We start from the raw sequence: 115,343 nt of genomic DNA, 5'->3' as shown, positions 1-115,343 counted from the left end.
CCCGCTGTCGGAAAGATTGGCGCAGGCATTCTGGCCGGGGCCGCTGACGTTGGTGCTGCCGCAACGGCCCGGCAACGGCATTCATCCGCTGGTCACCGCCGGCCTGGAAACGATCGCGCTGCGCATGCCGAAAGGCTTTGGCGGCGAGCTGATCGCCAGGTTCGGCCGTGCGCTGGCGGCGCCCAGCGCCAATTCCTCGGGCAGGATCAGCGCCACGACGGCCGAGGCCGTGGCCGCCGATCTCGGTCCCCGGATCAAGCTTGTGGTCGACGGCGGCGCGACGCCGGTCGGGCTGGAATCGACCATTGTCAAAGTCGAAGCTGGAAAGCTGCGGCTGCTGCGGCCGGGCGGCATTGCCGCCGAAGAGATCGAAGCAGTGGCCGGGACAAAGTTGCTGCGCGGCGCTTCGGGCATCGAGGCGCCCGGCATGCTCGCCTCGCACTATGCGCCGGGTGCGGCGGTGCGGCTCAATGCTGCGGAGGTCGCACCGGGCGAAGCCTTGCTGGCCTTCGGCCGCCGCCGTGCCGAAGGCTGGCGCGATGCAGCCGCCCTGCGCAACTTGTCGGAGACCGGCGACCTGCGCGAGGCGGCAAGCAATCTCTTCGCCCATCTGCAGGATCTCGATGGCAGCGGCGCCAAAACCATCGCCGTCGAGCCGATCCCGTTCGAAGGGCTGGGCGAGGCGATCAACGACCGGCTTTCGCGCGCCGCCGCCCCGCGTGACAAGATCGCCCCGCGTGACAAGATGGATTGAGCACCATAGTTTCGACCCATGAACGACATTTCCCCCGATCTCGACCCCGCCGTCCTCGCGCGCTTTGCGGCAATCGTCGGCGACAAATATGCGCTGCGCGACCAGCAGGACATCGCGCCTTACCTCACCGAGCGGCGCGGACTTTGGCACGGCAGGACGGCTTTGGTGCTGAGGCCGGGAAACGTCGAGGAGGTCAGCAGCATCATGCGGCTGGCGACCGAAACCGGCACGCCCATCGTGCCGCAAAGCGGCAACACCGGGCTGGTCGGCGCCCAGGTGCCGGACGCATCCGGCCGCGAGATCGTGCTGTCGCTGTCGCGGCTGAACCGCATCCGCGAAATCGATACGCTGTCCAACACGGTCACGGTCGAAACCGGCGTCATCCTGCAGACGCTGCAGGAAGCGGCCGATGCCGCCGACCGGCTGTTTCCGCTGTCGCTTGCCGCGCAAGGCTCCTGCCAGATCGGCGGCAATCTCTCGTCCAACGCCGGCGGCACCGGCGTGCTTGCCTACGGCAATGCGCGCGAGCTCTGCCTCGGCGTCGAAGTGGTGCTGCCGACCGGTGAAGTGTTCGACGATCTGCGCAAGCTGAAAAAGGACAATACCGGCTACGATTTGAAGAACCTGTTCGTCGGCGCCGAGGGTACGCTCGGCATCATCACCGCCGCCGTGCTCAAGCTGTTCCCCAAGCCCAAGGGGCGCGAGGTGGCGTTTGCCGGCCTGTCATCGCCGGAGGCGGCACTGTCGCTGTTCAGCCTCGCGATGGACCGTGCAGGGGCAGCGCTCACCGCCTTCGAGCTGATTGGCCAGAGGCCCTACGACTTCACGCTTGCCCACGCGCAAGGCGTGGTGCGGCCGCTGGCCGGCGATTGGCCGTGGTATGTGCTGATGCAGATCTCGTCGGGCCGTTCGGCCGAGGATGCCAGGGCCCTGATCGAGGAGGTGCTGGAGGCAGGCCTCGAGCAAGGGATCGTCGGCGATGCGGTGATCGCGGCAAGCATGGCCCAGGGCGATGCGTTCTGGAATTTCCGCGAGGTGCTGCCCGAGGCGCAGAAGCCGGAAGGTGCCTCGATCAAGCACGACATCTCGGTGCCGGTGGCGTCAATCCCGCCCTTCATTGAAAAGGCTGCCGGCGCCGTGCAATCGGTCAGTCCCGGCGCGCGCGTCGTCTGCTTCGGCCACATGGGCGACGGCAATCTGCACTATAACATCTCCCGGCCGGTCGACGGCGATGACGAGGCGTTTCTCGGCCTTTACCACGTCATGAACAAGGCCGTGCACGACGTCGTGCGCGCGTTTCATGGCTCGATCTCGGCCGAGCACGGCATCGGCCAGTTGAAGCGGGACGAATTGATCGCGACGGCGCCGCCGATGGCGATCGAGCTGATGCGCAGGGTGAAGGCCGCGTTCGACCCGGCCGGCATCATGAATCCGGGTAAGGTTATCTGATCCTTTCGCCGGCCTGCGCCGGTTCGCATTCCGATAACCATCCGCCTCGGATCAGCAAAATTTAACCGACTTTCTTAAGCGCGAGGATAAGAAGCTCGCGCTAATGTTTCTCCACAACGAGGCTGGGAAAACCGGCCCGGAGAACCGGAAACACCGGCTCTCAGGAGAAACAGGAAAGGCACGATATGAACACTGGACTGAAGCCAGTCTGGGCCGGGCGCAATATGCGCCTCGACCCATTCCGCCTGCCGCAGGTGGTGAGCTACGCCACGCGCGACGACTATGGCGACGTCACCTTCACCATCGACCAGCGCGGCGCGGTTATCCGCCGCACGCTGGAGATGAGCGGCGTGCCGGCGATCATCGCTCTGCCCGCCAACGCGTTTCGCGGCGTCGCCGCCCGCGCCATGGAGGATCCGGATGGCAATGTCACAGTGACGCTTGAGCTTCTGCACAATGACCCGATGCTGTCGGTGCCGCTGCTGGTCGCCGACGATCTCGACGACGTCGCCGCCGACTGGCGCGCCTGGGCCGACGCCTACCGCCTGCCGATGCTGCTGATCGAGGCCGACGGCATTGCCCGCACGCTGGAAGAATCGCTCGGCGCTGCCATCAAGGCGCTGCCGGCGCAGGACCGCCGCAAAGGCCGCGTCTCGACCATGCGCCGCCCGCGCTTCCTCGCCCGCCGCCGCGCCGGCGATCTCGGCCTCAGGCTGGTCATCGGCGGCGAGGAGCTCATTTCGCGGGAATAGCATGGGCTTGGCGGGCTTGCGCCGCCCTTCTTTCCTTCTCCCCTTGTGGGAGAAGGTGGCCGAGCGAAGCTCGGTCGGATGAGGGGTGTTCCAGGAACACCAACGTCTCGTTTCTTCCAACACCCCTCAACCGTCTTGGCGCTACGCGCCAATCCACCTTCTCCCACAGGGGGAAAAGGGAAAAGGCTCCTAAACCAGCGGCTTCAGCGCCACCCAAGCCGCGCCGCCGATCAGGCCGAGGAAGATCAGCCAGCCGACCTGGTTGTTCGATCTGAACAGCCTCAGGCACTGGTCCGGATCGTCGATGTCGAGCACGGCGATCTGCCGTGCCATATGCGCGCCGGCGGCGATCAGCCCGGCGAGTGCAGGCACCGGTGCCTGTGCCGAGGCGAAAGCAATGGCGAAGCAGACCAGCGCTCCGCCATAAAGTCCGGCCAGCCAGGCTTTGGTGTTGTCGCCGAACAGGCGCGCCGTCGAGCGCACACCGACGATGGCGTCGTCTTCCTTGTCCTGATGCGCATAGATCGTGTCGTAGCCGATCACCCACAGGATCGAGCCGATATAGAGCATGATTGCCGGCCCATCGAGATCGCCGAACTCGACCGCCCATCCCATCAGCGCTCCCCAGGAAAAGGCAAGGCCGAGAACGAGTTGCGGCCAATTGGTGTACCGCTTCATGAATGGGTAGACGGCGACGATGCCCAGCGAGCCGATGCCGAGCGAGATGGCGAAGCTGTTGAACTGCAAAAGCACGGCAAGGCCGCCCAGTGCCTGCACGACAACAAACATCCAGGCCTGCCGGCGCGTGACCTTGCCGGCCGGCAGCGGCCGCGAGCGCGTGCGTTCCACCTGGTTGTCGATGTCCTCGTCGACCAAATCATTGTAGGTGCAGCCGGCACCGCGCATGGCGAACGCGCCAAGAAAAAACAGCAGCAGGTACCACGGTGACGGCAGCAGCGAGAGCAGCGGATCCGCCGGACGCGGATAGGCGCTCGCGGCAAGGGCAGCCGACCACCAGCATGGCCACAGCAGCAATTGCCAGCCGATCGGCCGGTCCCACCGGGCAAGCTGCGCATAGGGCCACAACCCCCGCGGCAGCACGCGATAGACCCAGTGGCCGCTCGGCGCATCGGCGACGCGGCCCTGGGCCGCTTTCGACTGGACGGTTTCCATTTTGCTGGAGTGGCAGCAGAGGCGAATGCCGTCAAGCGTCAAGCAGCCCCCGCACGCTCGCCACGCGCAATCGGCGCTTCGGCAGCCAAATGTCTTGACCCGTCGCGCGCGGCGCAATAGCGCAGTCCTGGTCTTGGAATGACGAGGAATCTGGGCATGCGTGTTTTGCTGATCGGCTCCGGCGGACGAGAACATGCGCTTGCCTGGAAGATCGCGGCGTCGCCGCTGCTGACCAAACTCTACGCGGCGCCCGGCAATCCGGGCATCGGCCGCGAAGCCGAGCTGGTGAGGCTCGATACTGCCGATCACACGGCGGTGGCCCGGTTTTGCCGCGAGAATGAAATAGGCCTCGTCGTGGTCGGACCGGAAGGGCCGCTGGTCGCCGGCATAGCCGACGACCTGCGCGCCGAGGGCATCCGCGTCTTCGGTCCGTCAAAGGCAGCGGCACGGCTGGAAGGCTCGAAAGGTTTCACCAAAGACCTCTGCGCCAGATACGGCATCCCGACCGCCGCCTATGGCCGCTTCGGCGATCTGGCTTCGGCCAGGGCCCATGTCGAGAAGACGGGTGCGCCGATCGTCATCAAGGCCGACGGCCTCGCTGCCGGCAAGGGCGTCACCGTCGCCATGACGCTTGACCAGGCGCTGGCCGCGCTCGAGGCCTGTTTTGACGGCTCCTTCGGCCAGGCCGGGGCGGAAGTGGTGGTAGAGGAGTTTCTCGTCGGTGAGGAAGCAAGTTTCTTCTGCCTTTGCGACGGCACCACCGCGCTGCCCTTCGGCACCGCGCAGGATCACAAGCGCGTCGGCGAGGGCGACACCGGCCCGAACACCGGCGGCATGGGCGCCTATTCGCCGGCCCCGGTGATGACGCCGGAGATGATCGACCGCACCATGCGCGAGATCGTCGAGCCGACCATGCGCGGCATGGCTGAAACAGGCGCGCCGTTTTCCGGCGTGCTGTTCGCCGGGCTGATGATCACTGACATGGGGCCGAAGCTGATCGAATACAACACCCGTTTCGGCGACCCGGAATGCCAGGTGCTGATGATGCGGCTGAAGGACGATCTGCTCGTCCTGCTCAACGCAGCCGCGGACGGCCAGCTGGCGCATACTTCGGTGCGCTGGCGCGACGAGGCGGCGCTCACCGTGGTGATGGCGGCCAGGGGTTATCCCGGCACGCCGGAAAAGGGCTCGGTCATTCGCGGTGTCGAGGCGGCGGCAGGCGATGGCGTCGAGATCTTTCACGCCGGCACCGCCATCAACGGCGGCGCACTCGTCGCCAATGGCGGCCGCGTGCTCAACGTCACGGCGACCGGCAGCACCGTCGGCGAGGCGCAGAAGAAGGCCTACGCCGCGCTCGACCGGATCGACTGGCCGCAAGGCTTTTGCCGCCGCGACATTGGCTGGCTGGCGGTGGCGCGCGAGCAGGCGAACTGATGCTTCGGGCGGCCTTCGGCCTCAGCGCAAGCCGTGGTCGAATTCGGTCGAGACGCTGCTGACCGCATCGGCGGTGGAGACAAATCCTGGCACCGATGCCGCACGCTTTTCGTTTCGCGTCCAGGCGACATATTCGGCAATCCCGCGCGGAAGGCCCGGCGCCGCTTTCGCCGCAGGCATTTGAAAGCCGCTGCTGAACCTGGCCAGGCGCGCCCTGAATACCGCGACCATCTCCTCGAAGCTTGCTGGCGTCACGCTGGCGTAAGTGATGGTGCCGCCGGCGAGCCCCGCCTCGCGTGAGAGCGGCACCGGTATCGAGGTGAGATAATCCGGCTGCACGTCGATCAGGCCGCCGAACGGCCACTGCGCGCGCAATTCCGTGGCGTTCATCGGCGCGACGCTGACGTCGATATCGTTGGGTGTGCCCGCGACCCTGTAAGGGCAGCGGAACCGGCCGCAGTTTGCTCGCGCCGAAAACTGCCAGAGCGCATAACCCTGCCAGTTGCCCATCGGAAAATGCACGCCGATGTCTGGCTTGTAGCGCGCATACCACAGCGGCAGCCGCGACAGGAGCGGGTATTTATACTTGTTGTCGGCGATATGCCTGGCTGTCGTGCCGTTGGTGTAGAGCACTGGAAAGCGGCCAACCCGACGATGCACATGGCGCACGAATTCCTCGGCATCCTCGAGCGACATCCATTGGGTGGGATCATCGTCCTCGATGTCGAGGGCAAGCAGGTCATCCGGCCGGGGTTTCACGAAATTGATGAAGTTATTGGCCTGTCCCACGGGGTTGCCGGGGCGGGCGAGATGATAGGCGCCCCATTTCAGGCCCAGCGCCTTGGCCACCACCTTGCGCGTCTGGAACAGTTCCTGTGCCATCGCATGGCGCTTCCAAAGCGTCTTGCACAGCCGCGTCTCGGTCTCGTCGCCGAAACAGAAATAGGGTGGCGGCATTCCGTCGGATGCCTTGTTGATGAAGCCGACAAGACGCTTGTCGGCGGCTAGCCGGGTCCAGTCGATGGAATTGTATTCGTAGGCGTCGACGACCAGCGCCCGGTCGGCATCCTTCCAAGGTTCGGAGAAATCCGAGGCCTTTGCCGGCGTCAGCGCCAGGGTCATCGCGGCCGCGACAAGGAGAAGCGCTGAGCGGACAAGGGGGCGCGCCGGCGTTTTCAAACAGCAGATCCTTGCTGGCCAAAGCCAAATCCTGAACCGCCATGGTTAAGGAAATGCTTTCGATCGCGGCCCGCGCATGCCACGGCTCGGTCAGCTTCTCCGTCGATGGTCTTGATGGTTGTCACTGGCGAGAGGGGATATGAAACGGGTCGAGCGCCGGCACTTGCAACAGCGTTCCCTCGGCCTCGCGTTTGCGATGAGGGGTCAGCGAACATGGTGGTGAGCACAATATGCCGCGATCCGACCAATAGGCTGCACCGTTCTCGACCTTACCTTCATGATAGCAAAAACCGGCCGTCCGCCAGAGCAGGCGCATTCGCCACAGCGATAGGTGTCAGGTCGTGCGAGCACGAGGCAATCCTATTTCGGTGTTCTGCTCTCTCTTGCCGAATTTAGCCTGCGTCGTGGCAATTGCAAAATCCGCGTGACAAAGTTTGACGTTTACGTAAAAAGAAGATGGACAGGAACTCCGAAAGCAGATGATTTTGCATCGGTACAGGTCTTAAGTAGACCTGCCAGACTGGGGAGGGCCGGACTGAGGAGGAGCGAGCGCCATGTATCGGGCACCGGTCGAGGAAATCGCCTTCACCCTGAAGCATGTCGCCGGCTTGAAGCCGGCGCTCGATGCAGGCATTTTTGGCGAACTCGGCGAGGACCTTGTCGACACCATTCTGGCCGAGGCCGGCCGCTTCGCCAGCGAGGAGGTGGCGCCGCTCTACACGGTCGGCGACCAGCACGGCGCGGTGCTCGACGGCGCTGCCGTCACCACCCCGCCCGGCTGGAAGGAACTTTATCGCCGCTGGATCGGCGGCGGCTGGAATGCGCTGTCCGCGCCTGAAGCGTATGGCGGCCAGGCGCTGCCGGCCATGCTCGGCGTCGCCGCGCTCGAAATGTGGAACTCCGCCTCGATGGCGTTCGGCATCGCCCCGACGCTGACCATGGGCGCCGTCGAAGCACTCGACAAACATGGCTCGCAGGCACTCAAGGCCAGATATCTGGAAAAACTGGTCTCCGGCGAATGGATGGGCACCATGAACCTGACCGAGCCGCAGGCAGGCTCGGACCTGAATGCCTTGCGAACCCGCGCCGAACCGGCCGGCGACGGCACCTACCGCATCTTCGGGCAAAAGATATTCATCACCTATGGCGAGCACGATTTCACCGACAACATCATCCATCTGGTGCTGGCGCGGCTGCCGGACGCGCCGGCCGGCACGCGCGGCCTGTCTTTGTTCCTGGTGCCGAAATTCCTCGTCGGCGACGATGGCGCGCTGGGCAGGCGCAACGACGTCTTCTGCTCCGGGCTGGAGCACAAACTGGGCATCCACGCTTCGCCGACCTGCACGATGATTTATGGCGATGGCTTCGAAGGCAGCAGGCCCGGCGCGATCGGCTGGCTGGTCGGCGAGGAGAACAAGGGCCTCGCCTGCATGTTCACCATGATGAACAATGCGCGCCTTGCCGTCGGCATGCAGGGCGTCGCGGTCGCCGAGGCGGCGACGCAGAAGGCGCTCGCCTATGCAAACGACCGCCGGCAAGGCAAAGCGGCAAGCTATGGCGGTGCCGGCATGGCGCCGATCGTGCATCACCCCGACATCCAGCGCAGTCTTCTGACCATGAAGACGCTGACCCAGATTGCCCGTGCCATCTGCTATTCCTGCGCCCACGCCATCGATCTCGCGTCACAGAGCGAAGATGCAAAGCACTGGCAGGAGCGCGCCAATCTGTTGACGCCGCTGGCCAAGGCGTTTTCGACCGATGTCGGCGTCGAGGTCGCCTCGCTTGGGCTGCAGGTGCATGGCGGCATGGGGTTCATCGAGGAGACAGGCGCCGCAGCACTTTATCGCGACGCGCGCATCGCGCCCATTTACGAAGGCACCAATGGCATCCAGGCGATCGATCTGGTGACGCGCAAGCTGCCGCTCGGCGGCGGCCGGCATGTGCATGGCTACATCGCCGAACTCAAGGCCGTCGCCGATGCGCTGCGAGCGTCGAACCTTGAAGGCTTCGGCCGCACCGCCGATCGCCTCGACCAGGCGCTCGACGACCTCTCCCAGGCGACCCGTTTCCTGCAAGACCTGCTCGACCAAGGCCGTTCGGACGAGGCGCTGGCCGGCGCGACACCCTATCTCAGGCTGATCTCGCTTGCCGCGGGCGGCGCCTATCTGGCGCGCGGCGCGCTTGCCGACCAAAACCGCATCGCGCTTTGCCGGTTCTTCGCCGAGAACCTGCTTGGCGAAGTGGGCGCGCTGAAGGAGCGCGTCGTCGGCGGCGCCGACAGCCTTGCCGTTGCCGGCAAGCCGCTGATTTCAGCCTGACGTTCGCACGCGCCGATATTCACAAAGGCCCGAAATTCACAAAGGACGAATCCGTGACAGACCACATCCTCGTCGAGCGCCAGGGCGCCATCCAGATCATCCGCATCAATCGTCCGGACAAGAAGAACGCGCTGACCCGCGCCATGTACGCGACGATGTCGGCGGCTCTTGCCGGCGGCGACGCGGATCCGGCGATCCGCGTCCATGTCTTTCTCGGCGTGCCCGGTGCCTTCTCGTCCGGCAACGACCTTGCCGATTTCATGATTGTCGCCTCGGGCGGTGAAGGCGGTACCGAGGTCTGGGATTTCCTGATGGCGCTGGCCAAGGTGGAAAAGCCGATGGTTTCCGGTGTCGACGGCATTGCGGTCGGTATCGGCACCACGCTCAACCTGCATTGCGACCTGACCTTCGCCACGCCGCGCACAATGTTCCGAACGCCCTTCGTCGATCTCGGCCTTGTGCCGGAGGCAGGATCGAGCCTGCTCGCACCGCAGATCCTCGGCCGCCAAGGCGCCTTCGCGCTGCTTGGCCTCGGCGAGGGCTTTTCGGCCGAGAGGGCGAAGGCCGCCGGGCTGATCTACGAAGTGGTCGAGGAGAGGGAACTCGAAGCATCGGTATTGGCGGCGGCGGGCCAGATCGCCGCCAAACCGCCGCAAGCGCTGAAGATCGCGCGCGACCTGATGCGCGGCTCGCGCGACGCCCTTGTCGAGCGCATCGGCCAGGAAAGCCAGCATTTCCGCGAGCGGCTCAAATCCGACGAGGCCCGCGCAGCCTTGACGGCCTTCATGACCAGGAAGAAGGCCTAGACCTTCTGGCCTTGTCTCGCATCGTGGACCCGCCGGCAGCAACCGGCGGGTTTTCTTGCCATGATCTCTTTGTCACATCGCCATTTTTTTACATTCGGCCTGGGCCTTTGCCGAAGACGTGTCGATCATGAATGTCTTGCCTTTGGCGTCGGTCATCAACATCATGCAATGCTTGATCGGTTTCGCCATTTTCATCATTTCGGCGCTCATCTTCGCGTCGGGCATCATGGTGCCCATATGCCCATCGGGCATGATCGCCATGACCTCCCCACCCTTCATCACCGTCATTGTCCCCATCGCGTCCTCCGCAAAGGCTTGCGAAGCGAAAAGGCAGGCAAGACCGGCCATCGTGACCAACCTGAGTGAATGCATTGCTTCCTCCTGAATTTGCGCCGGCGGCGCGTTGAGCCCTTCCCTGGTTCGTTCCGGCAAGCTGGAACGTTTCACGCACACGAGATCGTGATAGTGGGAATTGGAAATCCGGCAGAAGCGGCCCGGCCTTGGCCGCCTTCATGACCGGGAAGAAGGGCTGAAAAAATGGGCGCCGGTGCGGAAGCTGCCGATCTCCCCCCCTTGTGGGGGAGATCGGCGCTCCACCGTCGTGCCCTACGGATAAAGCCTCACCTTGTCCCAACCGCCCTCGGCGTTGCGCGAAAACACCACACGGTCGTGCAGCCGGAACGGACGGTCGTGCCAGAACTCGATGGTCTGCGGCACGATGCGGAAGCCTGACCAGTGTTTTGGCCGCGGGATGTCGCCGATCGCGTGGCGCGCCGTGTATTCGGCGACCGCTTTTTCTAGCGCGAAGCGGCTCTCCAGCGGCCGCGACTGTTTGGAGGCCCAGGCGCCGATGCGGCTGCCGCGCGGACGCGTCACGTAATAGGCGTCGGCTTCGGCGTCGGTGACGATCTCCACCGGGCCGCGCGCTCGCACCTGCCGGCGCAGCGATTTCCAGTGGAAGCACATCGCCGCTTTCATGCTGCCAAGAATCTCACGGCCCTTGGCACTCTCGAAGTTCGTGTAGAAGACAAAGCCGCCCTCATCGAACCCCTTAAGCAGCACCATACGCACATTCGGCATGCCTTCGGCATCAACGGTCGCCAGCGCCACGCTGTTGGGGTCGTTGATCTCGCTCTTCGTCGCGTCGTCGAGCCACGCCGCAAAGAGCCGGAACGGCTCCGCCGCCTCGGTAAAGTCACCGCTTGTTAACCCGGTTTCGCTCATAGTTTTCCCAAATTTGTCGCCGGCTGGGGAGATTGCCGATTGTCGCGTATCGCGCAAGCTTTTGACAGTGGGCAATGGAGCGTTATCGCTTCGGCCAGCGCCAAAGCCATGATCGTGATAATCGTCCTGCCGCTTGCCGCCTGTGGTGGCGGCGGCTTCAGCCTGGAGCAGGCGGAGGTCGACCGCTCGGTGCTGACCGCGAGCACGCCGGCCTCAGTCATGTCGCTCGATCAAGACCGCGCCTCCGATCAGGCCACGATCCGCAACGCCGTGTCCTCCGCTGACGTCGAGCAACTGGCTGGGCAGGCCGTTCGCTGGGCGAATGCCGACACCGGCTCGCGCGGCTCCATCACCGAGCTGGCGGAATTCAGGGCTAACGGCGAGACATGTCGTCGCTTCACCGCATCGCGCGAAAGCTTCGACGGCGTCGCGCTGTTCAAAGGCGAAATATGCCTGGCCGGCGGCAGCATCTGGCGCATACAGGACTTCAAGGCGCTCTGATTTTCCGCCGGCAACATGGTGGTAAGCCACTGGAATTCCTTCCTATGCGAGCGCATATAGGAGGCGATTATGGACTCACTCCTTCTCCAGGGCAGTAAGCATGCGCGACCCCTATGAGGTGCTGGGCGTTGCCAAGAACGCATCGGCCAAGGACATAAAATCCGCATACCGGAAGCTCGCCAAGAAGTATCATCCGGACCAGAATCCGGATGATCCCAAGGCGAAGGACCGTTTTGCCGCCGCCAACCAGGCTTACGAGATCGTCGGCGACGAGAAGAACCGGGCGGCATTCGATCGCGGCGAGATCGACGCCGACGGCAAACAGCGTTTCCAGGGTTTCGAAGGCGCGGCCGGCGGCGCCGATCCTTTCGCCGGTTTCCGCCGGCAGCAAGGGCCGGGCGGCGCGCATTTCGAATTCCGCACGGGCCGTCCCGGCGGCGATCCGTTCGACGGCAACAGCGACATCTTCAGCCAGATCTTCGGCGATGCTTTCAGCCAGCAGCGCGGCGCCGGCACCGGCGGCCGCCGTCAGGCCCCGACCGCCGCCGATCTCAACGTGACGCTGGACGTCACCATCGAGGAGGCCGCCACCGCGGAGAAGGTGACGGCGATGTTCCCCGACGGCCGCAAGATGGCGGTCAAGTTGCCGGCCTATGTCGAGGACGGCCAGACCATCCGGTTGAAAGGCCAGGGTGAGCAAGGACCGGGGCAGCCGGGCGATGCGCTGGTTAAAATCCGTTTCCGCCGGCACCCGCGCTACCGCGTCGAGGGCCGCGACCTGCATGTCGACCTGCCGGTGGAACTGGCCGATGCGGTGCATGGCGCCAAGGTGGCGGTCGAAACCCCGACCGGCAGGATTGCGGTCAACGTCCCCCCTTGGTCGAGCTCGGACAAGGTTCTGCGGCTGAAGGGCAGGGGCCTACCGGAAAAGGCCGGCGGTCACGGCGACCTCTACGCACACGTGCGGCTGATGCTGCCGGAAGGCGGCGACGCCGAGCTCGAGGCGCTGATGCGCCGTAGAAAGGGCTGACGGTCGAAAAGGCTGGCGCTTAATGCCGTGTGTGTAAAGCGGGCACTCCGGGGTGGGCATGCCCGCGACCATCCGGATCACAATGGAAAGGGAACCTCGTTGATGGCCTGGGAAACTGATGGCTTCAAACCTAGGCGCACAGGAACATCATAGAGCCTGCCGCCGCCCAACCGGGGCTTGGTAGGACGAAGTCCAGGTACAAACACTCGTGCAACAGGCGATTCGGCGTTGTGCGTCAGGTTGACCGCGAAGATCTCAAGTTCCTGCTCGTGGCAGATGTCGAGGCAATAGTTCCAATCCAGTCGCAACTCGGCCGACGAGGCCTGAACTGCTGAATTGCCGGAAAGGTGAGGAAGGCGATGAATGTTCTCGTCCATGTGCCACCGATAGAGGTGCAGCGCGCCGGGGGTGAAGGCCGCCGTGCCGGACGTATCGGCGTTCCGTTTGAGCAGGGTAAGGTTCGCCTCACATTCTGCAAGTTCCCCCACCGCGCGCCGGGCCGCCTCCGACATGGATCGTCCGGCCGCGAATCCGAACGCAATCGCGTCACCGCCCACGTGATGAGAAATTGCAGCGACAATGGGGATGGGCAGGTCAAGCGTCAGGAGCAGAAGCCGCAATTCGCGGTTCTGCGTCAGCAGCCAATCGGCGTACTGGGACGCCAGTCCATCCGACAGCGAAGTCAGGTCTATCCGAGGCAGAACCAGCCGATTGTACCACCATATGGCTGTTGCATCGCGCTCCACGACTTCGCAGAAGCCGCGCACGACCGCGTCCTCTATGCTCGATCCCCTCGCAAGACCATTGGAGTCCGCCGGGGGCAGACCTGATGACTCATCGTTGGGATACCCGAGAAAGCACAATCCCGCAGGCACCCAGGCCTCGCTCGTGCTGAAGCGCGGATCGCTCCGGATCCAGTCCAGCGGCTGCGACCTGCGCCAGCGGATCGGGACCGCGCGGCTATCATCGACGTTTTTGTTCCAATGCAGCCGCTCGCAATACTGCGCATCACTGAAAAGTGTGAGTGCAGGCGGCTCGATCACGCGCCCGCGCAATTCGCCGGCGCGGGCGCGTGAGAGTCGCTCATGAGGGATCATCTGGGCGAAATAGGTTTCATCGGCCTCATACCCGCAGGCGGTTGCCGCCTCCTGGGTGGTGTTGCCCCACCCTGACACAAAACGAGAAGGTCTGGCCCCTCGGACGGGGCCGACCGCGACCGTGATCGGGCATCTGAGCGTGGGATCGGTGATCACGATGGGGCCGTAAACCAGGCTTGACCCGCCGGCCCCTGCCTCGGACGCCCGCCGCTCCGGCATTATGGACCCTTCACCCAAGCACGGCCCTCACATGTTCAATCCTCTACAGTATCGGCACCAATTGCTCATTCGCACGCTGACACGCACTGGAGTATGATGCAAACTCCTGCGAGACGCTTTGATATCGTCAAGCCGACGTCGAACATAATATAACCCGCCGAGGGAGAGAATGAACGCGGGCGACAGCAATCTTCAGCGACGTCTGACGGCTATCCTGGCTGCTGACATGGTCGGTTACTCGTCGCTGATGGCCCGCGACGAAGAGCGCACCTTCGCGCTCGTCAAATATCTCATGCAGGACGAAATAGAGCCTAGGATCACGCAGCACCGGGGACGGGTTGTGAGAACGACCGGAGACGGGATGCTCGCCGAGTTTCCAAGCGCTTTCGGAGCCGTGCAGTCAGCAGTGGAAGTCCAGGAACTGCTTGTCGGCCAGTCTTCGGGGAAGGCCAGCCAGGAAATTTTTCTCCGGATTGGGATCAACTTCGGTGATATTATTGTCGATACCGATGGCGATGTGTTTGGAGATACCGTCAACATAGCCGCGCGCCTGGAACAGTTCGCCAGCCCGGGCGGTATCTGCCTTTCCGGAAAGGTACACGACGAAGTTCGCGACAAATTTAATCTTCCGTTTGAATATTGCGGCGAACAGCATCTCAAGAACATTCCACGCCCGATTCCCGTATACTCGTTGTTCCAAAAGCCCAAAGGGCTGCCACCTGCATCGACTGCGCAGGTGGCTGGTCCGAGCAAGCCCTCCATCCTCGTTCGCCCGTTCAAGAGCGCGGGCGACGTCCAACCCTATTTCAGTGGCGGCTTCACCGAAGACATCGTCACGGAACTGACGCGCTTTACTCAGCTTACGGTTGCGTCCCATTATACGTCGACGCGGCTCAAGGATGTGGACCTGGTCGCGGATAACGGCGTGGATTTCGTCATCGAAGGCGGGATCCGCCGCATGGGCCGGCGAATGCGCATTACATGCGAGCTGGTCGACGCAACCTCGGGTGAGTGCTTGTGGGCCGAGCGCTACGACGGGGACGAGCAGGACATCTTCGATGTCCAGGACGAACTGATCGGGAAGATCGTCGGGACCGTTATCGGCCGTCTTACGGCCGCAGGCGCCGAGAAGGCGCGGCGTAAACCACCTGCCAATCTCGCGGCCTATGAGTGCGTGCTCCGGGGCAATGCCCTGCCCCTGGGCGACATCGCGGCCGAAATGGAGGCTCGACAGTGGTATCAGCGAGCGATCGAGCTCGATCCATCCTACGGGCGCGCGTACGCCAAGCTCGCCCACTATAAGCAGCTTGAATGGTTTCGCGACATGGGGCCGTCGGATGCGGTGCTTGCCGAGGCTTATGACATCGCCAAAAAAGCGGTGGCGCTTTCCCCCAATGATCCAGTCTGCCTGAACATACTGGGCTGGGTGCTCCTCCACCGTCGTGATTTCGACGTCGCATCTCAGCTATACACACGCGCGCTCGAACTCAATCCGCACGATCCCGAGCAGGTCTCCTATCAAGGGACTTATCAAACATTTGCCGGCGAGCCCCAAAGTGCCTTGGACTGGTTCGAACGGGCGCGAGTGCTCGATCCCCTATACGAGCCTTCATGGTATTGGCCGTTCCGCGGTCTTGCCCATTTCATTGCCCACCGTCCGGATAAGGCAGTCGTCGATCTGGGCCGCTCGTCCACCATGCCGACCTGGGTTAAGGTCTATCTGGCTGCAGCGAACGCCCTGCTTGGCCGAAACGAAGAGGCGAAGAGCTACACGTATCTGGTTCTGCGTGGCGCACCGGAGTTCTCCGGGCGGCGGTTCGCCACCAAGGAACCTTACAAGCTGGAGGGTGACCGTAACACGCTGCTCAACGGCATGCGGGAAGCGGGATTGCCCGAGTAGGGACTGGCGACTATCTGCAGCCGAAGAGCACGGCCGTGGCGAGCTCGTCATGGTAGTGCCTGCCCTGGGCGTATTTGTGGTAGTCGTGGAGATAATCGATCAGATCGCTGCGGGTCAGGACCCCCCTCGGCACCTGGGGCACCACCACATTGATCAAGTTCGGTTCGTCCACGTGAACTTCGACAGACACTCCCGTTTCCACGATGTCTTCCAGCACCATTTTGAGATCACGCTTCAGGTCCGCATAGGCGGCAGCATCCGGGATCGCGTCGCCCCCGTCGAGAGGGTCATCCTCGTATTTTATGGGCTGCCCATTCAGATCTTCTATCGTTAGTGTCTGCGAATGTGGCGCTGTTCCGGCGGCGGCGGTCCGGACCCTGATGTTGCCGATAGCACGGCCTGCTTCCGGCCGAAGTCTGATAGTATCACCGACGGCGAAAATCTGCCGATCAATGGTAATTGTTAGGGGATCTGTTGAATCCATGGACAAGATACGTGACGAGGCCGGCAAAAGCTTGAGCCAGGCCCCTACGATCGCTGCGCCGATCTCTTGGACTTGCCGACCTGGCTTCAATTCTGCCCTGGGCATCGCCGAGGCTCCCCTCCGAGGTCAATGCAAATAGCCTAAACGCATTTTGCATCTGTCGCAAGCAATGCGCAGGCGGCATGCTCGCATCGACTCGATGTTTTCATGGACAGAAAGCCGTATTGGGAGCATTCTGATCCTCGCGGTATCAGTAACGACAGCCGGAGGGTGTACGAATGATACTTGCTCAACTTCGTGTGCTGTTGCTCGGCTGTCTCCTCGCCGTTGTCGGAACAGCGAGACCGGAAGCGTCAGGCGAGGAGGGCTTCACCGACAGCGGTGACATCGAAAAGACTTTCATCGTCGACATCGCCAGGGCGGCGGAGTTACGCAAGGATATCGGCGCGCTAAACAAGTTCATCGCAGGCAAGGGCAAGCTGGAAGCGGTGGACATGCCGGATATCGGTATCAGCATCGTGACGGGGACCTTTTCCGAGAGCGAGATCGAAGAGCTGCGCTCCAGGGGATATGAGGAGCCGGATCCTTTCGTGGTGAACCTGTTCGATGGTGCCACCTGCGAGGGGCCGGAACTCCTGGGCATCTCGCCGACTGCGGATGTTGTCCCTCCCAGCGTCTGCAGGGTCGTCGGGTCACCACAGCCGGTGGCTTCAGGATCGCCCACCGTATGGATCATCGACAGCGGAGTGGATTGGAGCGTTGTCACCGCCGGGCTCCTCAAGGTTCAGGAAGCCATCGATTGCACGAGCAGCCCATGCCAGACCGTGTCGAGCCTCGACGACACAGTAGGGCACGGGACGATGGTGGCAGCAGTTATCGGCGGAAAGCGTGTCAAGCAGGGCGACCAGTATATAGGTCTGGTTGGTGTCAGCCCCGACGCCCCGCTCAAGATCGTAAAGGCCTTCAGTAAGCTGAAGACCGAAATTTTCGGCCCGCCTCTTCTCGCGCTTCGCCATGTTCGGGACAACGCGGTCGCTGGGGATATTCTGAACTTGAGTTGGGGTGCATTATATCTGGAGAGCACCAGACGCGGAAGCACGTTGCAAGATCTTAAATTTCTCGACGCCCTTCTTTATCAGATCGCCGACCGTCAGGTGCGCGTTGTGGTAGCTGCGGGCAACCCCCGGGAAGACGAAGAGGGCCCTTGGGTACAGTCTTATTTCCCGGCCAATGCGGCGACTTATTTTTCGCCTGTGACGACAGGAAACAAGGTGGGAGCGATATACAGCGCTTCGGCTTCCAACAGCGAATATATTCAGGTGGCAACTCCTGGGAAATGCCAAGGCATCAGCAACGCCTGGTGCGACACGCTATGGCGCGGGGGGGCGTTCGGCGCGTCCTATGCCGAACCGGGCGTCAATGTCCTGTCACTGTGGAAGAGCCGAAAGAACGGCAAGCTCCGGAGGAACATCTGTTCGGGCACATCTTTCGCAGCCCCGGCACTTGCCGGCCTTTTGGTTCGCAACGCGCAGCCGACTAACAAGGCTCTGACAACGGGAAGTCTTAGCCCGAATACGGATCTGCTAGGGTATATGACCGCGGGTACGCCGGTGAACCCAAGTTCGGACGAGCCTAAATGCAACTGACCCGAAGGGCAGCGCTGCAAGGTTTGGCCTTGGCGTCCGCGTTCGGTAGCGTGCGTCTGGCCGGTGCCTCGCTTGTGGACGAAGATCCTCGCCTTCTGCTCGTCCACGTGCGTGGCGGACTCGATGCACTAGCTGCCGTGCCGCCCTACGGCGATCCGCATTTTGCCTCGGCGCGCGGGCCCCTCGTGCCTTTCCCGAACTCTGGCGTCGCCGAGATGCTCAAGCTCGACGGGCTCTTCGCGCTTCATCCGGCGCTCGGGTCTCTGCTGCCCCACTACTCGTGCGGCGAGTTGCTCATCGTGCCCGCGACCGCCATTCCGGATGCGGGCCGGTCCCACGCGACCGCCCAGGCGGCGCTGTTCGACGGCGATATTGACGGCGGCAGCGCCGGATGGCTCGACCGGGCTTCGTCTGTACTGTCGCGCCGGCAGAAGGCGGTGTGGCGGGCCAGACCGGCCGATCGATCGATGGACATGCTGGCCCATCTTGCGCTGGCCAATCCTCGGCTCGACCTCGTCCGCCTCTGCGCCGAGGGCACTTGGCCGTCCGGCGCAAAGGGCAGCGAAAGCCTGCTGGAACAACATGCCGCATGCGACGCGGCTCGCTTCGGCGACGCGGCCAGGAGCGCGGCGCTTGCCCTGTCAGCTACGGGCGGACCGCGGATCGCGATGCTCGAGGTGGCCGGCTTCGACACGCATGTGGCGCAGGGAGCGGACTTCGGAAGGCTGGCGCGGAGTTTGAATGGGCTGGCGCGGGGCCTCATTGCATTTGCCCAAGCGTCCGGGCCTGCCTGGAACAGGACGGCGGTGCTGGTGGTCACGGAGTTCGGCCGTTCCGTGGTGCCCAACACCGACGGCGGCACTGATCACGGCGTCGCGAGTGTCACCTTGTTAATGGGTGGCGCCGTTGCCGGCGGGCGAGTAGGCAATCGCTGGCCCGGTCTTGCTCGAGACCTGCTTCATGGCGGAACAGACTTGGCTGCTACGACGGACGTACGATCGATCATAAAGGGCGTGCTGACGGAACACCTGCGTCTTCCTGACCGAGCAATGGCTGAAATTTTCCCAGGCGCTGCCGGGATACCGGCGGTGCGTGGACTGTTTATCGGGAGCCGTTGTCCAGGCGGAGGTCGACTGGCTTCGATGTGATCTCCAGCGCGGTTTAGCTTCTTATCCGCGTTTTCGTCGGCTACGGGACGCATCGGACTGCAATAGGCGACGCCTAATCTTAAGTGGCCGCTTCTAAGAAGCTTCCGGAATCACGGCTATTGTGAAGGGTTTCGGATGCCGGCCCCCGGCGCGGTCGCCTATAATGTCCGGTTTAAGGCAATGGCCGAGCTAACTTGAATGGCCGAGATGAGGCGCAAAGCGATCGTCCACGGCCCAAAGTATGGAAGTCGGCTCGGGGTCATGAGCGTGACTTCGGCCGCTGGCCAACGAAACTTCCGCCAAAGGGTCATCTTCCGCCGTGCCACACCGATACCAGTGTCGGATTTTTCCACTGGCCCACGACCGCAAGGTCAAGGCGCTACAGCGTCCTTTGCGCGCCCAAACGACGCGCGGCGCTGTTGAGCAACCGCTTTGTCCCCCGAACTGTCCGCTTTGAACGCTTGAAGGGGCACTGTGGCTGTGCGATAGGCACTCCACAAAGTAGAGAACCTTGCGGAGAGCGCTGACATGGCGGGTGGACGGGGCCTTATGGCCGGCAAGCGCGGCCTTATCCTTGGCATCGCCAACAATCGCTCGATCGCTTACGGCATCGCCAAGGCCTGTGTCGACCACGGCGCCGAGATCGCGCTGACCTATCAGGGCGAGGCGTTCAAGAAACGTGTCGAGCCGCTTGCCGCGGAACTGGGCGCGCATGTCGCCGGCCATTGTGACGTGACCGACCCGGCCAGCCTCGATGCGGTGTTCGCCGATATCGCCAGCCATTGGGGCAAGCTCGATTTCCTCGTCCACGCCATCGCCTTTTCCGACAAGGACGAGCTGACCGGCCGCTATGTCGAGACGACGCGCGACAATTTCCTGCGTACCATGGATATTTCGGTCTATTCCTTCACCACCATCGCCAAACGCGCCGAGGCGCTGATGACCGACGGCGGCTCGCTGCTGACGCTGACCTATTACGGTGCGGAAAAGGTGATGCCGCACTACAACGTCATGGGTGTCGCCAAGGCGGCACTCGAAGCCAGCGTGCGCTATCTGGCCGTCGACCTCGGCGCCAAGAAGATCCGCGTCAACGCGATCTCCGCCGGCCCGATCAAGACGCTTGCCGCATCCGGCATCGGCGATTTCCGCTATATCCTGAAATGGAACGAATACAATTCGCCGTTGAAGCAGACGGTCACGCAGGAGGAGGTTGGCGATTCCGGCGTCTATTTCCTGTCCGACCTTTCGCGCGGCGTCACCGGCGAGATCCATCACGTCGATTCCGGCTATCATGTCGTCGGCATGAAGGCGGTCGACGCGCCGGATATTTCGACGGTCAAGGACTGACGCCACCGCCTGACCTCTTCCGGAAGACCTGATGTACCCGCTCGTCTATATCGTGCGCCACGGCCAGACGGCGTGGAACGCCGAGGCCCGGTTGCAGGGGCAGGCCGATACCGACCTCAACGAGCTCGGCCGCGAGCAGGCTAGCCGCAACGGGCGCAGGCTGGCCGAACTCATCGACAAGCCCGAAGATTTCGACTTTGTCGCCAGCCCGATGCGGCGCACGCGCGAGACGATGGAGCGCCTGCGCGCGGCGATGAAGCTCCATCCGCACGCCTATCGTACCGAGCCGCTGCTCGTGGAATTGAGCTTTGGCGACTGGCAGGGTTTCACCTTTGCCGAACTCGAGGCGAACAATCCCGGTTCGACCAGGCGCCGCCGCCTCGATAAATGGAATTTCCAGCCGCCCGGCGAGGGCGCCGAAAGCTACCAGATGCTGCTCGAACGGGTGAAGCCGTGGTTCGACGCGCTCGATCGCCAGACGGTCTGCGTGACCCATGGTGGCGTCATGCGCGCGCTGTTCCGCTTCGTGCTGGGGATGTCCGAACAAGATGCGGTCAGCATGGAAGTGCCGCAGGACCGCGTGCTCAGGCTGGACGGCCGGCGCCTGGAGTGGCTTTGAGACCGATGACGTAGCCTATGTTGAGATCAGGTCGGGCCGGCCTCAGCTGAATATCGACGCGCCCTATTCCGTCGATCCGGTGTCCGGCAGTTCCATGTCGGTGACGACGTTCTCGCCATTCGTCACGTCGTAGGCGAGGACGATGTCCATGCCTGGCTTCAGCGCATCGAGGTCGGTTTCGGCGTTCAGCTTGTAGGACTTGCCGTCGTCCAGCGTCAGCGTCAGCGCATCCTTATCGACCTTCTTGATCAGGCCTTCGGTCTGGCCGGCGAAGGCGGCGGTGGAAATCAACAGCGTGGCGGCAACAGCGCCAATCAGGATACGCATCATCGTCCTCTTTAATCATTGCCGGTACAGCGGCTCGGTCCAACGGAACAGAACTGAGCAGAAACCAATCGAATGTGTCAAAACTAAATCCGCGGGATCACAGTTTGACCACTGTGGAAAACGCCAATAGAAGGCAGGCGACAGCGCCGCGCGTCCTCCTGGGCGCGCAAAGGACGCTGTAGCACTTTTGATTTTGTGCATGATCCTTTCCGAAAATCGCTCCGATTTTCGGGGTCATGCGCTGAGCCGGCTTCGACGCCGGCAGGGCTGGTTCCATGTCGCACAACACGTTCGGCCATCTTTTCCGCGTCACCACCTGGGGCGAAAGCCATGGGCCGGCGCTGGGCTGCGTCGTCGACGGCTGTCCACCAGGCATCCGCTTCAGCCGCGACGAGATCCAGGCCGAACTCGACAAGCGCCGCCCCGGCCAGTCACGTTTTGTGACGCAGCGTCGCGAACCTGACGAGGTCAAGGTCCTGTCCGGCTTCATCCTCGATGAGGACGGCGAGACGATGATCACCACCGGCACGCCGGTGTCGATGCTGATCGAGAACGTCGACCAGCGCTCCAAGGACTATGGCGACATCGCCCGCCAGTTCCGGCCGGGCCATGCCGACTACACTTACGAGGTCAAATACGGCCTGCGCGATTACCGCGGCGGCGGCCGCTCCTCGGCGCGTGAGACGGCGGCGCGGGTGGCGGCCGGAGCGCTTGCCCGCAAGGTCGTGCCCGGCATGGTGGTGCGCGGCGCGCTGGTGTCGATGGGCGATAAATCGATCGATCGCGCCAATTGGAACTGGAATTTCGTCGGCGACGCCGAAAACCCGTTCTTCACGCCTGATCCGGCGTCCGTCGCCGTCTTCACCAAATATCTGGACGGCATCCGCAAGGCGGGCTCCTCGGTCGGTGCGGTCATCGAGATCGTCGCCGACGGCGTTCCGGCGGGGCTTGGCGCGCCGATCTATGCCAAGCTCGACCAGGACATCGCCGCCGGCCTGATGTCGATCAACGCCGTCAAGGGCGTCGAGATCGGCAACGGTTTCGAGGCCGCCCGCATCACCGGCGAGGAGAATGCCGATGAGATGCGCATGGGCAATGACGGCAAGCCGGTCTTCCTATCCAACAACGCCGGCGGCATCCTCGGCGGCATCTCGACCGGCCAGGCGATCGTCGCGCGTTTCGCCGTCAAGCCGACCTCGTCGATCCTGACGCCGCGAAAGTCGATCGACAAGGACGGCAACGACGTCGAGATCATGACCAAGGGCCGCCACGATCCATGCGTCGGCATCCGCGCCGTGCCGATCGGCGAGGCGATGGTTGCCTGCGCCATTGCGGATCATTATCTGCGTCATCGGGGACAGACAGGTAGGGGAGTAGGGGAGTAGGGCAGTAGGGCAGTAGGGCAGTATGTTTATGTTAATGCCCGGCAGGCAGCCATTTTCGCTTTCCCCTACTGCCGTACTGCCCTATTCCCCTACTCCCTGCGAGCGAAGCGAGCACCCATGCCTTACGACCAGAAGAAGATCGTTGAAGCCCTGCGCGCCTTCGAGCGCGGCGAGATCGTCGTCGTCATGGACGATGACGGACGCGAGAACGAGGGCGACCTGATCGTCGCCGCCGTCCATTGCACGCCGGAAAAGATGGCGTTCATCGTTCGCAACACGTCGGGCATCGTCTGCACGCCGATGCCGCGCGAGGAAGCAAAGCGGCTCAACCTGTCGCCGATGGTGGCCGACAATGATTCCGCCCACACCACTGCCTTTACCGTCAGCGTCGACTTCAAGCACGGCACCACGACCGGCATTTCGGCCGACGACCGCACGCTGACGGTGCGCAATCTCGCCAACGGCAATGTCGGCGCCTCCGATTTCGTCCGCCCCGGCCACATCTTTCCGCTGATCGCGCGCGAAGGCGGCGTGCTGATGCGTTCGGGCCATACCGAAGCCGCTGTCGACCTCTGCAAGCTCGCCGGCCTGCCGCCGGTCGGCGTCATTTCCGAGCTGGTCAATGATGACGGCACTGTCATGCGTGGCCCGCAGGTGCAGGCCTTCGCGGAAAAGCACGGGTTGAAGCAGATTTCGGTTGCCGACCTAATCGCCTACCGGCAACGCAAGGAAACGCTGGTCGAGCGCGTCGCCTGTTCGGACATCGAGACGCCCGGCGGCAAGGCGCAGGTCTTCACCTACACGCTGCCCTGGGATTCCATGCATCACGTGGCGGTCGTCTTTGGCGATATCCGCGACGGCGTCGAGGTGCCGGTGCGCCTTCATTCCGAGGACGTGGTCAGCGACGTCTTCGGCACCAGCCACCGGCTGGACGCCATCATGAAGGCGATGGGCGAGCGCCAGCGCGGCGTCATCGTCTATCTGCGCGAAGGCTCGGTCGGCGTCGCCCATCAGGAGCGCAAGCGGCCGGCTGCCGGCGACCGCGAGGATCATGAAGAGGCGCGCCGGCGCGAGAACGAATGGCGCGAGATCGGCCTCGGCGCGCAAATCCTCAAGGATCTCGGCATTTCCTCGATCAATCTGATCGCCTCGCGCGAGCGCCATTATGTCGGCCTCGAAGGTTTTGGCATCCACATCGCCAAGACCGAGATTCTTTAGGCCATTCTCACGATGCTGGTATGCGTCCGGCCCCGCCGGGGGGCCGGACGCACCGGAAACTATTCCGCAGCGACCGCGGCTGCGTCGCATGCAGCCATCTCGCAGTTCGGCGCGGCAAGGCTGCGCTGGCCGGCGAGCACGATGACCAGCGCGATTGTGCCCGATGCCACCGATACCCAGAACCCGTTCTGCGCGCCGAAAGCGTCCACCACCCAGCCGGCGGCGAACGAGCCGAGCGCCATGCCGATGCCGATGCCGGTCATCACCCAGGTCACGCCTTCGGTCAGCACCGCCTCGGGCACGCGCCGTTCGATCAGGCCGAATGCCGTGATGAAGGTCGGCGAAATCGCCACGCCGCTGACGAAGACGGCCAGTGCCAGCAGCGGTACTGTGTCGGCGACGAGCAGCGGCAGCGTGGTAAGCGCAATGATGGCGATTGCGATGGCAAGCTGAATTTGCAGCGGCAGTTTCAGGTTCAGGGCGCCGATGATGATGCCGACGACGAACGATCCGAGCGCGTAGACACCGATGACGAAGCTGGCGGCCCCTGGCTGGCCAAGCTCCTTGGTGATCGCCACCGTGCTCACCTCCGTGGTGGCGAAGGGCGCGCCGATGAAGATCAGGGCCAAGGTGATGATCTGGACCGGCCGCAGGCGGATTGCCGAGCCGCCTGAATCATGTTCCACCGGTCGGGCTCGCGGTTCGGTCGAGCGCTGCAGGATGAAGGCCGTCGAACCGAAGGCGAGGAACAATGTGCTCGCGAGCACTCCCGCTTCCGGGAAAAGCGCGACGCTCAGCCCTACCGACAGCGATGCGCCGGCTATGTACACCAGTTCGTCCGCCGCCGACTCGAAGGCGAACGCCGTGTTCAGCTCGGGGCGGTTGCGAAAAATCTCGGTCCAGCGTGCGCGCACCATTGCCGGGATGCTGGGCATGACGGCGGCGAGCAGCGCCGAGACGAATAGCGTCCATATCGGCCAATGCTGATTGGCCGCCGCAATCAGGATCGCGAAAGCGAGCGTGGAAATCACAGTGGTCGGCACCACAATCCGCGTCTGGCCGAGGCGGTCCACCAGCCGTGATACCTGCGGGGCGACGAAAGCGTTGGCCAGCGCATATGTCGCGGAGACGGCGCCGGCCAGCCAGTATTCGCCATCGGTCTGCATCGCGACGATCCCGATCGGAGCCATGGCGATCGGCAGCCGGGCAGCGAAGCCGGCGGCGGCAAAGCCCTTGGCGCCGGGCGCGCGAAAGATCTGGGAATAGGGATTTTGCATGGTCTGGCTCCTCGACAACGGCCGGTTCGGCGATTACATACGTGGCGTATGAATTTAAATAGATCATACGCGGCGTATGTCAATTGGCATACGAAGCGTATGTTAATAGGGCCAGAGCATGCACAGACCACGCAAGGAGATGATTGCCGAAACCCGCGCCAAGCTGATTGCCGCGGCACGCCACGCCTTCGGTACGCTCGGCTATGCCGAAGCCTCGATGGACGATTTCACGGCATCGGCCGGGCTGACGCGCGGCGCGCTCTATCATCACTTCGGCGACAAGAAGGGCCTTCTCCAGGCGGTCATCGCCGAGATCGATGCCGAAATGTCGGCCCGGCTGAAGGTCGTTTCGGCCAAGCCGGACAATCTCTGGCAGGGCTTTGTCGACGAATGCACCGCTTATATCGAGATGGCGCTGGAGCCGGAGATCCAGCGTATTGTGCTTCGCGACGGGCCGGCGGTGCTCGGCGATCCATCGCAATGGCCAAGCCAGAGCACATGCATCCGCTCGATGACAGAGAGCCTGCAAAGACTGAGCGACGGGGGGACAATTCTCGCCGTCGATCCCGAAGCCGCGGCAAGGCTGGTCAGCGGCGCCTCGTTGCATGCGGCGCAGTGGATCGCAAATTCGAACGATCCTGAAGCGACATCGAAGAAGGCAGTGAGGGCGTTCAAGGTTCTTCTGGAAGGGCTGCTCAATCGCACCGGCAAGCTGCCTCAGCCTGATCGATCGTCAGCGAAGCAGCCCCAGATTGACCGATCACCGGCCTGAGGCCATTCTTTTCGCCGATCCCAGGCGGCTCGCGGTGGGCTCAGCCGACGCCGGTTGCCTAAACCCTGTTGAACATCGCCTCACCAGCGCGCGAAAACATGGCCAAAGCGGCGAGGCGCGCCTATATCGGGGCATGGTCACGAGACTTTACACCCACCCGATTTTCCTCGAGCACATAACACCGCCCGGTCATCCGGAGCGGCCGGACCGTTTGCGCGCCATAGAGCGTGTGCTTGACGACGAGGCCTTCGCGGCGCTCGATCGCGTCCAGGCGCCCGAAGGCGACGAGGCAACCATCCTCTACGCGCATCCGCCCGAATTCGTCGAACGTGTCCGCGCAGCGATTCCGGACACCGGCATCGCCCGTATCGACGCCGACACCACCGCCAGCCCGAAGAGTTGGCAGGCGGCCGTGACCGCGATCGGCGCAGCCAACGCCGCGGTCGACGACGTCTTCACCGGCCGTGCCGAAAACGTCTTCGTCGCCGCACGGCCGCCCGGCCATCATGCCGAAAAGACCACCTCCATGGGCTTTTGCCTGTTCAACACCGCCGCGATCGCGGCACGCTACGCGCAGAAGAACCATGGCGCCGACCGCGTCGCCGTCGTCGACTGGGATGTGCATCACGGCAACGGCACGCAGGACATTTTCTGGGACGATCCATCGGTGCTCTATTGCTCGACACACCAGATGCCGCTTTACCCGGGAACCGGGGCCGTGAGCGAAACCGGCGCCGGCAACATCGTCAACGCGCCGCTGGCGCCGCAGAGCGGCAGCGATAGTTTCCGCGACGCCTTTCTGTCACGCATCCTGCCGGCGCTCGACAATTTTGCGCCCGACCTCATCATCATCTCCGCCGGTTTCGATGCCCACCACCGCGATCCGCTGGCCGAGATCAACCTGACCGAGGATGATTTCGACTGGGCGACCGGCCAGTTGCTCGAACGAGCCGGGCGCCGTAGCCGCAACCGGCTCGTCAGCGTGCTCGAGGGCGGCTACGATCTGCAGGGATTGGCATTTTCAGTCGCCGCCCATGTCGGGCGGCTGATGAAGGGATAGATGATGGCTGGTGAGACTAACGAGGATGTCAAGGCGATGAGCTTCGAGCAGGCGCTCGAGGCGCTGGAGAGGATCGTCGACGATCTGGAGCGCGGCGACGTTCCGCTCGACCAGTCGATCCGCATCTACGAGCGCGGCGAGGCGCTGAAGGCGCATTGCGACCGGCTGCTGAAGGCGGCCGAGGACAAGGTCGAGAAAATCAGGCTGTCGCGTGACGGCAAGCCGGTGGGGACAGAGCCGTTGGACGCGGATTGAGGCGCGGCCTCGAACGACAATTTTGCTTACCGGCTTTGGACATCATCACGATTGAGGGTAAAACTCATCCCGTTTGAAACGGCTCCAGGACGAGAGGAGATTGCGAACGATGTGCAGAAACATCAAAACCCTGTTCAATTTCGATCCGCCGGCAACCAATGACGAGGTCCGCGATGCCGCGCTTCAGTTCGTCCGCAAGCTGAGCGGAACGACGCGGCCGTCGAAACAGAACCAGCATGCGTTCGACCATGCCGTCGAGGCCATTGCCGCCTCGGCGCGCGAATTGCTCGACAGCCTCGAGACGACGCAGCATCCGCGCAATCGCGAAGAGGTGGCGGCCAAGGCGAAGGCCAAATCCGTACTTCGCTTCGCCTGAGGAGACCGCGTGAGCTTCTTTCCCGGAAACGATCCGCAGATGGGCGATGCCTTCGCCAGCGATCAGATCGAGCTGATGGTCATTCCGAACGCCAAGGACATCGGCGGATTTCAGGTTCGCCGCGCCTTGCCGACGGCCAGGCGCCGGCTGGTCGGACCCTTCATCTTCTTCGACCGCATGGGTCCAGCCGTACTGCGAGCGGGCCAGGCGCTCGACGTGCGTCCGCACCCACATATCGGCCTGTCTACGGTGACTTACCTGTTCGATGGCAAGATCAGGCACCGCGATTCGCTCGGCACCGAGATGGTAATCCAGCCCGGGGACGTGAATTTGATGACCGCCGGCCGTGGCATCGTCCATTCGGAGCGCACGCCGGAAGAACTGCGCGGCGCGCCGATGTCGGTTTCCGGCCTGCAGACATGGCTGGCGCTGCCGGACGGCAAGGAAGAAGTCGCGCCGGTCTTCGAAAACACCGCGGCCCTGCGCCTGCCCGAAATCGATGCGGAGGGGGTTAGCGGCCGTGTGATCATCGGTGCGTTTTCCGGACTGCGCTCCCCGGTCGCCACCGCTTCGGACACGCTTTATGCCGATCTCAGGCTGGCGCCGGGTGCCAGCGTGAAAATCCCGGCCGATGCCGAGGAGCGCGCCATCTATACGCTGGAAGGCGAGGTTTCGATATCCGGTGACCGCTTCCCGGCCGAGCGGCTGCTGGTTTTCCGGCCCGGTGATGAAATCGTTGTCTCATCGGAACGCGGCGCCCATTTCATGCTGTTTGGCGGCGCTTCGCTCGGTTCGAAACGTTATATCTGGTGGAATTTCGTATCGTCCTCAAAGGAACGCATCGAGCAGGCGAAAGAAGAATGGAAGACGGGCCGCTTCGATATCGTTCCTGGAGACGAGCAAGAGTTCATCCCGCTGCCCGAAAGCTGATGCGCGTTACCGCCACATTTACATTCGCCGGCCAGCGGCATATTTCACGATGAACAGAAAATCTGACCAGGCTCGCAAACAGTGAACGCAAAGCCCGATACGCCGCTTCTCGACAAGGTCCGCGTCCCAGCCGATTTGCGCACGCTTGCCGAAGGCGACCTGCCGCAGCTGGCGTCAGAGCTTCGCGCCGAACTGATCGACGTCGTTTCCCACACCGGGGGCCATCTCGGCGCCGGCCTCGGCGTCGTTGAACTGACTGTCGCGCTGCATTACGTCTTCAACACGCCGGACGACCGGCTGATCTGGGACGTCGGCCACCAGGCTTATCCGCACAAGATCCTGACCGGCCGCCGCGACCGCATCCGCACGCTGCGGCAGGAGGGCGGCCTGTCCGGCTTCACGCGTCGCGTCGAGAGCGAATACGATCCGTTCGGCGCAGCCCACTCCTCGACCTCGATTTCAGCCGGCCTCGGCATGGCGATGGCGCGCGATCTGTCCGATGGCCGCAACAATGTCATTGCCGTCATCGGCGACGGCGCCATGTCGGCCGGCATGGCCTATGAGGCGATGAACAATGCCGGCGCACTCGATGCCCGGCTGATCGTCATCTTGAACGACAACGATATGTCGATCGCTCCGCCGACCGGCGCAATGAGCGCCTATCTGGCCCGTCTGGCGTCGGGCAAGACCTATCTAGGCTTGCGCGATTTCGGCAAGAAGCTGACGTCGTATCTCGGCGAGCGCGCCGATCGCGCCATCAAGCGAGCGGTCGAGCATGCGCGCGGTTACGTCACCGGCGGCACGTTGTTCGAGGAAATGGGGTTCTACCACATCGGCCCGATCGACGGTCACAACCTCGAGCACCTGATCCCGGTGCTGAAGAACGTCCGCGACAATGCCGACGGCCCGGTGCTGATCCATGTCGTGACCCAGAAGGGCAAGGGCTACGCCCCGGCCGAGGCGGCGGCCGACAAATATCATGGCGTCAACAAATTCGACGTCATCACCGGCGCCCAGGCCAAGGCGCCCGCCAATGCGCCGAGCTACACCAAGGTGTTTGCCGAAAGCCTGATCCAGGAGGCCCGAGAGGACGACCGCATCGTCGCCATCACCGCCGCCATGCCGAACGGCACCGGGCTTGATCTGTTCGGCGAAGCGTTTCCGGCGAGGACCTTCGATGTCGGCATCGCCGAGCAACATGCGGTGACCTTCGCCGCCGGCCTTGCCACGGAAGGCTTCAAGCCTTTCGCGGCGATCTACTCGACCTTCCTGCAGCGCGCCTACGACCAGGTCGTCCACGACGTGGCGATCCAGAAATTGCCGGTGCGCTTTCCGATCGATCGCGCCGGCTTCGTCGGCGCCGATGGTGCCACCCATTGCGGCGCCTTCGACACGACCTTCCTGGCGACGCTGCCCGGTTTCGTCGTCATGGCCGCGGCCGATGAGGCCGAGCTGCGCCACATGGTACGCACCGCCGCAAGCTACGATGACGGCCCGATCGCCTTCCGCTACCCGCGCGGTAACGGCGTTGGTGTCGAGATGCCGCAACGCGGCTCGGTATTGGAGATCGGCAAGGGCCGGATCGTCAGGGAAGGCACCAAGGTTGCGCTGCTTTCCTTCGGCACCAGGCTGCAGGATTGCCTGGCCGCGGCCGAGGAGCTTGGCGCGGCCGGGCTTTCGACCACGGTCGCCGATGCCCGTTTTGCCAAGCCGCTCGACGAGGACCTGATCCGGCGGCTGGCCCGTTCACACGAGATACTGGTGACGGTGGAAGAGGGCGCGGTCGGCGGCTTCGCCAGCCATGTGCTGCAGTTCCTGGCCCATGAAGGGCTGCTGGAGAGCGGCCTGAAGGTGCGCCCGCTGGTGCTGCCCGATACATTTGTCGACCATGCCAAGCCGGAAAAGATGTATGCCGATGCCGGGCTGGACAGCGCCGGCATCGTGCGCACCGTGTTCGTGGCGCTGGGGCATACCGCGCAGGCCCAGCGCGCCTAGCTTTTAGACGCATTCCCGCGACGCCGACGCGATTCAACTTGGCTGCAAGATGCTAGTCTGAATCAATATCTCAAACGCTTGAATCAAATTACCGGCGAACAATCGTAACATGCTGTTTACGCTGCCGTTTGGCGATTTGCTTACCGTGTCCTTTGGCCGTTCTTCAACGCTGCCCTGCTAGAAGGCAACAGGCAGGGGAAAGCAGACCAATGAGATCGCTTTTGGGCGGCATCGCGCTTGCGGCCATCTTCGTCTTGTCGGCTACAGCCGAAACGCGCTACGACCGCAAACTCGAAGAGGCGGTGATGGGCGTCGTCGCCGGCAAGATCGGCGAAATCCGTGGCGGCTTCTCCTACAAGCAGGCGCCGCAATTCGCCGTCGTGCCCGATACCTTGCCGAAGGCGTCCAGTTCCGCTGACCGGCGCGCACACAGGTGTCCGGCGACAGCAGCGACGGTCTGACGCCGGCCGTCGAACGGCGGGTTTCGCGGACCATATTCTAAAGCATGATCCCGAAGAGACTCTAGAAACTAGAACCACATGTCCCGCACACAGCGACCATCTCTCGGCAAATCCTCGAATGTATCGAGACCCTCGAAATGGTCGATCGGGAGATCGGCGACGGCCTCGGGCGGCGCAAGCCTCACATTGACGGCGATGCGGTAGCGCCCAGCCGCCTCGGGATGCAAACCGCGCCAGGCCAGGACGCAAGCGCAGGTTGGGCAGAAGAGAATCTCAAGCGAAGGATGAGCCTTTCCGACGCGCCGATAGGCGCTTACGGGCCCGGCAAGGCGGATGCGTTCGTCGACATAGTCGTAAGCCCAGAGCGTGCCGTAGCGACGGCAAAGTGTGCAATTGCAGGCAGTGATCGAACCGGGATCGCCCTCCAGGGTCCAGTGGGCTGCGCCGCAGTGGCAGGTTCCCGTCAGCATGTTCCTCCTCCACGTTTCGACGGCTAAACGGCATCTCTTTCTTAGCATTGCGTCGGGTCTCGTGCGAGGCTCGACAAACAGCGCAGCGGCTTGATGCGCTCACCGCCTTTCCAACTATGCCTTGTCTGATCGCCAAATTCCTTGCCATCATCGTTGGCTTTCGCCATGAAGGCCGATGACTTCCCTTCCGCCAGCCAGCATACGCCAGCGGCTCGACGAATTGCTCGTCCAGCGCGGCCTGTTTGCCAGCCGCTCGCGTGCCCGCGACGCGGTCGAGCGCGGCACCGTGACGGTCGATGGCATCGTCGCCCTCAAGCCGGGCCAGGCCGTTCTGCCTGAGTGCAACATCGTCGTTGACGATCCGGCGCAAGGTTACGTGTCGCGCGCTGCACTGAAGCTGAAGGCTGGTCTCGACCATTTCGCCCTCGACCCCACCGGCAACGAAGCGCTCGATGTCGGCGCCTCGACCGGCGGCTTTACGCAGGTGCTGCTCGAACGCGGCGCGGCGCATGTCACGGCGATCGATGTCGGGCACGGCCAGATGCACTCCGACATTGCCGGCGATCCGCGCGTGACGGTAATTGAAGGCCTGAATGCGCGCGAACTATCGGCCGCCGATCTCGGCGGCCGTGTGCCGGATTTCATCGTCTCGGATGTCAGCTTCATATCGCTGAAACTGGCGCTGCCGCCGGCGCTTGCCTTGGCCAGGAATGGCGCAAAAGCTGTGTTTCTGGTCAAGCCGCAATTCGAGGCCGGCCGCGAGGCGATCGGCAAGGGCGGCCTGCTGAAGGACCCCTATGATGCGGCGCGCATTGCCGGCCTGATGCAGGACTGGCTCGATGCCATTCCCGGCTGGCGCTCGCTGGGGCTTCATCTGTCACCGATAGAGGGCGGCGACGGCAACCGCGAGTTCCTGCTCGGCGGCATCAAGGACGTCGAGACCCAGAGGCGATGAGCACCCGTTTCACGATCGCAAGGTTGGGCTCGCAGGGCGACGGCATCGCCGAGACGGAAACCGGCGAGGTTTTCATTCCGTTCGCGCTGTCGGGAGAGGTCGTCACCGCCGCGCGGGAGAAAGATCGCGCCACCTTGATGTCGGTCCTTGAGGCTTCGCCGTTGCGGGTCGATCCGCCGTGCCGGCATTTCGGCGCGTGCGGCGGCTGCGCCGTCCAGCATCTCGAGACTGAAGCCTATCACCGGTGGAAGCGCGAAAAGGTCGTGCATGCGCTGAAGAGCAAGGGCATCGCTTGCGATGTCGGGGCGCTGGTGCCGTGCGCGCCGCACACACGCCGCCGTGTCGTCTTCACCGCCCGGCGGAGCGAGGCGGGAATGCAGTTCGGCTTCGTTCGCGCGCTGTCATCCGAGATCATCTCGATCGAGGAATGCCCGATCTCGGCGCCGCAGATCGTCGCTGCGCTCGACCGTTTGAGGATGCTTGCCGGACTGATCTGCACCACGACCAAATCGTTCCACATGGCGGTGACGGTGACCGGTTCCGGCCTCGATGTCGCGGTTCACGATTCCGGCAAGCTCGGCGAGAACCAGCGCCGCGTCGCTTCCAACTTCGTCATCGCCGAGCGGCTAGCCAGGCTGTCGGTCGACGGCGAAGTCATTATCGAACCAAACAAACCGGTCGTCCTGTTTGGTGGCGTCGCCGTCGCAGTGCCTCCGGGCGCTTTCCTGCAGGCGACCGAGGCTGCCGAACAGGCGATGGCCAACATTGTCGTCCAGCATTTCGCGCGCGCCAAAAAGGTCGCCGATCTCTTCGCCGGCTGCGGCAGCTTCGCGCTGCGCCTAGCCGCAAGATCGGAGGTTCATGCGGTGGAAGGCGATGCGGCAGCACTCGCGGCGCTCGACCGGGCATTCCGTTTCGCCAGCGGCCTGAAGCGGGTGACCGGCGAACGTCGCGACCTGTTCCGGAGGCCGCTGACATTCAAGGAGTTGAATGCCTTTGACGGCGTTGTCTTCGACCCGCCTCGCGCCGGCGCCGAGGACCAGTCGAAGCAGATCGCGCGCTCCGACGTGCCGCTCGTCGCCGCGGTGTCTTGCAATCCGGTAACGCTGGCGCGGGACCTACGCATCCTCATGGACGGCGGCTACGCCCTGAAGAGCGTGACGCCGATCGACCAGTTCCTGTGGTCGCCGCATGTCGAGGTCGTGGCGCTGTTGGAGAAGCCGAGACGAAGGCGCTAGCAGCCAGGGCCTGAAACGCGCACCAAAAAAGCACATTTTGAACGCACGTCGTTCAGACTGTGCTAGGGAATTGCCATGAGCACCGCAGCCTTCGAAATTTCGGCATGGCGCTTCGGCGAGGAGCGGGCGCGTTTCTCTCGCCAAGGCGGGTCGCTGAACTGCTAGGGGTTAATATGACAGAACTGGCGGGGCTGACCGGTCTCGCGCGCAACACGCTTGCCGCCAAGTCCGGTGCGCGCAAGGTCGACGCCGCATTGAGTCCCATCGTCCGTATCCTGGCGATGGCCGGCGAGATGGCCGGTGATGAACATCGTGCGGCGATCTGGTTCAAGCATCAGCCGATCCCCGGTTGGGCCGGAAAGACCGCCTACGATCTGGTTCGCGAAGGCAAGACGGACAAGGTGCTTGCCTATCTGGAGGCAGTCCGCTCCGGCATCTATGCCTGAAACCAGGCTGACCCTGTGGCGCGCTTTTGTGCCGCGCTGGGCCGCTGTGAGCTGCTATGCTTCTTGCACGCGTTCGTATCCGGCCGCCTTCGCGGCCCTGACGAACTTGCGGTCAAAAGTCGCGAAGCCAGCGCAGTGAGCGGACTTGCCCAGATGCAGCGCGTCAGCGAAATCCAACCCCTGTTCCGAGAGGTCGAGCGCGGACGACACGACCGCCCCGTCTTCCACCTCTACCGTGGGAAGCCCGCTAAACACCCGTAGCGTACGGGCGATTTCAAGCGGCGCAAAACCGTAGGCGCTGCGCAACACCCATTCGACTTCCAGCATCACCGTGACGGCGACAAAGACCGGCTGGCTATCGATCAGCGCCCGGGCGCGGGAAGACTGCGACGGGTGATCGCCCGTCAGGTAGCGGACGATCAGGTTGGTATCAATTGCGAGCATGGCGCCGCCGCGCTTCGGCGAGCACGCCCGCGTCCATTTCTTCCAACGTCTTCGGCCTGCCGCTATAGCGCAGCGATCCAAACACGTCCTCTGGCCGCGTCTCGGCGAAGACTGGCGCAGGCTTCAGTAGCACGCCCTCCGGGGTATCCTCGACCAGAAGGCGTGTGCCGGCATGCCATTCCCTCCGTTTCCGGATCGCGCTGGGCAGGATGACCTGTCCCTTGGTCGAGACCGTAGTTACGAGCTTCTCTGCGGCAGCCATCTCGGCACGTCCTTAGGTGTAAGACGAATGTAAGATAGTCGAAGCTCTCGGCAAATTCAAGGCGCAAGCTACTCCTACTTAAAGCGATGACAAGGCAGTGGGCGGCGGGGATTGGTTGTTCCGGAGCGGCGATAATTCGGCGTCAACTCCATCAAACCCTGGTGCCGCCGACTGTCATCTGGTTCATCCTGAGATGCGGCTGGCCGACGCCGACCGGCACGCCCTGTCCGGCCTTGCCGCACATGCCGATGCCGGTGTCGAGCTTCATATCGTTGCCGACCATCGAAACCCGATGCATGGCATCCGGCCCGTTGCCGATCAGCATGGCGCCCTTGATCGGTTGCGTCACCTTGCCGTTCTCGATCATGTAGGCTTCGGTGCAGCCGAACACGAACTTGCCCGAAGTGATGTCGACCTGGCCGCCACCGAACGACACGGCATAGATGCCGTTCTTGACTGAGGCGATGATCTCGTCCGGCTCCATGTCGCCTCCTGTCATGTAGGTGTTTGTCATGCGCGGCATAGGCTCGTGCGCGTAACCTTGGCGTCGCCCGTTGCCGGTGGCTTTCATGCCCATCAGCCGGGCGTTCTGGCGGTCCTGCATGTAGCCGACCAGCTTGCCATCGTCGATCAGCACGTTATGGGCCGATGGCGTGCCCTCATCGTCGACGGTAAGCGAACCACGCCGCTCGGGCAGGGTGCCGTCGTCAACGACGGTGACGCCTTTCGCCGCCACCTGCTGGCCAAGCAGGCCGGCGAAGGCCGACGTCTTCTTGCGGTTGAAATCGCCTTCCAGCCCGTGGCCGACGGCCTCGTGCAACATGACGCCCGGCCAGCCGCTCGACAGCACGATGTCGAAAGTGCCGGCAGGTGCTGGAACCGCTTCGAGATTGACCAGCGCTTGCCGCAATGCCTCCTTGGCCGCGTGCCGCCAGCTGTCCTCGATCAGGAATTCACCAAAATCCTTGCGGCCTCCCATGCCGTAGGAGCCGCTCTCCTGGCGGTCGCCGTCGCCGACCACCACCGACACGTTGATCCTGACCAGCGGACGGATGTCGCGCACCATCTGGCCGTCGGCGCGCACGATCTCGACATGCTGCCAGGAGGCGGCGAGCGACGCCGTCACCTGCCTGACGCGCGGATCCTCGGCCCGCAGCCATGCATCGATTTCCTGAAGCAGCTTGGCCTTGGCCTCGAAGGAAGGCGAGGGGATAGGGTTTCCGTCGCTGTAGAGATGGCGGTTGGTGCGGGCAGGCGCTGCGGCAAGCGTGCCGGAATAGCCGCTCTTCACCGTCGAAACGGCATCGGCGGCGCGCAGCAGCGAGGCTTCGGAGAGATCGCTGGAATGGGCGTAGCCGCTGGCTTCGCCGGCGACGGCGCGCAGGCCGAAACCCTGGTCGGTGTTGAAATTCGCGGTCTTCAGCTTGCCATTGTCGAACATCAGCGATTCGCTTTCGCTATATTCGAGAAACAGTTCGCCGTCGTCGGCGCCGTTAATAGTCTCGGCAACGATTTGCTTGATGCGATCGTCGGAAATGTCAAATTGGCCGATCAGGCTGTTCATGGCAGGTCCATTCGCAGGAGGATTGTTTCCCACGATGTAGGCGCGAAGGCCCGCACAGACAATCTGAAATGAGATTTGCCGTGACCCGGCCGGTCAACATCACTGGATCATCACTGGATCGTGCTACAAGACCCGGTCTCAAGGCAGGGCGGCGAAGCCGTCGGCGAAACCCTTGAGGTCGACGGGAATGCCGATCCCCTCTTCCGGCGTCTGGAAGACGATGAAGGTGGCGGACGTACCGGTCTTCAGCGTGTCGAGCAGCGGCTTTTCCAGGATGACCTCGGCATAGCAGCCGTCCTGGAAACAGCGCACGAAATACGCGCGGCCGATATCCTTGCCGTCGACATTGAGGCCGAGGCCGTTGGGCAACAGCACGCCGAGCGGCGCCAGCACACGCAGGATTTCGGCCTTGTTGTCGGCTGTGCGCAGCACGACAACGGAAAGACCCATTTCCGGACGGTCCTCGGCGACGACGTTCTGCATCATCACGCATTGTTCGGATGTAGCACCGGCGGGCGTATCGCAGATGATCGACCACGCCCCATGCGTTGACTTCACCGTGCCGCTTGGCTGCGCGGCATTGGCCAGGCCGGCGCCGGACAAGGCTATTGCGGCGGCAACAAAGATGACCTTCGCCAAGGTTCTCGAAAGCCAAGGGTTCATGACGGCTCCATTGCGAATCACGGCACTTTAAGCCGCACTAAACCCAAGTAAAGGACGAGACCCCGGCGATCCGCCCCGACACAGGCAACAATGCGCTTTTCCGTGCCAATTTCGCCCTAATTGCGACGGTTCCGCGCGCCGCGCAGCTCATTCTACCCGGATGCCGCTCTGGTGATTCGCGGCGAGCCGTCACCGCACGAAGCCAGCGCCGCGCTTGCGCGCAAAAATGCCGCACGGGTTCCGGCGCTCCTTTCTTGCGGAGGCAAATAGAGTATGGTTTGAACCAGCCTTGAATTGTCCGGGATTCCCGTCCCGGCATTGTTCGACATTCTTGCGGTCCGATCGCGAGGAACTGGGAGATGACGAGGGCGATGAGAAAATTCCTGGCAACCGCCAAAATCGTAGCTAGTGCCGCCGCCACGTTGTTTGCCGCTGCATCCGCTCATGCAGCCCAGCCCCAACCTTGGGAAACCAGTTTTCAGCCTCCGGCGACCGACATTATGAGGCAGATCGAGTGGTTCGGGAACTACTCGTTCGCGTTCATCATTGTGATCACCGCCTTGGTGCTTTTCCTGATTGCCTATTGCATTTTGCGGTTCCGGGCGAGCGTCAACCCGACGCCGTCGCGCACCAGCCACAACACGCTGATCGAGGTCATCTGGACTGTCGGTCCCGTGGTCATCCTGCTCTGTCTCGCCATTCCCTCGTTCCAGCTGCTGACCGCGCAATACACGCCGCCGGAAGAAGCCAAGCTGACCGTCAAGGCGACCGGCAATCAGTGGAACTGGGACTACGAATACCAGGTCGACAACACGCTTTCCTTTAATTCCGCGATCCTTCAGGATGCCGACAGGGCTGCTGCCGGCAAGGAAGATCGCGCCGCGTATCCGCGCCTGCTCGCCGTCGACAATGAGATGGTGGTGCCGGTCAGCACCATGACCCGGGTGCTGGTGACGGCGACCGACGTCATTCACGCCTTTGCCATGCCGTCCTTCGGCATCAAGACCGATGCGGTGCCGGGCCGCATCAACGAGGTCTGGTTCAAGGCGGACAAGGAAGGCCTCTATTACGGCCAGTGCTCGGAACTCTGCGGCAAGGACCACGCCTTCATGCCGATCGCCATTCGCGTCGTCTCCGATGCACAATACAAGACCTGGCTGGCGGCAGCCAAGACCGACCTTCCCGGCGCCAACAAGGCGCTGATGGCCGAGGTCGATGGCACGAACAAGGTAGCGGCCGCCGGCAATTGATGCCGCGACCAGAAAAGATTCAGGGAACGGAGCCGACCATGGCGCACGCTGCAGCTCACGACGACCACGACCACAAGCCGTATCATGGCTGGGTCCGGTGGGTGTATTCGACCAACCACAAGGACATTGGCACGCTTTATCTGATCTTCGCGATCATGGCGGGCTGCATCGGTGGCGCCTTGTCGGTCGTCATGCGCATGGAATTGCAGGAGCCGGGCATCCAGATCTTCACTGGCCTGGCGCAGATGGTCTACGGCATGAACGGCGACGCCGCCATCGACGGGGGCAAGAGCATGTACAATGCTTTCACCACCGCGCATGCGCTGATCATGATCTTCTTCATGGTGATGCCGGCGCTGATCGGCGGCTTTGCCAACTGGATGGTGCCGATCATGATCGGCGCGCCGGATATGGCCTTCCCGCGCATGAACAACGTCTCGTTCTGGCTGCTGCCGCCGGCTTTCATCCTGCTGATTTTCTCGGCCTTCGTTCCGAGTGCGCCCGGCGCTTACGGCGTCGGCGGCGGCTGGACGCTTTATCCGCCGCTGTCGACATCCGGCCAGCCCGGACCAGCCATGGATCTGGCGATCCTGTCAATCCACATCGCCGGCGCCTCCTCGATTCTTGGCGCCATCAACTTCATCACCACCATCTTCAACATGCGCGCGCCCGGCATGACAATGCACAAGATGCCGCTGTTCGCCTGGTCGGTGCTGATTACCGCCTTCCTGCTGCTGCTGTCGTTGCCGGTGCTGGCCGGCGGCATCACGATGCTGTTGACCGACCGCAATTTCGGCACCACCTTCTTCGCCCCGGACGGCGGCGGCGATCCGATCCTGTTCCAGCACCTGTTCTGGTTCTTCGGCCATCCGGAGGTCTACATTCTGATCCTGCCGGGTTTCGGTATCATCAGCCATATCATCTCGACCTTTTCGAGGAAGCCGGTGTTTGGCTATCTCGGCATGGCCTATGCGATGGTTGCCATCGGCGCGGTGGGCTTCATCGTCTGGGCCCACCACATGTACACGACGGGCCTGTCGCTCGACACCCAGCGCTATTTCGTCTTTGCCACCATGGTCATCGCGGTGCCGACGGGTGTGAAGATCTTCTCGTGGATCGCCACTATGTGGGGCGGGTCGATTTCGCTCAAGACCCCAATGCTGTGGGCGATCGGCTTCATCTTCCTGTTCACTGTTGGCGGCGTCACCGGCGTGCAGCTGGCCAATGCCGGCCTCGACCGCCCGCTGCACGACACCTATTTCGTGGTCGCGCACTTCCACTACGTGCTGTCGCTGGGCGCGGTCTTCGCGATCTTCGCCGGCTGGTACTACTGGTTCCCGAAAATGACCGGCTACATGTACTCGCCCGTGATCGCGAACACTCACTTCTGGGTCACTTTCGTCGGCGTCAACCTGGTCTTTTTCCCGCAGCACTTCCTCGGGCTTTCCGGTATGCCGCGTCGTTATATCGACTATCCCGATGCCTTCGCCGGCTGGAATATGGTGTCGTCCTACGGCTCGTACATCTCGGCTGTCGGCGTCGTCATCTTCCTGTTCGGCGTCTTCGAGGCGTTCCAGAAGAAGCGGGTCGCCGGCGCCAATCCTTGGGGCGAGGGTGCGACCACGCTGGAATGGCAGCTGCCTTCGCCGCCGCCGTTCCATCAGTGGGAACAGTTGCCGAAGATCAAGTAGGCGGTTGCCTCCTTTAATACGGAACCGCCGGCCGGCCGGCGGTTTTGGCCAACGGAATGATGGACTTTAAGTACGCATGGCCCTTGCCGAAGACAGACTGATTGACGAGCCAGGCTTCCGCATGTCGGAAGCGACGGCGGGCGATTTCTTCGCCCTGCTGAAGCCGCGCGTCATGTCGCTGGTGGTGTTCACTGCGTTTGTCGGCATGGTCGCCGCCCCGGTGACCATCAATCCGCTGCTGGCGGTGATCGCGATCCTGGCTATTGCCATCGGCGCCGGCGCCTCCGGTGCGCTCAACATGTGGTATGACGCAGACATCGATGCGGTGATGACGCGCACCGCCGGCCGTCCCGTGCCGGCCGGCCGCATCCGGCCAGGCGAGGCATTGAGTTTCGGGCTGGTGCTGTCGGTTCTGTCGGTGATGACGCTCGGCGTGCTGGTCAACTGGTTGGCAGCATCGCTTCTGGCCTTCACGATCTTTTTCTATGCCGTCATCTATACGATGTGGCTGAAGCGCTGGACGCCGCAGAACATCGTCATCGGCGGGGCTGCCGGTGCCATTCCGCCGGTCATAGGCTGGGCGGCGGTAACCGGATCGGTGAGCCTCGAAAGCTTGGTGCTGTTCCTGATCATTTTCCTGTGGACGCCACCGCATTTCTGGGCGCTCGCGCTCTTCAAGTCGGAGGACTACGCCAAGGCAGGCATTCCGATGATGCCGAATGTCGCCGGCCAGGCCTCGACCAGACGCCAGATCTTTGCCTATGCGCTGGTCCTCGCGCCGGTTGGCGTGCTGCCCTGGGTTCTCGGGTTCACCACGCCGGTCTATGGCATCCTTGCATTGCTGCTCGGCGCCGGCTTCGTCTGGTATGCGTGGAAGGTGCTGCAAATGGCCGATGACGACCGGGCGATGAAGCCGGCCAAGGCCTTGTTCGGCTATTCGCTGCTCTATCTCTTCGCCATCTTCGCCGCCTACCTTGGCGATTGTGTCGTCTCGCGCGCGCTGACCATTGGTGGAGCATGAGCATGGCCGAAAAGAAGCTTGAACTGGTCACGCTGACCGAACGTCAGCAGAAGGCCCGCCGCAATCGCTCGGCCGCAATCGGTTTCGCGCTGGCGGCGCTGGTCGTCATATTCTACGTCGCGACCATCGTGAAATTTGGTCACAGTTTCCCCGGCTCGATGTGAGCTCACAATGACCAGGCAAACAGTCACCGATCCTACGAAGAAAAACACGAACCGCGTCGTCGCTGGCGTCTGCATCGCGTTTTTCGGCGGCATGATCGGCATGGCCTACGCCGCGGTACCACTCTATGCGATGTTCTGCCAGGCGACAGGCTACGGCGGCACCGTCAAACGGGCGACCCAGCAATATGCCGATCGGGTGCTCGATCGCGACATCACCATCCGCTTCGACGCCAACACCGCCGGCGTTCCCTGGCAATTCCAGCCGGTCGCCCGCTCGATCACCATCAAGATCGGCGAAACCGCCGAGGCGCATTTCAGCGCGACCAACAAATTCAACCGTCCCATCACTGGACGCGCCACCTTCAACGTGCAGCCGGAACTGGCCGGACCTTACTTCAACAAGGTCGAGTGTTTCTGCTTCACCGACACGACGCTGAAGCCGGGCGAGACACTGGACATGCCGGTCGTCTTCTATGTCGATCCCGACATCGTCAACGCGCCGGAATTGAAGGATCTGACGACGATTACCCTGTCCTACACGATGTTCCCGGTCGACAAGACCAAGCCGGTCGCATCATCGGTGCCGGCCGACGGCCGCCGCAACAAGATTTCAGATACCGAAGCAAGCCTCGGGGGTTGATATGGCAGACGCACACGCAAAACCACAACATGACTACCACCTTGTCGACCCGAGCCCGTGGCCTTTCCTGGGCTCCGTCGGGGCGCTGGTGACCGCGTTCGGCGGCGTCTGTTACATGCAATACCTCAAGGGCGGCGATTTCCCGATCTTCGGTTTCAATGTCGCCAATCCATGGCTGTTCTTCATCGGCCTGCTGATCGTCATCTACACGATGTTCGCCTGGTGGTCGGATACGATCAAGGAAGCGCATGAGGGACACCACACCCGTGTCGTGTCGCTGCATCTGCGCTACGGCATGATCATGTTCATCGCCTCCGAGGTGATGTTCTTCGTCGCCTGGTTCTGGGCCTTCTTCGACGCCAGCCTGTTTCCGGGCGAGGTCCATCAATACGCCCGTACCGCCTTCACCGGCGGCGTCTGGCCACCCAAGGGCCTCGAAGTTCTCGACCCTTTCCATCTGCCGCTCTACAACACCGTCATCCTGCTTCTGTCAGGTACCACGGTGACCTGGGCGCACCACTCGCTCATCCACGGCGACCGCAAGGGCCTGATCAATGGCTTGGTGCTGACCGTCGGCCTCGGCATGCTGTTCACCATGGTGCAGGCCTACGAGTACATGCACGCGCCGTTCGGCTTCAGGGATTCGATCTACGGCGCCACCTTCTTCATGGCGACCGGCTTCCATGGTTTCCACGTCATCATCGGCACGATCTTCCTGTTGGTCTGCCTGATCCGCGCCATGAAGGGCGACTTCACGCCCAAGCAGCATTTCGGCTTCGAGGCCGCCGCCTGGTATTGGCACTTCGTCGACGTGGTGTGGCTGTTCCTGTTTGCCTCGATCTACGTCTGGGCATCGAACGGCGCGATGATCGAACCGCACTGAGATCGAGCTGAGGAAATCGACAAGGCGGCTGCGGCGACGTGGCCGCCTTATCTTTTGCGGCAAATGCTCCTAGGATGGACCTCATGAGCGACGACAAGGCGATCTGGCCACCAATCGATCCGATCTCGGCCGGCTTGCATGGCCGCTGCCCCCGCTGTGGCGAGGGCAAGCTGTTCTCCGGGTTCCTCACGGTCGATGATCGCTGCTCCAATTGCGGCCTCGATTATTCCTTCGCCGATGCCGGCGACGGGCCGGCGGTGTTCGTTATCCTGATCATCGGCTTTATCGTCGTCGGCCTGGCGTTGTGGATGGAGGTGACGCTCAATCCGCCGCTCTGGCTGCATCTGCTGCTGTGGATTCCGCTGACGCTGGTGCTTTGCCTGGCGGCGCTCCGGCTGATCAAGGGCGTGCTGCTGACGCTGCAATACCGCAACAAGGCGGCCGAGGGCCGGCTGGACCGCGGCGAATGAGCGAGGCATCCGGTTCGGTGGCCGGCCGGTCGCGGCCGAAGCGCGCATTGGCACTCGGCCTGGGTATCGTCGTGTTTTTGATCCTGCTGGCGCTCGGCACCTGGCAGGTTCAGCGCCTGCACTGGAAAGAGGGCCTTCTCCAGACGATAGACCAGCGCACGCATTCGGCGCCTGTGCCATTGGCCGAGCTCGAAAAGCGGTTTGCTGCCGCCGGCGACGTGGACTACACGCCGGTGACAGTGACCGGCACTTTCCTGCATCAAGACGAGCGGCATTTCCTCGCCACCTGGGAAGGCCAGTCCGGTTTCAACGTCTTCACGCCGCTACAGCTCGACGATGGCCGTTTCGTGCTGATCAACCGCGGCTTCGTGCCTTACGATTTCAAGGATCCAGCCAAGCGGCCGCAGGGGCAGGTAACGGGCAAAGTGACGGTGACGGGGCTCGCCCGCAACCCGCTGCCGGCCAAGCCCTCGATGATGCTTCCCGACAATGATCCGCAGAAGAATATCTTCTACTGGAAAGATCGTGACGCGATGGCCTCGAGCGCCGGCCTGCCGACAGGTGCGGCGCTGGTGCCGATCTTCATCGATGCGAACGCCACGCCCAACCCCGGCGGGCTGCCAGTTGGAGGTGTCACCGTCATCGACCTGCCGAACAGCCATCTGCAATATGCGATAACCTGGTACGGCCTTGCCGCCGCCCTTGCCGGCGTCCTGATCTCCTGGCTCCGCCGCCCGGCGAAAGACCAATGATCGCCGCCACTACCCTTGACAGGGCAGGGCCGCGCACCTCATTTCGCGCCTTGAGCTCAGAAGTCATAGTCCGATCAACCGGCCTACAATCAGCGTAAGATGCAATCATGCTTTATACAAAGCCGCCGCTGACCATCCGGCTCTGCCAGCCCCGCGGTTTCTGTGCGGGCGTTGACCGTGCCATCCAGATCGTCGTGCTGGCGCTGAAGAAATACGGCGCGCCGGTCTATGTCCGCCACGAGATCGTGCACAACCGCTACGTCGTCGAAGGGCTGCAAAGCCTTGGCGCGGTGTTCATCGAGGAGCTCTCCGAGATCCCGCCCGAGCATCGCCAGAGCCCGGTCGTCTTTTCGGCGCATGGCGTGCCGAAATCTGTGCCGGCCGACGCCCAGTCCCGCAACCTGTTCTATCTCGACGCGACTTGCCCGCTGGTCTCGAAAGTCCATAAGCAGGCGATGCGCCATCAGCGGCTTGGCCGCCACGTGCTCTTGATCGGCCATGCCGCGCATCCGGAGGTGATCGGCACAATGGGCCAGTTGCCGGACGGCGCGGTCACTCTGATCGAGACCGAGGCCGACGCCGCAAGCTTCGTGCCCGCAGACTCGCAAGCGCTCGGCTTCGTCACCCAGACGACGCTGTCGGTCGAGGACACCGCCGGTATTATCCGCGCCCTGCGGCAGCGTTTTCCCGAGCTGCACGCGCCGGCGGCGGAATCGATCTGTTATGCCACCACCAATCGCCAGGAAGCGGTCAAGGAAACAGCGGCCGGCGCCGATCTCTTCCTGGTTGTCGGCGCACCTAACTCCTCCAACTCGCGGCGCCTGGTCGAAGTGGCCGAGCGCGCCGGCGCCTCGATGTCGCTTCTTGTGCAGCGCGCCTCCGAAATTCCGTGGAATGAGATTGCCGGCATTTCGACGCTCGGCCTGTCGGCGGGCGCCTCGGCGCCGGAGATCATCGTCGACGAGATCGTCGATGCGTTCAGGCAGCGCTTCGACGTGACCATCGAGCTGGCCGTGACGGCGACGGAGACGGAGGACTTTCCGGTGATGCGGGTGTTGCGCGATGTCGAACTGACGGCTGCCGACATGGCCTTCGTCAACGGGGCCGCGTAGCAACGATGGCGGTTTACACCGACGTCAACGAGGGCGAGCTCGGCGCATTCCTCAGGAACTATCCGGTCGGCGACCTCTTGTCCTACAAGGGCATCGCCGAAGGTACCGAAAACTCGAATTTTCTGCTGCACACCAGCAGCGGCTCCTACATCCTGACGCTTTACGAGAAGCGCGTCGACAAGGCTGACCTGCCGTTCTTTCTCGGCCTCATGGCCCACCTCGCCAGAAAGGGCATTTCGTGCCCGCTCCCGGTCACCGCACATGATGGCGGTGTGATCGGAACACTTGCCGGCCGGCCGGCGGTCATCATCACCTTTCTCGAAGGCCTGTCGCTGCGGCGGCCGACGGCTGCGCATTGCGGCGAGGTCGGCAAGGCGCTGGCGGCACTGCATCTCGCCGGCGCGGATTTTCCGATGACCCGCCCCAACGCCCTTGCCATCGATGGCTGGCGCAAGCTGTGGAATGCCGCCCGCGCCCGCGCCGACGAGGTCGAGCCGGGACTGGCTGCCGAGGTCGATGCCGATTTCGCCGATTTCGAGCGGAACTGGCCGAACGGTCTGCCGCGAGGCATCATCCATGCCGATCTTTTCCCGGACAATGTGTTCTTCCTCGGCGAGAAACTGTCCGGGCTGATCGACTTCTATTTCGCCTGCAACGACCTCTACGCCTATGACGTTGCCACGTGCCTGAACGCCTGGTGCTTCGAGAAGGATTTTTCCTTCAATCTGACCAAGGGCACGGCGCTGCTTGCCGGCTACCAAAGCGTGCGGCCGTTGAGCAGTGACGAGAAAGCTGCGCTGCCGATGCTGGCGCGCGGCTCGGCGCTGCGCTTCATGCTGACCCGGCTCTACGACTGGCTGACGGTCCCGGACGGCGGGCTGGTGATGAAACGCGACCCGACCGAGTATATCCGCCGGATGCGCTTCCACCGGGCGATCAACTCTCCTTCCGAATATGGACTGACATGACCAAGCGCGTTGAAATCTTCACCGATGGTGCCTGTTCGGGCAATCCCGGGCCTGGCGGCTGGGGCGCAATCCTGCGCTTCAACGGCGCAATTAAGGAGCTCCATGGCGGCGAGGCTGCCACCACCAACAACCGTATGGAACTGTTGGCGGCCATCTCGGCGCTTAATGCGCTCAAGGAGCCCTGCGCCGTCGATCTTTATACCGACAGCAACTATGTCAAGGACGGTATTTTCAGCTGGATCGACGGCTGGAAGCGCAACGGCTGGAAGACGGCCGCCAGGCAGCCGGTGAAGAATGCCGAGCTGTGGCAGCAGCTCGACGCGGCGCGTAACCGCCATCAGGTCACCTGGCATTGGGTCAAGGGCCATGCCGGCCATCCCGAGAACGAGCGCGCCGACGAATTGGCGCGGCTCGGCATGGCGCCATTCAAGAAAGGCCTCGTCAAGACTGCGGCGCCAGAACCAGGTTCGCAGTCAAAGCAGCCGGCCGCCACAAAGGCGCGGCGCTCGACGCAAAGCTATTGAATTCCGGCTGCGGGTCCGCTCTCTGGCAGGAAAGCTCTTATCATGCCGATTGCATACTACATCACGCATCCCCAGGTTCAGGTCGATGCCAACGTTCCAGTGCCGGAGTGGGGACTGTCCGACATCGGGCGAGCGAGAACATCTGCAATGCTCGATCAGCCGTGGGTTGGGTCGATCCGGCGGATCGTGTCGTCGGGTGAACGCAAGGCGATAGAAACCGCCGAGATACTCGGAAGGCATCTCCGCCTTGCAGTCGAGGTGAGGGAACGGATGCATGAGAATGACCGATCGGCAACCGGTTTCCTGCCGCCATCGGAGTTCGAAGCGGTCGCCGACCAATTCTTCGCCAATCCAAACAGCAGCATTCGTGGATGGGAGCCAGCTATCGAAGCCCAGCGTCGTATTCTAAGCGAGGTAGACACTGTGCTACGCACCGACGCCGCCGTCGACGTTGCTTTCATAGGTCACGGAGGTGTCGGAACGCTCCTGCTGCTCTCTTTGAGCGGTCGGGAAATCAGCCGCGAGGCGGATCAGCCAGCGGGCGGTGGGAACTACTTCGCATACGATATCAGCGCGCGTCGCGTTATCCATGGATGGCAGCCGATCGACAGGCCGACGCAGCGCCGCGACAGTTAATTACCTATCGGATCAGCAGGGCGGTGCCGAACAGTCCGATTGCGAACACCGTGTGCGACACAAGATTGAGGGCGCGGACCTGCATCGGATTGGGCCGCTTCGAAGCGGCCCAGCCGGCGCCCATGCCGGGCGCCAGCAGAAACCAGCCGGCGCCGACGGTGACCATGCTGATGATAAAGGCCGGCAGGAAGGTCGGCGCGGTGAGCCAGGCCGTTCCGGCCAGCACGACCAGTATGAAGCCGTAGACGATGCCGACAGCATAATGAAAGGCCCAGCCAAGTACTGATTCATGCGGGTAGGGCGAGGCCTTGCCAATGTCGTCATGGAAGACCTTGCCTTCCCTGAGATGCCAGACCCAGCGGCCGACCAGCCCCCAGTTCGGCCGCGGTTGAGCAAACGCCTTGCTCAGGAAAATCGCCCAGACATCCATAAGCGCGGTTGCGCCGATGCCGATCGCGACGCTGCGCCAGACGATGTCAGACATAATCGAGGTCCCCAAAAGCAAGCAGTCCCGAAGAGCCGACGCATGGTCCCGAAAACCGGGTCGGCTTTCGGAAGGATCATGCGCCGATGCAAAAGTCAGCGTCCTTTGGACGTTGAGCGCTCGAAGGCGCCCTTTGCCGTGCCTGGCCTAGGCTGTCGCCAGGACGGAAAGCTGTCCGAGAATGTGAGCCGCACCGGATTCGTCGACGCCGGGCTTTGTCTCGACATTGAGTGCGGTGACCTTGCCGTCATCGACGATCATCGAAAAACGCTTCGAGCGTAGCCCCATGCCGCCGCTGGAGAGGTCGGCGTCGAGGCCGACCGATTTGGCGAAATCGCCATTGCCATCGGCAAGATAAAGGATTTTGCCTTCACCGCCGCTGAAGCGGGCCCAAGCCCCCATGACGTGAACATCGTTGACCGAGACAACGGCGATAGTGTCGACGCCGCGCGCCAGGATGGCGTCGTAATTGTCCAGGTAGCCGGGCAGATGATTGTTGCTGCAGGTCGGCGTGAAGGCGCCTGGAACGCCAAACAGCACGACCTTCTTTCCTGAGAATATCTCGCCCGTCGTGATCGGCCTTGCACCGTCGGCGGTCATTGTCTTGAAGGTCGCATCGGGCAGTTTGTCGCCAACGGAGATCGTCATGATGGTCCTCGCTTGGAAATGGAAGGGAGCTCCTTGCGATAGCGAATTAAGGCGCGCCCGGCAACCGTCCAGACGTTGGCATCACGGGAATGGCAACAGGCCTTCGACCGCGCCTGCGGCACTTGTCAGTGTGTAGTGCAGGCCGCCATCGGTTGGCGTTGTCGACGGCCTGTCGAGGATCGGTACAGTAAAGATCAGCTTGCCATCCTTTTCGCTGCGTGCCGGGGCACCGAACATGTAGTCGCGTTCGCCGGCAACGAAGAAGTCGGCGCCCTCGGGGCTGCCCGGAAAGCTCGCTTCGACAATCAGCGTTTCGTGGTCGCCCGGCAGTACGTTTATGCCGAAATCGGGCGTTGCCGTGGCGGGCAGGGTTGCAAGGCCCGCCTTGACCAGTGCCGCATCCTCGGCGTTGTCGGGATCGGCGCCGGGATCGACGGTCAGCCTTGTCTGCACCGGGATGCAGATGGTTTCGCAAATGCCGAGGAAGATGTCCGCATCGATGACGGCCGGTTGGCCGGGCGCGGCAAGCGTGAACGTCACCGGCAACGAAACCGGGTGGTCGTAGCCGGCCCATTTGCCATAGCCGTCATCGTGGCGCTGCGGCGGCGGAAACGAAAGCGTCGCGTCGGCAATGTTGGTGCTGGCCGAGACGTCGATCTGTGGCGGCACGCCCGCATCGCCCGGATCGCGCCAATAGGTTTTCCAGCCGGGCTTCAGCGCAATGTCGAGGACGCCCTGGAGACGTCCGGCCTCGTCGGCTTTGCCGCTTGTTACCAGCCGCACCCTGCCGCCTTCGCTGTTGTACCAGGCCGACGAGGAGGCTGAGGCGGGGAAGCCGGTCGCCGATCCAATGGCCACACCAAGCAGCAGGATTTTCAAGCTTTGCATGGCGATGATTTGATCGTCCGTTGATGGCCGCGCAATGATTTCATGACGCCGCCGGCATCATATTTGCGTGACCTTCGGCTTTTGAGCCTGATCAAATCGGGCGCCGCCCATCTTTTCGACGCCCCGGAAACGCGTTACGCTGTGGCCATGGATTTGTTGCGCCATAAAAGGACGGCCGCAGGACCCGGCTTTCTCGACGATCAGTTCCTGATTGCCATGCCCGGCATGAAGGACGACCGCTTCACGCGCTCCGTCATCTACATTTGCGCGCACAGCGACGAAGGCGCGATGGGGCTGATCATCAACCAGACGCAGCAGATGCTGTTTCCGGACCTGCTCGTGCAACTTGGCATCATGAACGAGCTGGAGGCAATTCGCCTGCCGCCGCCGGCGCGCGACTTCGTCGTGCGCAATGGCGGACCGGTGGATCGCAGCCGCGGCTTCGTTCTGCATTCGGGCGACTACCGGGTGGAATCCTCGCTCGCCGTGTCCGATGATGTCTGTCTCACCGCGACCGTCGACATATTGCGCGCCATCTCCTCCGGCCGCGGACCCCGGCGGGCTCTGATGGCGCTCGGCTATGCCGGCTGGGGTGCAGGCCAGCTTGAAAACGAGATCGTCGAGAATGGCTGGCTGACTTGCCCGGCAAGTGCCGAGCTTCTGTTCGACGCCGACATCGATCGCAAATATGACCGGATCCTCGCCTCGATCGGCATCGATCTCGCGCATCTCAGCCTGGCTGCCGGTCACGCCTGAGCCTCATCACGTCCCCGAAACTTGTCACGCTTGAGTGAGCGGATACTGTTCCTTCAGCGTCTTCAGCACCTGGTCGCCCGGCATCGGCGCGCCGAACATGAAGCTCTGCACGTATTCGCAGCCCATCTGCCGCAACTCCAGCGCATCGCTCTCGTCCGAAATGCCTTCGGCGACAACCGACAGGCCGAGTTCATGCGCCATGTTGACCATGGATTTGAGCAGCACCGCACGTTTCGGCGTCGCGTCGTCGACGAAGCTCTTGTCGATCTTGATAGTGTCGAACGGAAAGCGCGTCAGATAGGCCAGCGATGAATAGCCGGTGCCGAAATCATCCAGCGACAGGCCGATGCCAAGCTGCTTCAACTTGGTCAGCACATGGGCGGTCTGCTCGGGATTGTCCATCACCAGCGATTCGGTGAGTTCGAGCCGGAAGCAGCGCGGTTTCAGGTTGGCTCGCGCGATCACCGAGCGGACGTCGCTGACCAGGTCGCGGCGGATGAGCTGGCGGCTGGACAGATTGACCGAGACCGACAGCGGCGCATCGCCGATCTGCTTTTGCCATCCCGCCAGGTCTTCGGCAGCCTGCTGCATGGCAAACAGCCCAAGCTGCACGATCAGGCCGCAGTTTTCGGCAACCGGAATGAAATCCGCCGGCGGGATCATGCCGCGCCGCGGATGGTCCCAGCGCAGCAGCGCTTCGAAGCCTGCGACGCTGCCGTCCTCCAGCCGCACGATCGGCTGGTAGGCAAGCGTGAATTCGCGTCGTTCGATGGCGCGGCGCAGATCGGACTCGAACTGCAGCCGGTCGGTGCCGACGGTGCGGAAGGCGGGACGGAACGGCTCGATCCGGTCGCCGCCGAAGCGCTTGGCCTGATGCATGGCAAGCTCGGCATCCTTGACCATGTCCTCGGCCGAGGTCTGCGTGGCGGTCCAGGTGATCAGCCCGATCGAGGCCGTCAGCACGATCTCGCGCTTGGCGAAGGTGATCGGGTTGTTGATGGCGTGCTTGATGGCATCGGCAATGGCCGCGATGCGGGCCGGATCCTGCTCCGACAAAAGCATCAGCGCGAACTGGTCGCCGGCAAAGCGCGACAGCGAATCCTTCGGCTTGAGCAGTCGGTGCAGCCGCCGCGCGATAGTCAAAAGGATGGTATCGCCGGCCGAGATGCCGAGCCCGTCATTGACCTGCTTGAACCGGTCTATGTCGATGACGAAGACGGTCGGGCGCACCTTCTCTTCGGTGCGGGCAATCGAAATGATCGCCTCCAGCCGGTTCATGAACAGCTCGCGGTTGGGCAGGCCGGTCAGATTGTCGTGCACGGCGTCATGCAGCAGCCGTTCCTCGGATTTCTTCTGCTCCGTCACGTCGACCATGGTGCCGACGCAGCGGATGACCTCGCCGTCCGAGCCGATCACCGGCCGGGCGCGCAACGAAAACCAGTGATAGTGCCCGTCGGCGCCGCGCAGGCGAAAGTTTTGCGACACCCGGCCGCGCCGGTGCTCGAGCACCACGTCGAGTGTCGTGCGAAACGTGTCGCGGTCGTCGGCATGCAGCACCGGCAGCCAGTTGCGGGCAGGGCCGCCGAGGCTGTTGGGGGCAAGACCGAGCTGAATGCTGACGTCGGGACGAGTGACGACGCGGTCGCGCAGCACGTCCCAGTCCCACACAGTATCGCCCGATCCGGCAACCGCCAGCGCCTGCCGCTCAAGGTCGGAGAACAGGCCCTGATGCAGCGCGCCGCCGGCAAAAGCGTGCTGCATCACGGTGAAGCCGATCAGCAGGATGATGAGGATCAGCCCACCGCCCAGCGCCGGCTGAGCGATATCGTTGTCCAGCATGCCGGTGATTGCCATCCACGATCCGCATAGCCACAGCAGAACCATCACCCAACTGGGCACCAGCATGATGGCGCGGTCGTAACCGCGGATACCGAGGAAGATGATCAGGCCGAGCCCGGTCAGCGCGGTGGCGGCGAAGGACAGCCTGGCAATGCCGGCGGCAACCGCCGGATCGATGATGGCGACACCGGCGATCAGCACCAGCCCGAGAATCCAGACCAGTGCGCCGTAGCTGAAATGGCCGTGCCACCGGTTGAGGTTGAGATAGGCAAACAGGAACACCACGAAGGTCGCCGCGAGCGCCACCTCCGTTCCGGCGCGCCACATCTGCTCATTGCCCGGTGAGATCTCTATGATCTTGTTGAGAAAGCCGAAATCGACGCAGATATAGGCAAGCACCGCCCAGGCTAGGGCCGCCGTTGCCGGGAACATCGAGGTCCCCTTGACGACGAAAAGAATGGTCAGGAACAGCGCCAGCAGGCCGGCGATGCCGATGACGATGCCACGAAACAGCGTGTAGGAATTGACCGAGTCCTTGTAGGATTCAGGATCCCACAGATAGACCTGCGGCAGCTTGGGCGAGGCGAGCTCGGCGATGAAGGTAATCACCGTTCCGGGGTTCAACGTCACCCGGAACACGTCGGCGTCGGGGCTGGTCTGACGGTCGAGCGCAAAGCCTTCGCTGGGCGTGATCGCAGCGATACGGGTCGAGCCGAGATCCGGCCAGAACAGGCCGGAATTCACCAGCCGGAAATGCGGTGCGACAATCAGCCTGTCGAGCTGCTGGTCGGTGGTATTAGCGAGCGCGAACACCGCCCAGTCACCGGTCGAGCGCGCATCATTTGCCTCGACCTCGATGCGCCGCACGATGCCGTCCGGGCCTGGCGCGGTCGACACCTGAAAATTCTCGCCCTGGTTCCGGTAGATCGAGACGGCCCCCGAAAGATCGAGCGCAACGTCGTCGCGGGCGATCTTGATCGGTTCTACGGCAAACGCCGAGGATGCCGCGCAGAGCGTGACGATTGCCGCCAGCATAAAGGCAAGCAGCGACCCCTTGCGCAGAAAATTCGTCAAAATCAGTCCTTTGTTCCAACGCCCGGCGGATCGTCCGCGATTCGGGCGTATAGGTAATGGTCCTGCCAGATGCCGTTGATCCTGAGATAGGATCGTAGCAGTCCTTCGCGCCGGAATCCGGCTTTTTCAAGCACGCGGATCGACCGGGCGTTGTCGGGAATACAGGCAGCTTCGATCCGGTGCAATCGCAGCGTTTCGAAGGCGAAACGCGTCACCACCTTGACGGCATCGGTCATCAGGCCGCGTCCGCTGAAGCGCTCGCCGATCCAGTAGCCGATATGGCCGCTTTGGGCGACCCCGTGGCGGATATTGCCGAGGGTGATACCGCCGGCCAGCCTGCCGCTGCTTTTCTCGAAGATGAAGAAGGCGATCGCCGTCCCCTGCGCGTAGTCCTCGCGGTAGCGCCCGATACGATGCCGCCACGCCGTGCGGTCGAGTTCGTCAGGGGTCCATCGCGGCTCCCACGGCTCAAGAAAAGCGCGGCTTTCACTGCGCAGCACCGACCACTCGCGATAGTCGTTGGTCAGCGGTACGCGCAGCGTGACAAGCTCGCCCTTCAGTGCCGGCAGGTCGCGGCGAAAGAAAGGGAGCGCGAACACGACGCTCGAATAGGCTTAGACGGCAAGCTTACGGGCAGTGGTCTGCGTGCCCGAAAGCGAATCGAGGATTGCCTCATAGGGCGCGAGCGTACCCACCGGCCCGACGGCTGTAAGCGTCGGCTTGGTCGAAAAAAGCCGGGACGACAGATCCGTCAGCCGCTCGACAGTCAACGCCGCCAGCCGCTCCATCAGCTCTTCCTTGGCGATCGGCCTGCCGAACAGAAGCAACTGCCTGGCGATCTGGGAGGCGCGGCTGGCCGGGCTCTCGGCCGACATGATCAGCCCGGCGCGGTATTGGGCACGCGCCCGGTCAAGCTCCTCCTGCAGGATGTTTTCACCGGCCTTTTGCAGCTCGTCAATGATCACAGGCACCAGCTCGGCAATATCGCTTTGTCCGGTCGCCGCATGGACCCCGAAGACGCCGGTGTCGGAAAAACCCCAATGGAAGGCATAGACCGAATAGCACAGGCCGCGTTTTTCGCGGACTTCCTGGAAAAGTCGCGACGACATGCCGCCGCCCAGGATCATCGACAGGACCTGGGAGGCATAGAAATCGCGGACGTGATAGGCGCGGCCCTCGAAACCCAGCACGATCTGGGCGTCCATCAGGTCGCGGTCCTCGCGAAAATCGCCGCCGACATACTGCGCATATTGCGGGATGGTGCCGTCGGCCTTGCCGCGGAAGCTGCCGAGACGCTTTTCGACTTCCCGCACGAAATCGTCGTGCTTGATATCGCCGGCCGCCACCATCACCATGTTCTCGGCACCGTACTGTCGTTCGATGAAGTCGTGCAGCTGCTTCGAAGTGAAGGATTTGACGGTTTCCGGCGTGCCAAGAATCGAGCGGCCGATAGTCTGGTGGCGGAAGGCGGTCTCGGTAAAGTGATCGAAAACGACGTCGTCGGGCGTATCGTGCGCGGCGCCGATCTCCTGCAGAATCACATGCTGCTCTCGTTCCAACTCCTGCGGATCGAATTCGGATTCCTGCAGGATGTCGGAAAGGATATCGACGGCCAGCGGCACGTCGTCGCTCAGAACCCTTGCATAATAGGAGGTCGTCTCGACGCTGGTGGCGGCATTGATCTCGCCGCCGACGTCCTCGATCTCCGAGGCAATCTCGAAGGCGCTTCGCCGCCTGGTGCCCTTGAAAGCCATGTGCTCGAGCAAGTGCGCCATTCCGTGCTCTTCGTCACGCTCGTTGCGTGCGCCCGACTTGACCCAGGCGCCAAGGGCAACAGATTCGAGGCTTGGAAGGGTTTCGGTGGCGACTGTCAGGCCGTTCGACAGACGGCTTACCTCAACACCCATATGGCAATTACTCCCTAACGCGCCGCCCGCGTGTGGCGGCCGAGATAATCTTCCACCATTTTCAGGTCGGATGGAAGTACCGTGTATTTTTCCTCGGCGCTCATCAACCCGCCTAGCCATGCAGGCAGGGCAGGCGACACGCCGCTGGCGGCTTCGACGGCGGCGGGAAACTTTGCCGGGTGCGCAGTGCCCAGCACCACCATCGGCACCTCACCCGCAGCCTTGCCGGCGGCCACATGCACGGCCGCGGCCGTATGCGGGTCGAGCAGATAGCCGCTCGCCGCAAGTGTGGTGCGGATGGTGGCGGCGACCTCGTCCATGGTGGCGCGGCCGGCGTCGAATTCGGAGCGGATCCTGGCGATTTCCCCGGCCTCGATGGTGAAGGCGCCGGACTGCTTGAGCCCGTCCATGTAGCGCCGCACGGTCGAGGCATCGCGGCCGGACGCCTCGAACAGCAAGCGTTCGAAGTTCGAAGACACCTGGATGTCCATCGAGGGCGACGTGGTCGAAAAGACCCCCTTCATGCGGTATTCGCCGGTCGCCAGCGTGCGCGCCAGAATATCGTTGTCGTTGGTGGCGATGATCAGCCGTTCGATCGGCAGCCCCATCTTCTTGGCGGCATAGCCGGCGAAGATGTCGCCGAAATTGCCGGTCGGCACGGTGAAGGAAACCGGCCTGTCGGGCGCGCCGAGCGACAGGCCGGACGAGAAATAATAGACGATCTGGGCCATGATGCGGGCCCAGTTGATCGAGTTGACGCCGGACAGCGATACCCGGTCGCGAAAACCGTGGTCGTTGAACATGGCCTTTACCAGGCCCTGGCAGTCGTCGAAATTGCCTTCGATCGCCAACGCATGGACGTTTGCGGCGGTCGAGGTCGTCATCTGCCGCTGCTGTACCGGCGAGACGCGGCCGTGCGGGAAAAGCACGAAGATGTCGGTGCGGTTGCGCCCGGCAAAGGCATCGATGGCGGCCCCTCCGGTGTCGCCGGAGGTGGCACCGACAATGGTGGCGCGCTGGTCGCGCTCGGCCAGCACATGGTCCATCAGCCGCGCAAGAAGCTGCATCGCCACGTCCTTGAACGCGAGCGTCGGGCCGTGGAACAGCTCGAGCACGAAGCTGTTCGGCCCGGTCTGCACGAGCGGGCAGACGGCCTCATGGCGGAAGGTCGCATAGGCTTCGCGCACCAGCCGTTCGAACACCGGCGCCGCGATCTCGCCGCCGAGGAACGGCGACAGCACACGGATGGCAAGATCGGGATAGGCAAGGCCGCGCATGGCGCGGATCTCGGCTGCGGAAAAATGCGGCCAGGCGCTCGGCAGGTAGAGCCCGCCGTCGCGCGCCAGTCCGGCCAGCACCGCGTCGGAAAATCCAAGCGCGGGCGCTTCCCCGCGGGTACTCACATATTGCATCGTCACGTTTCCATTGCTGCCGGGAATTTTCGCCCGCCGCGAGGTGGTGGATTTCTGCGCAGGCTCAGTCGCATTTTTGCCGCGCGGTTGATATACGTCACCGGCTTTGCGAGAGGGAAGTGCAGTTCATGGCGTTTCATTCATTCAACGGTCGTTTTGTCGCGGGTCTGGCGCTCGCCGGCTTTATGCTTGCCGCCGCAGGTTGCCAATCGAGCGACAATGGAATTCTCGGCTTCGGCAAAAAGGATACGACACCGCCACCGCCACCCGATCCCAAGGTGCTTTCCAGCCAGCTGCAGGCCTATTGCCCGAAAGTGACGTTGCGTGACGGCACTGCCTTCTTCAATACCTACGCCAAGAGCGGTCCGAAGCCGAAGAAAAAAACCGATGTTGCCGCCGAGGAAGCCGCCCAGCCGGCAGCGGACGCGGCTGGCGCCGATCAGCCGGACGATTCCGCCAAGATCATCTATCAGGCTTCGATCACCGATGTGACCCGCGACTGCAGCCGCGCCAACGGCTCCTTGTCGATGAAGATAGCCGTCGCCGGCAAGGTCGTGCCTGGCCCGATGTTCACCCCCGGCACCATCACCATGCCGATCCGCATCGCGGTGATGCACGGCACCGAAGTTCTCTATTCGCAGCTTCACTCCTATCAGGTCCAGGTTACCGATCCTTCGAGTGCCACGCAGTTCGTCTTCACCGATTCCAACGTCGTCGTTCCGGAGCCGACGGCGAAGGACTACCAGGCATATGCCGGGTATGACGAGGGCGCTCCGAAAGTAGCGACAGACAAGCCGAGGAAGAAGAAAGCCGCCGCGACCAACTGAGCCGCTGCATTCGCGCCACGGCGGTTGGAGGCGGCCTCTCAGGCGTCCGCCGACCATTCCGACAGCGCGGCGATCACGCTTTTCAGTTCCGCCCAGCGGCGGATGACCGTTTCCGCGCCGGCCTCGGTCAGCGCATCGGCGTGGCCGGGATAGCTGTGCGCCGCGCCGGTGAAGCCGATGACGCGCATTCCCGCCGTCTTGGCGCCGGTGACGCCATGCACCGAATCCTCGATGACAAAGGTGTTCGCAGGATCGGCCTTGAGCTTTTCCGCGGCGAACCGAAACACGTCCGGCGCCGGCTTGGATTTCCCGGTCGGGGTTTCCAGCGAGGAAAAGATACGGCCGGCAAAGAACGGCAAAAGCTGCACCTTCTCCAGCATGAATTCGATTCGCTCCGAACGCGAATTCGAACAGACGCAGCGCGGCACTGCTACCGCGGCGACAGCCTCGTGCGCCCCGTCGATGGCACGCACGTCGCTGCGCAGCCGACGATCGACCAGCTGTTCCTCCTTGTCGATCAGCGAGGCCTGGAACGGGATCCGGGACTTTTCCTCGACCCGCATCATGATGTCCTTGAAAGTCAACCCGGCATAGACCTCGGAAATCTCCTCGGCCGATATCTCGTAGCCGGCCGAGGTCAACAGCTCGGCATCGATCCGCGCGGCGATGATTTCGGAATCGACGAGCACGCCGTCGCAATCGAAGATGACAAGGTCTGGCTGGGGCATGGTGATCCGGAAAGCGGGATGAGGGGAATGCCGAGGGCCCTTTGGTCCAAACGGCTCAGGCGGCGCGGCATACACCAACAGGCCGGGCTTCGCAAATTCGGCGGGCTGCTTCACTGAATATTTACGCTGATCGGTAACCATAACGGACAGTAAACAGTAACGCGTGCCTTGGGTGTCACAATGTCTGCCGTGCGTCTTCTCGACGAGCTTTCCGATGCTCCCCAGCAATCCGAGTGGCTGGATACGATCCTGAAGGGCGACTGCGTCGCCGCGCTCGAACGGCTGCCGGAAAAGTCGATCGACGTGATCTTCGCCGATCCGCCCTATAATTTGCAGCTCGATGGCGATCTGCACCGGCCCGACCAATCCAAGGTCGATGCCGTCGACGACCATTGGGACCAGTTCGACAGTTTTGAGGCCTACGACGCCTTCACCCGCGCCTGGCTGCTGGCGGCGCGCCGTGTGTTGAAGCCCAACGGCACGATCTGGGTTATCGGCTCCTACCACAATATTTTCAGGGTCGGGGCAAAGATGCAGGACCTGGGCTTCTGGATCCTCAACGACGTCGTCTGGCGCAAGACCAATCCAATGCCCAATTTCCGTGGCCGCCGTTTCCAGAACGCGCATGAGACGATGATCTGGGCATCGCGCGACCAGAAGGGCAAGGGCTACACTTTCAACTACGAGGCGCTGAAGGCATCGAACGACGACGTCCAGATGCGCTCGGACTGGCTGTTTCCGATCTGCACCGGCGGCGAGCGCCTGAAGAACGACAATGGTGACAAATTGCATCCGACGCAGAAGCCGGAAGCGTTGCTTGCCCGCGTCATGACGGCATCGACCAGGCCGGGCGACATCGTGCTCGACCCGTTCTTCGGTTCAGGAACCACCGGGGCTGTGGCCAAGCGGCTTGGCCGCCACTTCGTCGGCATCGAGCGCGAACAAACCTATATCGATGCCGCCATGGAACGTATCGATGCGGTCCGGCCGCTGGAAGGCGCCAATTTGACGGTACTGACCGGCAAGCGCGCTGAGCCGCGCGTCGCCTTCGTCACGCTTCTCGACAATGGCCTGGTGGCGCCAGGCGCCACGCTTTACGACGCCAAGAAGCGCTGGGCGGCAAAAGTGCGCGCCGACGGCACGCTGGCGATCGGCGACAGTGCCGGGTCGATCCACAAGATCGGCGCCGAGGTGCAGGGGCTGGACGCCTGCAACGGATGGACCTTCTGGCATTATGAGCGCAGCGGCGGCCTGACCCCGATCGACGAGCTTCGCCGCATTGCTCGGCTAGGCATGGAGCGGGCGGGCGCCTGACGGCTTCCGAGTTGCGACAGATCGGTTAATGCGAAGGCTCAACCAACTCCTGGAACCGATTCAAATCACACTTTGATCCCAAGGCGCTCAAGGTCCGCCCTGAGCGTCTTTGCATCGGTGAACAGCACCGACTGCCAGCCCGCCGCCTTGGCGCCGTCGACGTTCTTCTGGCTGTCGTCGATGAACAGCGTCGCTGACGGTTCGAGGCTGAACGCGGCGACGTGGTGGTCATAGATGGCGCGATCCGGCTTGATCTGGCGGATGTCGCCGGAAACGGTGACGCCGCGCGGCCGATTGAGGAAATCGAAGCGCTCGCGGGCCTCGGCGAGCGTATCCGCAGCGAAATTGGTGAGCATCGTCACGTCATGGCCGCTGTCGATCAGGCCGATCATGATGGCGACGCTGTCCTCATAGGCGTGAGGCACCATCTCGTGCCAGTGCCGGCGGAAATTGCGGATATTTTCGGCGTGCTCGGGATATTGCGCGATCGCCAGCGCTTCGGCCTCTTCCCAACTGCGGCCGCGATCCTGCTCGATGTTCCAATCATGCGTGCAGACATTGTCGAAGAACCATTTCCGTTCGTCGGGATCGGGGATCAAGCGACTGAAGGGCAGGTCCGGATCATAGTGGATCAGCACTTTGCCGATGTCGAAAACGATGTGGCGGATTTCAGTCATTCTTCTCTCTTTCAACGCGGCCGCTGCTTTTTCGTCGCGCCCGGCATCGCCGCTTCGATTACCTTTTTCATGACGCTCGGCAGCGCTTCCCCGGAAATTTCATGGGCCAGCGACCAGAAATGCCCGACCGGGGCGGCAACGTCGGTCTCCGCCTTGAACACGTCGAGTTCAAGCGCAAAATGGGTAAAGATATGGCCGATGCGTCCGGCCTGCTGCCAGTTGCCGGGGAGCGGGGCCGCCGCTTCCGTGGTGGCGCCGTCTATGCGCGCCGTCCAGCCGGTCGTCGGCACCTCAGTCATGCCGCCGAGCAGGCCTTTGTCCGCGCGCTTGCGCAGAAGGATGGCGCCGTCGCACCTGACGGCAACGAAGGCGGCACCGCGGCGTAAGGGTCTTTCGGCCTTGGGCAGGCGGACCGGAAAGCGTTCGGGGTCGCCCGAGATCGTGGCGCTGCAGTCCACGCGAACGGGGCACAGAATGCAGCGGGGCCGGCGCGGCGTGCAGATCGTCGCGCCCAGGTCCATCATCGCCTGCGCGAAGTCGCCGGGCCTTGTCAGGGGAACCATGCGTTCGACCTGGCCGCGTATCTCGCCCTTGGCTTCGCCCAGCGGCGTGGCGATCGAAAACAGCCGTGAGACGACCCGTTCGACATTGCCGTCGACGACCGCGGCTGGTCGGTCGAAGGCGATCGCTGCGATCGCCGCCGCCGTATAGGCGCCGATGCCGGGCAGTTCCTTCAAGCCGGACTCGCTGTCCGGAAAGCGGCCGCCTTGCCGCGCGACGAGATCGGCACAGGCTTTGAGGTTACGGGCGCGGGAATAATAGCCGAGCCCGGCCCAGGCCTTCATGACGTCTTGGGTCGGTGCCGCCGCCAGCGCCTGGACCGTTGGCCATTTCTGCATGAACGCCTGAAAATAGGATTTTACCGCCTCGACCGTGGTTTGCTGCAGCATCACCTCGGAAAGCCAGACCAGATAGGGATCGGGCCGCGCCCCGCCCGCCAGCGCGCGCGGCGAAACGCGCCAGGGCAGGTCGCGGTGATGCGCGTCGTACCAGGCAAGCAGCCGGGAGGCGATCTCGACATTGTCTCCGGATACGGCCTTGCGGGTCTGGTCGTGCAGTGCCATTGATCGAGGGTCGGCCCTAATCCATTGGTGCTGAAGCTGGAGAACGCACATGGCAGGGAAAAGGCCCTTCGGCAATCCCGTTCCGGTGAGCGATCTCGCAACCGAGATCCTCGACCCGGTGCTGCGCAAGCGGGCCGGTATGTCGATCGGACTGGTCCAGTCATGGGAAGAAATTGCCGGGCCGCGGCTTGCCGGCCGCTCGCGCCCGGAAAAGATCCAGTGGCCGCGCCGCATGCATGAGGACGATCCTTTCGAACCGGCGGTGCTGGTGATTGCCTGCGAGGGTGTAGCGGCACTGCATCTGCAGCACGAGACCGGCGAGATCATCAACCGGGTCAATGCCTTCCTCGGTTTCAATGCGATCGGCCGGATCAGGATCGTGCAGAAGCCGGTAATGGCGGGCAAGGACAAGCCGAAACCCAGTTTGCGGCCGCTGACTGCGGCCGAGAAAGCGAAGCTGTCGGGCACCGTTGGTTTGATCGAGGACGGCGGGCTGCGCGCCTCGCTGGAGCGGCTTGGCGCCACCATTCTCGGTCAAAAGAAACCGTGATCTCGCGCTATCGTGATGGTATGCCCGGATTTGGCGATTGGAATAGGGGCGGTAATGCCTTAATTCGCGCCAACTCTCGCTTTTTGTAGACTTTGCATTGCAAAATCCAACTATTGCCAGGTGATTCGTATGATCCGTTCCTTGTCCCGCAGAAACCTTTTGACTTCGCTGGCCGCAATACCAGCGGTGGCGCTGCTTGCCGCCTGCAGCGACTCGGGCGAGAAAGCCGAGGCGCAGGATGTGAAGCCTGCGGCTCCGGAACCTGCGAAGCCGGCCGCTCCGGCCGCCGCGGCGGCGCCGGAGGCTCAGGGCACGGTCGATATGGCGGCACTGCTGAAGCCCGGCGCATTGCCCGACATGCAGCTCGGCAAGGACGATGCAAAGGTCACTATCGTCGAATATGCATCGATGACCTGCCCGCATTGCGCGCATTTCGCCGAGACCACTTTTCCGGAGCTGAAGACGAAATATATCGACACCGGCAAGGCCCGTTACATACTGCGCGAGTTTCCGTTCGATCCCAGCGCCGAGGCCGGTTTCATGCTGGCGCGCTGCTCCAAGGACAACTATTTCCCGATGGTCGACGTACTGTTCAGGCAGCAGGCGAACTGGGTTGGTGTGAACAATACCAAGGACGCACTGCTGCAAATCGCCAAGCTTGCCGGTTTTACACAGGAGTCCTTCGAGGCCTGCTTGACGGACCAGAAACTTCTGGACGATGTGAGATCTGTCCAGAAGCGCGGCGCCGACGAATTCAAGGTCGATTCCACACCGACCTTTTTCATCAACGGAAAGACCTACAAAGGGGCGATGTCGATTGCGGAAATGTCGGCCATCATCGACCCTCTGCTCTGACGTTTCGGCAGCGCCGAAGCGGCGTAGCTTCGGCGTGCGCACTTCTTTGTCTTGCCGCGGGTTCTCCTTGCAAAACCGCGGCACAGTTTTGCGAAACTTGGCTATGGGCCGGCGCGAATGAAGTTCTCGCGCCTTCGCCTCCTCGGCTTCAAATCCTTCGTCGAACCCGGCGAGTTCGTCATCGAACGCGGTCTGACCGGCATCGTCGGGCCGAACGGCTGCGGCAAGTCGAACCTGGTCGAGGCGCTGCGCTGGGTCATGGGCGAAAGCTCCTACAAGAACATGCGTGCGTCCGGCATGGACGACGTCATCTTTTCCGGCTCGGGAACGCGTCCGGCCCGCAACACCGCCGAAGTCACGCTGTTCCTCGACAATAGCGACCGCACCGCGCCGTCCGCCTTCAACGACGCCGACGAATTGCAGGTCTCGCGCCGCATCGAGCGCGAGGCCGGCTCGCTCTACCGCATCAACGGCAAGGAGGCTCGCGCCAAGGACGTTCAGCTGCTGTTCGCTGACCAGTCGACCGGCGCCCGCTCGCCCTCGATGGTCGGCCAGGGCCGCATCGGCGAGCTGATCCAGGCAAAGCCGCAGGCGCGCCGCGCGCTGCTGGAGGAGGCGGCCGGCATTTCCGGCTTGCACACACGGCGCCACGAAGCCGAGCTGCGGCTGAAGGCGGCGGAACAGAACCTCGAAAGGCTGGACGACGTCGTCGGCGAGCTGGAGGGTCAGATCGAAAGCCTGAAACGCCAGGCCCGCCAGGCCTCGCGCTTCAAGAACCTGTCGGCCGACATCCGCAAGGCCGAAGCGACGCTGCTGCATCTGCGCTGGACGCTGGCCAAGACGCAGGAAGGCGAAGCGCGTTCGGCGCTGGCGATTGCCACCGCGCTGGTCGGCGACCGTGCCGCCGCCCAGATGGCTGCCGCCAGGGAACAAGGCATCAACGCCCACCGGCTGCCGGACCTGCGCGATGCGGAAGCCGCTGCCGCCGCCGCCTTCCAGCGTCTATCGATCGCCAAGGCGCAGATCGAGGAAGAGGCAGGCCGCATCCGCGCCCGCCAGGCTGAGCTCGACCGCCGACTGCAACAGCTCGATGGCGACCTTGCCCGCGAGGAGCGCATGGTCCGCGACAATGCGGATATCCTCGAACGCCTCGCCGCCGAAGAAGCCGCGCTCAACGCCGAAAACGCCGGCGCCGCCGAGCGCGAGGCCAGCACCCGCGCGGCTTTCGAGCAGGCGGCATCGACGCTTGCCTCGAGCGAGGCCAGGCTCGCCGCGCTGACCGCCGAACGGGCGGAGGCTGCCGCCTCGCGCAACCAGATCGAACGGACGCTGCGCGACACCGCTGAGCGCCGCGACCGCTTTGCCCGCCAGCTTGCCGATGTCGACCGCGAACTGTCGGAGATCGTCTCCAGAGTCGCCGGCCTGCCCGATCCCGCCGAGAAGCGGCTGCTGGTCGATCAGGCGCTGGCGCTGCTCGAAGAGGCTGAGGCAGCCGCCATTGCCGCCGAACAGGCGGTCGCCGAGGCGCGTGCAGGCGAAAGTGCTGGCCGCCCACCGGTTCAGGACGCAAAGGCCGAGCTGGCGCGGATCGAAACCGAGGCCCGCACGCTGGCCAAGATCCTCAACGCCGCCAGCGGCGATCTATTTCCCTCGGTGCTGGAGCAGATCAGCGTCGAGCGCGGCTACGAGACGGCGCTGGGTGCCGCGCTTGGCGAAGATCTCGACGTGCCGCTCGACCGCAGTGCGCCGGTACATTGGGGCCAGAGCGAAATCCAGCCTGCCGACGCCGCATTGCCCGAAGGCATAAGGAGCCTCGCCAGCGTTGTGCGTGCGCCGGCACAGCTGGCCCGCAGGCTGGCCCAGATCGGCATTGTCGAAGCCGCCGACGGAAGACGGCTGCAGACGCTGCTTGCTCCCGGTCAACGGCTAGTCAGCCGCGAAGGCGCGCTCTGGCGTTGGGACGGCTTCACCGCCAGCGCCGATGCCCCGACCGCCGCCGCGCAGCGGCTGGCGCAGAAAAACCGGCTGGCCGAGCTCGATGCCGAAGCAGTCCATGCCACGCGCACCCTGCGCGAAGCTGAACAAGCCCTTGCCCAGGCCGAACAGGCGCTTGCCCAGGCGAGCGAGGCCGAACGCAACGCCCGACAGGCCGGGCGCGACGCCCAGCACGGGCTCGACGCTGCCCGCAATACGCTGGCCGAGGCCGAAAAAGCCGGCGGCGAGCTGTCGAGCCGGCGTGCAGCACTTGACGAGGCGCGCGCACGCATTGTCGACAGCCATGAGGAAACGGCGGCGGCATTCGTCGAGGCGGAAATGCTGCTGCAGGACGCGCCCGATCTCGGCGATCTGCAATTGCAGCTCGAGCAGTCGGCCGCCAACGTCGCCCGCGACCGCGCCGCCCTTGCCGATGCGCGTGCCGTTCACGAGGGCCTGAGGCGGGAAGCCGAGGCACGTGCGCGCCGGCTCGACGCCATCAGCGTTGAACGGCGCAACTGGGTCGAGCGCGCCGAAAACGCCTCGACGCAGATCGCGGCGCTCGGCGAACGCAAGGCAGAGGCCGAGGCCGAGCGCGAGCAACTGGCCGACGCTCCCGACGAGATTGACGCCAAGCGGCGCGCCCTGCTGTCGCAGCTCGCCGAGGCCGAAAGCCTGCGCAAGGCAGCGGGCGACCGCTTGCAGGAAGCGGAGAACCGGCAGTCCGAGCTGGACAAGGCTGCGACTGCTGCCATCCAGTCGCTGGCCGAGGCGCGCGAATCCCGCGTTCGCGCCGAAGAGCGGCTGACCGCCGCCGACGAGCGTCGGCTGGAAGTCGAGGCGCGCATCCAGGAAACGCTGAACACGCCGCCGCATCTGGTGATCCGCCACACCGGCCTCGAATCCGACAGCCCGATGCCCGAAATGGCCGAGATCGAGCGTCAGCTCGACCGGCTGAAGGTCGAACGCGAACGGCTCGGTGCCGTCAATCTGCGCGCCGAGGAGGAGCAGAAGGAACTGTCGGACCGGCTGGAGACCATCGTCTCCGAGCGCGACGACATCATCGAGGCGATCCGCAAGCTGCGGCAGGCGATCCATAGCCTGAACCGCGAAGGCCGCGAGCGGCTGCTCGCCGCCTTCGAGGTGGTCAACGGCCATTTTCAACGGTTGTTTTCGCACCTGTTCGGCGGCGGCACCGCCGAGCTGCAACTGATCGAGTCCGACGATCCGCTCGAAGCGGGGCTCGAGATCCTGGCGCGCCCGCCCGGCAAGAAGCCGCAGACGATGACGCTGCTGTCCGGCGGCGAGCAGGCGTTGACGGCGATGTCGCTGATCTTCGCCGTGTTCCTGACCAACCCGGCGCCGATCTGCGTGCTCGACGAAGTCGACGCGCCGCTCGACGACCACAATGTCGAGCGTTTCTGCAATCTGATGGACGAAATGGCCGCAACGACCGAAACGCGCTTCGTCATCATCACACACAACCCGATCACCATGGCGCGCATGGACCGGCTGTTTGGGGTGACCATGGCCGAACAAGGCGTCAGCCAACTGGTGTCGGTTGACCTGCAGGCGGCCGAAGCCATGCGCGAGGCAAGCTGACGCATCAGCTTAATGGTGGTCTCCACCTCGGCTTTCGACTATAGCACGACAAAATGGGCCGGATCTGCCGCTCCAGATACCGGCCCGGCTATGCGCGTGGAGAAGCTTGTTGCCTATACTTGTCACCGGAGCCGCGGGATTCATTGGCAGCCACGTTTGCCACCATCTGCTCGACCGGGGAGAAGCGGTCGTCGGCGTCGACAACATGAACGACTATTACGACCTGGCGCTCAAAAAGGGGCGGCTTGCCCGCCTTCTGCCCCATAAGGATTTTTCGTTCCACCAGATCGATATTGCCGAACAGGGCGCGCTTGCAGCCGCTTTGGCCGGGCAAGGCATCGTTAGGATCGTGCACCTTGCCGCGCAGGCGGGCGTGCGCCACTCACTCGACAATCCGCGGCTCTATATCCGCTCCAATGTCATGGGCCACCTCGAAGTGCTCGAATTCTGTCGCGCCGAACCGGCATTCGAGCATCTGGTCTATGCCTCGTCGAGCTCGGTGTATGGCGGCAACCGCAGCGTGCCGTTCAGCGAAGCCGATCAGGTCGACAAGCCCGTTTCGCTTTACGCTGCCACCAAGAAAACCGATGAGTTGATGAGCCACACCTACGCCCATCTGTTCGGCATACCGCAGACCGGCCTGCGGTTTTTCACGGTCTACGGTCCCTGGGGCCGTCCCGACATGGCCTATTGGATGTTCACCCAGGCGATGCTCGAGGGCAAACCGATCCGGGTCTTCAACAATGGCGAAATGTGGCGCGATTTCACCTACATAGACGATGTTGTGAAGGCGGTTGTCGCCGTGCTCGACAAGCCGCCGGCGGCTGACGTTCCGCCGAACAGGCTCTACAATGTCGGCAACAACCGGCCGGTGCGTCTGGGCGACTTCATCGACATTCTGGAAAGGCTGCTCAAGGTCAAGGCAATCCGCCACAACGAGCCGATGCAGGCAAGCGACGTCGAGAAGACTTACGCCGACATGACCGCGCTGGAGCGGGATTTCGGCTTCAGGCCTAGCGTTTCGATAGAGGACGGGCTGAAGAAGTTTGTTGACTGGTACCGGCCGTACTCGAAGCAGTGATTTGCATCGCTCGCCGTGACGCCTTCAAGCGTGACACCTGGAGTGGGGCGCAAGTCGGTCCGCAAAAGCATCGTTTTGTCCTAACATCCTGTTAACCACATGCTCGCTGAAAAGTATCCGATTAACCTTTGAGGCGCTTATGACCGCTATGTTTCGTGGCTTGCTGTTCAGTATGAGCTGTGTGGATGTGCGGATTCGGGGGCTATTTCGGTTCAGTCCGGGATGCGGAAGCTTTGCTTGCGCGCATGACGTCTGCGATCGCCCATCGCGGGCCGGATGAACAAGGGAAATTCGTAGCGCCCGAGGCTGGGCTTGGGCATGCGCGGCTGTCGGTGATTGGAATTGGTGATGGCCAGCAGCCGATGTCCGACGAAACCGGCAATTTGACGATTGCGTTCAACGGCGAGATCTTCAACTACGTGGAATTGCGCGAAGGGCTGCTGGCCAAGGGCCGACGCTTCCGCACATCGAGCGATACCGAAGTTCTCCTGCAGCTGTATGACGAGATGGGCGAAGACTGCCTGTCGCTCCTGAACGGTGATTTCGCCTTCGCGATTTGGGATAACCGGCGGCGGCGGATGGTGCTTGCAAGAGACCGCATGGGTGTTCGGCCGCTGTTCTACACCAGCAAGGACGGGGTGCTCTACTTTGCGTCGGAGATAAAGGCCCTGCTGAAGGTACCCGGCGTCTCGGCCGAAATCGATCCGATTGCACTCGACCAGATCTTTACGCTGTGGGCGCCGATCGCTCCACGCACGGCTTTCCGCAACATCCACGAGCTGGAGCCGGCAAGCGTGATGATCGCGACACAGGGGCAAGTCACGGTCAAACCATATTGGCACCTAGACTACCCGTATCCGGATACGCCATCGAAGATCACCAATGAGGACGACGCGGCCGAGGAACTGCAGGCCCTGTTGACCGACGCGGTGAGGCTTCGCATGCGCGCCGACGTGCCGGTCGGTTCTTACCTTTCGGGCGGGCTCGATTCATCCCTCGTTTCGGCACTCGCGGCCGGCATGACTCCTCTTAAGCTGCAGACATTTTCCGTGACGTTCGACAGCGCCGAGCATGACGAAAGCGCCTTCCAGACCGAAATGGCGTCGGCAATTAGCACGCAGCATCGAACCATCGCCTGCCGTGCCGGCGATATCGCCGGTGTGTTTCCCGAAGTCATCCGCTTTACCGAGCGGCCGATCATCCGCACCGCCCCGGCCCCCCTCTATCAATTGTCTGGCCTCGTTCGCCAGGCCGGTTTGAAAGTGGTGCTGACAGGCGAAGGCGCCGACGAGGTGTTTGCCGGTTATGATGTCTTCAAGGAAGCGCGGGTTCGCCGTTTCTGCGCGCGACAGCCGGCATCGCGCATAAGGCCACAACTGTTCCGCAAGCTTTATCCCTATCTGCCGGGCCTGCAACAGCAGTCCGTGGAGTACCTGGCTGCGTTCTTCGGAACCGGCAGCGCTGCCCTGGACGATCCGCTGTTCTCGCATCGGCCGCGTTTCAAGACCACATCAGCGGCGAAGATGTTCTTTTCCGGTGACCTGCGCGCGACATTGAAGGGGTATGACGCAGCCGAGGACCTGGCCAGCCGGTTGCCTGAGGCATTTTCCCGGTGGCATCCGCTGCATCAGGCGCAATATCTCGAAACCCGCTTTCTCCTGCCGGGCTACATCCTCTCCAGCCAGGGCGATCGCATGGCCATGGCGCACGGTATCGAAGGGCGTTTCCCCTTCCTTGACCATCGCTTGGTGGAGTTTGCGGCCAGACTTCCGCCGGAGATGAAGCTGAAGGGACTGGTGGAAAAACACATATTGCGCAAAGCTGCCAAGCACCTGCTTCCGACGGCCATCCGCGAGCGCACCAAACAGCCTTACCGGGCACCGGAAGCCCGCTCCTTCGTTGGAGCGGGAGAACTGGACTACGTACGCGATTCACTGAGCGAGGCGAGCATCGCCGCCGGCGGACTATTCAACGCCAAGGCGGTGGCGAACCTGCACGAGAAATGCCGCTTGCAGCCAGCGTCCGGATTCCGCGACAATGCGGCTTTCGTCGGCATTTTGTCGACGCAACTGTGGCAGAAGATTTTCACCGGCGAAAAGGTCGGTGCAGCACGAGCGGCCTGAGAAATCGAGGGAATGAAAAATCATGATAGCAATCAAGGACAAGGTCAAAACCTTTATCGTCGACAACTTCCTGTACGGGGACACGTCCTACGAGCTTGCAGACTCCGTATCACTGATCGAGAACGGCATCATCGACTCGACGGCCGTGTTGGAGCTCGTGGCATTTATAGAGGATGATTTCGGCATAGCGATGGTCGATGCCGACATCGTACCGGCCAATCTGGATTCGATTGACCGCATCTCAGCCTTCATCAAGGCAAAGGCAGAAGCGCTGGCAGCGTAGGCGCCATCGGCGAGGAGCGTCCGTGCGGATCGAACATTTTCTGACGGCGAAGGCCGCTGCCCATCCAGCCAAAACGGCATTGATCACCGAGCACAAAAGGCTGTGCTATGAAGAGCTGGACGATCATTCGAGCCGTCTGGCCGCCGCCCTTTTCATGAATGGCGTCAGTCGCGACGACCGGGTCCTGATCTTCATGGACAATTGCTGGGAGGCTGCGGTTTCGATTTTCGCAGTTCTTAAGGCAGGCGCGACTTTCAGTCCGATCAATGCATCCACCAAGGCCGAAAAGCTGGCCTACATCATCGCCGATTGCGACGCAGCTGCGATCCTCACGCAAGCAAAACTGATGCCCGTGGTCGCCGAGGCGTGCGGATCGTCCGGCAAGACCGGCATCTTCGTGGCCTCCACCGTTGGTGCCGATAACCAATGCCCGGCAGGGGCCACATCCCTGGCGGATTGCTTGACGCTCCAAGCCAGGGAGATTGACCACCGCGGCGTTGACGTCGATCTTGCGATGTTGATCTACACCTCGGGCTCGACCGGCCGGCCCAAGGGCGTGATGATGACGCACCGCAATTGCGACGCGGCGGCCGACTCCATCACCACCTACCTGCGCAACTCGCCCGACGACATCATCTTGAATGTTCTGCCCCTCGCTTTCGACTACGGCCTCTATCAGTTGCTGATGGCTGTCAGGCTCGGCGCCACGCTCGTGCTCGAGAAGTCCTTCGCTTTTCCCCAGGCGGTCTTTGAACGCATCCGCCAGGAAGGCGTCACCGGGCTTCCGCTCGTGCCCACGATGGCAGCGATGATCCTGCAGATGCGTGATCTGGCGCCGGGCTTCCTGCCCAGCCTTCGCTATATTTCCAACACGGCGGCTGCCTTGCCGCCGGCTCACATAGAACGCTTGCGGTTCCTTTTTCCCGGTGTCAGGCTCTATTCGATGTATGGCCTGACGGAATGCAAGCGCTGCACCTATCTGCCGCCCGAGGAGCTCGACCGCCGGCCGGGGTCGGTCGGAATAGCCATTCCAAACACCGAAGCCTTTATCGTCGACGACCACGGGCAACGAGTGCCGCCGGGCATAGCAGGTGAATTGGTCATTCGCGGGCCGCACGTCATGCAGGGTTATTGGCGAAACGAAGCTGCGACGGAACAAACCCTGCGCCCAGGCCCGAACCCTTGGGAGAAGGTTCTCTACACCGGCGATCTGTTCAGGGCCGATGAGGACGGCTTTCTCTATTTCGTCGGCCGCAAGGACGACATCATAAAGACACGGGGAGAGAAGGTGGCGCCCAAGGAAGTGGAAGCCGCGCTTCACGCTCATCCGGGCATCGCGGAAGCGGTTGTCTTCGGCGTGCCGGATGCTGTGCTTGGGCATGCGATCGGCGCATTTGTCGTACGGTCCGACCCAGCGCTTGGCGAAAAGGATATCATACGTCACTGTGCACGCCACCTTGAGGACTTCATGGTGCCCAAGGTCATCGAGTTCCGCCGCGAGCTGCCTAAGACCGATACCGGCAAGGTCAGCCGTCGGCTTGCGGCAGAGATGATGGAGGCCGCGCAATGAATGTTCGCCCGACCGAGGACGCGCGGACCTTTGTGGCGAAGGCTCTGGCGATCGACCCAGCCGCTGAAACGGACCGTATCGTAACAGCCTTGCGCCAGCAGTTGCGCGGGCTTCGCAAGCGGGGCCTTGTGCTCGGTCTTTCGGGCGGGATCGATTCGAGCGTGTCGGTCGCGTTGGCCGCACGTGCCGTCGGTCCGCGGAATGTGCTTTGCCTGTTCATGCCGGAAAGCGATTCTGATCCCGAAAGCCTGCGGCTCGGCCGGCTCGTCGCCGAAACTTTTGGTGTCGAGGCTGTGACGGAAGATATCGGGCCGGCCTTGCGCGCAATGGGCTGCTACCAGCGCCGCGACGCCTTCATCCGCGAATTGGTCCCGGAATACGGCGAAGGCTGGGCCTCGAAGATCGTGATCGCGAACGCGCTCGAGGGCCAAGGCTATAATATCTCGTCGCTGGTGGTGCAGGATCCCGAAGGCAAGCAGACGAAACTGAGAATGCCGTTGCCTGTCTATCTCGGTGTCGTCGCCGCTACCAATATGAAGCAGCGCACCCGCAAGCAGATCGAATACTATCATGCTGATCGTCTGAACTTCGCCGTTCTTGGAACACCGAACCGGCTGGAATATGATCAGGGATTCTTCGTGAAGAACGGTGACGGCGCCGCGGACGTCAAGCCGATCGCCCACCTCTATAAAACGCAGGTCTATGCGATGGCGCCCCATCTCGGCGTTCCGGAGGAAATCCGGAACCGGCCGCCGACCACCGATACCTACTCGCTGGCGCAGACACAGGAGGAGTTCTACTTCTCGCTTCCATATGACCGTATGGATATTTGCCTTTACGGTCTCAACAACGGCATGGCGGCCGAAGTGGTGGGGCAGGCGGCGGGGTTGGCCGCCTCACAAGTGGAACGCGTCTGGGCCGATATCATCGCCAAGCGCAAGGCGACGCGTTATCTGCACCAGCGTCCGCAACTCGTCGAGGAAGTCGAAGAACTCGGTACCTGACCTGCTTCGAGACCGGCCACGTCCCAAAAAGCGCCTTAGGGTCAAAACTCAATCAGCAGGCTGCCGCCAATGGCCGAGATGGGCGGGAAGTTGCCGTTCGTCTCATCTGCCAGACGAGCACGTTGCGCCAGGAGCGGAAGCTTAGCAGGGGTCACGCCAGCGCCCAGTTAGCGCTACGAAGCAGACCTTCAGCCTGTGCCGGAAGCGGGGCCCGGCTTACCAAGTGGCATATCCAGGAAGCGCGTCCCCCCTCAGCTAGGCACCGTTTTCGGCTCTACGCTATACCTGCGCGACGAGCCCCTTCCTTAATCGCAGCGAGGGCCAGAGGATTGGTGACGGGATAGGTTCGGATGAAGTTCTCGACGGTGAACCTTGGAAACTCGACGGCAATCCGCCTGGCGATCGACTGCGCCTGCGCCGGCTCTTCGAGCAGCGCGTGACACAGGGCACGGAACATCAGAGTGACGGGAATATCCGGCGGACTTTGGCACAGCGACGACAGACTGTCGGCATAGCGACCGGCGACGAACCGCGCCCGGGCGAGCTGCGCGTAGTACCAACTCGGAGCCTGCGGATTGAGGCGAAGCGCCCGTTCGGCAAGAGCACAGCCTTCTTCCGGATTTCCACACACGAGAGCTCGGCTTGAGGCAAGCATCGACAGCACATCGGCGTCATTGGGTGCCAGGGCCAGCGCCCGGTCGTATTCCTCTGCGGCCCCGCTGATATCGCCGTCAATGGCGCGGAGAGCGCCCATGTAAAGGCGCGTCATCGGATCGGTAGGGTCGAGCGCCAGAGCCTTTTCCACGCATTTTCGCCAGCGCTCGACCGAAGCGGCTGAATCTGGCGTGAAGGCATTGAAGGCGTCGACCGCATGTGCCAATCCCAACGTCATCCAGGCCCGCGCGAAGCCGGGGTCGAGTTCCACGGCGCGGGACAGCATGCGTATGGCTTCTGCCCTCGCATCGGTCGTGAATCTGTCGTGCAGTTCCACCCCGAGTAGATAGCAGTCGTAAGCACCCAGGCTCGAGGGAGGCTTCCGCCGAGCCACCTCACGCCCGAGATTGGCGAGCTTGCCGAAAGTGCCTGCCAGGGCATTGATGACGTTCTGTGTGATGCTGTCCTGCATGAGAAAAAAATCATCGGTCGACTCGTCGAACCGCGCCGACCAGAGGTTGGCTCCGGTCCGGGTGTCGACCAGCTGCACCGCGACGCGGACACGCCGCCCGATCGCCTGGAGGGTACCTTCCAGCAGGTAATCGGCGTTCAGTTCCCGTCCAACCGAGCGTGTGTCGCTCGCCCGTCCCCGATAGGACTGCATGGTCTGGCGCGAAATGACCGCAAGGTCGGGATAGCGCGCTAGGTCGCCGATCATGTCGGCCGACAGGCCGTCTGCCAGCCGCGTCCAGCCGTCGTCGGCGCTCAGGTTTTCGAACGGCAAAACCGCAATTACCGGCGGCTTACTGTCGTCGCCGGAAGAAAGGCCTGGTTTGGCACCGACGATCTTGCCCGCAGTAGCGGGGTCGATCAAGACACGGTACACGCGAACCGGTTCGGCGATACTTTTCATTTTCTGCACGCCGAGTGAGGCAAAGCCGATCGGCACCTTTCCCCTCACATGGTCGCAGGCGGTGGCGGAAATCGCGATTCCTCCAGGTTCCGCCAGCCCTTGCAGCCGATCGGCGATGTTCACCGCATCGCCGTGGATGTCGTCACCCTCAACGATAACATCGCCCAGATTGATGCCGATGCGGAAATCAAGCCGCCGTTCTGGCTGCGTGAGAACGTTCACCTCCGCCTTCTGTTGCTGGATTTCGACGGCGCAGCGTAGGGCGTCGACCACACTGTGGAACTCGACCAGCATCCCATCTCCCATGGTTTTCACCAGTCGACCATGGTGCGCAGCGATCCTTGGCTCGAATACTTCGTTCAGGTCGGTTCGGAAAAGCGCACGCGTACCCTCGTCGTCGATCTGGCTCAAGCGGCCATAGCCGACGACATCGGCAATCAGGACGGCTGCGAGATGACGTTCCATCCCCCCAATCCTTCGCGGATTGTTACCCGCTTTCCAAGCTTACAGCAGGTCGCAGGTTGATGCCATTGCCGCCGCCCCTGAAAGACAGCTTTTCGGGTCTGTGTACCATGCTGCATGAGAGCCCGAATGTCGGACAAGGGTCAGATCGCGTCATGCGACGCTCCCAACTGGATGACGGCAAAGGGTCGAACTCGGTCGTTCAGAGTGATTGGGTTTTGACCCAAGCATTTTGCAGCCAAGTGGAAACGCGCCTAAAATAAATAGATAGAGCGGGATGCTCGGTTCAACTTGAAAGCATCCCGCCTCAGCTGAAACGGCTGCCGATCAGCCGGCTCCACTGCTCGCCCGCAAGCCCGTTCAGGAAAACTTGCGAGTTCTTCATGGCGTCCAGAAGCTCTGGATCGCGTGAATGCACCACCGTTGAGGCAACGGTCAGGAAAGCAATGCGTCGTCCAAGCATCGCCTCCAGAAGTGCAGGTTGAATGCGTCCGCGCAGGCCGCTGACGCCGCGCGCGGCGGCGTGATCGATCAGACAGTCAATCACCGGGCCCGCCTGGCCGGGGAGGGCAAAGATCTGCAGCACGCGACCAATTTCATACTTTCGTGCGTAATAGGCGAAAGCGCCGACATTGGTGCCGACTGGCGACGTCACACAAACGTAGACAAGCTCGCCCAGATCCGGCTTTTGTGCCGCATCGGTCAGGATGTGGTCGAGTTGGCCTTCCGTCCAATCTGGGCGCAGGGCGAATTGAGCGGTAAACGGTTCGATGAGCCTGGCAAATGCGTGGCTGTCGATTTCGGATGTGCGAAACGCTCCGTGGCCTGCCCCGTCCACCGCCACACCCGACCAACGTCGTTCGCTGGACGTCATCCTTCTGCAGTAAAATCGGTCGACTGTACGCGCCAGCGGATTGAGCATTCGCGCAAGCGCCATGCGATTGGCGGAAAGGCTGAGCATGAAGGCCGCGGGGCGCATCACGCGGACCCAGTCAAGGCTGTATTGCGGCAGGACCACGCCGCGCAGCCGGGTCCACAATTTCACGGAAATATCGTTGGCCGTCTCGCTGAAGGAGATGTCCTGCGGACCATCCAGGTAAGCTTTCAGCAAGCGGGCGCCGGCCAGCGGGTCGTGCTCATGGTCCTCGACCATGAGCGAGCTACAGATGGCCGCGCGTAGTTGTCGGCCGTTGAACGTCATAGACAGGACGTGGACGCCGACAAATCCGGAGACGCGACCGGCGTCGTTGACATGGACAAGCGACCGGAGGTTGTCTGCGCAACCGGGCGCATCCAGATAAAACCGTTTCATGTATTCCACGAGAGAGGCCGGCGCTTCGGTCCTCTCCTTCAACAGCACGCGCTGAAACATGTTCGCAACTGCCGGGAGGTCGGCGCCTTGCAAGGCGCGAATGACGCTCAAGCCCGGCTCCCGCCACCAAAGTCCCATCCACCGAGCTTCCGGGCCAGGGCGACGCGAGGCACGAGAACATCGGGCGCGCGTTCCAACTCGACGCCCATGAAGCCGTGCAACCTCGGCCAGTTGCGATCGCCCCGGTGACCGAACGGAGTGCTGAATTGCTGCGGCAAGATGGAACCCTTTGCTTGACCGACGAAAAACCGGCGTCATTGCTGCTAGCAGATTCAGGTAAACCGATATTAAAGTCGTTGCTTTGAATGGTAGCGAACCGGGTTTGTCCGGGCCCATACCTGGACATCAGCAATTTTGGTTCCTGGCGGGCTCTACACGACCAGCGGCATGGGTTGCGTGCTCCGCGCCGAACCGTTTCGGCTGGCCAAAGTTTCGCGTGGCGGCTCTTGACTGGGAGCGCGGGCGTAATACGGTGAGGACAAATACCGGCTCTGACCGCCGGGCGGCAAGAATGCCTCGTATGCTCTCGCCTGGCGGCGGTGGCTGCGGGGCATTGTCATTTTGAGGCATTGCTTGAAACGGCATATCGAGATCGGCATTCTCTATTCGCGGTCCGGCAACTACCGGCTGGTGTCCGAATCCTGCCGTGCGGGTGCGATGAACGCCATCGCCGACGTCAACGCCGATCCCGCTATCCCATTCGAATTCATCCCGATCGAGCGCGACCCGCAGGGCAACATCGATCGCTATGCAAGCGGCTGCGCGGACATTCTCGCCAACAGCGGCGCGCGTCACATCATTGGCTGCGTCACCTCGTGGAGCCGCAAGGAGGTCATTCCAATCCTGGAGAGGGCAGGCGGCACGCTGTGGTACGCCTGCCCGTACGAGGGCTTCGAAGCCAACGAGCATGTCGTCTACACACACGCCTGCCCCAATCAGCATCTCGTACCGCTGCTTGCCTATGTCGTGCCTCGTTTCGGCGCCGACGGCTTCCTGCTCGGTTCCAACTACATCTGGGGTTGGGAGACCAACCGCGTGGCGCGCGACCTGATTGCGGACGCTGGCGGCAAGGTGCTGGGCGAACGCTATCTGTCGCTCGGCGAGGTCGATGTTGCGCGGCTGATCGCGGAGATACAGGCGACGAGACCTGATTTCATTCTGAACAATCTCATCGGCCCTTCTTCTTATGCCTTCATCGCTGCCTATGCGGAGCTTGGCCGGCGCGACCCGCATTTCAGGCCGGAGCGTTGCCCGATCCTGTCCTGCAATCTCACGGAATGCGAATTGCCGGCGCTCAATGGGGCAGGCGATGGCCACCTTTCCGTTGGGCCCTATTTTCACGACATCTCGGGGGCGGATCGCGGTGCGGCTCCAGTGCCTTCCGTCATGCCGGCCTCGTCCTTCGAGGCGGCGGCTTATGCCTCGGTGCGCATGCTCGCCGAGATCCTCACCCGCAACCCCGGTGCACAATGGACGGACCTTCCCAAGATCTTTACCGAAACATCATTTCGAACGCCACTGGGCGACATCGCCATCGACCCGCAAACCCAGCATGCTACCTTGCCGGTGCTAATCGGACGTATCGATGGAACATCGTTCAAAACGGTCACGCTGACGAAGGGCGTGGCACCCGATCCCTACCTTTCCCGCTATGACCGGACGGAGACGTTCGGGCGGCCACGCCTGCGGGTGGTATCGTGAGCAAGATGGCGCGTATCCCGAACCTTGGAGGCGCCAGGGCTTTTGTCCTGCATCGTCCACATCCGACCGTGCAGGCGATCACAAGGCAATTGTCGGCCATCGGCCTTGAGGCGATTGGCTTCTGGCCGGAACTGCCGGCCGAAGCCTTGGCGGCGGACTTCGTCTTCTTCGACGTCGATCTCGGCTTTGACGAACAATTTCCGTGGAAGCCGGGCGAGGCACCGATGCCGCTGATAGCACTGATCGGCTCCGAGGCGCCGGGGCGCGTCGAATGGGCATTGTCGCACAAGGCCGATGCGCAGTTGCTGAAACCGGTCGGCAATGCCGGCGTCTATAGCGCGCTTTTGATCGCAAGGCAGAGTTTCGAGGCGCGCAAGCTTCTGGCCGGCGAGATTGCCTCGCTTCGTCAGCGGGTCGCGGAGCGCCAGACCATCGTACGCGCGGTGGAGGTCTTGTCGAAGGGCGCCGAGGACGGCCGTGCCTATGCGCAGCTCCGCTCGCTGGCGATGAGCTGGCAAATCAGTGTCGAGGAAGCCGCGCGCAGGATCGTGGCGATGACACAAGAAGAAGGCGACGATGACCAATCCGATCGCGCCTGAGCTTTCGGCCGCCGGGCGTATGCCAGCCAAGCCTCGCGCCGGCGTCTGGCGACGTCTGCTAAAACGGCCTCTCGCTTTACTCGGCCTCGGGATTATTGCCGTTGTCTTGGCCGGCGCCATTCTTGCACCGTGGCTGACAGGCTACGATCCAAACGAGCAGATGTTCGACGGGCTCACGCTTGAAGGCGCGCCACTGCCGCCGGGGGCCCAATTCTGGCTGGGCACCGACCTGCTTGGCCGCGACCTGCTGACCCGTCTCCTTTTCGGCGCGCGCACGTCGCTGATCATCGGCATCGTCGCCAATGGCGTGGCGCTTCTGATCGGCACGTTGGTCGGCATCACGGCCGGCTATTTCCGCGGCTGGATCGGCAGCGCGCTTATGCGTTTCACCGATTTGATGATGGCTTTCCCGGCGCTGCTGCTCGCCATCTGCCTGGCGGCGGTGCTCCAGCCGAGCCTATGGATCGTCGCCATGGTGATCGCATTGGTGAACTGGGTGCAGACCGCCCGCGTCATCTACACCGAGACAAGTTCGCTCTCCGAGCGCGAGTTCATCGATGCCGAGCGCACCATCGGCGCAAGCGCCCCGCGCATCCTGTTTCGTCATATCCTGCCGCACCTTTTGCCGACGATCATCGTCTGGGGCACGCTCGGCATCTCGACGACGGTGCTTCTTGAAGCGACGCTCAGCTATCTCGGCATCGGCGTGCAACCGCCGACTGCTTCCTGGGGCAACATCATCTTCGAAAACCAAACCTATTTTCAGGCAGCGCCCTGGCTGGTTTTCTTTCCGGGTGCGGCGATCCTGGCGCTGGCGCTAGCCTTTAACCTGGTCGGCGATGCGCTGCGCGACATCCTCGATCCGACGCAAAGGGGGCGGGCATGATCGCCTATCTCGGCCGCCGCGTTGTCCAGTCCGTGCTCATCTTGCTCGGCGTCTCCCTGATCACCTTTGCGTTGCTCTATCTGCTGCCCGCCGATCCCGTCCGCCAGATCGCCGGCCGCAGCGCCACGCCCGAGACGGTCGAAAACATCCGCCGGCAGCTCGGCCTCGATCAGCCCTTCGTCGTCCAGTATTGGCACTATCTGATCAGTCTGCTCAGCGGCGATCTGGGACGCTCCTACATTCAGCGCTCGGAGGTCACGGAGCTTATCGTCTCGCGGCTGCCGGCAAGCCTGCTGCTGATGGTCGGCGCCATTGCCTGCGAAGTCGTGATCGGGCTGACGATGGGCCTCATCGCCGCCGTCAAGCGTGGCACCGCCACCGACCAGTCGCTGATGGTCGCCTCCTTCGTCGGCGTCTCGGCGCCGCAATTCGTTGTCGGCCTGCTGCTGCTTTATGTGTTCGCGGTGCGGCTCGGTTGGTTCCCGATCGGCGGTTACGGCACCTGGCGTCATCTGGTGCTGCCGTCGCTGACCATGGGAATTCTCGGTGCCGGCTGGTACGCCCGCATGATGCGCTCGTCGATGATCGACGTGCTGCGCCAGGATTACGTGCGTACCGCGCGTGCCAAGGGTCTTGCACGCAGCGCCATTATCTTCCGGCACGCGCTGCCCAACGCCATCCTGCCGGTCATCGCCATGATCGGCATCGACATCGGCATCTTCATGGGCGGCATCGTGGTTGTCGAAAGCGTGTTCGGCTGGCCAGGCATCGGCCAGCTAGCCTGGCAGGCCATTCAGCGCATCGATATTCCGATCATCATGGGGGTCACCCTGGTTTCGGCCTTTGCCATCGTGCTCGGCAATCTCCTGGCCGACACTGTCGCACCGTTCATCGATCCACGCATCAAGCTCAGATGAAAACCAAGAAAACCAGAGAAAGGGAACATGACATGAGAAAATATCTGATATCGACCGTGGCGGCATCGGCGCTTGCGCTGGTGCTTGGCATGACAAGCGTACGCGCCGAAGACGCCGTCGATCCGAATGCCAAGCAGGGCGGCGCGATCACCATCACCTACAAGGACGACGTCGCCACGCTCGATCCGGCCATCGGCTATGACTGGCAGAACTGGTCGATGATCAAGAGCCTGTTCGACGGGCTGATGGACTACGAGCCGGGCACCACCAACCTGCGGCCCGACCTTGCCGAGAGCTACGAGATTGCGCCCGACGGCAAGACCTTCACCTTCAAGCTGCGCCACGGAGTGAAGTTCCACAATGGCCGCGAGATGACCGCCGACGACGTGAAATATTCGCTCGATCGGGTCACCAATCCAAAGACACAGAGCCCGGGTGCCGGCTTCTTCGGCTCGATCAAAGGCTATGACGACGTCGCTGCCGGCAAGGCGGAAAGCCTGGCGGGCATAACCGTCGTCGATCCCTACACGATCAAGTTCGAGCTGACCCGGCCCGACGCCACCTTCCTGCATGTCATGGCGATCAACTTCTCGCATGTCGTGCCGAAGGAAGAAGTCGAAAAATACGGTGCGGACTTCGGCAAACATCCGGTCGGAACCGGCGCCTTCAAGCTCGCCGAATGGACGCTCGGCCAGCGCGTGGTCTTCGAGCGCAACCCGGATTACTGGCACAAGGGTCTGCCGCATCTCGACAAGATCACCTTTGAGATCGGCCAGGAGCCGATCGTGGCGCTGCTGCGGCTCCAGAAAGGCGAGATCGACGTTCCCGGCGACGGCATTCCGCCGGCGAAATTCCAGGAGGTGATGGCCGATCCCGAGCAGAAGGCCCGTGTCGTCGAGGGCGGCCAGTTGCACACCGGCTATATCACCATGAATACCACCATGGCGCCCTTCGACAACGTGAAGGTGCGGCAGGCGGTCAACATGGCGATCAACAAGGACCGCATCGTCCAGCTGATCAACAACCGTGCGGTGCCGGCCAATCAGCCGTTGCCGCCGTCGATGCCCGGCTATGACAAGGCATTCAAGGGCTATCCCTATGACCTGGCCAAGGCCAAGGCCTTGCTTGCCGAGGCCGGGCATCCCGACGGATTTGACACGCAGCTGTTTGCCATGAACACCGATCCCAACCCGCGCATCGCGCAGGCCATTCAGCAGGATCTGGCGGCGGTCGGCATCAAGGCCAGCATCCAGTCGCTCGCGCAGGCCAACGTCATCGCCGCCGGCGGCGACAAGGCCGGTGCGCCGATGATCTGGTCCGGCGGCATGGCCTGGATCGCCGACTTCCCCGATCCGTCGAACTTCTACGGCCCGATCCTCGGCTGCGCTGGTGCCGTCCCGGGCGGCTGGAACTGGTCGTGGTATTGCAACAAGGAGCTCGACGCCAAGGCGGCCGAAGCCGACTCAATCGTCGACCCGGCCAAGGCTGGCGAACGCGCCAAGATGTGGAGCGAGATCTACGGCAAGATCATGGAAGACGCGCCTTGGGCACCGGTCTTCAACGAGCAGCGTTTCACCATGAATCAACCCGCATGGGTGGTGCCGACAACCTCTACGTCGACCCGGTCCACATCCCGATCAACTACGACAATGTGTATGTGACCGATGTGCAATAACTGCGACTACACCATCCACGGGCGCCACCATCATTTCGGCTGGGACAATTCCTTTGTCCCGACCGAACGGGTGGCGCCAGGGTCGACGATCGAGTTCCAGTGCCTGGACTCGTCCGGCGGGCAGCTGACGATGGAGAGCACCGTCGACGACGTTGCTTTGCTCGACTTTGCCAAGGTGAACCCGGTCACTGGGCCAATCTATGTCGAAGGGGCAGAGCCGGGCGATGCCCTGAAAATCACCATCGAGGCGTTCAAGCCGTCCGGCTTCGGCTGGACGGCGAATATCCCGGGATTCGGTCTGCTGGCGGATGACTTCACTCAACCGGCACTGAATATCTGGAAGTACGACGCCGCCTCGCTCGAACCGGCGCTGTTCGGCAAGAGCGGCCGGGTGCCGCTCAAGCCCTTCGCCGGCACCATCGGCAGTGCCCCGGCTGAGCCGGGTCTGCATTCGGTGGTCCCGCCGCGGCGCGTGGGCGGCAATCTGGACATCCGCGATCTCGCCGCCGGCACGGTTCTCTACCTGCCCGTAGAGGTCGCGGGCGCGTTGTTCTCGGTCGGCGACACGCACGCCGCGCAGGGTGACGGCGAGGTCTGCGGCACGGCGATCGAGAGCCCCATGAACGCCGTGCTGACGCTCGATCTGGTCAAGGATGCCCGGCTGCGGACGCCGCGTTTCACAACGCCCGGTCCGGTGTCGCGGCATCTCGACGCCAAGGGCTACGAGGTGACAACCGGTATCGGGCCGGATCTGATGGACGGCGCCAGGAGCGCCGTTTCCCAGATGATCGACCTGCTCTCCGGCCGCTACGGCATGGATCCGGTAGATGCCTATATGCTCGTCTCGGTTTGCGGTGACCTGCGCATCAGCGAGATCGTCGACATGCCCAACTGGGTGGTTTCGTTCTACTTCCCCCGCTGCGTCTTTGAATGAAGGTGGAGGACATCAAACGATCCGGGCAGGCCGCCGCGGAGAGTGGCTCTGTCAGGCCGGTACTCAGCGTCTCAGGTCTGAGCGTCGCCGTGCGCGGCGAGGAGGGCGAGCGCGACGTCGTTTCCGACCTGACATTCGGCCTGATGCGCGGCGAAACGCTTTGCATCGCCGGCGAGTCCGGTTCCGGCAAGTCGATGACGGCGCTGGCCATCATGGGCTTGCTGCCGCAGCCGGCGGCACGCATCGGATCAGGCTCCATCCGGCTCGGCAATCAGGATCTCGCGGCTCTCAGCGAGAGCGGTATGCGCCGCATCCGCGGCGACCGTATTGCCATGATCTTTCAGGAACCGATGACATCGCTCAATCCGGTTCTGTCCGTCGGCCGTCAGCTCACGGAGGCGATCGAGGCACACACCTCGATGTCGCGCTCCAACTCGCGGCTGAGGGCGCTCGAGGCGCTGAAGGCAGTCCGAATTCCGGATGCCGAACGGCGGCTCGAGCACTATCCGCACGAACTCTCAGGCGGCATGCGCCAGCGCGTGATGATTGCCATGGCTCTGGCCCTGAACCCGGACGTGCTGATCGCCGATGAGCCGACGACTGCCCTCGATGTCACGGTTCAGGGCGAGGTGCTGGAGCTGCTGCGCGACCTGCAGCGCGAGCACGGCACCAGTGTTATCCTGATCACGCACGACATGGGCGTCGTCGCCGAGATGGCGGACCGCGTCATCATCATGCGCGACGGCCGGATGGTCGAGCAGGGCAGGGCGGCTGACATCTTCAATCGCCCGCAGGCCGACTATACACGCGAGCTTCTGGCCGCCGTGCCGCGTATCGGCGGCGGACGGACGGCCGAAGACCGACAAGATGCCGCCAACATGCCGGCCGAGCTTGTATCTGTCAGCGATCTTCACGTCCGCTTCGACCTGCACGGCGGCTTCTTCGGCCGCGTTGACCGCAGGGTGCACGCGGTCGAAGGCGTGAGTTTCTCGATCGCGCCGCACGAAACCCTGTCGCTGGTCGGCGAATCGGGCTGCGGCAAGTCGACGACGGCCAAGGCGATCGCCGGACTGGTGCCCTTCACCGGCAGCATTTCAATCGGCGGCCACGACCTGTCGGCGCTCAGCCGCAAGGAGCGCAAGGCTGTCCGCCGCAATGTGCAGATGATCTTTCAGGATCCCTTCGCGTCCCTCGACCCGCGCATGCGGGTCGGCGATCTCGTCGCCGAGCCTCTGCTGATCCACGGCCTCGGCGACAGAGAGCAACGGCATGCACAGATCGCCGCTCTGTTCGAACGCGTCGGCCTCTCCGCTGACCAGATGGAGCGCTATCCCCACGAATTCTCCGGCGGGCAGCGCCAGCGAATCTGCATTGCACGGGCGCTGGCGCTGCGACCAAAGCTGATCATTGCCGACGAGAGCGTCTCTGCTCTCGACGTGTCGGTGCAGGCGCGCGTGTTAAGATTGCTGAAGGAGCTGCAGCGCGAATTCGGCGTCGCATATCTCTTCATCTCGCACGACATGGCGGTGGTCGAGAACATCTCCGATCGCGTGGCGGTAATGTATCTGGGGCAGATCGTCGAGATGGGCACCCGCGACCAGATCTTCTCCAACCCGCGCCATCCTTACACAAAGCGGCTGATCGAAGCCGTTCCGGTTCCCGATCCAGGCCGGCGCCGCGCCAGGTTCGCCCGTTTGGACAGCGAAATTCCAAGCGCTGTGCGGCGCATCGGTGACGAGCCCCGGAAACTCAAGCTCGAAGATGTTGGCGACGGCCACCTCGTCGCCACTTGATCGAGCTTAGGCTGCCTCGTCCAGCCAATCCCGCAGAGGCTCGGGGACAGCTGCATATGTGATGTTCGAGTGGCGGAAAATGATCGGCGATGGCGCTGCCGCGGCAGCGCCGTTCGGCGATGCCGAGTTGGCAAGATCACCCGTTTACATCTGACATGTTAGCGTGCTAACGCTACGTCCACATTGATTTCAACGGAGATCGCATTGGCTTCCCGCTTTGGTCTTTCGGTTGCCCTGACCACACCCTTCGACCCGTCGGGGCAGATAGCGCTCGCGCCGATGATCGCGCATGCCCGAGCCTGCCTTGGCGCCGGCTGCAGCAGCGCGACGCTGTTCGGCACCACCGGCGAAGGAGCCTCAGTCGGCACCGACGAGCGACGGATCGTCACCGAGGCCATGCTGGCGGCCGGTATTCCGCCACATCAGCTCGTCGCCGGAGTGCTGGTCGATGCAGCCGAAGATGCCGCCGATCAGGCCCGGCACGCTTTGCAGCGCGGCGTTCGCAACATTCTGCTCGCTCCGCCGAGCTACTTCAAGAATGTCGGCGAGGACGGGCTGTTCGGATGGTTTTCCGCCGTCTTCGCCGCACTCGGTCCGCTGGCGCGCGACGTGCTGCTCTATAACATCCCCTCAGTCACCATGGTGCCGCTCCCGCTTGGGCTGATCGGCCGGCTGCGCGCCGCTTTTCCCGCTGTGGTGGCCGGGGTGAAGGATTCCGGCGGGGACTGGAGCTACAGTGAGGCGCTGCTTGAGGCGCACGGCGATCTGGTGATCCTCATCGGCGACGAACGGCATCTGGCGAGAAGCGTGCGCCGCGGCGGACAGGGCGCGATTTCCGGCATGGCTAATTTTGTTACCGGCGAAATCCGGGCAATGGTCGAAAACGGGGGCGACGACCCACGCGTCGAAGACTTCGTGCTCGAATTGCTCAAATACCCGGTCACGCCGGCGGTGAAGGTCATGGTCGCGCGCAAGACCGGCGACGAGCGCTGGCTGGCGGTCCGCCCGCCCCTAGAGGCGATCGATCCGCAGGGGCAGCGGCAGCTTGCCGCTGCCTACGACAGGCTGTTTGCGACAGAGGCGGCCTGACCGACAAGGCCGGGCTGACCGACAAGGAAGCGAGCTGAAGTGGAAGACGGCAGCGAACCGATCACTCTCCGGGAGAAGGCCTATGCCAGCTTCACGCGGCATTTGCTGGCCCGCGATCTGCGGCCGGGGCAGTTCGTGTCACAGCGCGAACTGGTCGCTTTCACCGGGCTGCCGCTGGGTGCCATTCGCGAGATCGTCCCGCGTCTCGAGGCCGAGGGACTGCTGACCACCATCCCGCAGCGCGGCATGCAGATCGCGCATATTGACATCAATCTGATCCGCGAGGCATTTCAGTTTCGGTTGTTCATGGAACGCGAGGCAGTGGCGCTATTCACGACCAGCGCTTCTGATGCCGAACTTGCCCGCATGCGGCGCGAACATGAAGAGATGCTGGCTCAAGCTCTCGGGCAGGCGCCGACGCCGGAAATGGAAGCCAAGGCTCAGAACATCGACTGGGCGATGCACGACACCTTCATCAATGCGCTCGGCAACGAGATTATCGCCAAGGCCTATCTGGTCAACTCGGTGAAAATCCGGCTGATCCACCAGGAGCGTTTCCGCATCGACGGTCGTGTGGTGCCGGTGATGCGCGAACATTTGGCGGTCATCGAAGCCATGGAGAGCCGCAATCCGCAAAAAGCGGTTGAAGCGATCAGTCTGCATATCGACAATGCGCGCCGGCTGGCGCTCCAGATCTGAGAAAATATAGCCGCGCCGCGGTTCGCGGCGCATCCACAACGACAGCAACCGGGAGGAAGAAATGTCGTCCAATCTGTTCAACCCAACCAGGAGGCAACTCCTTGCCGGAACCGCGGCGCTAACCGCGGCCGGCCTTGTGGGGCTTCGCCCCGGCTTTGCCGCAGGCGTTGACTGGAAACGCTTTGCCGGGACGACGCTTGACGTCAATCTGGTGAAAAGCCCGCGCAGCGACACCATCCTGAAATATCTCGCCGAGTTCGAGGAACTGACCGGCATCAAGGTCAATGCCGAGGCAACGCCCGAGCAGCAGCAGCGCCAGAAGACGGTGATCGAGTTGAGCTCGGGCAAGCCGAGCTTCGACGTCGTGCATCTGAGCTACCACGTGCAGAAGCGCCAGTTCGAGAAGGGTGGCTGGCTGGCCGACATCGCCGGCTATCTCGCCGATCCGTCGCTCACCGACCCGGCGCTGGTCGAAAGCGACTTCGCCGAAGCCGGCATGCTGTTTGCCAAGGACGGCCAGGGCGTGCTGCGCTCGCTACCGTTCTCGGTGGACTACTGGATCCTGTATTGGAACAAGGAGCTGTTCGAGGCCAAGGGCCTCAAATACCCAGAGACCTTCGAACAACTGGTGGCAGCCGCCGAAGCGCTGACCGACCCCTCGACCAATACATACGGCTTCGTCGCCCGCGGGCTCAAGAACGCAAACACGCCGGTGTGGACGTCGCTGATGCTCGGCTACGACATGACGCCGCTAGATGACAAGGGCAAGCTGCGCACCGAGGCTCCCGAGGCGATCGAGGCTGCCGCACTCTATCAAAGATTGATGACCAAGTCCGCCCCTCCGGGCGTTACCGGGTTCAACTGGGCCGAAGCACAGTCGGCCTTCCTGCAGGGCAAGATCGGCATGTGGCTCGACGGCGTGGGTTTTGCCCCGCCGATGGAAAATCCGGAAAAATCGAGGGTGGTCGGCAAGGTCGGTTATGGCGTGATGCCCAAGGGTCCCAAGGCGCATGCCTCGGGCACCTTCGGCGACGGGATTGGCGTTACCGCCGCCAGCGAGAAGAAGGAGGCTGCCTATCTGTTCTGCCAGTGGGCGGTATCGCCAACCATGGGTGCACGGCTGTTGCAGGCCGGCGCCGGCGTTCCGTTCCGCAAATCCGTGCTGGAGGATCCCAAGGTGCGCGAAGGCGTCACCATGCCGGCAAGCTGGCTTGATGCCGTGGTCGGCTCGGGCAATATCAGTCGGCTGGCACTGCCGGTCATCATCCCGGTCACGGAATTCCGCGACATCTATGGCGTGGCGCTGACCAACATGATTGCCGGCGCCGATCCCGCCGCGGAGCTGAAGAAGGCCACCGAACAGTTCCAGCCGGTTCTCGACAGGAGCGAGCAGGGCTGATGTCGGCCACCACCCCAGAACAGACCGGGGTGACGATGCCGGTTATCGACGGGAGCCAGACGATCCGGCTGGCTCCCAACTACTGGCCTTTCGTTGTCCCCGCACTCGTCGTCGTCGGCGCCGTCATCGTTTTCCCCTGGGCTTTCACCCTGTGGATGAGCGTCAATCGCTGGACGCTCGGCCAGTCGCGGAGCTTTGCCGGGATGGAAAACTATCTCCGCCTGGCCAGCGACCCACGTTTCTGGGAATCCCTTGTTCATACGTTGACCTACACCTTCCTCTCGGTTGCAGCGCCGATGCTGCTGGGCACTCTGGCCGCCCTGATCTTCGATGCCAGGTTTCCGCTGCGCGGCTTGCTGCGCGGCGTCTTCGTCATGCCGATGATGGCGACACCCGTTGCCGTCGCACTGGTTTGGACAATGATGTTCCATCCTCAGCTTGGCGTGCTCAACTACCTGCTGTCGCTAGTCGGCATCCCGGCTCAGGAATGGATATTCAACGCCAACACGGTCATCCCGTCGCTGGTTGCGGTCGAGACCTGGCAGTGGACGCCGCTGGTCATGCTGATCGTGCTTGGCGGGCTGGCCTCGGTGCCGCGCGAGCCCTTCGAAAGCGCCGAGATCGACGGCGCTAATGCCTGGCAGCAATTCCGCTATCTCACTCTGCCGATGATCGCGCCGTTCCTGATGATCGCGGTCATCATCCGCACCATCGATGCGCTGAAGAGCTTCGACATCATCTACGCGATGACCCAGGGCGGGCCGGGAACGGCGTCGGAGACCATCAACATCTATCTCTACAACACCGCCTTCTCCTACTACGATATCGGCTACGGCTCGGCCATGGCCGTGGTGTTCTTCATTGTCATCGTGGCCCTGTCGTTTGTCCTGCTGATGCTGCGCCAACGCTCGCAGTGGATCGATACGGAGGGCAAATAGATGAGTTCACGGCTGCTCAACCAGATCGGTCTGTTTTTCGCTGCCCTGGTTTTCGTCTCGCCGGCGATCCTGTTCTTCCTCTGGATGATCTCGCTGTCGCTGAAATTCGAGATCGACAACGGTGCCTATCCGCCGATCCTGATCCCCGAACGCTTCGCCTGGTCGAACTATGTAAAGGTGTTCGAGGAGAACAATTTCCTGCTCTATCTCTGGAATTCGGTTCTGGTGACCGGCACGGCGACCTTGCTGGCCCTGCTGATCGGCGTACCGGCCGGCTATGGCATCGCACGGCTCAAGGCTGAACGATCGGCGGTCGTCATCATGATCGCCCGCATGACGCCTGGGCTATCCTATCTCATCCCGCTGTTTCTGCTGTTCCAATGGATCGGGATACTCGGCACGCTGTGGCCGCAGATCATCATCCATCTGGTGGTGACGGTGCCGATCGTGGTGTGGGTGATGATCGGCTATTTCGAGACCACGCCGATGGAACTGGAAGAGGCGGCCAACATCGACGGCGCCAGCTCCTGGCAGGTTTTCCGGCTGGTTGCCCTGCCCATCGCCAAGCCGGGCATCGTCGTCGCCTTCATCCTGTCCGTGATCTTCTCGTGGAACAATTTCGTCTTCGGCGTGGTGCTCGCCAGCCGTGAGACGCGCACACTCCCGGTCGCCGTCTACAACATGCTGTCCTACGAGCAGGTCAGCTGGGGGCCGCTCGCCGCGGCGGCGCTGGTGGTGACGTTGCCGGTGCTGATCCTGACCATGTTCGCGCAAAGGCAGATCGTCGCGGGGCTGACCGCCGGCGCCGTCAAGGGCGGCTGAGGGGCGCCCAGACATCACTCTTTTTCCAGGAAATTTCCAATGGCATCGGTAACGATCAACAACGTGCAGAAGGCCTTCGGGGCCACCAAGATCATTCACGACGTCAGCGTCGATATCGCCGACGGCGAATTCGTCATCCTGGTCGGCCCGTCGGGATGCGGAAAATCGACGCTGCTGCGCATGATCGCAGGCCTTGAAACGATCTCCGGCGGGAAGATCGCCATCGGCGAGCGTATGGTCAACAATCTGCGGGCACGGGACAGGAACATCGCCATGGTGTTCCAGAATTATGCGCTCTATCCGCATATGACTGTGGCCGACAATATGGGCTTTGCCCTCAAGATCAAGAGAGCCGATCCGGCCGACACCGCTGGCCGGGTCCGGAAGGCAGCCGGCATTCTTGGCCTGGAAAAGTTGCTTGACCGCTATCCGCGCCAGCTTTCTGGCGGCCAGCGCCAGCGCGTCGCCATGGGCCGCGCGATCGTACGCGACCCACAGGTCTTCCTGTTCGACGAGCCGCTCTCCAACCTCGATGCCAAATTGCGCGTCCAGATGCGCGGCGAAATCAAGGCCCTGCACCAGCGGCTGGGTACCACGACGATCTATGTCACGCACGACCAGATCGAGGCCATGACGATGGCCGACAAGATCGTCGTGCTGCATGACGGCCTGGTCGAGCAGATCGGCGCGCCGCTGGACCTCTACGACCATCCGGCCAACCTCTTCGTTGCCGGTTTCATCGGCTCGCCCGCCATGAACTTCATCGCCGGCCGCATCGAGGAGGGCGTGTTCCGCAGCGCCGGCGGGTTGGTCCTGCCGTTGCCGGAAGGCGCCCAGCCGGCGGATGCCGCAGGACGCGAACTCGTCTACGGCATTCGTCCGGAACATATCCGGGCGACGGGGCAAGGCGTGCCGGGCACGATCACGCTTCTCGAGGCGACAGGCTCGGAAATCTTCACCAGGGTCGACTGCTCCGGTGAAGAAATCTCCTGCCTGTTCCGAGAAAGGCTTGTGCTCAAGCAAGGCGAAGGAGTGCGGATCGAAATCGACCGCGCCTGTGCGCATCTGTTCGACGCCGAAACTGGTCGGCGCATCTGACTCGGTGGTCCGCTGAATGCGTGGTCGGCCTTAGGTCGGCAAGGCGAATTCACCGGCGAGTTCGATGGCGCGGCCTTCGCGGGCCGATCTCTGGGCGGCGAGACCCATGACGACGGCCCACCAGCCGTCTTGCAAGGTCACTTCAACCTTGCTCTGTCCGCGCACCGCAGCGGTGAAGCGGGCGTGCTCGAAATAGGTCGAACCGTTATGGTCGCCTGCCTCGAGCAGCCGGGGGTCGACGGGAATCTCCAGCAGTCGTGGTCCAGGCGGATTGCGCGGACTAACGATCAACTGGGGCACTGGCGCAGGGCCAAGGTGGGTCGGCCAGAAACGGCCTGGTCCGGGCACCAGACATTCGATCTTTCCGTCGCCGCCGATAGCGCAGAGTTCCTCCTGGTAGCGGCTGCCCTCGGCAAACATGCACAGTTCCAGCATGGCGCGCGCGCCGCTCGCGAAATCAACCAGCACATAGCCATGGTCAAGGATATCCGGCCTCTCACCGCCATAGCGTTCGTCGAGATGGTTTACGGCCTGTCCAGCGCTCGCCATCACGCGGACGGGGTCCGATCCGAGGATCAGCCGCATCAGGTCGAAGAAGTGGCAGCACTTCTCGACGAACGTGCCGCCGGTGTTGCGGTTGAAGCGGTTCCAGTCGCCGACCTTGGCCAGAAACGGGAAGCGATGCTCGCGGATCGTCAGCATGCGGATGCCGCCGGTGGCGTGGCGCGCCTGCTCGACGAATACGGCGACGGGGGGCATATAGCGATATTCCATGGCCACCCAGACGAGCGGAAGCCGAGCTTTCAACGCCGCGATCCGCCCCTCGTCGGCGCCCTCGGTGAAGAGCGGCTTTTCCACCAGTACCGGCAGTGGTCGAAGTGCGGCGATCTGCTCCATCTGACCGAGGTGCTGGTGGTTGGGGCTGGCAATCAAGACGCAGTCCACCTCATCCATGGCCAGCAGTTCGGCGATCGATGCCGCCGATCGCGCGCCCGACGCCGTCGCCAGCGACGCCGCCAACATGCCGGGGTCCGGCTCGACGATCGCGGCCACATGCGCGTCGGGCAACAGAGTGATGTTGCGGATATGCTCGCGGCCCATCATGCCGCAGCCGATGATGCCGTAGCCGATCGATGATCTGGTCACGCTGCGTCTTCCTCCGGCCTATCTGAAACGCGTGACGTACCGCGCCGCGCCCGGATCGAACCAGCTGCGGGAATATTCCGCGCTGGCGCCGTCGCCAGCCCAGGCGATACGTTCTATGAACCCCACGACCGTCCCCGGCGGTGGCCTGAATTCGAGCGGGGCCCAGTCCGGGGCGGGTGCGACGGCAACATGGTCTTCGGCGCGAACGATCGAAAAGCCGAGCGCGAGCCGGTAGTGGAGATAGAGGGATTCCGACAAATCCTGGCGCTTGAGCCGCTCGGCGCGGCTGACGTCCAGCCAGATCTCCTCGACCGCGGCCGGCTCGCCGTCGAGCCGCCGCAGCCGGCGTATACGGTGGGCTTCGCCGGCGCTGCCGAATTGGGGCAGGTCGGCGGGCTTGGGCAGTCGCTCGACGGACAGCACGTCGGCGCTCGGCAGGCCGCCACCGCCGATGCGCTCCAGGCGAAAAAAGGCATAGACCCCGAGCAAGTCGCCGCGCGCCCGCACATAGTTGCCCGAGCCCTGGATGCGGTCGAGAAGGCCCTTTTCGGTCAAATCTGCCAGCGCCCGCCTGAGCGTGCCGACGGCAATCCCGAGGCTCGCGGCCATCTCGCGCTCGGGCGGCAGCCGCGCCCCGTCGGCCAGCCGTCCGGCCGCGATTTCGCGGATCAGCATTTCGCTGGTCTGCAAGTGCACAGGCAAGGGCCCACGCATCTGGCTGGATCGGTGGCCGGGGTCCGCCCTTGTCAAATGCATCCGGTGTCCAATCACATCCCGGTTTCGGGTTTGGCTCAAATTGATACAGTATTGATCTACACCAAAACGAATGCTACGCAAGCCCTATTCGCAGCTCCGGACCTCTTTGAAGAATGGCCCGGGCTTCTTTTTTGAAGAGTGGCAATGAGCATCGTCCCAATCACCTCGCCGGATCTCGATGCAGCCGAAGTCTCGTGGTTCGCCGCACTCTGCTCGGACGACCATCGCTATCTCGGTGTGCCGAACGGCGCGTTGCGCTCGAGCTGGGCGCATTGCTCCGAGATCGTGAAGACGTCCGAGGAACTAGGTTTCCGCAACATCTTGTGTCCGTCGTCCTATCAGGTCGGCCAGGACACGCTGAGCTTCGTAGCCGGCTGCGCGCCGATCACCTCGAAGATCAATCTGCTCGCCGCTGTGCGCTGCGGCGAGATGCAGCCGATCATGCTGGCGCGCACGATTGCGACGCTGGATCACATGCTGGAAGGCCGGCTGACGGTGAACATCATTTCGTCGGACTTTCCGGGCGAGACAGCCGACAGCGCCTACCGTTATCAGCGTTCGCGCGAGGTTGTGCAGATCCTGCGCCAGGCCTGGACCAGGGACAGCATCGATTTTGAGGGCGAGGTCTATCGCTATAAAGGACTCTCGACGGCGCCAGCGAAGCCCTATCAGCAAAATGGCGGCCCGCTGCTCTATTTCGGCGGTTATTCGCCCGACGCGCTCGAGCTTTGCGCCGAACAGTGCGATGTCTACCTGATGTGGCCGGAAACCAGGGAGGAACTTGCCGGCCGCATGAAGGCCGTCCACGAACGCGCCGAGCGCCATGGGCGGACGCTCGACTACGGCCTGCGCGTCCACATGATCGTGCGCGATACCGAGGCCGAGGCAAAGGAATATGCCCGGGAGCTGGTTTCGAAGCTGGACGACGAGCAGGGCAGGGCGATCCGCGAGCGCGCGCTCGACGCCCGATCGCTCGGCGTATCGCACCAAGCCAGGAACCGCCAGATCGCCGATGCCGAAGGCTATGTCGAGCCGCATCTGTGGACGGGCGTCGGGCGGGCGCGCTCTGGTTGCGGCGCGGCGCTCGTGGGCTCGGCCGATCAGGTTCTGTCGGAAATCGAAGCGTATATGAAGTTGGGGATCCGCGCCTTCATCTTTTCCGGCTACCCGCATCTCGACGAGGCGCGTCATTTCGGCACCAAGGTGCTGCCCCAGCTCAAGACATGCTCGCTCCCGCACGCCTATGGCCGTGTGCCGGAACGGACCCCGGCGACACCATTGGGAACGGGGGAGCGCCGCTGATGGAGCATGTCGTGTGCGATCCACGCCTTTTGCGCAATGCCTTCGGGCGCTTCGCCACCGGCGTCACGGTCGTCACCACCGGCACGGCCGACGGCCCGGTCGCAATCACTGCCAACAGCTTCTCATCCGTGTCGCTCGATCCGCCGCTGGTGCTCTGGTCTATCGGCCGCCACTCGCGCCGGTTCGAAGCCTTCGCCAATTCCGCGCACTACGCCATTCACGTGCTGGCGGAAGATCAAATCGATCTGTGCTGGCGTTTTTCGAAGTCGGGGACGGACTTTGCCGATCTTGACCTGTCGTGGAGCGAGCACGGCGTGCCATTGCTGCCGCGCGCACTGGCGCGGTTCGAATGCAGCGTCGCCGACCGCTTCCCGGCTGGCGACCATATGATCCTGCTTGGACGTGTCCTTGAACTGCAGACGCAAGAGGGTTTGCCGCTGCTTTTCGCTGGCGGCAAGTCGCGCGCTCAAGAGGCCAGTTGATGACCGCCGGCGCCGCTTCGGGCTGGTGCCGTCGACTGGCGCACCACGAGATTGCAGGCAAGTTCGACGCGACGCGGCGGCGACCCCGAATGGGCCATATCGTCGAGCAGCAGGCTAAGCGCCGCCGATCCAATCTCGCGCATGGGAATGTGCATCGCCGTCAGCGGCGGGTTGCAGAAGGCAGCGAGCGGCAAGTCGTCCATACCGACCACGGACACATCGCCAGGCACCGAATATCCGGCCTCCTGGACGCCGGCGATGGCACCAAACGCCAAGCTGTCGCCGGCCGTCAGCACGGCGGTGAAATCGAGGCCACGGGCCGCGATGCGCTCGGTCACGGCCCTGCTCGCAAGTCCCGGCAGCCAGTCCTGCACCTCAACCACGAAGTCGTCGAAGCCGGCAATTCCGGCTGTGATCAGCGCGTCGCGCCAACCTTCGTAGCGCCGCTCGATCGTGCGCCGGCCACGCCGCATCAGGAACAGGATGCGGCGGTGGCCGAGGCCGATCAGATGCTGCGCCGCAAGCATGGCGGCAGAGCGATTGCAGGGCGTCACGCTCGAATGGCGCATCGAGGGATCGTCGCCGTTGACGAGCACGATCGGCTTGGCGAATCCGGCTGTCAGCGTCAGCACATCGTCATCGTCCAGCGTCAGAAACAGGCAGCCGGCGACGCTGTCGTCGCGCTCGGATTCACGCAGCAGCGCTATTTCGTCCTCGGGCGCCGAAACCGGCCGGGTCACGAGTTCGACGCCCAGCAACCGGGCGCGCTCGTTGAGTCCATCAAGGACATGGTAGGTGAACTGATTGCGGGCACTGTCCACCATTGCCACGCTGCTTGCGGCCAGGATGACCTTGCGGCCGGCAACCGAGGCGGGAATGGCATAGTTCATCGACTTCGCCGTTTCGATGATCCTGGTGCGAAGCTCGTCCCTCACGCCGCCGACGCCGCTCAGCGCACGGGAGGCGGTGCTGACCGACACGCCGCAACGCGCCGCTATCTCTTCAAGTCGAATGCGGCGGCTGGGGCGGCCGCGCTTGCCCTGGATATTCATCCGCTCCGTCACCTCCGGCAAAGTCATCCGATTAATGCAAAAAATTTTCAGATTGCGCAAGAAAAATGGCTGTGAAACAGTTCCGATGAAGCGGGAGAAACGGGAGGAGTGATGCCGCTATCGGCCGAACGCCTGAATTCCGTGCTTGCCAGCCTTGTGGCCGGCATGACCGGCTTGCGTCATGACGGGCGGTTCCATGAGCCGAATCTCGACGGCACGCCGGGCGACTATGTCAGCTTCGACAGCTGGGAATGGCCGCAAGGCGTCGGGCTCTACGGGCTGATTCGGCTGTGGGCGCAGACCGGCGACGATCGGCTGCTGCAGACGATCGAGGCCTGGTACGACCGACGCATCGCTGCCGGTCTCCCTGCGATGAACGTCAACACCACCGCGCCCCTTTTGGCGCTAAGCGAATTGTGGCGGCGCCGGCGCCAGCCGCGCTTCGAGCCGGTGCTGCGCGAATGGGCCGAGCGGGTGGCCACCGCCTTGCCACGGACGCCCGAAGGCGGTTTCCAGCATGATGTTTCGGACCGGGTCAACGACGACGAATTGTGGGACGACACGCTGTTCATGGTGGCGCTGTTCCTCGCATCCTACGGCCAGGCTGCCGGCCAGCGTCGCTTCGTCGAGGAAGCAGAAAGGCAATTCCTGGTCCACGCCCGTTATCTCGCTGACCCGGCATCAGGGCTGTGGTTTCACGGCTGGACGTTCGCGGGACGGCACAATTTCGCCCGCGCGCGTTGGGCGAGAGGCAATGCCTGGATTACCGTCGGCATCCTGGAACTGGTGGAGTTCGCCGAAATTGCACCTTCGGTCCGGGCCTATCTGCTCGGCGTGCTGGACACGCAGATCAACGCCCTGCTCGAGGTGCAGGCAGGTTCGGGCGCATGGCACACTCTGCTCGACGACCCGACATCTTACGAGGAGATTTCCGCCACGGCCGGCTTCGGCTACGGGTTGATGAAGGCCGCGCGGCTCGGAATCGGCTCGACAGAGTGCCGTGCCGCCGGCCTCCGCGCCTTGGAAGCCGTGGTAGCCAACATCGATGACAAAGGTGTGGTGGCGAACGTGTCCTATGGCACACGCATGGGCGCCGACCTGCAGTTCTATCGCGATATACCCATCCATCCGACGGGCTACGGGCAGGCGCTGGCCATTCTGTGCCTGACCGAAGGGGCGCGTCATCTGCAGTCGAAGGTGGAGGCGGCATGATGCGGACGCTCTATGGCGCGTCGCCGGGCGATATTGCCGGCATGGACACGGACCGGCTGAGGGCCGAGTTCCTCGTCGACGGCTTGTTCCGGCCTGGCGCGATCGAATTCGTCTACACCCATGTCGACCGCATGATCGTCGGTGGCGCGGTGCCGCTGGCCAACCCGCTGGCATTCGGCGACGGGGCCGAAGTCGGCACCCCGCTCTTCTTTGACGCGCGCGAGATGGGCATCGCCAATCTCGGCGGCAATGGCACGGTCGCGGTGGACGGCCGGCGCTTTCACGTGGCTAACCGCGACATCGTCTATGTCGGACGCGGAGCGCGTGAGGTGACGCTGGAGAGCGACGATCCGGAGAGGCCGGCACGCTTCTACATGAACTCGGTGCCGGCTGGCGCCGATATTGCGCACCGTCTCATCGTCAGCAGCGAAGCCAGGCCGCTTGTGCTCGGCGAGGAGGCCCGTGCGAACAGGCGCACGCTGCGTATGTACATCCATCCCGAAGTGGCCCCGTCCTGCCTCTTGCTGATGGGGATCACCGACCTCGCGCCGGGCAGTGTGTGGAACACCATGCCGCCGCATCTGCATGAGCGGCGCATGGAAGCTTATTGCTATTTCGACCTCGCCGAGGCCGACCGTGTAATCCATCTGATGGGCCGGCCAGACAAGACGCGCCACCTGATGGTCGCTGACGGCGACGTCGTCCTGTCGCCTGCCTGGTCTATCCATATGGGTGCCGGCACCGGCCCTTATGCCTTCGTCTGGGGCATGACCGGCGAGAACCAGGCCTACACCGATGTCGATCCAGTTGCCGTGAAGGATTTGCGATGAGCGAGGCCGCGCAAAGCGTTCGGACGGACTTTACGCTGCGCCGGCCGCTCATGGCGGGGCAGCCAATCGTCTATTGGCGGCTCGGGTCTATCGCCGAGCAACGCTACGACGTGGCCGACCAGCCCATGCAAGGCGAGATGGATCCCTTCTTCTTCCTGACCAAGCACAAGAATTTCATTCCCCATGAATATCCGTGCCGCACGCAGTTCGCAGCGGAACGACGCGGCAAGCGACCACAGGTCAGCGCCGAATTCGGCGCCGAGCGCATCTGGCTGCCCTTCGCCTCGCCGCGCATCGACCTATCGGGCTTCTGGTTCCGGCCGACGGTGCTTGGAACCTGGGCCGAGACCACCATCGAGGCGGCCTCGACTGGCGAGGCGCTGGTGCGGCTGCGCACATGCGGCGGCGCCACACTCTTTGCCAATGGCGAGGAAGCCGGCTGGATGGCGCCCTACGGCCGCAACCTGGAAAGTGCAGAGCATTTCAAGATCGCGCTGAAGGCTGGCCGCAACGACGTCCGGATATGGTTCGACGATCTCGCAGAGCGCGACGCCCGCTACTATTTCCAGCTCGATTATCTATCCGGTCCGGCTGCTTCGGTGGCACTGCCGATCGAAGTCGAGAGCGGCGTTGCCGATGCGATGGAAGCAGCCCTTGACGACATGCATTTCGACCGTCCCGCCTATGACGGCGGCGAGGTGGCGCTCGTCACCGGCGTGGCCCTGCCGCGCGACGCGCAAGTCGAGATCGAGATCGAAGGCGATTTCATGTCGATCGAGACGCCGGTGCGCTTCGCCTTCGATCTGCCGGCGGGCCAGACGCGGCTGCCGATCGCCGATACCGAGCAGCTGCCGGCCGACTTTCGCCATTTCAAGGTGGCGCTGACGGTCGCAGACCATTCCGTATCGCGTGTCTTCGGCGTCGAGATATGCCACGCGCGCCGTCAGGGCGATGCGCCGGAAACGCTTACCGCGCGTATAGATGAAGCCCTGCGCGAGGTCGCCGGTCACGCCGAGGCCGACACCGTGCGCGCGCTGGCGCGCCTGGCGATCGGGCGGCAGGGCGCCGAGACCGACGCCATGATCTCTGGCACGCTGCCGGCGATCGAGGATTGTCACGATTGCGCCGACTTCATCCTGGTGCCGCTGCTGTGGTGCCGCAAGGCCTATGGCGATCGGCTGGAAGCGAGCCTGCGCGCGCGCGTCGACAACGCCATCCTCGGCTATCGCTACTGGATGGACGAGCCCGGCAATGATGTGCAGTGGTACTTCTCCGAGAACCACGCGCTGCTCTTCCACACCGCCGCCTATATTGCCGGGGGCCTGTTGCCTGATGTGCGGTTCGTGCGGTCGGGCCGCCTTGGCCGCGAACAGTCCGCGGTTGGAGCCGCGCGTGTACGCGCCTGGCTCGACCATTTCGAGGCATGGGAGATGGCCGAGTTCAACTCGGCGCCTTATTTCCCGATCGACCTCAAGGGCCTGTGCGCGCTTTACGCGCTGGCCCCGGACAAGGACATCGCCGAACGTGCCGGCAAGGCAATCATACGCCTGCTTGAAATCGTCGCCCGCTCGGCGCATCGCGGCATCCTCACCGGGGCGCAGGGCCGCTCCTATGAGCACACGCTGCGCGCCGCGCGTTCCCTGGAATTATCCGGCATCTGCCGCATGCTTTGGGGCAAGGGCAACTACGGCATGCGCTTTCACGCGCTGCCGCAGCTGGCATTGTGCCTGCGGGATCACGATTTGAGCGTTCCGGACGGGTTGGCAGCAATTGCTTCCCTCACCGACGATACGGCGTGGGAATGGACTTTTGCGCAGGGACAAGACCGCTTCGCGCGGCTCTACCACTACAAGACGCGCGACCATGCGATGGGCAGCGCCGCTGGCTACCGCTGGAACCAATGGGGTTATCAGGAGACCGTCATTCACGCCCGGCTGGGCAAGAATCCGGATGCGCAGATCTGGATCAACCACCCCGGCGAAGTGCTGCAGTCGGGATATGGCAGACCATCATATTGGGGTGGCTCAGGCACTTTGCCCCGGCTTCACCAATACCGCGACCTCGCCGTCGTCAGCTTCTTCTGCTCGGATGAACAACCCGACTTCACGCACGCCTGGTTTCCCGCACGTGCCTTCGATGCCGTGCAAGTGGGTGGCGATCGGGCGTTCGCGCAATCGGGCGACGCCTTCGTCATGCTGAAGACGGATGTTCCGCTCACGCAGGTAGTGGCCGGCCCGACGGCCGGCAACGAGTTGCGGGCGGCGGGACGCAGGACGACATGGATCATTCGCCTCGGTGACCAGAATGCCAATCGGCCGGCCCTCGACGCCTGGACTGCCGTTTTTGGGGACCTGTCGGTGCGGTCGGGTCCCGGCGGCGAGTTGATCGTCGAGGATCCGGAATACGGCACGGTGCATTTCCTCGCCGACGCAAGGATCGTGGCTGAGGGACGTACACTCGATCCGGCCAACTGGACCGTGCGCGGTGAGGCGATGCGCATGAAGCACAGAGAGTAGGGAGGAGATCGGCTGCGACGCTCAAGAGGAGGAGGGCGTAGCAGGCTTGAACCATCGGGGCGCCGCCCCGCTAAAGGAGGAGACGAAGCATGAATAAGACCCGCACTTTGCTGGCCGCGCTATCGGTCAGCCTGCTCGCATCGACCAGCGCGTTTGCCGGCGACGTGCGCATCATGTGGTATTCGGACGGTGTCGAGGGCGATGTCATCCAGGACATTCTGAACCGCTTCATGAAGGACAATCCCGACATCCACGTCACGCTCGACAACGTCGCCTACAAGGTGATCCAGGAGCAGTTGCCCATCCAGCTCGAAGCCGGCCAGGGTCCGGACATCGCCCGCGTCACAAACATCAAGGAGCTTGCCCAGCACTGGCTCGATCTCAGGCCACTGGTGGCCGATCCGAAATATTGGGAGGACAATTTCGCTGACACGCTGGACTGGATGCGCCCCGACGGCTCCAACGCCATCCCGGGTTTCATGACCCAGCTCACGCTCACCGGCGGCTTCGCCAACAAGACGCTGTTCGAACAGGCCGGCGTGCCGCTGCCCGGTGACAAGGCGACCTGGGACGACTGGGTCAAAGCCGCCGCCGAGGTGGCGAAGAGCCAGCAGCTTCCGGCTGCCTTCGCCATCGACCGTTCCGGTCACCGCATTTCGGGTCCGAATGTCTCCTTCGGAGCGAACTATATCGGCCCCGATGGCATGCCGGCGAAAGTGGACGACGGCACCAAGGCTTTCGTCGGCAAGCTCGTCGACTGGACCGCCAAGGGCCTGATGCTGAAGGATACCTGGGTTTCGGCGGCAGGCTCGACCTATCGCGCGGCCGCCGACGACTTCATCAACGCCCAGATCCCGTTTTATTATTCGGGTAGCTGGCAGGTCGCCAATCTATCGACCAAGATCGGCGATAGTTTCGACTGGGTGGCGACCGGCTCGCCTTGCGCTATCGCAGGCTGTTCGGGCGTGAAGGGCGGCGCGGCGCTGGTCGCCATCAAATACACGAAGAATCCCAAGGACGTCGCCAAGGTCATGGATTATCTGGCCCGTGGAGACGTGGTAAAAGAGTTCAGCGAGCGCACGCTGTTTCTGCCCGCGCACAAGGGCGTCGTAGACAAGGGCGGGCTGAAATGGGTCTCGGCCGACAAGAACGTCGGTCCGGCGCTCGACAAGTTCGTCAAGGCGGCGGGTGAAACCCTGCCGGCGGCCGATGCGCTGCCGCCGTGGAAGTGGGCCAACGCTTACTTCGCCGCGCTGGTGACGCGCGTCAGCCAGGTGATGGCCGGCGAGCTCAGCCTCGACGATGCCTGGGGCAGGATCGACCAGGATATCGCCGACAAGGTTGCCGAGGCGAAGTGACCGCCGCCGCGACACTGAAGGCAGGGATTGGCGCCGCCCTCGCGGCGCCGGTCGTGTGGCTGGCGTCGATCGTCAACGTGCCGCTGAAGTTCTGGCAGCGAGCGACGGGCACCGGCGGCATGGCCGCGTTCTTCCTCGCCCCAAACATGGCGATCTTCGGCATTTTCGTCCTGGTGCCGATGATCATCAACTTTTTCTATTCGGCCACGTCGGGAACGGCCTACTTCCTGCAGGACCGAACCTATGTGGGGCTCGAGCAATATCAGCGCCTGCTCGATTGCGGCAACTACCTGGACACTGCCACTTGCCACGAGGATCTCTTCTGGAAGGCCGTGCACAATACCGGCCTGTTCGTCGTCGTGCAGGTGGCGCTGATGACGGTCGTGTCGATGGCGACAGCGTTGATCCTCAACCGCGAGATCGTCGGGCGCAGCTTCTGGCGCGCGGTGTTCTTCTTTCCGGTGCTGTTGTCGCCCGTCGTCACCGGCCTGATCTGGCGTTGGATCCTGCAGCGCCAGGGCCTGCTCAACCTGATCGTCCATGATCTGGGCGGCGAGCCGCACAACTGGCTGACAGACCGTTTCTGGGCTTTCACCGCCGCGGTCAGCGTTTCGGTTTGGGCACATATGGGCTTCTATACGCTGATCTTGCTTGCCGGATTGCAGGCGATCCCGCGCGACCTTTACGAAGCGGCCGAGATGGACGGCACGAAGCCGGCGCGGGTGTTCTGGCGCATCACGCTGCCGCTGCTGATGCCGAATCTGCTTGTCGTTATCGTACTGGCGCTGATCCGCGCTGTGCAGATCTTCGACGAAGTCTATGTGCTGACGGGTGGAGGGCCGGGAACCTCGACCCTCTATATCACGCAGTACATCTATGAGATCGGCTTCGCCTCCCTGCTGCGCAACCCGGGGCTGGCTTCGGCGGCTTCGATCCTGATGGGGTTGGTGCTGGTCGTGCTCACCTTGGTTCAGCTGCAGGTCGGACGCCGGGGTGAGCGGAAAGGAGCCCGCGAATGAGCGGCGTGATGACATTCCTGACCCGCCGGCGCGGCGGTCGCGGCTGGCACTGGACGGATATCGTGAGCTGGCTGTGGCTGCTCGGCGGCGTTGTCATCATGTTCGGCCCGGCCGTCTGGCTGGTGGGTTCGTCATTCAAGACGCCGGCACAGCTCGCCGAGTTCCCGCCGACCATAATGCCTTATGTCAGCCAACACGCGAGGGTCGAAGGCTACGACAAGCCGCTGACCCTCTACAGGGTGAAGTTGCCGGATGGTTCGACCAAGGTGCTGGCCGAGGTGCGGCGCATCGGCATCGTGGCGCAAATGGTGGATCCGCAGGCGCCGAACGATATCGTGAAGGTCAACATCGCCGACCGGCAGCCGGTGCGCGAAATCGGCTTCGCGACGGAGAATTACACCGAGCCCTTCGTCCATTTCGACTTCCTGCGCTATCTGCGCAATTCGGTTTTTGTGACGGCAATGGCAACGCTGATCACGCTGCTCACCAATTCGATGGCCGCCTTCGCCTTGTCGAAATACAAGTTCCGCGGTCGCGATCTGACGATGCTTGTGATCGTCGGTACGCTGATGGTGCCGCTGTCGGTCATCCTGGTGCCGCTCTATTCGGTGGTGGGCGCCGTCGGACTGCTCGATTCGCTGTGGGGCGTGATTTTGCCGACCGTGGCGACGCCAACCGGCGTCTTCCTGCTGCGCCAATATATGCTGACCATCCCCGACGAGCTGCTCGATGCGGCGCGCATGGACAACGCTTCCGAATGGCAGATCTACTGGCGCATCGTATTGCCGCTTGCAGCACCGGCGCTCGCCGTGCTGGCGATCTTCTCGGTCGTCTGGCGCTGGAACGACTTTCTGTGGCCGCTGGTGGTGCTGTCGCGCAAGGAACTCTACACACTCCAGGTCGGCCTCAACACCTATGCCGGCCAGCTAAACGTGCAGTGGCACTACATCCTGGCGATGACCGTGGTGACGATGATCCCCGTCGTCCTCGTCTTCGTCTTCCTGCAGCGTTACATCACTTCCGGCATTGCCGGCACCGGGCTGAAGTGAGGATGTCATGGGACGGATAACGCTGACCAACATCGATCGCGCTTACGGCAAGATGAAGATCTTGCACGGCATCAACCTCGACGTCGGTGACGGCGAGATGCTGGTCCTCGTCGGCCCGTCGGGTTGCGGCAAGTCCACGCTGCTGCGGTTGATTGCCGGGCTCGATCGGCCGACCGACGGCAAGGTCGAGATCGACGGGGTCGACGTCACTAACGTTTCGGCCGCGCAACGCGGTCTGGCGATGGTGTTCCAGTCTTACGCGCTCTACCCGCACATGAGCGTGCGCCAGAACCTCGCCTTCGGGCTTGAAAACATTCGTATGCCGAAGGCCGAGATCGACGCGCGGATCACGGAAGCGACGCGCATGCTGGAAATTGCTCCCTATCTAGACCGCCGGCCCGGTCAATTGTCGGGCGGCCAGAAGCAGCGCGTGGCGATCGGCCGTGCGGTGGTGCGCAATCCGACCGCCTTTCTGCTCGATGAACCGCTGTCCAACCTCGATGCCGAACTGCGCATCACCATGCGCGCTGAACTGGCGGGCCTGCACCGGCGGCTGGCAACCACGATGGTCTACGTCACCCATGACCAGATCGAGGCGATGACGCTGGCGGACCGCATCGTGGTCATGCGCTCGGGGCGGATCGAACAGGTCGGCCGGCCGCTCGATCTCTACAACGCGCCGGCCAACCTGTTCGTCGCCGGCTTCATCGGCGCGCCGCGGATGAACCTGCTGCCGGTGAAGGTGCGTTCGGCAAGCGGCGCCGAGGTGCGTGTCGAAGGTCCAGGCGGGCTGTCGGCCTCGATCGCCGCCGACGGGGTCGCGCTGAAACCGGGAGACGACGCGACGCTTGGCATCCGGCCACACGACATCCAACTTTCGAATGGCGGCAAGGGATCGGTGGAAGCGCGGGTAACGCTGGCCGAGGCGTTGGGACCGGAAACAGTTGTCCACGCCACCATTGCCGGCGACAGCAAACTTATCGCCGTTCTCAAGCAGCAGGGCGTTGAATCGCAAGGGCCGCCGATCAACCTCGCTCTGCCGCCGGAGCGCATGCATCTCTTCGATGCCGCCGGGCTGCGTGTCGCACCGCGTTAGCCGGCGGCAAGATAGTGGGTTGCTTTTCATGAACCCTCGCAACTGCGCACAGCGAATGCGTGTTGCGCTTGTCAAAATAGGTGAACGTTAAGACAACCGAACTCTTCAAGAGGGCGCTCTCTGCGATCATTGCTGCCACAGGATGATCCGGAAACACTTCAAAGTGGATTTTCTCGTGGGCGGTCTTCGGCACTACGGAGATCCGCGCCGGCACGTTCGCGCGCCTGAATCCGGCTGACTGATAATACGACCTGTGCTGAGGTTCAGTACGAACTACCGATCAGGTTCTGTTGTCCGGCTTCGTCATCCAAAGGACCGGGATGCGCCTGATCACGCTTGCGCCATTTGGCATTCTGCTCTTCGCAGGCGCGATGTGGCTGCTGTCTGCTTCGACGAGCGGTAGCGTCTTACCTGTCCGGCTCGTATTCCCAGTGATATGTGTTGATGCATCGATCCGCGTCGCTCCTCGCGCGAGGCCATCGTAAGGGCCCCCGTAGCGGCGATATCTCCGCGCAATGCATGGATTTCCATGAGATGCAGCCGAGGCATGGCGGAACTAGATTTAGGCGGTGAGTTCGCCTGTCCAGATATTGAAAACAAGTGCTATATCAAGCGCTGACCGTCCCCAGGCTTTTTTGTCCGACAGGAGAAGCCAATGACAGCAGCGTCCAACTCACTTGGCGAAATCGACCCCGAAGCAACGCTTGCGCTGCAAATCATCGAGAGCATGCCCGGCCACGCGTGGGCAGCCGATGCCGCCGGAAGATTCACCTATGTCAGCCCAAACACCCTGGCGTTCCTCGGCAACACGCATGAGGGTCTCAACACTTCCGAAGACGACGATGAGTTCGGCTGGCGTCGAGCCGTCCATCCCGACGATTATGATCCTGTAGCCGCCAGATGGCGGCATTGCCTCGAAACCGGCGATCCCTATGATACCGAGCATCGCCTGCGGCGCGCCGATGGCGTCTATCGCTGGTTTCGAAGCTCAGGACGACCTTTTCGCGATAGCCAGGGGCGCATCATTCAATGGTACGGCACGACAATAGACATTGAGGACCAGAAGCGGGCCGAGTCAGCATTGCGCGACCGGGAGCGGGAACTCTCGCAACTCGTGGACATGGTCCCGAGTCACATCTGGCGGCTCGATCCCGACGGCGAGCCGATCTTCTTCAATGGGCGCATGGTCGACTTTCTCGGCCTCGACGTAGCGGATCTGGACCGACCGGGCATGAGCCGGCTGGCGGTGATGATACAGGCCGCCGTTCATCCGGACGACGCGGCAGCATTCGGCGATGCACTCCGTGGTTGCTTCGCTACCGGTGCGAGCTTCGCGATGCGCTATCGCCTGCGCCGTGCCGATGGCGTCTATCGCTGGATGTCGAGCCGGGCGGAGCCGATGCGCGATGACGCCGGCCGCATCGTCCAGTGGTACGGCCTCTGTCACGACATAGACGATCAGATGCACGCCGAAGCGGCGTTGCGGCAGAGCGAGCAGCAACTTCAGCACATGATCGACGCGGTGCCGGTCCGCATCTGGAGTGTGATGCCGACCGGCGGGCCGGTCTACTTCAACAAGCGATACCAGGACCATTTCCGCTCCGTTATCGCGAACTTTGATGTGCTCGGCGAGCCGGGCATCGAAACGTTGCTGCACGAGGTGATTCATCCCGAAGATGCGCCCGAGGTGCAGCGCACGTTGTTGACCTGTTTCGAAACTGGCGGCGGCTCCGCGATGCGGTTTCGCTGGCGCGAAAAAGACGGCACCTATCGCTGGGCAGAGTGCAGGGTCGAGCCGCGGCGCGATGACGACGGAACGGTCGTGCAGTGGTACGGGGTTTCTCTCGACATCGACGATGAGGTGCGCGCGCAGGCCGCGTTGCGCAAAAGTGAGCGGCGCCTTCAGCAGCTGATCGACACCGTGCCCGCTTTGATCTGGAGTACGACACGGGAAGGGACGCCTTCCTACGTCAACAAACGGTTCACCGATGTAACCGGGGCCACGCTCCACGACATCACCGCCCCGGACGGGTCGCCGTCGCTGAGCGTGATCCACCCAGACGATATCGACACCGCACGGCAGGCGATCCGCCATTCATTCGCAACGGGCGTGCCTTACGTTCAGAGATATCGCCAGAGGCGGGCCGACAGCGGCTATCGCTGGACCGAGACTCGCGCCGAGCCGCTGCGCGACGAAGATGGCAGCATTCTCCAATGGTACGGCGTGAGCGTCGACATCCATGACCTGGTGACCACGCAAGCCGCGTTGCACGACCGGGAACGAGAGCTCTCGCAGCTCGTCAACATGGTTCCGAGCTACCTCTGGCGGCTGTCTCCCAACGGTGAGCCGACCTTCTTCAACAAGCGCCTGATAGATTTTCTCGGCCTGGACATAGCGGACGCGGAAAAGCCGGACACGAGCCTGCTGGCGGCCTTCATTGCCACCGTCGTCCATCCCGACGATGCAGCCAGCCTGAAGGAAGCACTCGACAGCTGCTTTGCCACCGGCGAGCGCTTCTTCATGAAGTATCGCCTGCGCCGTGCCGATGGCGTTTATCGTTGGATGGAGGGCCGCGCGGAGCCGCTGCGGGACCAGGGTGGACGCATCGTCCAATGGTACGGCCTTACGCACGACATCGACGATCAGCTGCGCGTCGAAGAGGCGCTGCGCGAGAGAGAACGCGCTCTCTGGCAGCTCGTTGAAACGCTGCCGGCAATGATCGATTGCGCCGCGCCGGATGGCGAACCGATATATCGCAGCCAGCAGCTCCGCGAATTCCTCGGATACAATCTTGAGGAATTGGACGAAGCGGGAAAGTCCCGGCTGGCTGGCACACTCGACGCCGGTGTTCATCCCGACGACCTGACAGGTGTCAAAGAGAGATATGCCCATTGCCTGTCCACAGGCGAGCCGTATGCGCGACGGCACCGTCTGCGGCGCTTCGATGGTGAATATCGCTGGGTCGAGACGCGCGCCGCGCCGATGCGCAACGCTGAAGGCGCCATAGTGCAGTGGAACGTTATCTGCCTCGACATCGAAAATGAGGTGCGGACACAAGAGGAGCTTCGGCTGGCACAAGAGAGACTTGCGCGTGCGAGCCAGGCGGCGAGCCTTGCCGAACTCTCCGCATCCATCGCTCATGAGGTGAACCAGCCGCTGGCCGCCATCGTAGCCAACTCCAACGCATGCCACCGTTGGCTGTCCGCCGAGCCCCCGAACGTCGAGCGCGCGAAGATCACGGCCGAGCGTATCATCCGCGATGCCAACTCGGCGGCGGATGTCGTCAGCCGCATCCGTGCCTTGTTCAGACCTTCGCTTGAAATGAGAACCAGCACACCGATCCCCAGCGTCGTTGCCGAAGCACGTGACCTTATGGCCGAGGAAGCCATGCGGCGTCGCGTTCGCATGGACATCGACGTCGAAAGCAACCTTCCGCTGGTTGCGTTCGATCGCGTCCAGATTCAGCAGGTCCTGGTCAACCTCATTCGCAACGGCATGGAGGCGATGGACAACACGGCGGGCGACAAGGTTCTCGGAATGCGCGTGCGCCGGATAGAGGACACGATCCAGACCGAGGTCCGCGACCGAGGCCCGGGTATCGAACGTCCCGACAAGATATTCGAGCCGTTCTTTACAACGAAAGGGAACGGAATGGGCATGGGGCTCGCGATCTCCCGTTCGATCATCGAGTCTCACGGCGGACGCCTTTGGGCGGAGAATAGCGTGCCGCGTGGGGCGACATTCATCTTCACCCTCCCGGTTGAAGCGAAAGCTGCGCAATAACTGGCGGCGCTCAGTAAGCGCTTGGTTTTTTCGGCTCTCGGTGAAGGGGCGCCGCCGCCCCGTGCAATGCATGGATTTCCATGAGGTGCGGTTGGGGCGTGGCGGGATTAGGGTGGCTACGTGAGTCCGTCAGCCCAGTCCAGCTATCAAGAGCAAGTGCTACACGAAGCGCCGACAATCTCCAGAGTTTGTTTGTCCGTCAGGGGCACCCGATGACGATAGCGCCCAACTCACTTGGCGAGACCGATTCCAGCGCAACGCGCGCGTTAACGCATGACTTGGACCGATCCGGACCGGGAAGTGGCCGATCTTTCGCGACGAATGAACCGGGCCTGATTCGCGGCAACATGATCAGTGATCTTGAAAGAGGCAGGTTGTCGCGCGTCTGGTCGCACCGTCCCCAATTCTTACATCTGGGGCTTTTTATTACGGCCTATGTCCTGGGCTGCGGCTTCGCCCAGTCGCTCGCAATCATACCTGGAACAGGGATTTCCATTTGGCCTCCGAGCGGGCTTTTCATCGCTACGCTTGTCTTCGCCTCCAGGTATAGCTGGCCGTGGTGGGTGCTGGGGGCCTGTGTGGCAGAACTGTTCAGCAACTTCTTGTGGTTCCACACTCCGCTGCCCGCGGCCTTCCTGATCTTTGCCGGCAACGCTCTTGAAGCGGTGGCCGGCGCATGGCTTGTGAACCAGACCTGCAAGCGCCCAGTTCGGCTGGAAACGTTGCGGGACGTTCTCGCATTCGTCGCACTGGCCGCTGGAGTTGCGCCAGTTGCAAGCGCGACGGTGGGAAGTGCGGCGCTTTCGTGGTTTGGCATACAATCGCAAACCTTTGCGACGGCTTGGCCGCTGTGGTGGATCGGAGACGCGACGGGAGTCCTGATCGTAGCGCCACTGGCGCTGGTCGTGTTCCAGAACTGGCGCGGCAAGGCGCAGCTCTCGGCGGCGCGGTGGATGGAAGCTTGCGTCCTGGGGCTGATCTTTCTTGGTACCGCCGCCCTTTCCTTGAGCGGCTATCTGCCCTTCGCCTACATCATCATGCCGCCTCTTCTTTGGGCCGCGGTGCGCTTTGAGTTCCGAGGCGCCGCCGTAGCATTGACCGTTCTCGCTCTGATCACGGCGGTATTCACGATATCCGGCGCCAGCCAATTTGCCGGCGATCCCGAGTCCCAGAAGCACAACCAGATCATGCTGCAGCTTTTTCTGGCCATCTCTGCATTTTCGGCGCTCGTCATGGCCGCCATTTCCAGGCAGCATCAGGCGGCGGTGCTCACTTTGCGCCAAAGTGTGGAGACCTTGCGGGAGCGGGAGCGAGAACTCTCGTTGCTGGTCGAAATGATCCCCGCTCACATCGCCCGTATGGCGCCCAACGGCGAACCAACCTTCTTCAGCAAACGCACGACAGACTATATCGGCCTCAACGACATCGCGGACTGGGACAAGCCGGGCACGAGCCGCCTGGCGACCGTGGTCGCGGCAGCCGTCCATCCCGACGATGGACCCAGGATGAGAGAATGGCTCAGCCGCTCGCTCGCCACCGGCGAACCCTATCCCATAAGGTATCGCCTGCGTCGCGCGGACGGCGTGTACCGCTGGAGGGAGGGCCGCGCCGAGCCGCTGCGGAACCAGAGTGGGGCGATCGTGCAATGGTACACGGCCAGCATTGACATCGACGATGAGGTGCGCGCGCAGGAGGCATTACGCGACCGGGAGCGGGAGCTCTCGCAGCTTGTCGACATGGTTCCGAGCCATGTTTGGCGCCTGACGCCGGACGGCGAGCCGACCTTTTTCAACAAGCGAATGGTCGACTTTCTCGGCCTTGACGTAACGGATTTGGACAAACAGGGCATCAGCCGGCTGGCGGCGATGATAGCGGCCATCGTCCATCCGGACGACGCAGCAGCATTCGGCGATACGCTCAGTCACTGCCTCGCCACCGGTGAGCGCTTCTCCATGAGGTATCGCTTGCGCCGCGCCGATGGCATCTATCACTGGATGTCGAGCCGGGCGGAGCCGATGCACGATCACGCTGGGCTGATCGCGCAGTGGTACGGTCTCTGTCACGACATAGACGATCAGATGCAAGCCGAAGAGGCCCTGCGGCGGAGCGAATTGCAGCTTCAGCAGATGATCGACGCTGTGCCGGTCCGCATTTGGAGCGCGGTGCCGACCGGCGGGCCGGTCTACTTCAACAAGCGATACCAGGACCATTTCCGCGCCGTCATCGCCAATTTCGAAACACTCGGAGAGCCGCGCATCGAGGAATTGCTGCAAGAACTGGTTCATCCCGAAGATGCTCCCGAGGTGCTGCGCACGTTGCTGAGCTGTTTCGAAACAGGCGGCGGTTCCGCGATGCGGTTTCGCTGGCGCGAAACAGATGGCTATCGCTGGGCGGAGTGCAGGGTGGAGCCGCGGCGTGATGAAGACGGGGCGGTTGTGCAATGGTACGGGGTTTCCCTCGACATCGACGAAGAGGTGCGCGCCCAGGAAGCGCTGCGACAAGCCTCCGACAAACTCGCGCAAGCCACTCAGGCTGCAAGTCTCGCCGAGCTTTCCGCTTCGATCGCGCACGAGGTGAATCAGCCGCTGGCCGCGATCGTCGCCAATTCCCATGCATGCCACCGTTGGCTGTCCGCCGCCCCTCCGAACGTCGAACGCGCGAAGATTACGGCCGAGCGCATAATCCGGGACGCTAATTCGGCGGCGGACGTCGTCGGCCGCATCCGCGCGCTGTTCAAGCAATCCACCGAGACGAGGACCAATGCGACGCTCAGCAGTGTCATCGCAGAGGCACGCGACCTCGTGGCCGAGGAAGCGATGCGTCGGGGCGTTCGCACCAGCGTTGATGTCGGAAGCGACATTCCGCTAGTCGCGTTCGATCGCGTCCAAATCCAGCAGGTTCTGGTCAATCTCATCCGCAACGGCATGGAGGCGATGGACTCTGGTGCGGATGACGGAGTTATCAGCATCCGCGTGCGCCATATCGGGGATGTTGTCCAGACGGAAGTCAGAGATCGCGGCCGGGGCGTCGCGTTTCCCGACCGGATATTCGAACCGTTCTTTACCACGAAAGAGCAAGGGATGGGCATGGGACTGGCGATCTGCCGTTCGATCATCGAGTCGCACAGCGGGCGTTTATGGGTCGAGAAGAACGAACCACGTGGAGCGACGTTTATCTTCACGTTGCCGATTGAAGCGAAAGCGGCGTCATGACGACGGACGGCCAAATTGTCTTCATCGTAGATGACGATGAACGCATCCGGGAGGCGCTCAGTGAGCTGCTGGCTACACACGGCATGTGTGCCCTAGCGTTCGGATCGGCGGGCGATTATATCCGCGCTGACAAGCCGGACGTCCCTGCCTGCCTCATCCTCGATATCGAGTTGCCGGATATTAACGGCCTCGATCTGCAGCGGCAGATTGCCGAGGGCGATCATCCGCCGATCGTTTTCCTGACGGGACATGGCGATATCCCGTCCTCGGTGCGTGCGATCAAGCACGGCGCCGTGGATTTCCTGACTAAGCCCTTCAGCGATGCAGACCTCATGGCCGCAATCCATGCGGCGATTGCCCAGGATCGGGTACAGCGATCGGAGCGCGCCGAGCTGGGCGTGTTGAAGCAACGTTATCTCGAGCTGACGCCGCGCGAACGTGAGGTGCTGCCGCTGGTGGTCAGTGGTCTGCTCAACAAGCAGGCGGCCGCTGAACTGGGGATCAGCGAAGTTACGCTGGAAATTCATAGAAGGAACGTCATGCAGAAGATGGTCGCGGCGTCGCTCGCCGACCTCGTTCGCATCGCCGAGCGATTGGGAATACCGATCACGCACTCGCGCCGGGCAGGGGGGAACTGAGGGTGAGCAAGCGGAGGCCTGTCGTGGCGATTGTCGACGATGACCCAAGACTGCTCGAGTCGCTGGAGGACCTTCTGGAGTCCGCCGGCTATGTGGCCCGCAGCTTCTCGTCGGCAGGGTCGTTGCTGGTCAGCGGCCTGTCTGGATTGGACATGCTTATCACCGACATCGGGATGCCAGGCATGGACGGCTTTGAACTTCGCGACTTGGTCAAGAAGGCGCGTCCGGATCTGCCTGTGTTCCTGATCACCGGCCGCCACGAGATAGTGGATCAGCACCGCGCCAAGGGCATTGGCAGGCTTTTCCGCAAGCCGTTCGATGGCCAGGCACTGCTTGCGGCGATCGGCGACGCTTTGCGCAACCCAGAAACGGAGGCTGAACATGAGAGTTGACCAATTGCCCTTACCGAGATCGACGCCGTCATCACAGCAGCGAAGGGCTGAAGCCGAGCAGCCGCTGGTCATTATTGTCGATGATGATGCCTCTGTTCGGGAGGCGCTGTCTGAATTGATCCTGTCGGCGGGTTTCCTGCCGGTGTGCTTTACCTCAACCCGTGAATTGCTTGACGCCGACGTGTTGGAGAGCCCCGGCTGCTTGATCCTCGACGTGCGCATGCCGGGGACGAGCGGTCTCGATCTGCAGCACCATCTTGCGAAAAACGGCAACCCCAAACCCATTATCTTCCTGACCGGGCATGGCGACATCCCGATGACTGTCCAGGCGATGAAGGCCGGCGCCGTGGACTTTCTCACCAAACCGGTGCGGGATCAGACGCTGCTTGACGCTGTGATCGCCGGCATTGCGGTGGATGCCAAGCGGCGGGCGGATGCCGTGATCGTCAAGCGCAACATCGAGCGCGTCGAGACGCTGACGCCGCGCGAGCGCGAGGTCCTGCGTGAAGTGGCGCGCGGACGCCTCAACAAGCAGATCGCCTTCGACCTCGGCATCAGTGAAGTGACGGTCAAGCTTCACCGCGGCAATGTCATGCGCAAGATGGAAGCCGCTTCCATCGGTGAGCTGATCCGGGCGTGGGAAACGCTGCCCGCGCCGATGCGCGAGGTCTAGATTTTGGCACAAGCCGATCCATGCCCCATCCAATAGGATCGCCCGGCGCGCCCGGCCATTTCAGGTGCTTTCTCAGCGCGCCCAGGCCTCCTGCCTGTTGGTACGCTCGTGCTGCTGCGGGTGATCCCGATGTACATCGGTGGTCCTGTTGGTGTTTCGCGGCAAGGCCGCGCCAAACATCGGTTACCACTGAGCGGCGCCCTTTGGCGGCGCCAGTCTGACCGACAAAGTCGCAACATTTCATGCAACAGCAACTGACGCCGGCCATGCCGCGTCGGTCCCCGCGCCGCTACCCAAGCCTAAATTGACGTGTGTCTATAAGAGCTTGCCTCAGCCCGGCCCTATCTTCGGCGTGCCTGCCCTGCACTTTGGCATCGTATGACAGATGCTTCCGTAGAATAGGTTCGCGGCCCGGATCGATGCATCCTGTTCCTCGCAAGCCATCACGACCGTCGCGTTTCTACCGCTCCTCGCTCGCTCCTCCCCGAACGCGACCGCACAGGCCGACTCGACGGTCGTGATGGTGAGCAGGATGCTCAAAGCACATGGATGGATATGATGAACAAAGACGGACTTTTCTCCGTCGGCGGATCTCGCCGCGATGTCTTGTTGGCAGGCCTGATCTCTACGGCAGCCGCCGGACTGCCCCGCGCTGCTTCGGCAACGAGCCGAAAACAAAACCTTCCCTCTTTCCCCTCAATCAAAGGAACCAAGACGATGAGCACCATCACGACCAAGGATGGCACCGAAATCTACTACAAGGATTGGGGCAAGGGTCCTGTCGTCACGTTCTCGCACGGCTGGCCGCTGAATTCCGACGCCTGGGACGGCCAGATGCTCTTTCTTGCCCATAACGGCTTTCGGGTCGTTGCGCATGACCGGCGCGGCCATGGCCGATCGAGCCAGGCCACGTCCGGCAACGACATGAACGGCTATGCGGACGATCTTGCAGCCGTGATCGAGGCGCTGGATCTCCGGGACGCCACGCTGGTCGGCCATTCCACCGGAGGAGGCGAGGTTGCTCGCTATATCGGACGGCACGGGACGAAGCGGGTGGCCAAGGCTGTTCTTATCGCCGCTGTTCCGCCGATCATGGTGAAAACGCCGGCCAATCCGGAAGGTCTGCCGATCGAGGTATTCGACGGCATAAGGGCTGGCCTCGTCAAGGATCGTTCGCAGTACTACCGGGACCTCGCACCGTTGTTTTATGGCGCGAACAGGCCAGGCGCCAAGGTTTCCCAGGGGACTCTGGATCAGTTCTGGCTCTGGAGCATGCAGGCGGGTCTCGTGAACGCGTACGAAAGCGTCAAGGCGTTCTCCGAGACCGATTTTACCGAGGACCTCAAGAAGTTCGACGTACCAACCCTCGTCCTGCATGGCGAGGACGATCAGATCGTCCCCGTCAAGGACTCGGCAGTCAAGTCGGCCCGATTGATCAAAGGCGCAAAGGATATCTATTACCCCGGCGCGCCCCACGGGATCACGGCCACGCACCAAGATCAGGTCAATGCTGACCTGCTCGCCTTCATCAAAGGATAGCACGCCCTCAGTCACGACCGCATGTTCTCCGCAATTCCTTGGAGCCGCCGATGACCACCTTTGGCAATATTTCGCGCGCCCTGAACCGCATTTCGGGTGGCGCGCCAGGTCAAACCTTGTGCGCTCGCATAGCCGAGCGGTGGCCTGAATGCTGGTTCTGTCGGCTCATGTCCCGGATTGTGGAACCGAACCACTGCGCCATCGAGCTGGAGCGCTGGCAGAGGCGCGAAACATATGCTGCGCCACGGCTGCCACTCGGGCAACTGCGCCTGTGCAGCGCGGAGGCGATCGCCGGCGTTCGACACTACGTCGCGCTGTCGGGGGTCGCCGCCGCGCGCTTGTTCTGCCTTGAAGGCCAAAGCGCTCTCCAAGACGTCAAACTGGCTAAGCGCCGGGAGTTTATCAATCGGTAGCCGTTTGCGATTGCCGCTCATTTTGGCGGTCTCAATTCGGCGTGAAATTTTCTTGGCGAGCAGTTGCGACTATCGCAGCAGCACCGGCACTATTTTTCGAAGGCAGGAACGAAATGGGCGCACTCTCGGGCAAGATCGCAGTGGTCACCGGCGGAAACAGCGGGATCGGACTATCGGCTGCAAAAATCTTTGCGGCCGAGGGCGCGCAAGTCGTCATTACCGGCCGCCGGCGGCAGGCGGTCGAGGAAGCGGTCGCACAGATCGGGGCAGGCGCGCTGGGCATTCAGGGAAATGTGGCCGACGTGTCGCACCATGACGAGGTAGCGCAACAGATCCGCCAGAGGTTCGGGGCGCTCGACATCTATATGGCGAACGCCGGCATAAACACCATCACGCACTCGGCCGACGTCTCCGAGGCAGAATATGATGCGCAATTTGCCGTCAATACGCGGGGCGTCTTCTTCGGCGTCCAGAAGCTGATTCCGGTCATGCGGAATGGCGGCGCAATCATCCTCACAGGCTCGCTGGCCAGCGAGAAGGTTCTGGACGGTCATGCTGTTTACGCGGGCTCGAAGGCGGCCATAAATGCCTTTGCGCGCGGTTGGGCGATCGAACTGAAGTCTCGCGGCATCCGGGTCAACGTGCTCAGCCCAGGTCCGGTGGATACGGCTATTCTCGATAAGCTAGGCGTACCGTTTGAGCAGCGCGGGCTGTTTGAAAAGGCGATGGCGGAGGCAATACCCCTGGGCCGGATGGGGCAGCCGGAAGAGCTGGCAAAAGCTGCTCTGTTCCTTGCCTCGGACGCGAGCAGTTTCGTCACGGGCATCAATCTGCGGGTCGACGGCGGGATGGCAGTGCTCTGAGCCACGACTGCGATGTCGCGCCAATAGACTGGCGAATAACGCCGGAGCAAT

General features: G+C 62.9%; 104 protein-coding genes and 2 pseudogenes (1 of these 106 only partly in view). 78 read left to right on the top strand and 28 right to left on the bottom strand.

The genetic code is table 11. From position 1 onward, the window contains the following. The 3 genes from NKI67_RS03795 to NKI67_RS03785 all read left to right on the top strand — a co-directional run. A protein-coding gene (locus NKI67_RS03795; RefSeq protein ID WP_036237975.1) for an L-threonylcarbamoyladenylate synthase crosses the window boundary here: on the top strand, positions 1-754 show its 3' portion. The gene continues 227 nt to the left of window position 1, outside the view; 754 of the gene's 981 nt are visible here — the last part of the coding sequence; the start codon falls outside the window, past its left edge; it ends in the stop codon at positions 752-754. 18 nt (positions 755-772) lie between these two features. Continuing rightward, entirely contained in the window at positions 773-2,203 is a 1,431-nt protein-coding gene (locus NKI67_RS03790) for an FAD-binding oxidoreductase (protein ID WP_023674093.1), read from the top strand. 185 nt (positions 2,204-2,388) lie between these two features. After that, positions 2,389-2,955 carry a DUF6101 family protein gene (locus tag NKI67_RS03785; RefSeq protein ID WP_023674094.1) on the top strand — a complete coding sequence of 189 codons (567 nt, stop codon included), beginning with the start codon at positions 2,389-2,391 and terminating at the stop codon, positions 2,953-2,955. A 189-nt stretch (positions 2,956-3,144) separates the two neighbouring features. On the opposite strand, the gene ubiA is transcribed toward NKI67_RS03785, so the two are convergent. Continuing rightward, positions 3,145-4,128, bottom strand: a complete 984-nt coding sequence (gene ubiA / locus NKI67_RS03780) for a 4-hydroxybenzoate octaprenyltransferase (RefSeq protein WP_023674095.1) — start codon at positions 4,126-4,128, stop codon at positions 3,145-3,147. 156 nt (positions 4,129-4,284) lie between these two features. Between ubiA and purD the strand changes: the two genes are divergently transcribed. Next, on the top strand, positions 4,285-5,562 hold the full coding sequence (gene purD, locus NKI67_RS03775; RefSeq protein ID WP_023674096.1) for a phosphoribosylamine--glycine ligase: 1,278 nt from the start codon (positions 4,285-4,287) through the stop codon (positions 5,560-5,562). 21 nt (positions 5,563-5,583) lie between these two features. Here purD and NKI67_RS03770 read toward each other — a convergent pair whose 3' ends face one another. After that, positions 5,584-6,684 (bottom strand): glycoside hydrolase family 25 protein, encoded by a 1,101-nt coding sequence (locus NKI67_RS03770; protein WP_031211047.1) that lies wholly within the window; start codon positions 6,682-6,684, stop codon positions 5,584-5,586. A gap of 611 nt (positions 6,685-7,295) precedes the next feature. On the opposite strand from NKI67_RS03770, the gene NKI67_RS03760 reads away from it, so the two are divergent. Next, positions 7,296-9,059: an acyl-CoA dehydrogenase family protein gene (locus NKI67_RS03760; protein WP_352644485.1), complete on the top strand. Its 1,764-nt coding sequence runs from the start codon at positions 7,296-7,298 to the stop codon at positions 9,057-9,059. Positions 9,060-9,112: 53 nt separating this feature from the next. Continuing rightward, positions 9,113-9,865, top strand: a complete 753-nt coding sequence (locus NKI67_RS03755) for a crotonase/enoyl-CoA hydratase family protein (protein WP_023674099.1) — start codon at positions 9,113-9,115, stop codon at positions 9,863-9,865. A gap of 72 nt (positions 9,866-9,937) precedes the next feature. On the opposite strand, the gene NKI67_RS03750 is transcribed toward NKI67_RS03755, so the two are convergent. Together NKI67_RS03750 and pdxH are read right to left on the bottom strand one after the other, a co-directional pair. After that, positions 9,938-10,213 (bottom strand): hypothetical protein, encoded by a 276-nt coding sequence (locus NKI67_RS03750; protein ID WP_023674100.1) that lies wholly within the window; start codon positions 10,211-10,213, stop codon positions 9,938-9,940. A 258-nt stretch (positions 10,214-10,471) separates the two neighbouring features. After that, the gene (gene pdxH, locus NKI67_RS03745; RefSeq protein WP_023674101.1) at positions 10,472-11,089 is read right to left on the bottom strand and encodes a pyridoxamine 5'-phosphate oxidase; all 618 of its coding nucleotides are present in this window, start codon (positions 11,087-11,089) and stop codon (positions 10,472-10,474) included. Between the two features lie 39 nt (positions 11,090-11,128). Between pdxH and NKI67_RS03740 the strand changes: the two genes are divergently transcribed. Next, entirely contained in the window at positions 11,129-11,590 is a 462-nt protein-coding gene (locus tag NKI67_RS03740; protein ID WP_023674102.1) for an RT0821/Lpp0805 family surface protein, read from the top strand. A 100-nt stretch (positions 11,591-11,690) separates the two neighbouring features. Further along, positions 11,691-12,620, top strand: coding sequence for a DnaJ C-terminal domain-containing protein (locus NKI67_RS03735; RefSeq protein WP_023674103.1), 930 nt, complete (start codon positions 11,691-11,693; stop codon positions 12,618-12,620). Between the two features lie 77 nt (positions 12,621-12,697). On the opposite strand, the gene NKI67_RS03730 is transcribed toward NKI67_RS03735, so the two are convergent. Then, the gene (locus tag NKI67_RS03730; protein WP_023674104.1) at positions 12,698-13,936 is read right to left on the bottom strand and encodes a YcaO-like family protein; all 1,239 of its coding nucleotides are present in this window, start codon (positions 13,934-13,936) and stop codon (positions 12,698-12,700) included. 169 nt (positions 13,937-14,105) lie between these two features. On the opposite strand from NKI67_RS03730, the gene NKI67_RS03725 reads away from it, so the two are divergent. After that, positions 14,106-15,836 carry an adenylate/guanylate cyclase domain-containing protein gene (locus NKI67_RS03725; protein WP_352644481.1) on the top strand — a complete coding sequence of 577 codons (1,731 nt, stop codon included), beginning with the start codon at positions 14,106-14,108 and terminating at the stop codon, positions 15,834-15,836. Positions 15,837-15,846: 10 nt separating this feature from the next. Here the strand turns inward: NKI67_RS03725 and NKI67_RS03720 are convergent, their stop codons facing one another. Then, complete coding sequence (locus tag NKI67_RS03720) at positions 15,847-16,425, bottom strand: hypothetical protein (protein WP_023674106.1); 579 nt, start codon at positions 16,423-16,425, stop codon at positions 15,847-15,849. Between the two features lie 173 nt (positions 16,426-16,598). Here NKI67_RS03720 and NKI67_RS03715 point away from each other — a divergent pair, with 173 nt between their 5' ends. The 4 genes from NKI67_RS03715 to NKI67_RS03700 all read left to right on the top strand — a co-directional run bounded on the left by NKI67_RS03715 (position 16,599) and on the right by NKI67_RS03700 (position 21,080). Then, on the top strand, positions 16,599-17,966 hold the full coding sequence (locus tag NKI67_RS03715; protein WP_023674107.1) for a S8 family serine peptidase: 1,368 nt from the start codon (positions 16,599-16,601) through the stop codon (positions 17,964-17,966). After that, a complete protein-coding gene (locus NKI67_RS03710; RefSeq protein ID WP_023674108.1) occupies positions 17,957-19,114 on the top strand; it encodes a DUF1501 domain-containing protein in 1,158 nt (385 codons plus the stop codon). The genes NKI67_RS03715 and NKI67_RS03710 overlap by 10 nt, the downstream gene beginning before the upstream one ends. 528 nt (positions 19,115-19,642) lie before the next feature. After that, complete coding sequence (gene fabI, locus NKI67_RS03705) at positions 19,643-20,461, top strand: enoyl-ACP reductase FabI (RefSeq protein ID WP_031211054.1); 819 nt, start codon at positions 19,643-19,645, stop codon at positions 20,459-20,461. A 31-nt stretch (positions 20,462-20,492) separates the two neighbouring features. Next, a complete protein-coding gene (locus NKI67_RS03700) occupies positions 20,493-21,080 on the top strand; it encodes a histidine phosphatase family protein (protein WP_023674110.1) in 588 nt (195 codons plus the stop codon). Between the two features lie 63 nt (positions 21,081-21,143). On the opposite strand, the gene NKI67_RS03695 is transcribed toward NKI67_RS03700, so the two are convergent. After that, the gene (locus tag NKI67_RS03695; RefSeq protein ID WP_023716902.1) at positions 21,144-21,407 is read right to left on the bottom strand and encodes a DUF1344 domain-containing protein; all 264 of its coding nucleotides are present in this window, start codon (positions 21,405-21,407) and stop codon (positions 21,144-21,146) included. 275 nt (positions 21,408-21,682) lie between these two features. Here NKI67_RS03695 and aroC point away from each other — a divergent pair, with 275 nt between their 5' ends. Together aroC and ribB are read left to right on the top strand one after the other, a co-directional pair. Beyond that, positions 21,683-22,792, top strand: coding sequence for a chorismate synthase (gene aroC / locus NKI67_RS03690; protein ID WP_023674112.1), 1,110 nt, complete (start codon positions 21,683-21,685; stop codon positions 22,790-22,792). Between the two features lie 117 nt (positions 22,793-22,909). Further along, entirely contained in the window at positions 22,910-24,010 is a 1,101-nt protein-coding gene (gene ribB, locus NKI67_RS03685) for a 3,4-dihydroxy-2-butanone-4-phosphate synthase (protein WP_023674113.1), read from the top strand. 59 nt (positions 24,011-24,069) lie between these two features. On the opposite strand, the gene NKI67_RS03680 is transcribed toward ribB, so the two are convergent. Next, on the bottom strand, positions 24,070-25,287 hold the full coding sequence (locus NKI67_RS03680; protein ID WP_352644477.1) for an MFS transporter: 1,218 nt from the start codon (positions 25,285-25,287) through the stop codon (positions 24,070-24,072). A gap of 118 nt (positions 25,288-25,405) precedes the next feature. Between NKI67_RS03680 and NKI67_RS03675 the strand changes: the two genes are divergently transcribed. From NKI67_RS03675 to NKI67_RS03645, 7 genes are all read left to right on the top strand, one after another. Then, on the top strand, positions 25,406-26,059 hold the full coding sequence (locus NKI67_RS03675) for a TetR/AcrR family transcriptional regulator (RefSeq protein ID WP_023674115.1): 654 nt from the start codon (positions 25,406-25,408) through the stop codon (positions 26,057-26,059). 133 nt (positions 26,060-26,192) lie between these two features. After that, positions 26,193-27,119, top strand: coding sequence for a histone deacetylase family protein (locus tag NKI67_RS03670; protein WP_023674116.1), 927 nt, complete (start codon positions 26,193-26,195; stop codon positions 27,117-27,119). 3 nt (positions 27,120-27,122) lie between these two features. After that, complete coding sequence (locus NKI67_RS03665) at positions 27,123-27,374, top strand: exodeoxyribonuclease VII small subunit (protein ID WP_031211056.1); 252 nt, start codon at positions 27,123-27,125, stop codon at positions 27,372-27,374. Between the two features lie 109 nt (positions 27,375-27,483). Then, positions 27,484-27,750: a DUF2277 domain-containing protein gene (locus NKI67_RS03660; RefSeq protein ID WP_023674118.1), complete on the top strand. Its 267-nt coding sequence runs from the start codon at positions 27,484-27,486 to the stop codon at positions 27,748-27,750. A gap of 9 nt (positions 27,751-27,759) precedes the next feature. Then, positions 27,760-28,680: a pirin family protein gene (locus NKI67_RS03655; RefSeq protein ID WP_023674119.1), complete on the top strand. Its 921-nt coding sequence runs from the start codon at positions 27,760-27,762 to the stop codon at positions 28,678-28,680. 81 nt (positions 28,681-28,761) lie between these two features. Beyond that, positions 28,762-30,675, top strand: coding sequence for a 1-deoxy-D-xylulose-5-phosphate synthase (dxs, locus tag NKI67_RS03650; RefSeq protein ID WP_023674120.1), 1,914 nt, complete (start codon positions 28,762-28,764; stop codon positions 30,673-30,675). Between the two features lie 209 nt (positions 30,676-30,884). Beyond that, complete coding sequence (locus NKI67_RS03645) at positions 30,885-31,136, top strand: hypothetical protein (RefSeq protein WP_245274600.1); 252 nt, start codon at positions 30,885-30,887, stop codon at positions 31,134-31,136. A gap of 68 nt (positions 31,137-31,204) precedes the next feature. Here NKI67_RS03645 and NKI67_RS03640 read toward each other — a convergent pair whose 3' ends face one another. Continuing rightward, a complete protein-coding gene (locus NKI67_RS03640) occupies positions 31,205-31,606 on the bottom strand; it encodes a GFA family protein (RefSeq protein WP_023674122.1) in 402 nt (133 codons plus the stop codon). A gap of 175 nt (positions 31,607-31,781) precedes the next feature. Here NKI67_RS03640 and NKI67_RS03635 point away from each other — a divergent pair, with 175 nt between their 5' ends. The 3 genes and pseudogenes from NKI67_RS03635 (at position 31,782) to NKI67_RS03625 (ending at position 34,245) form a co-directional block, all read left to right on the top strand. Then, positions 31,782-32,561, top strand: a complete 780-nt coding sequence (locus NKI67_RS03635) for a TlyA family RNA methyltransferase (protein WP_023674124.1) — start codon at positions 31,782-31,784, stop codon at positions 32,559-32,561. Beyond that, positions 32,558-33,799 (top strand): class I SAM-dependent RNA methyltransferase, encoded by a 1,242-nt coding sequence (locus NKI67_RS03630; protein ID WP_023674125.1) that lies wholly within the window; start codon positions 32,558-32,560, stop codon positions 33,797-33,799. The genes NKI67_RS03635 and NKI67_RS03630 overlap by 4 nt, the downstream gene beginning before the upstream one ends. Before the next feature lie 75 nt (positions 33,800-33,874). Continuing rightward, positions 33,875-34,245 (top strand): annotated as a pseudogene (locus NKI67_RS03625) (antitoxin Xre/MbcA/ParS toxin-binding domain-containing protein). A gap of 54 nt (positions 34,246-34,299) precedes the next feature. On the opposite strand, the gene NKI67_RS03620 reads toward NKI67_RS03625, so the two are convergent. The 4 genes from NKI67_RS03620 to NKI67_RS03605 form a co-directional block, all read right to left on the bottom strand. Next, positions 34,300-34,689, bottom strand: a complete 390-nt coding sequence (locus tag NKI67_RS03620; protein ID WP_023674128.1) for a type II toxin-antitoxin system VapC family toxin — start codon at positions 34,687-34,689, stop codon at positions 34,300-34,302. Beyond that, positions 34,676-34,951 carry an AbrB/MazE/SpoVT family DNA-binding domain-containing protein gene (locus tag NKI67_RS03615; protein ID WP_023674129.1) on the bottom strand — a complete coding sequence of 92 codons (276 nt, stop codon included), beginning with the start codon at positions 34,949-34,951 and terminating at the stop codon, positions 34,676-34,678. Before NKI67_RS03615 ends, NKI67_RS03620 begins: the two co-directional genes overlap by 14 nt. Before the next feature lie 151 nt (positions 34,952-35,102). Continuing rightward, positions 35,103-36,515: a metalloprotease TldD gene (gene tldD, locus NKI67_RS03610; protein WP_352593356.1), complete on the bottom strand. Its 1,413-nt coding sequence runs from the start codon at positions 36,513-36,515 to the stop codon at positions 35,103-35,105. A 138-nt stretch (positions 36,516-36,653) separates the two neighbouring features. Continuing rightward, positions 36,654-37,178: an invasion associated locus B family protein gene (locus tag NKI67_RS03605; protein WP_023674131.1), complete on the bottom strand. Its 525-nt coding sequence runs from the start codon at positions 37,176-37,178 to the stop codon at positions 36,654-36,656. Positions 37,179-37,549: 371 nt separating this feature from the next. Here NKI67_RS03605 and coxB point away from each other — a divergent pair, with 371 nt between their 5' ends. The 12 genes from coxB (at position 37,550) to NKI67_RS03545 (ending at position 47,289) form a co-directional block, all read left to right on the top strand. Beyond that, entirely contained in the window at positions 37,550-38,428 is an 879-nt protein-coding gene (gene coxB / locus NKI67_RS03600; protein WP_031211057.1) for a cytochrome c oxidase subunit II, read from the top strand. A 38-nt stretch (positions 38,429-38,466) separates the two neighbouring features. Beyond that, the gene (ctaD, locus tag NKI67_RS03595) at positions 38,467-40,119 is read left to right on the top strand and encodes a cytochrome c oxidase subunit I (RefSeq protein WP_031211058.1); all 1,653 of its coding nucleotides are present in this window, start codon (positions 38,467-38,469) and stop codon (positions 40,117-40,119) included. 76 nt (positions 40,120-40,195) lie between these two features. Next, positions 40,196-41,140 carry a heme o synthase gene (locus NKI67_RS03590; RefSeq protein WP_023674134.1) on the top strand — a complete coding sequence of 315 codons (945 nt, stop codon included), beginning with the start codon at positions 40,196-40,198 and terminating at the stop codon, positions 41,138-41,140. Then, entirely contained in the window at positions 41,137-41,304 is a 168-nt protein-coding gene (locus tag NKI67_RS03585) for a cytochrome c oxidase system small membrane protein (RefSeq protein WP_023674135.1), read from the top strand. The genes NKI67_RS03590 and NKI67_RS03585 overlap by 4 nt, the downstream gene beginning before the upstream one ends. Positions 41,305-41,311: 7 nt before the next feature. Next, on the top strand, positions 41,312-41,944 hold the full coding sequence (locus NKI67_RS03580; protein ID WP_023674136.1) for a cytochrome c oxidase assembly protein: 633 nt from the start codon (positions 41,312-41,314) through the stop codon (positions 41,942-41,944). A gap of 1 nt (position 41,945) precedes the next feature. Further along, a complete protein-coding gene (locus NKI67_RS03575) occupies positions 41,946-42,827 on the top strand; it encodes a cytochrome c oxidase subunit 3 (protein ID WP_023674137.1) in 882 nt (293 codons plus the stop codon). Positions 42,828-42,910: 83 nt separating this feature from the next. Further along, entirely contained in the window at positions 42,911-43,297 is a 387-nt protein-coding gene (locus NKI67_RS03570; RefSeq protein ID WP_031211059.1) for a DUF983 domain-containing protein, read from the top strand. Next, positions 43,294-44,049, top strand: coding sequence for an SURF1 family protein (locus NKI67_RS03565; protein WP_023674139.1), 756 nt, complete (start codon positions 43,294-43,296; stop codon positions 44,047-44,049). The genes NKI67_RS03570 and NKI67_RS03565 overlap by 4 nt, the downstream gene beginning before the upstream one ends. Positions 44,050-44,156: 107 nt before the next feature. Continuing rightward, positions 44,157-45,161, top strand: a complete 1,005-nt coding sequence (gene ispH, locus NKI67_RS03560; protein ID WP_023674140.1) for a 4-hydroxy-3-methylbut-2-enyl diphosphate reductase — start codon at positions 44,157-44,159, stop codon at positions 45,159-45,161. Between the two features lie 5 nt (positions 45,162-45,166). Next, positions 45,167-46,129 carry a homoserine kinase gene (locus NKI67_RS03555; protein ID WP_023674141.1) on the top strand — a complete coding sequence of 321 codons (963 nt, stop codon included), beginning with the start codon at positions 45,167-45,169 and terminating at the stop codon, positions 46,127-46,129. After that, positions 46,126-46,653, top strand: coding sequence for a ribonuclease HI (gene rnhA / locus NKI67_RS03550; protein ID WP_023674142.1), 528 nt, complete (start codon positions 46,126-46,128; stop codon positions 46,651-46,653). Before NKI67_RS03555 ends, rnhA begins: the two co-directional genes overlap by 4 nt. A 42-nt stretch (positions 46,654-46,695) precedes the next feature. Continuing rightward, a complete protein-coding gene (locus NKI67_RS03545) occupies positions 46,696-47,289 on the top strand; it encodes a histidine phosphatase family protein (protein ID WP_031211060.1) in 594 nt (197 codons plus the stop codon). 4 nt (positions 47,290-47,293) lie between these two features. On the opposite strand, the gene NKI67_RS03540 is transcribed toward NKI67_RS03545, so the two are convergent. The 3 genes from NKI67_RS03540 to NKI67_RS03530 all read right to left on the bottom strand — a co-directional run bounded on the left by NKI67_RS03540 (position 47,294) and on the right by NKI67_RS03530 (position 49,309). Beyond that, on the bottom strand, positions 47,294-47,773 hold the full coding sequence (locus tag NKI67_RS03540; RefSeq protein ID WP_023674144.1) for a DUF2938 domain-containing protein: 480 nt from the start codon (positions 47,771-47,773) through the stop codon (positions 47,294-47,296). Between the two features lie 147 nt (positions 47,774-47,920). Next, a complete protein-coding gene (locus NKI67_RS03535) occupies positions 47,921-48,421 on the bottom strand; it encodes a peroxiredoxin (protein ID WP_023674145.1) in 501 nt (166 codons plus the stop codon). Positions 48,422-48,502: 81 nt separating this feature from the next. After that, complete coding sequence (locus NKI67_RS03530; protein ID WP_023674146.1) at positions 48,503-49,309, bottom strand: protein-disulfide reductase DsbD domain-containing protein; 807 nt, start codon at positions 49,307-49,309, stop codon at positions 48,503-48,505. Between the two features lie 147 nt (positions 49,310-49,456). Here NKI67_RS03530 and NKI67_RS03525 point away from each other — a divergent pair, with 147 nt between their 5' ends. Further along, positions 49,457-50,065, top strand: a complete 609-nt coding sequence (locus NKI67_RS03525; RefSeq protein ID WP_031211061.1) for a YqgE/AlgH family protein — start codon at positions 49,457-49,459, stop codon at positions 50,063-50,065. A 24-nt stretch (positions 50,066-50,089) separates the two neighbouring features. Here NKI67_RS03525 and NKI67_RS03520 read toward each other — a convergent pair whose 3' ends face one another. From NKI67_RS03520 to thrC, 4 genes are read right to left on the bottom strand one after another with little or no spacing between them, the layout of a single operon-like run. Continuing rightward, the gene (locus tag NKI67_RS03520) at positions 50,090-52,978 is read right to left on the bottom strand and encodes an EAL domain-containing protein (protein WP_023674148.1); all 2,889 of its coding nucleotides are present in this window, start codon (positions 52,976-52,978) and stop codon (positions 50,090-50,092) included. A 2-nt stretch (positions 52,979-52,980) separates the two neighbouring features. After that, a complete protein-coding gene (locus NKI67_RS03515) occupies positions 52,981-53,577 on the bottom strand; it encodes a GNAT family N-acetyltransferase (RefSeq protein ID WP_023674149.1) in 597 nt (198 codons plus the stop codon). Positions 53,578-53,592: 15 nt separating this feature from the next. Continuing rightward, positions 53,593-54,885: a M16 family metallopeptidase gene (locus tag NKI67_RS03510; RefSeq protein ID WP_023674150.1), complete on the bottom strand. Its 1,293-nt coding sequence runs from the start codon at positions 54,883-54,885 to the stop codon at positions 53,593-53,595. A gap of 14 nt (positions 54,886-54,899) precedes the next feature. Continuing rightward, positions 54,900-56,297: a threonine synthase gene (thrC, locus tag NKI67_RS03505; protein ID WP_023674151.1), complete on the bottom strand. Its 1,398-nt coding sequence runs from the start codon at positions 56,295-56,297 to the stop codon at positions 54,900-54,902. 128 nt (positions 56,298-56,425) lie between these two features. Here thrC and NKI67_RS03500 point away from each other — a divergent pair, with 128 nt between their 5' ends. Further along, on the top strand, positions 56,426-57,124 hold the full coding sequence (locus NKI67_RS03500) for a hypothetical protein (RefSeq protein ID WP_023674152.1): 699 nt from the start codon (positions 56,426-56,428) through the stop codon (positions 57,122-57,124). A 38-nt stretch (positions 57,125-57,162) separates the two neighbouring features. Here the strand turns inward: NKI67_RS03500 and NKI67_RS03495 are convergent, their stop codons facing one another. Then, entirely contained in the window at positions 57,163-57,852 is a 690-nt protein-coding gene (locus NKI67_RS03495; protein WP_023674153.1) for an HAD family hydrolase, read from the bottom strand. Positions 57,853-58,032: 180 nt separating this feature from the next. Between NKI67_RS03495 and NKI67_RS03490 the strand changes: the two genes are divergently transcribed. Further along, entirely contained in the window at positions 58,033-59,166 is a 1,134-nt protein-coding gene (locus tag NKI67_RS03490) for a site-specific DNA-methyltransferase (RefSeq protein ID WP_023674154.1), read from the top strand. A gap of 65 nt (positions 59,167-59,231) precedes the next feature. Here NKI67_RS03490 and NKI67_RS03485 read toward each other — a convergent pair whose 3' ends face one another. Together NKI67_RS03485 and mutY are read right to left on the bottom strand one after the other, a co-directional pair. Then, entirely contained in the window at positions 59,232-59,843 is a 612-nt protein-coding gene (locus NKI67_RS03485) for an HAD family hydrolase (protein WP_023674155.1), read from the bottom strand. Positions 59,844-59,854: 11 nt separating this feature from the next. Continuing rightward, entirely contained in the window at positions 59,855-60,967 is a 1,113-nt protein-coding gene (gene mutY / locus NKI67_RS03480; RefSeq protein WP_023674156.1) for an A/G-specific adenine glycosylase, read from the bottom strand. A gap of 49 nt (positions 60,968-61,016) precedes the next feature. On the opposite strand from mutY, the gene NKI67_RS03475 reads away from it, so the two are divergent. From NKI67_RS03475 to nadE, 8 genes are all read left to right on the top strand, one after another. Beyond that, positions 61,017-61,517 carry a DUF721 domain-containing protein gene (locus NKI67_RS03475; RefSeq protein ID WP_023674157.1) on the top strand — a complete coding sequence of 167 codons (501 nt, stop codon included), beginning with the start codon at positions 61,017-61,019 and terminating at the stop codon, positions 61,515-61,517. A 129-nt stretch (positions 61,518-61,646) separates the two neighbouring features. Next, the gene (locus NKI67_RS03470) at positions 61,647-62,372 is read left to right on the top strand and encodes a DsbA family protein (protein WP_023674158.1); all 726 of its coding nucleotides are present in this window, start codon (positions 61,647-61,649) and stop codon (positions 62,370-62,372) included. A gap of 117 nt (positions 62,373-62,489) precedes the next feature. Then, the gene (gene smc / locus NKI67_RS03465) at positions 62,490-65,948 is read left to right on the top strand and encodes a chromosome segregation protein SMC (RefSeq protein ID WP_023674159.1); all 3,459 of its coding nucleotides are present in this window, start codon (positions 62,490-62,492) and stop codon (positions 65,946-65,948) included. A 109-nt stretch (positions 65,949-66,057) separates the two neighbouring features. Further along, positions 66,058-67,029, top strand: coding sequence for an NAD-dependent epimerase/dehydratase family protein (locus NKI67_RS03460; RefSeq protein WP_031211063.1), 972 nt, complete (start codon positions 66,058-66,060; stop codon positions 67,027-67,029). A gap of 185 nt (positions 67,030-67,214) precedes the next feature. Further along, positions 67,215-69,152: an asparagine synthase (glutamine-hydrolyzing) gene (gene asnB, locus NKI67_RS03455; protein WP_023674161.1), complete on the top strand. Its 1,938-nt coding sequence runs from the start codon at positions 67,215-67,217 to the stop codon at positions 69,150-69,152. Positions 69,153-69,171: 19 nt separating this feature from the next. Further along, positions 69,172-69,435, top strand: a complete 264-nt coding sequence (locus tag NKI67_RS03450; protein WP_156937255.1) for an acyl carrier protein — start codon at positions 69,172-69,174, stop codon at positions 69,433-69,435. A gap of 22 nt (positions 69,436-69,457) precedes the next feature. Continuing rightward, positions 69,458-71,005 (top strand): class I adenylate-forming enzyme family protein, encoded by a 1,548-nt coding sequence (locus tag NKI67_RS03445; protein WP_023674163.1) that lies wholly within the window; start codon positions 69,458-69,460, stop codon positions 71,003-71,005. Continuing rightward, positions 71,002-72,009, top strand: a complete 1,008-nt coding sequence (nadE, locus tag NKI67_RS03440) for an NAD(+) synthase (protein ID WP_023674164.1) — start codon at positions 71,002-71,004, stop codon at positions 72,007-72,009. Before NKI67_RS03445 ends, nadE begins: the two co-directional genes overlap by 4 nt. Before the next feature lie 274 nt (positions 72,010-72,283). On the opposite strand, the gene NKI67_RS03435 is transcribed toward nadE, so the two are convergent. Together NKI67_RS03435 and NKI67_RS03430 are read right to left on the bottom strand one after the other, a co-directional pair. Continuing rightward, positions 72,284-74,041 carry an adenylate/guanylate cyclase domain-containing protein gene (locus NKI67_RS03435; RefSeq protein WP_023674165.1) on the bottom strand — a complete coding sequence of 586 codons (1,758 nt, stop codon included), beginning with the start codon at positions 74,039-74,041 and terminating at the stop codon, positions 72,284-72,286. A 304-nt stretch (positions 74,042-74,345) separates the two neighbouring features. Beyond that, the gene (locus tag NKI67_RS03430; protein ID WP_023674166.1) at positions 74,346-75,461 is read right to left on the bottom strand and encodes a hypothetical protein; all 1,116 of its coding nucleotides are present in this window, start codon (positions 75,459-75,461) and stop codon (positions 74,346-74,348) included. A 522-nt stretch (positions 75,462-75,983) separates the two neighbouring features. On the opposite strand from NKI67_RS03430, the gene NKI67_RS03425 reads away from it, so the two are divergent. The 13 genes and pseudogenes from NKI67_RS03425 to NKI67_RS03365 all read left to right on the top strand — a co-directional run bounded on the left by NKI67_RS03425 (position 75,984) and on the right by NKI67_RS03365 (position 89,960). Further along, on the top strand, positions 75,984-77,111 hold the full coding sequence (locus NKI67_RS03425; protein WP_023674167.1) for a transporter substrate-binding protein: 1,128 nt from the start codon (positions 75,984-75,986) through the stop codon (positions 77,109-77,111). After that, the gene (locus tag NKI67_RS03420) at positions 77,108-77,710 is read left to right on the top strand and encodes an ANTAR domain-containing response regulator (protein WP_023674168.1); all 603 of its coding nucleotides are present in this window, start codon (positions 77,108-77,110) and stop codon (positions 77,708-77,710) included. Before NKI67_RS03425 ends, NKI67_RS03420 begins: the two co-directional genes overlap by 4 nt. 19 nt (positions 77,711-77,729) lie before the next feature. Beyond that, positions 77,730-78,596 carry an ABC transporter permease gene (locus NKI67_RS03415; RefSeq protein WP_198023515.1) on the top strand — a complete coding sequence of 289 codons (867 nt, stop codon included), beginning with the start codon at positions 77,730-77,732 and terminating at the stop codon, positions 78,594-78,596. Beyond that, positions 78,593-79,513, top strand: a complete 921-nt coding sequence (locus tag NKI67_RS03410; protein ID WP_023674170.1) for an ABC transporter permease — start codon at positions 78,593-78,595, stop codon at positions 79,511-79,513. The genes NKI67_RS03415 and NKI67_RS03410 overlap by 4 nt, the downstream gene beginning before the upstream one ends. A 32-nt stretch (positions 79,514-79,545) precedes the next feature. Next, positions 79,546-81,188, top strand: a pseudogene (locus NKI67_RS03405) (ABC transporter substrate-binding protein). Next, a complete protein-coding gene (locus NKI67_RS03400; RefSeq protein ID WP_023674172.1) occupies positions 81,178-82,122 on the top strand; it encodes an acetamidase/formamidase family protein in 945 nt (314 codons plus the stop codon). The pseudogene NKI67_RS03405 and the gene NKI67_RS03400 overlap by 11 nt, the downstream one beginning before the upstream one ends. Continuing rightward, complete coding sequence (locus NKI67_RS03395) at positions 82,119-83,915, top strand: ABC transporter ATP-binding protein (protein WP_023674173.1); 1,797 nt, start codon at positions 82,119-82,121, stop codon at positions 83,913-83,915. Before NKI67_RS03400 ends, NKI67_RS03395 begins: the two co-directional genes overlap by 4 nt. A gap of 204 nt (positions 83,916-84,119) precedes the next feature. Continuing rightward, positions 84,120-85,004, top strand: a complete 885-nt coding sequence (locus NKI67_RS03390; protein ID WP_031211068.1) for a dihydrodipicolinate synthase family protein — start codon at positions 84,120-84,122, stop codon at positions 85,002-85,004. Between the two features lie 39 nt (positions 85,005-85,043). After that, positions 85,044-85,703, top strand: a complete 660-nt coding sequence (locus tag NKI67_RS03385) for a GntR family transcriptional regulator (protein ID WP_023674176.1) — start codon at positions 85,044-85,046, stop codon at positions 85,701-85,703. Positions 85,704-85,764: 61 nt separating this feature from the next. After that, positions 85,765-87,102 carry an extracellular solute-binding protein gene (locus NKI67_RS03380; RefSeq protein WP_023674177.1) on the top strand — a complete coding sequence of 446 codons (1,338 nt, stop codon included), beginning with the start codon at positions 85,765-85,767 and terminating at the stop codon, positions 87,100-87,102. Between the two features lie 35 nt (positions 87,103-87,137). Next, positions 87,138-88,040 (top strand): carbohydrate ABC transporter permease, encoded by a 903-nt coding sequence (locus NKI67_RS03375; RefSeq protein ID WP_245274609.1) that lies wholly within the window; start codon positions 87,138-87,140, stop codon positions 88,038-88,040. Continuing rightward, positions 88,041-88,862, top strand: coding sequence for a carbohydrate ABC transporter permease (locus NKI67_RS03370; protein ID WP_023674179.1), 822 nt, complete (start codon positions 88,041-88,043; stop codon positions 88,860-88,862). Between the two features lie 39 nt (positions 88,863-88,901). Then, positions 88,902-89,960 (top strand): ABC transporter ATP-binding protein, encoded by a 1,059-nt coding sequence (locus NKI67_RS03365; RefSeq protein ID WP_352644465.1) that lies wholly within the window; start codon positions 88,902-88,904, stop codon positions 89,958-89,960. A 30-nt stretch (positions 89,961-89,990) separates the two neighbouring features. Here the strand turns inward: NKI67_RS03365 and NKI67_RS03360 are convergent, their stop codons facing one another. Continuing rightward, on the bottom strand, positions 89,991-91,064 hold the full coding sequence (locus NKI67_RS03360) for a Gfo/Idh/MocA family protein (protein ID WP_502909319.1): 1,074 nt from the start codon (positions 91,062-91,064) through the stop codon (positions 89,991-89,993). Between the two features lie 60 nt (positions 91,065-91,124). Next, positions 91,125-91,781 (bottom strand): GntR family transcriptional regulator, encoded by a 657-nt coding sequence (locus NKI67_RS03355; protein ID WP_352644461.1) that lies wholly within the window; start codon positions 91,779-91,781, stop codon positions 91,125-91,127. 225 nt (positions 91,782-92,006) lie between these two features. Here NKI67_RS03355 and NKI67_RS03350 point away from each other — a divergent pair, with 225 nt between their 5' ends. Together NKI67_RS03350 and NKI67_RS03345 are read left to right on the top strand one after the other, a co-directional pair. Next, the gene (locus NKI67_RS03350) at positions 92,007-93,164 is read left to right on the top strand and encodes an LLM class flavin-dependent oxidoreductase (RefSeq protein ID WP_023674184.1); all 1,158 of its coding nucleotides are present in this window, start codon (positions 92,007-92,009) and stop codon (positions 93,162-93,164) included. After that, complete coding sequence (locus tag NKI67_RS03345; RefSeq protein WP_023674185.1) at positions 93,164-93,646, top strand: flavin reductase family protein; 483 nt, start codon at positions 93,164-93,166, stop codon at positions 93,644-93,646. The genes NKI67_RS03350 and NKI67_RS03345 overlap by 1 nt, the downstream gene beginning before the upstream one ends. Here the strand turns inward: NKI67_RS03345 and NKI67_RS03340 are convergent. Beyond that, positions 93,631-94,698, bottom strand: a complete 1,068-nt coding sequence (locus tag NKI67_RS03340; protein WP_031211070.1) for a LacI family DNA-binding transcriptional regulator — start codon at positions 94,696-94,698, stop codon at positions 93,631-93,633. The genes NKI67_RS03345 and NKI67_RS03340 overlap by 16 nt on opposite strands. A 111-nt stretch (positions 94,699-94,809) precedes the next feature. Between NKI67_RS03340 and bglB the strand changes: the two genes are divergently transcribed. The 15 genes from bglB (at position 94,810) to NKI67_RS03265 (ending at position 115,292) form a co-directional block, all read left to right on the top strand. Then, positions 94,810-95,910 (top strand): beta-galactosidase BglB, encoded by a 1,101-nt coding sequence (gene bglB, locus NKI67_RS03335; protein WP_352592475.1) that lies wholly within the window; start codon positions 94,810-94,812, stop codon positions 95,908-95,910. Further along, complete coding sequence (kduI, locus tag NKI67_RS03330) at positions 95,907-96,740, top strand: 5-dehydro-4-deoxy-D-glucuronate isomerase (protein WP_051406061.1); 834 nt, start codon at positions 95,907-95,909, stop codon at positions 96,738-96,740. The genes bglB and kduI overlap by 4 nt, the downstream gene beginning before the upstream one ends. Further along, on the top strand, positions 96,737-99,256 hold the full coding sequence (locus NKI67_RS03325) for a hypothetical protein (RefSeq protein WP_023674189.1): 2,520 nt from the start codon (positions 96,737-96,739) through the stop codon (positions 99,254-99,256). Before kduI ends, NKI67_RS03325 begins: the two co-directional genes overlap by 4 nt. An 89-nt stretch (positions 99,257-99,345) precedes the next feature. Next, complete coding sequence (locus tag NKI67_RS03320; RefSeq protein ID WP_352644458.1) at positions 99,346-100,614, top strand: ABC transporter substrate-binding protein; 1,269 nt, start codon at positions 99,346-99,348, stop codon at positions 100,612-100,614. Next, positions 100,611-101,633 carry a carbohydrate ABC transporter permease gene (locus tag NKI67_RS03315; RefSeq protein WP_023674191.1) on the top strand — a complete coding sequence of 341 codons (1,023 nt, stop codon included), beginning with the start codon at positions 100,611-100,613 and terminating at the stop codon, positions 101,631-101,633. Before NKI67_RS03320 ends, NKI67_RS03315 begins: the two co-directional genes overlap by 4 nt. Further along, positions 101,630-102,682, top strand: coding sequence for a carbohydrate ABC transporter permease (locus NKI67_RS03310; RefSeq protein ID WP_023674192.1), 1,053 nt, complete (start codon positions 101,630-101,632; stop codon positions 102,680-102,682). The genes NKI67_RS03315 and NKI67_RS03310 overlap by 4 nt, the downstream gene beginning before the upstream one ends. Before the next feature lie 7 nt (positions 102,683-102,689). Continuing rightward, on the top strand, positions 102,690-103,778 hold the full coding sequence (locus tag NKI67_RS03305) for an ABC transporter ATP-binding protein (RefSeq protein ID WP_023674193.1): 1,089 nt from the start codon (positions 102,690-102,692) through the stop codon (positions 103,776-103,778). Between the two features lie 655 nt (positions 103,779-104,433). Beyond that, a complete protein-coding gene (locus tag NKI67_RS03300; RefSeq protein ID WP_023674194.1) occupies positions 104,434-107,562 on the top strand; it encodes a PAS domain-containing protein in 3,129 nt (1,042 codons plus the stop codon). 374 nt (positions 107,563-107,936) lie between these two features. Continuing rightward, on the top strand, positions 107,937-110,774 hold the full coding sequence (locus NKI67_RS03295) for a sensor histidine kinase (protein ID WP_031211074.1): 2,838 nt from the start codon (positions 107,937-107,939) through the stop codon (positions 110,772-110,774). Further along, positions 110,771-111,412: a response regulator transcription factor gene (locus tag NKI67_RS03290; protein ID WP_023674196.1), complete on the top strand. Its 642-nt coding sequence runs from the start codon at positions 110,771-110,773 to the stop codon at positions 111,410-111,412. Before NKI67_RS03295 ends, NKI67_RS03290 begins: the two co-directional genes overlap by 4 nt. Before the next feature lie 2 nt (positions 111,413-111,414). Further along, positions 111,415-111,804, top strand: coding sequence for a response regulator (locus NKI67_RS03285; protein ID WP_031211076.1), 390 nt, complete (start codon positions 111,415-111,417; stop codon positions 111,802-111,804). Then, complete coding sequence (locus tag NKI67_RS03280) at positions 111,794-112,477, top strand: response regulator transcription factor (RefSeq protein WP_031211078.1); 684 nt, start codon at positions 111,794-111,796, stop codon at positions 112,475-112,477. Before NKI67_RS03285 ends, NKI67_RS03280 begins: the two co-directional genes overlap by 11 nt. Positions 112,478-113,035: 558 nt before the next feature. Further along, positions 113,036-114,016, top strand: coding sequence for an alpha/beta fold hydrolase (locus NKI67_RS03275; protein ID WP_502899049.1), 981 nt, complete (start codon positions 113,036-113,038; stop codon positions 114,014-114,016). A gap of 50 nt (positions 114,017-114,066) precedes the next feature. Then, positions 114,067-114,429, top strand: coding sequence for a hypothetical protein (locus tag NKI67_RS03270; RefSeq protein ID WP_023674201.1), 363 nt, complete (start codon positions 114,067-114,069; stop codon positions 114,427-114,429). A gap of 113 nt (positions 114,430-114,542) precedes the next feature. Continuing rightward, positions 114,543-115,292, top strand: coding sequence for a glucose 1-dehydrogenase (locus tag NKI67_RS03265; RefSeq protein WP_023674202.1), 750 nt, complete (start codon positions 114,543-114,545; stop codon positions 115,290-115,292). Positions 115,293-115,343: the final 51 nt, after the last annotated feature.

It is taken from the genome of Mesorhizobium sp. M0408 (assembly GCF_040321495.1).
In the GTDB taxonomy this organism is placed as follows: domain Bacteria; phylum Pseudomonadota; class Alphaproteobacteria; order Rhizobiales; family Rhizobiaceae; genus Mesorhizobium.
The sequence above is the reverse complement of the archived record's forward strand: the minus strand, read 5'-3'. Positions and strand labels throughout refer to the sequence as shown.

Coding starts and splice junctions, on each gene's coding strand:
- NKI67_RS03790 (WP_023674093.1), top strand. CDS start 773: ATGAACGACATTTCCCCCGATCTCGACCCCGCCGTCCTCGCGCGCTTT.
- NKI67_RS03785 (WP_023674094.1), top strand. CDS start 2,389: ATGAACACTGGACTGAAGCCAGTCTGGGCCGGGCGCAATATGCGCCTC.
- ubiA (WP_023674095.1), bottom strand. CDS start 4,128: ATGGAAACCGTCCAGTCGAAAGCGGCCCAGGGCCGCGTCGCCGATGCG.
- purD (WP_023674096.1), top strand. CDS start 4,285: ATGCGTGTTTTGCTGATCGGCTCCGGCGGACGAGAACATGCGCTTGCC.
- NKI67_RS03770 (WP_031211047.1), bottom strand. CDS start 6,684: ATGACCCTGGCGCTGACGCCGGCAAAGGCCTCGGATTTCTCCGAACCT.
- NKI67_RS03760 (WP_352644485.1), top strand. CDS start 7,296: ATGTATCGGGCACCGGTCGAGGAAATCGCCTTCACCCTGAAGCATGTC.
- NKI67_RS03750 (WP_023674100.1), bottom strand. CDS start 10,213: ATGGCCGGTCTTGCCTGCCTTTTCGCTTCGCAAGCCTTTGCGGAGGAC.
- pdxH (WP_023674101.1), bottom strand. CDS start 11,089: ATGAGCGAAACCGGGTTAACAAGCGGTGACTTTACCGAGGCGGCGGAG.
- NKI67_RS03735 (WP_023674103.1), top strand. CDS start 11,691: ATGCGCGACCCCTATGAGGTGCTGGGCGTTGCCAAGAACGCATCGGCC.
- NKI67_RS03730 (WP_023674104.1), bottom strand. CDS start 13,936: ATGCCGGAGCGGCGGGCGTCCGAGGCAGGGGCCGGCGGGTCAAGCCTG.
- NKI67_RS03725 (WP_352644481.1), top strand. CDS start 14,106: ATGAACGCGGGCGACAGCAATCTTCAGCGACGTCTGACGGCTATCCTG.
- NKI67_RS03720 (WP_023674106.1), bottom strand. CDS start 16,425: ATGCCCAGGGCAGAATTGAAGCCAGGTCGGCAAGTCCAAGAGATCGGC.
- NKI67_RS03715 (WP_023674107.1), top strand. CDS start 16,599: ATGATACTTGCTCAACTTCGTGTGCTGTTGCTCGGCTGTCTCCTCGCC.
- NKI67_RS03710 (WP_023674108.1), top strand. CDS start 17,957: ATGCAACTGACCCGAAGGGCAGCGCTGCAAGGTTTGGCCTTGGCGTCC.
- fabI (WP_031211054.1), top strand. CDS start 19,643: ATGGCGGGTGGACGGGGCCTTATGGCCGGCAAGCGCGGCCTTATCCTT.
- NKI67_RS03700 (WP_023674110.1), top strand. CDS start 20,493: ATGTACCCGCTCGTCTATATCGTGCGCCACGGCCAGACGGCGTGGAAC.
- NKI67_RS03695 (WP_023716902.1), bottom strand. CDS start 21,407: ATGCGTATCCTGATTGGCGCTGTTGCCGCCACGCTGTTGATTTCCACC.
- aroC (WP_023674112.1), top strand. CDS start 21,683: ATGTCGCACAACACGTTCGGCCATCTTTTCCGCGTCACCACCTGGGGC.
- ribB (WP_023674113.1), top strand. CDS start 22,910: ATGCCTTACGACCAGAAGAAGATCGTTGAAGCCCTGCGCGCCTTCGAG.
- NKI67_RS03680 (WP_352644477.1), bottom strand. CDS start 25,287: ATGCAAAATCCCTATTCCCAGATCTTTCGCGCGCCCGGCGCCAAGGGC.
- NKI67_RS03675 (WP_023674115.1), top strand. CDS start 25,406: ATGCACAGACCACGCAAGGAGATGATTGCCGAAACCCGCGCCAAGCTG.
- NKI67_RS03670 (WP_023674116.1), top strand. CDS start 26,193: ATGGTCACGAGACTTTACACCCACCCGATTTTCCTCGAGCACATAACA.
- NKI67_RS03665 (WP_031211056.1), top strand. CDS start 27,123: ATGGCTGGTGAGACTAACGAGGATGTCAAGGCGATGAGCTTCGAGCAG.
- NKI67_RS03660 (WP_023674118.1), top strand. CDS start 27,484: ATGTGCAGAAACATCAAAACCCTGTTCAATTTCGATCCGCCGGCAACC.
- NKI67_RS03645 (WP_245274600.1), top strand. CDS start 30,885: ATGAGATCGCTTTTGGGCGGCATCGCGCTTGCGGCCATCTTCGTCTTG.
- NKI67_RS03640 (WP_023674122.1), bottom strand. CDS start 31,606: ATGCTGACGGGAACCTGCCACTGCGGCGCAGCCCACTGGACCCTGGAG.
- NKI67_RS03635 (WP_023674124.1), top strand. CDS start 31,782: ATGACTTCCCTTCCGCCAGCCAGCATACGCCAGCGGCTCGACGAATTG.
- NKI67_RS03630 (WP_023674125.1), top strand. CDS start 32,558: ATGAGCACCCGTTTCACGATCGCAAGGTTGGGCTCGCAGGGCGACGGC.
- NKI67_RS03620 (WP_023674128.1), bottom strand. CDS start 34,689: ATGCTCGCAATTGATACCAACCTGATCGTCCGCTACCTGACGGGCGAT.
- NKI67_RS03615 (WP_023674129.1), bottom strand. CDS start 34,951: ATGGCTGCCGCAGAGAAGCTCGTAACTACGGTCTCGACCAAGGGACAG.
- tldD (WP_352593356.1), bottom strand. CDS start 36,515: ATGAACAGCCTGATCGGCCAATTTGACATTTCCGACGATCGCATCAAG.
- NKI67_RS03605 (WP_023674131.1), bottom strand. CDS start 37,178: ATGAACCCTTGGCTTTCGAGAACCTTGGCGAAGGTCATCTTTGTTGCC.
- coxB (WP_031211057.1), top strand. CDS start 37,550: ATGAGAAAATTCCTGGCAACCGCCAAAATCGTAGCTAGTGCCGCCGCC.
- ctaD (WP_031211058.1), top strand. CDS start 38,467: ATGGCGCACGCTGCAGCTCACGACGACCACGACCACAAGCCGTATCAT.
- NKI67_RS03590 (WP_023674134.1), top strand. CDS start 40,196: ATGGCCCTTGCCGAAGACAGACTGATTGACGAGCCAGGCTTCCGCATG.
- NKI67_RS03585 (WP_023674135.1), top strand. CDS start 41,137: ATGAGCATGGCCGAAAAGAAGCTTGAACTGGTCACGCTGACCGAACGT.
- NKI67_RS03580 (WP_023674136.1), top strand. CDS start 41,312: ATGACCAGGCAAACAGTCACCGATCCTACGAAGAAAAACACGAACCGC.
- NKI67_RS03575 (WP_023674137.1), top strand. CDS start 41,946: ATGGCAGACGCACACGCAAAACCACAACATGACTACCACCTTGTCGAC.
- NKI67_RS03570 (WP_031211059.1), top strand. CDS start 42,911: ATGAGCGACGACAAGGCGATCTGGCCACCAATCGATCCGATCTCGGCC.
- NKI67_RS03565 (WP_023674139.1), top strand. CDS start 43,294: ATGAGCGAGGCATCCGGTTCGGTGGCCGGCCGGTCGCGGCCGAAGCGC.
- ispH (WP_023674140.1), top strand. CDS start 44,157: ATGCTTTATACAAAGCCGCCGCTGACCATCCGGCTCTGCCAGCCCCGC.
- NKI67_RS03555 (WP_023674141.1), top strand. CDS start 45,167: ATGGCGGTTTACACCGACGTCAACGAGGGCGAGCTCGGCGCATTCCTC.
- rnhA (WP_023674142.1), top strand. CDS start 46,126: ATGACCAAGCGCGTTGAAATCTTCACCGATGGTGCCTGTTCGGGCAAT.
- NKI67_RS03545 (WP_031211060.1), top strand. CDS start 46,696: ATGCCGATTGCATACTACATCACGCATCCCCAGGTTCAGGTCGATGCC.
- NKI67_RS03540 (WP_023674144.1), bottom strand. CDS start 47,773: ATGTCTGACATCGTCTGGCGCAGCGTCGCGATCGGCATCGGCGCAACC.
- NKI67_RS03535 (WP_023674145.1), bottom strand. CDS start 48,421: ATGACGATCTCCGTTGGCGACAAACTGCCCGATGCGACCTTCAAGACA.
- NKI67_RS03530 (WP_023674146.1), bottom strand. CDS start 49,309: ATGCAAAGCTTGAAAATCCTGCTGCTTGGTGTGGCCATTGGATCGGCG.
- NKI67_RS03525 (WP_031211061.1), top strand. CDS start 49,457: ATGGATTTGTTGCGCCATAAAAGGACGGCCGCAGGACCCGGCTTTCTC.
- NKI67_RS03510 (WP_023674150.1), bottom strand. CDS start 54,885: ATGGGTGTTGAGGTAAGCCGTCTGTCGAACGGCCTGACAGTCGCCACC.
- thrC (WP_023674151.1), bottom strand. CDS start 56,297: ATGCAATATGTGAGTACCCGCGGGGAAGCGCCCGCGCTTGGATTTTCC.
- NKI67_RS03500 (WP_023674152.1), top strand. CDS start 56,426: ATGGCGTTTCATTCATTCAACGGTCGTTTTGTCGCGGGTCTGGCGCTC.
- NKI67_RS03495 (WP_023674153.1), bottom strand. CDS start 57,852: ATGCCCCAGCCAGACCTTGTCATCTTCGATTGCGACGGCGTGCTCGTC.
- NKI67_RS03490 (WP_023674154.1), top strand. CDS start 58,033: ATGTCTGCCGTGCGTCTTCTCGACGAGCTTTCCGATGCTCCCCAGCAA.
- NKI67_RS03485 (WP_023674155.1), bottom strand. CDS start 59,843: ATGACTGAAATCCGCCACATCGTTTTCGACATCGGCAAAGTGCTGATC.
- mutY (WP_023674156.1), bottom strand. CDS start 60,967: ATGGCACTGCACGACCAGACCCGCAAGGCCGTATCCGGAGACAATGTC.
- NKI67_RS03475 (WP_023674157.1), top strand. CDS start 61,017: ATGGCAGGGAAAAGGCCCTTCGGCAATCCCGTTCCGGTGAGCGATCTC.
- NKI67_RS03470 (WP_023674158.1), top strand. CDS start 61,647: ATGATCCGTTCCTTGTCCCGCAGAAACCTTTTGACTTCGCTGGCCGCA.
- smc (WP_023674159.1), top strand. CDS start 62,490: ATGAAGTTCTCGCGCCTTCGCCTCCTCGGCTTCAAATCCTTCGTCGAA.
- asnB (WP_023674161.1), top strand. CDS start 67,215: ATGTGCGGATTCGGGGGCTATTTCGGTTCAGTCCGGGATGCGGAAGCT.
- nadE (WP_023674164.1), top strand. CDS start 71,002: ATGAATGTTCGCCCGACCGAGGACGCGCGGACCTTTGTGGCGAAGGCT.
- NKI67_RS03435 (WP_023674165.1), bottom strand. CDS start 74,041: ATGGAACGTCATCTCGCAGCCGTCCTGATTGCCGATGTCGTCGGCTAT.
- NKI67_RS03415 (WP_198023515.1), top strand. CDS start 77,730: ATGCCAGCCAAGCCTCGCGCCGGCGTCTGGCGACGTCTGCTAAAACGG.
- NKI67_RS03410 (WP_023674170.1), top strand. CDS start 78,593: ATGATCGCCTATCTCGGCCGCCGCGTTGTCCAGTCCGTGCTCATCTTG.
- NKI67_RS03400 (WP_023674172.1), top strand. CDS start 81,178: ATGTGCAATAACTGCGACTACACCATCCACGGGCGCCACCATCATTTC.
- NKI67_RS03395 (WP_023674173.1), top strand. CDS start 82,119: ATGAAGGTGGAGGACATCAAACGATCCGGGCAGGCCGCCGCGGAGAGT.
- NKI67_RS03380 (WP_023674177.1), top strand. CDS start 85,765: ATGTCGTCCAATCTGTTCAACCCAACCAGGAGGCAACTCCTTGCCGGA.
- NKI67_RS03375 (WP_245274609.1), top strand. CDS start 87,138: ATGCCGGTTATCGACGGGAGCCAGACGATCCGGCTGGCTCCCAACTAC.
- NKI67_RS03370 (WP_023674179.1), top strand. CDS start 88,041: ATGAGTTCACGGCTGCTCAACCAGATCGGTCTGTTTTTCGCTGCCCTG.
- NKI67_RS03365 (WP_352644465.1), top strand. CDS start 88,902: ATGGCATCGGTAACGATCAACAACGTGCAGAAGGCCTTCGGGGCCACC.
- NKI67_RS03360 (WP_502909319.1), bottom strand. CDS start 91,064: ATGATGGGCCGCGAGCATATCCGCAACATCACTCTGTTGCCCGACGCG.
- NKI67_RS03355 (WP_352644461.1), bottom strand. CDS start 91,781: ATGCTGATCCGCGAAATCGCGGCCGGACGGCTGGCCGACGGGGCGCGG.
- NKI67_RS03350 (WP_023674184.1), top strand. CDS start 92,007: ATGAGCATCGTCCCAATCACCTCGCCGGATCTCGATGCAGCCGAAGTC.
- NKI67_RS03345 (WP_023674185.1), top strand. CDS start 93,164: ATGGAGCATGTCGTGTGCGATCCACGCCTTTTGCGCAATGCCTTCGGG.
- NKI67_RS03340 (WP_031211070.1), bottom strand. CDS start 94,698: ATGAATATCCAGGGCAAGCGCGGCCGCCCCAGCCGCCGCATTCGACTT.
- bglB (WP_352592475.1), top strand. CDS start 94,810: ATGCCGCTATCGGCCGAACGCCTGAATTCCGTGCTTGCCAGCCTTGTG.
- kduI (WP_051406061.1), top strand. CDS start 95,907: ATGATGCGGACGCTCTATGGCGCGTCGCCGGGCGATATTGCCGGCATG.
- NKI67_RS03325 (WP_023674189.1), top strand. CDS start 96,737: ATGAGCGAGGCCGCGCAAAGCGTTCGGACGGACTTTACGCTGCGCCGG.
- NKI67_RS03320 (WP_352644458.1), top strand. CDS start 99,346: ATGAATAAGACCCGCACTTTGCTGGCCGCGCTATCGGTCAGCCTGCTC.
- NKI67_RS03310 (WP_023674192.1), top strand. CDS start 101,630: ATGAGCGGCGTGATGACATTCCTGACCCGCCGGCGCGGCGGTCGCGGC.
- NKI67_RS03305 (WP_023674193.1), top strand. CDS start 102,690: ATGGGACGGATAACGCTGACCAACATCGATCGCGCTTACGGCAAGATG.
- NKI67_RS03300 (WP_023674194.1), top strand. CDS start 104,434: ATGACAGCAGCGTCCAACTCACTTGGCGAAATCGACCCCGAAGCAACG.
- NKI67_RS03290 (WP_023674196.1), top strand. CDS start 110,771: ATGACGACGGACGGCCAAATTGTCTTCATCGTAGATGACGATGAACGC.
- NKI67_RS03280 (WP_031211078.1), top strand. CDS start 111,794: ATGAGAGTTGACCAATTGCCCTTACCGAGATCGACGCCGTCATCACAG.
- NKI67_RS03275 (WP_502899049.1), top strand. CDS start 113,036: ATGAACAAAGACGGACTTTTCTCCGTCGGCGGATCTCGCCGCGATGTC.
- NKI67_RS03270 (WP_023674201.1), top strand. CDS start 114,067: ATGACCACCTTTGGCAATATTTCGCGCGCCCTGAACCGCATTTCGGGT.
- NKI67_RS03265 (WP_023674202.1), top strand. CDS start 114,543: ATGGGCGCACTCTCGGGCAAGATCGCAGTGGTCACCGGCGGAAACAGC.